Annotated in this window: 107 protein-coding genes, 3 pseudogenes and 1 riboswitch (2 of these 111 cut by a window edge); of the genes and pseudogenes, 57 read left to right on the top strand and 53 right to left on the bottom strand. The window is 71.9% G+C overall.

Translation table 11 applies throughout. The features are described from left to right. The 5 genes in view from pgl to tkt are tightly spaced (at most 33 nt apart) and all read right to left on the bottom strand, a layout consistent with a single transcriptional unit that may run on beyond the window. Positions 1 to 740, bottom strand: the 5' portion of a protein-coding gene (gene pgl / locus ACZ4D5_RS07165; protein ID WP_467771304.1) for a 6-phosphogluconolactonase. It extends 40 nt beyond the left edge of the window; only the first 740 of its 780 coding nucleotides appear in the window; its start codon is at positions 738 to 740; the stop codon falls past the left edge of the window. Beyond that, complete coding sequence (gene opcA, locus ACZ4D5_RS07170; protein WP_467771305.1) at positions 737 to 1,780, bottom strand: glucose-6-phosphate dehydrogenase assembly protein OpcA; 1,044 nt, start codon at positions 1,778 to 1,780, stop codon at positions 737 to 739. The genes pgl and opcA overlap by 4 nt, the downstream gene beginning before the upstream one ends. Then, on the bottom strand, positions 1,777 to 3,300 hold the full coding sequence (gene zwf / locus ACZ4D5_RS07175; RefSeq protein ID WP_467771306.1) for a glucose-6-phosphate dehydrogenase: 1,524 nt from the start codon (positions 3,298 to 3,300) through the stop codon (positions 1,777 to 1,779). Before zwf ends, opcA begins: the two co-directional genes overlap by 4 nt. A gap of 5 nt (positions 3,301 to 3,305) precedes the next feature. Continuing rightward, complete coding sequence (gene tal, locus ACZ4D5_RS07180; protein ID WP_467771307.1) at positions 3,306 to 4,424, bottom strand: transaldolase; 1,119 nt, start codon at positions 4,422 to 4,424, stop codon at positions 3,306 to 3,308. A gap of 33 nt (positions 4,425 to 4,457) precedes the next feature. Beyond that, on the bottom strand, positions 4,458 to 6,545 hold the full coding sequence (gene tkt / locus ACZ4D5_RS07185; RefSeq protein ID WP_467771308.1) for a transketolase: 2,088 nt from the start codon (positions 6,543 to 6,545) through the stop codon (positions 4,458 to 4,460). A 420-nt stretch (positions 6,546 to 6,965) separates the two neighbouring features. On the opposite strand from tkt, the gene ACZ4D5_RS07190 reads away from it, so the two are divergent. The 3 genes from ACZ4D5_RS07190 (at position 6,966) to ACZ4D5_RS07200 (ending at position 9,619) form a co-directional block, all read left to right on the top strand. Next, positions 6,966 to 7,919 carry a heme o synthase gene (locus ACZ4D5_RS07190; RefSeq protein ID WP_467771505.1) on the top strand — a complete coding sequence of 318 codons (954 nt, stop codon included), beginning with the start codon at positions 6,966 to 6,968 and terminating at the stop codon, positions 7,917 to 7,919. Positions 7,920 to 8,072: 153 nt separating this feature from the next. Beyond that, positions 8,073 to 8,420 (top strand): hypothetical protein, encoded by a 348-nt coding sequence (locus ACZ4D5_RS07195; RefSeq protein ID WP_467771309.1) that lies wholly within the window; start codon positions 8,073 to 8,075, stop codon positions 8,418 to 8,420. Positions 8,421 to 8,521: 101 nt separating this feature from the next. After that, complete coding sequence (locus ACZ4D5_RS07200; RefSeq protein ID WP_467771310.1) at positions 8,522 to 9,619, top strand: amidohydrolase family protein; 1,098 nt, start codon at positions 8,522 to 8,524, stop codon at positions 9,617 to 9,619. On the opposite strand, the gene ACZ4D5_RS07205 is transcribed toward ACZ4D5_RS07200, so the two are convergent. The 3 genes from ACZ4D5_RS07205 to ACZ4D5_RS07215 all read right to left on the bottom strand — a co-directional run bounded on the left by ACZ4D5_RS07205 (position 9,599) and on the right by ACZ4D5_RS07215 (position 12,394). Then, a complete protein-coding gene (locus ACZ4D5_RS07205; RefSeq protein ID WP_467771311.1) occupies positions 9,599 to 10,606 on the bottom strand; it encodes a COX15/CtaA family protein in 1,008 nt (335 codons plus the stop codon). The two genes, ACZ4D5_RS07200 and ACZ4D5_RS07205, sit on opposite strands and share 21 nt — an antisense overlap. A gap of 97 nt (positions 10,607 to 10,703) precedes the next feature. Continuing rightward, positions 10,704 to 11,474: an ABC transporter permease gene (locus tag ACZ4D5_RS07210; protein WP_467771312.1), complete on the bottom strand. Its 771-nt coding sequence runs from the start codon at positions 11,472 to 11,474 to the stop codon at positions 10,704 to 10,706. After that, complete coding sequence (locus ACZ4D5_RS07215) at positions 11,471 to 12,394, bottom strand: ABC transporter ATP-binding protein (protein WP_467771313.1); 924 nt, start codon at positions 12,392 to 12,394, stop codon at positions 11,471 to 11,473. The genes ACZ4D5_RS07210 and ACZ4D5_RS07215 overlap by 4 nt, the downstream gene beginning before the upstream one ends. 111 nt (positions 12,395 to 12,505) lie before the next feature. Here ACZ4D5_RS07215 and ACZ4D5_RS07220 point away from each other — a divergent pair, with 111 nt between their 5' ends. Continuing rightward, on the top strand, positions 12,506 to 13,285 hold the full coding sequence (locus ACZ4D5_RS07220) for a formate/nitrite transporter family protein (RefSeq protein ID WP_467771314.1): 780 nt from the start codon (positions 12,506 to 12,508) through the stop codon (positions 13,283 to 13,285). Here the strand turns inward: ACZ4D5_RS07220 and ACZ4D5_RS07225 are convergent. After that, positions 13,282 to 13,404, bottom strand: coding sequence for a hypothetical protein (locus ACZ4D5_RS07225; protein ID WP_467771315.1), 123 nt, complete (start codon positions 13,402 to 13,404; stop codon positions 13,282 to 13,284). The two genes, ACZ4D5_RS07220 and ACZ4D5_RS07225, sit on opposite strands and share 4 nt — an antisense overlap. Next, complete coding sequence (locus ACZ4D5_RS07230; RefSeq protein WP_467771316.1) at positions 13,383 to 14,174, bottom strand: AAC(3) family N-acetyltransferase; 792 nt, start codon at positions 14,172 to 14,174, stop codon at positions 13,383 to 13,385. The genes ACZ4D5_RS07225 and ACZ4D5_RS07230 overlap by 22 nt, the downstream gene beginning before the upstream one ends. Positions 14,175 to 14,335: 161 nt before the next feature. Between ACZ4D5_RS07230 and ACZ4D5_RS07235 the strand changes: the two genes are divergently transcribed. The 8 genes from ACZ4D5_RS07235 (at position 14,336) to ACZ4D5_RS07270 (ending at position 20,959) form a co-directional block, all read left to right on the top strand. Beyond that, entirely contained in the window at positions 14,336 to 15,097 is a 762-nt protein-coding gene (locus ACZ4D5_RS07235; RefSeq protein ID WP_467771317.1) for a helix-turn-helix transcriptional regulator, read from the top strand. Beyond that, entirely contained in the window at positions 15,094 to 16,515 is a 1,422-nt protein-coding gene (gene sufB / locus ACZ4D5_RS07240; RefSeq protein ID WP_365145085.1) for a Fe-S cluster assembly protein SufB, read from the top strand. The genes ACZ4D5_RS07235 and sufB overlap by 4 nt, the downstream gene beginning before the upstream one ends. 86 nt (positions 16,516 to 16,601) lie before the next feature. Then, positions 16,602 to 17,783, top strand: coding sequence for a Fe-S cluster assembly protein SufD (gene sufD, locus ACZ4D5_RS07245; protein ID WP_467771318.1), 1,182 nt, complete (start codon positions 16,602 to 16,604; stop codon positions 17,781 to 17,783). Further along, positions 17,780 to 18,109 (top strand): bifunctional 3-phenylpropionate/cinnamic acid dioxygenase ferredoxin subunit, encoded by a 330-nt coding sequence (locus tag ACZ4D5_RS07250; RefSeq protein ID WP_467771319.1) that lies wholly within the window; start codon positions 17,780 to 17,782, stop codon positions 18,107 to 18,109. The genes sufD and ACZ4D5_RS07250 overlap by 4 nt, the downstream gene beginning before the upstream one ends. Positions 18,110 to 18,116: 7 nt before the next feature. Next, positions 18,117 to 18,881: a Fe-S cluster assembly ATPase SufC gene (sufC, locus tag ACZ4D5_RS07255; protein ID WP_030784213.1), complete on the top strand. Its 765-nt coding sequence runs from the start codon at positions 18,117 to 18,119 to the stop codon at positions 18,879 to 18,881. Next, on the top strand, positions 18,878 to 20,134 hold the full coding sequence (locus ACZ4D5_RS07260; protein WP_467771320.1) for a cysteine desulfurase: 1,257 nt from the start codon (positions 18,878 to 18,880) through the stop codon (positions 20,132 to 20,134). The genes sufC and ACZ4D5_RS07260 overlap by 4 nt, the downstream gene beginning before the upstream one ends. Before the next feature lie 16 nt (positions 20,135 to 20,150). Beyond that, positions 20,151 to 20,624, top strand: coding sequence for a Fe-S cluster assembly sulfur transfer protein SufU (sufU, locus tag ACZ4D5_RS07265; RefSeq protein WP_467771321.1), 474 nt, complete (start codon positions 20,151 to 20,153; stop codon positions 20,622 to 20,624). Beyond that, a complete protein-coding gene (locus tag ACZ4D5_RS07270; protein WP_030687191.1) occupies positions 20,621 to 20,959 on the top strand; it encodes a metal-sulfur cluster assembly factor in 339 nt (112 codons plus the stop codon). Before sufU ends, ACZ4D5_RS07270 begins: the two co-directional genes overlap by 4 nt. A 52-nt stretch (positions 20,960 to 21,011) precedes the next feature. Here the strand turns inward: ACZ4D5_RS07270 and ACZ4D5_RS07275 are convergent, their stop codons facing one another. Beyond that, positions 21,012 to 22,109, bottom strand: coding sequence for a DUF7847 domain-containing protein (locus tag ACZ4D5_RS07275; protein ID WP_467771322.1), 1,098 nt, complete (start codon positions 22,107 to 22,109; stop codon positions 21,012 to 21,014). A gap of 134 nt (positions 22,110 to 22,243) precedes the next feature. On the opposite strand from ACZ4D5_RS07275, the gene ACZ4D5_RS07280 reads away from it, so the two are divergent. From ACZ4D5_RS07280 to dapD, 3 genes are all read left to right on the top strand, one after another. Continuing rightward, entirely contained in the window at positions 22,244 to 22,564 is a 321-nt protein-coding gene (locus ACZ4D5_RS07280) for a DMT family transporter (RefSeq protein WP_467771323.1), read from the top strand. Further along, positions 22,564 to 23,109 (top strand): TetR/AcrR family transcriptional regulator, encoded by a 546-nt coding sequence (locus ACZ4D5_RS07285; RefSeq protein WP_467771324.1) that lies wholly within the window; start codon positions 22,564 to 22,566, stop codon positions 23,107 to 23,109. The genes ACZ4D5_RS07280 and ACZ4D5_RS07285 overlap by 1 nt, the downstream gene beginning before the upstream one ends. 481 nt (positions 23,110 to 23,590) lie before the next feature. Continuing rightward, positions 23,591 to 24,580, top strand: coding sequence for a 2,3,4,5-tetrahydropyridine-2,6-dicarboxylate N-succinyltransferase (gene dapD, locus ACZ4D5_RS07290; RefSeq protein ID WP_467771325.1), 990 nt, complete (start codon positions 23,591 to 23,593; stop codon positions 24,578 to 24,580). Positions 24,581 to 25,173: 593 nt separating this feature from the next. Here dapD and ACZ4D5_RS07295 read toward each other — a convergent pair. After that, positions 25,174 to 25,848, bottom strand: coding sequence for a DUF6082 family protein (locus ACZ4D5_RS07295; protein WP_467771326.1), 675 nt, complete (start codon positions 25,846 to 25,848; stop codon positions 25,174 to 25,176). A gap of 384 nt (positions 25,849 to 26,232) precedes the next feature. Between ACZ4D5_RS07295 and ACZ4D5_RS07300 the strand changes: the two genes are divergently transcribed. Both ACZ4D5_RS07300 and ACZ4D5_RS07305 read left to right on the top strand, forming a co-directional pair. Beyond that, entirely contained in the window at positions 26,233 to 26,796 is a 564-nt protein-coding gene (locus tag ACZ4D5_RS07300; RefSeq protein ID WP_467771327.1) for a SigE family RNA polymerase sigma factor, read from the top strand. After that, the gene (locus ACZ4D5_RS07305) at positions 26,793 to 28,025 is read left to right on the top strand and encodes a WD40 repeat domain-containing protein (RefSeq protein ID WP_467771328.1); all 1,233 of its coding nucleotides are present in this window, start codon (positions 26,793 to 26,795) and stop codon (positions 28,023 to 28,025) included. The genes ACZ4D5_RS07300 and ACZ4D5_RS07305 overlap by 4 nt, the downstream gene beginning before the upstream one ends. Here ACZ4D5_RS07305 and ACZ4D5_RS07310 read toward each other — a convergent pair. Then, a pseudogene (locus tag ACZ4D5_RS07310) lies at positions 28,022 to 28,949 on the bottom strand (4-hydroxy-tetrahydrodipicolinate synthase family protein). The gene ACZ4D5_RS07305 and the pseudogene ACZ4D5_RS07310 sit on opposite strands and share 4 nt — an antisense overlap. Positions 28,950 to 29,121: 172 nt before the next feature. Between ACZ4D5_RS07310 and ACZ4D5_RS07315 the strand changes: the two are divergent. The 7 genes and pseudogenes from ACZ4D5_RS07315 to ACZ4D5_RS07345 all read left to right on the top strand — a co-directional run bounded on the left by ACZ4D5_RS07315 (position 29,122) and on the right by ACZ4D5_RS07345 (position 33,265). After that, positions 29,122 to 29,280 carry a hypothetical protein gene (locus tag ACZ4D5_RS07315; RefSeq protein WP_467771329.1) on the top strand — a complete coding sequence of 53 codons (159 nt, stop codon included), beginning with the start codon at positions 29,122 to 29,124 and terminating at the stop codon, positions 29,278 to 29,280. Continuing rightward, the gene (locus ACZ4D5_RS07320; protein ID WP_467771330.1) at positions 29,277 to 29,945 is read left to right on the top strand and encodes a hypothetical protein; all 669 of its coding nucleotides are present in this window, start codon (positions 29,277 to 29,279) and stop codon (positions 29,943 to 29,945) included. Before ACZ4D5_RS07315 ends, ACZ4D5_RS07320 begins: the two co-directional genes overlap by 4 nt. Before the next feature lie 34 nt (positions 29,946 to 29,979). Then, positions 29,980 to 30,147, top strand: a pseudogene (locus ACZ4D5_RS07325) (SDR family oxidoreductase); the annotation flags it as partial. An 84-nt stretch (positions 30,148 to 30,231) separates the two neighbouring features. Continuing rightward, the gene (locus tag ACZ4D5_RS07330; protein WP_467771506.1) at positions 30,232 to 31,032 is read left to right on the top strand and encodes an SGNH/GDSL hydrolase family protein; all 801 of its coding nucleotides are present in this window, start codon (positions 30,232 to 30,234) and stop codon (positions 31,030 to 31,032) included. A gap of 90 nt (positions 31,033 to 31,122) precedes the next feature. Then, on the top strand, positions 31,123 to 31,863 hold the full coding sequence (locus ACZ4D5_RS07335; protein WP_467771331.1) for an antibiotic biosynthesis monooxygenase: 741 nt from the start codon (positions 31,123 to 31,125) through the stop codon (positions 31,861 to 31,863). A gap of 71 nt (positions 31,864 to 31,934) precedes the next feature. Next, entirely contained in the window at positions 31,935 to 32,534 is a 600-nt protein-coding gene (locus ACZ4D5_RS07340; protein WP_467771332.1) for an ArsR/SmtB family transcription factor, read from the top strand. Then, positions 32,531 to 33,265 carry an SRPBCC family protein gene (locus tag ACZ4D5_RS07345; RefSeq protein ID WP_467771333.1) on the top strand — a complete coding sequence of 245 codons (735 nt, stop codon included), beginning with the start codon at positions 32,531 to 32,533 and terminating at the stop codon, positions 33,263 to 33,265. Before ACZ4D5_RS07340 ends, ACZ4D5_RS07345 begins: the two co-directional genes overlap by 4 nt. A gap of 38 nt (positions 33,266 to 33,303) precedes the next feature. On the opposite strand, the gene ACZ4D5_RS07350 is transcribed toward ACZ4D5_RS07345, so the two are convergent. Further along, positions 33,304 to 35,163 carry an endonuclease/exonuclease/phosphatase family protein gene (locus ACZ4D5_RS07350; RefSeq protein WP_467771334.1) on the bottom strand — a complete coding sequence of 620 codons (1,860 nt, stop codon included), beginning with the start codon at positions 35,161 to 35,163 and terminating at the stop codon, positions 33,304 to 33,306. Between the two features lie 286 nt (positions 35,164 to 35,449). On the opposite strand from ACZ4D5_RS07350, the gene ACZ4D5_RS07355 reads away from it, so the two are divergent. Next, entirely contained in the window at positions 35,450 to 36,916 is a 1,467-nt protein-coding gene (locus ACZ4D5_RS07355) for a hypothetical protein (RefSeq protein WP_467771335.1), read from the top strand. A 100-nt stretch (positions 36,917 to 37,016) separates the two neighbouring features. Here the strand turns inward: ACZ4D5_RS07355 and ACZ4D5_RS07360 are convergent, their stop codons facing one another. The 4 genes from ACZ4D5_RS07360 to ACZ4D5_RS07375 all read right to left on the bottom strand — a co-directional run bounded on the left by ACZ4D5_RS07360 (position 37,017) and on the right by ACZ4D5_RS07375 (position 39,878). Beyond that, positions 37,017 to 37,472, bottom strand: coding sequence for a hypothetical protein (locus ACZ4D5_RS07360; RefSeq protein WP_467771336.1), 456 nt, complete (start codon positions 37,470 to 37,472; stop codon positions 37,017 to 37,019). A gap of 26 nt (positions 37,473 to 37,498) precedes the next feature. Next, a complete protein-coding gene (locus ACZ4D5_RS07365) occupies positions 37,499 to 38,662 on the bottom strand; it encodes a chymotrypsin family serine protease (RefSeq protein ID WP_467771337.1) in 1,164 nt (387 codons plus the stop codon). Between the two features lie 66 nt (positions 38,663 to 38,728). Continuing rightward, on the bottom strand, positions 38,729 to 38,926 hold the full coding sequence (locus tag ACZ4D5_RS07370; protein WP_467771338.1) for a hypothetical protein: 198 nt from the start codon (positions 38,924 to 38,926) through the stop codon (positions 38,729 to 38,731). 184 nt (positions 38,927 to 39,110) lie between these two features. Next, a complete protein-coding gene (locus ACZ4D5_RS07375; protein WP_467771339.1) occupies positions 39,111 to 39,878 on the bottom strand; it encodes an SDR family NAD(P)-dependent oxidoreductase in 768 nt (255 codons plus the stop codon). 115 nt (positions 39,879 to 39,993) lie between these two features. Between ACZ4D5_RS07375 and ACZ4D5_RS07380 the strand changes: the two genes are divergently transcribed. Continuing rightward, positions 39,994 to 41,457 carry an alkaline phosphatase PhoX gene (locus tag ACZ4D5_RS07380; protein WP_467771340.1) on the top strand — a complete coding sequence of 488 codons (1,464 nt, stop codon included), beginning with the start codon at positions 39,994 to 39,996 and terminating at the stop codon, positions 41,455 to 41,457. A gap of 12 nt (positions 41,458 to 41,469) precedes the next feature. On the opposite strand, the gene ACZ4D5_RS07385 is transcribed toward ACZ4D5_RS07380, so the two are convergent. After that, the gene (locus ACZ4D5_RS07385) at positions 41,470 to 41,799 is read right to left on the bottom strand and encodes an outer membrane protein assembly factor BamB family protein (RefSeq protein ID WP_467771341.1); all 330 of its coding nucleotides are present in this window, start codon (positions 41,797 to 41,799) and stop codon (positions 41,470 to 41,472) included. Further along, positions 41,796 to 42,935 carry a serine/threonine-protein kinase gene (locus ACZ4D5_RS07390; RefSeq protein WP_467771342.1) on the bottom strand — a complete coding sequence of 380 codons (1,140 nt, stop codon included), beginning with the start codon at positions 42,933 to 42,935 and terminating at the stop codon, positions 41,796 to 41,798. Before ACZ4D5_RS07390 ends, ACZ4D5_RS07385 begins: the two co-directional genes overlap by 4 nt. Before the next feature lie 571 nt (positions 42,936 to 43,506). Between ACZ4D5_RS07390 and ACZ4D5_RS07395 the strand changes: the two genes are divergently transcribed. Together ACZ4D5_RS07395 and ACZ4D5_RS07400 are read left to right on the top strand one after the other, a co-directional pair. Further along, complete coding sequence (locus ACZ4D5_RS07395; protein ID WP_467771343.1) at positions 43,507 to 45,090, top strand: TROVE domain-containing protein; 1,584 nt, start codon at positions 43,507 to 43,509, stop codon at positions 45,088 to 45,090. Between the two features lie 143 nt (positions 45,091 to 45,233). Next, positions 45,234 to 45,461, top strand: a complete 228-nt coding sequence (locus ACZ4D5_RS07400; protein ID WP_362335517.1) for a CarD family transcriptional regulator — start codon at positions 45,234 to 45,236, stop codon at positions 45,459 to 45,461. Positions 45,462 to 45,579: 118 nt separating this feature from the next. Here the strand turns inward: ACZ4D5_RS07400 and ACZ4D5_RS07405 are convergent, their stop codons facing one another. From ACZ4D5_RS07405 to ACZ4D5_RS07435, 7 genes and pseudogenes are all read right to left on the bottom strand, one after another. Beyond that, positions 45,580 to 46,806 (bottom strand): TerD family protein, encoded by a 1,227-nt coding sequence (locus ACZ4D5_RS07405; protein ID WP_467771344.1) that lies wholly within the window; start codon positions 46,804 to 46,806, stop codon positions 45,580 to 45,582. A 149-nt stretch (positions 46,807 to 46,955) separates the two neighbouring features. Continuing rightward, complete coding sequence (locus ACZ4D5_RS07410; protein WP_467771345.1) at positions 46,956 to 47,945, bottom strand: zinc-dependent alcohol dehydrogenase family protein; 990 nt, start codon at positions 47,943 to 47,945, stop codon at positions 46,956 to 46,958. Next, the gene (locus ACZ4D5_RS07415; RefSeq protein ID WP_467771346.1) at positions 47,942 to 48,775 is read right to left on the bottom strand and encodes a carbohydrate ABC transporter permease; all 834 of its coding nucleotides are present in this window, start codon (positions 48,773 to 48,775) and stop codon (positions 47,942 to 47,944) included. Before ACZ4D5_RS07415 ends, ACZ4D5_RS07410 begins: the two co-directional genes overlap by 4 nt. Further along, a complete protein-coding gene (locus ACZ4D5_RS07420) occupies positions 48,772 to 49,725 on the bottom strand; it encodes a carbohydrate ABC transporter permease (protein ID WP_467771347.1) in 954 nt (317 codons plus the stop codon). The genes ACZ4D5_RS07415 and ACZ4D5_RS07420 overlap by 4 nt, the downstream gene beginning before the upstream one ends. Before the next feature lie 32 nt (positions 49,726 to 49,757). Then, positions 49,758 to 51,089 (bottom strand): annotated as a pseudogene (locus ACZ4D5_RS07425) (ABC transporter substrate-binding protein); the annotation flags it as partial. Positions 51,090 to 51,187: 98 nt separating this feature from the next. After that, positions 51,188 to 51,958, bottom strand: coding sequence for a DeoR/GlpR family DNA-binding transcription regulator (locus ACZ4D5_RS07430; RefSeq protein WP_467771348.1), 771 nt, complete (start codon positions 51,956 to 51,958; stop codon positions 51,188 to 51,190). A 212-nt stretch (positions 51,959 to 52,170) separates the two neighbouring features. Beyond that, entirely contained in the window at positions 52,171 to 52,980 is an 810-nt protein-coding gene (locus ACZ4D5_RS07435) for an NAD-dependent epimerase/dehydratase family protein (RefSeq protein WP_467771349.1), read from the bottom strand. Between the two features lie 232 nt (positions 52,981 to 53,212). On the opposite strand from ACZ4D5_RS07435, the gene ACZ4D5_RS07440 reads away from it, so the two are divergent. The 3 genes from ACZ4D5_RS07440 (at position 53,213) to ACZ4D5_RS07450 (ending at position 56,828) form a co-directional block, all read left to right on the top strand. Beyond that, on the top strand, positions 53,213 to 54,178 hold the full coding sequence (locus tag ACZ4D5_RS07440) for a 5-dehydro-4-deoxyglucarate dehydratase (protein WP_467771350.1): 966 nt from the start codon (positions 53,213 to 53,215) through the stop codon (positions 54,176 to 54,178). Further along, a complete protein-coding gene (locus ACZ4D5_RS07445; RefSeq protein WP_467771351.1) occupies positions 54,175 to 55,407 on the top strand; it encodes a hypothetical protein in 1,233 nt (410 codons plus the stop codon). The genes ACZ4D5_RS07440 and ACZ4D5_RS07445 overlap by 4 nt, the downstream gene beginning before the upstream one ends. Positions 55,408 to 55,487: 80 nt before the next feature. Next, positions 55,488 to 56,828, top strand: a complete 1,341-nt coding sequence (locus ACZ4D5_RS07450; protein WP_467771352.1) for a S28 family serine protease — start codon at positions 55,488 to 55,490, stop codon at positions 56,826 to 56,828. Here the strand turns inward: ACZ4D5_RS07450 and ACZ4D5_RS07455 are convergent. Continuing rightward, positions 56,803 to 58,008: an MFS transporter gene (locus tag ACZ4D5_RS07455; protein WP_467771353.1), complete on the bottom strand. Its 1,206-nt coding sequence runs from the start codon at positions 58,006 to 58,008 to the stop codon at positions 56,803 to 56,805. The genes ACZ4D5_RS07450 and ACZ4D5_RS07455 overlap by 26 nt on opposite strands. A gap of 133 nt (positions 58,009 to 58,141) precedes the next feature. On the opposite strand from ACZ4D5_RS07455, the gene ACZ4D5_RS07460 reads away from it, so the two are divergent. The 5 genes from ACZ4D5_RS07460 to ACZ4D5_RS07480 all read left to right on the top strand — a co-directional run bounded on the left by ACZ4D5_RS07460 (position 58,142) and on the right by ACZ4D5_RS07480 (position 61,676). Beyond that, the gene (locus ACZ4D5_RS07460) at positions 58,142 to 58,738 is read left to right on the top strand and encodes a TIGR03086 family metal-binding protein (protein WP_467771354.1); all 597 of its coding nucleotides are present in this window, start codon (positions 58,142 to 58,144) and stop codon (positions 58,736 to 58,738) included. Positions 58,739 to 58,868: 130 nt separating this feature from the next. After that, positions 58,869 to 59,663 (top strand): HAD family acid phosphatase, encoded by a 795-nt coding sequence (locus ACZ4D5_RS07465; RefSeq protein WP_467771355.1) that lies wholly within the window; start codon positions 58,869 to 58,871, stop codon positions 59,661 to 59,663. Positions 59,664 to 59,812: 149 nt separating this feature from the next. Further along, positions 59,813 to 60,544 (top strand): CPBP family intramembrane glutamic endopeptidase, encoded by a 732-nt coding sequence (locus ACZ4D5_RS07470; RefSeq protein ID WP_467771356.1) that lies wholly within the window; start codon positions 59,813 to 59,815, stop codon positions 60,542 to 60,544. Between the two features lie 32 nt (positions 60,545 to 60,576). After that, positions 60,577 to 60,918: a PadR family transcriptional regulator gene (locus tag ACZ4D5_RS07475; RefSeq protein WP_467771357.1), complete on the top strand. Its 342-nt coding sequence runs from the start codon at positions 60,577 to 60,579 to the stop codon at positions 60,916 to 60,918. Continuing rightward, positions 60,915 to 61,676: a hypothetical protein gene (locus tag ACZ4D5_RS07480; protein WP_467771358.1), complete on the top strand. Its 762-nt coding sequence runs from the start codon at positions 60,915 to 60,917 to the stop codon at positions 61,674 to 61,676. Before ACZ4D5_RS07475 ends, ACZ4D5_RS07480 begins: the two co-directional genes overlap by 4 nt. Positions 61,677 to 61,682: 6 nt before the next feature. On the opposite strand, the gene ACZ4D5_RS07485 is transcribed toward ACZ4D5_RS07480, so the two are convergent. The 6 genes from ACZ4D5_RS07485 to ACZ4D5_RS07510 form a co-directional block, all read right to left on the bottom strand. Then, positions 61,683 to 63,131 (bottom strand): peptidoglycan D,D-transpeptidase FtsI family protein, encoded by a 1,449-nt coding sequence (locus tag ACZ4D5_RS07485; RefSeq protein WP_467771359.1) that lies wholly within the window; start codon positions 63,129 to 63,131, stop codon positions 61,683 to 61,685. Between the two features lie 128 nt (positions 63,132 to 63,259). Next, positions 63,260 to 63,919, bottom strand: coding sequence for a response regulator transcription factor (locus ACZ4D5_RS07490; protein WP_467771360.1), 660 nt, complete (start codon positions 63,917 to 63,919; stop codon positions 63,260 to 63,262). Continuing rightward, positions 63,916 to 65,172, bottom strand: a complete 1,257-nt coding sequence (locus ACZ4D5_RS07495; RefSeq protein ID WP_467771361.1) for a sensor histidine kinase — start codon at positions 65,170 to 65,172, stop codon at positions 63,916 to 63,918. The genes ACZ4D5_RS07490 and ACZ4D5_RS07495 overlap by 4 nt, the downstream gene beginning before the upstream one ends. Then, positions 65,169 to 66,194 (bottom strand): hypothetical protein, encoded by a 1,026-nt coding sequence (locus ACZ4D5_RS07500; RefSeq protein ID WP_467771362.1) that lies wholly within the window; start codon positions 66,192 to 66,194, stop codon positions 65,169 to 65,171. The genes ACZ4D5_RS07495 and ACZ4D5_RS07500 overlap by 4 nt, the downstream gene beginning before the upstream one ends. Positions 66,195 to 66,309: 115 nt before the next feature. Beyond that, complete coding sequence (locus tag ACZ4D5_RS07505; RefSeq protein ID WP_467771363.1) at positions 66,310 to 66,786, bottom strand: GNAT family N-acetyltransferase; 477 nt, start codon at positions 66,784 to 66,786, stop codon at positions 66,310 to 66,312. 3 nt (positions 66,787 to 66,789) lie between these two features. Further along, positions 66,790 to 67,563 carry an IclR family transcriptional regulator gene (locus ACZ4D5_RS07510; protein WP_467771364.1) on the bottom strand — a complete coding sequence of 258 codons (774 nt, stop codon included), beginning with the start codon at positions 67,561 to 67,563 and terminating at the stop codon, positions 66,790 to 66,792. Between the two features lie 167 nt (positions 67,564 to 67,730). On the opposite strand from ACZ4D5_RS07510, the gene ACZ4D5_RS07515 reads away from it, so the two are divergent. Beyond that, positions 67,731 to 69,278, top strand: a complete 1,548-nt coding sequence (locus tag ACZ4D5_RS07515; RefSeq protein WP_467771365.1) for an aldehyde dehydrogenase (NADP(+)) — start codon at positions 67,731 to 67,733, stop codon at positions 69,276 to 69,278. Positions 69,279 to 69,362: 84 nt separating this feature from the next. Continuing rightward, positions 69,363 to 69,971: a DUF1349 domain-containing protein gene (locus ACZ4D5_RS07520; RefSeq protein WP_467771366.1), complete on the top strand. Its 609-nt coding sequence runs from the start codon at positions 69,363 to 69,365 to the stop codon at positions 69,969 to 69,971. On the opposite strand, the gene ACZ4D5_RS07525 is transcribed toward ACZ4D5_RS07520, so the two are convergent. Beyond that, on the bottom strand, positions 69,968 to 71,083 hold the full coding sequence (locus ACZ4D5_RS07525) for a Gfo/Idh/MocA family protein (protein WP_467771367.1): 1,116 nt from the start codon (positions 71,081 to 71,083) through the stop codon (positions 69,968 to 69,970). The genes ACZ4D5_RS07520 and ACZ4D5_RS07525 overlap by 4 nt on opposite strands. 63 nt (positions 71,084 to 71,146) lie before the next feature. Here ACZ4D5_RS07525 and ACZ4D5_RS07530 point away from each other — a divergent pair, with 63 nt between their 5' ends. The 8 genes from ACZ4D5_RS07530 (at position 71,147) to ACZ4D5_RS07565 (ending at position 79,017) form a co-directional block, all read left to right on the top strand. Continuing rightward, positions 71,147 to 71,545: a winged helix-turn-helix transcriptional regulator gene (locus ACZ4D5_RS07530; protein WP_467771368.1), complete on the top strand. Its 399-nt coding sequence runs from the start codon at positions 71,147 to 71,149 to the stop codon at positions 71,543 to 71,545. A gap of 112 nt (positions 71,546 to 71,657) precedes the next feature. Further along, positions 71,658 to 72,374 carry a DsbA family oxidoreductase gene (locus ACZ4D5_RS07535; protein WP_467771369.1) on the top strand — a complete coding sequence of 239 codons (717 nt, stop codon included), beginning with the start codon at positions 71,658 to 71,660 and terminating at the stop codon, positions 72,372 to 72,374. A 31-nt stretch (positions 72,375 to 72,405) separates the two neighbouring features. Continuing rightward, positions 72,406 to 73,464 (top strand): aminotransferase class V-fold PLP-dependent enzyme, encoded by a 1,059-nt coding sequence (locus tag ACZ4D5_RS07540; protein WP_467771507.1) that lies wholly within the window; start codon positions 72,406 to 72,408, stop codon positions 73,462 to 73,464. A 172-nt stretch (positions 73,465 to 73,636) separates the two neighbouring features. Then, complete coding sequence (locus tag ACZ4D5_RS07545; RefSeq protein ID WP_467771508.1) at positions 73,637 to 74,188, top strand: sigma-70 family RNA polymerase sigma factor; 552 nt, start codon at positions 73,637 to 73,639, stop codon at positions 74,186 to 74,188. A gap of 82 nt (positions 74,189 to 74,270) precedes the next feature. Next, positions 74,271 to 75,296 carry a maleylpyruvate isomerase family mycothiol-dependent enzyme gene (locus tag ACZ4D5_RS07550; RefSeq protein WP_467771370.1) on the top strand — a complete coding sequence of 342 codons (1,026 nt, stop codon included), beginning with the start codon at positions 74,271 to 74,273 and terminating at the stop codon, positions 75,294 to 75,296. Between the two features lie 511 nt (positions 75,297 to 75,807). Next, positions 75,808 to 76,566 carry a polyprenyl diphosphate synthase gene (uppS, locus tag ACZ4D5_RS07555; RefSeq protein WP_467771371.1) on the top strand — a complete coding sequence of 253 codons (759 nt, stop codon included), beginning with the start codon at positions 75,808 to 75,810 and terminating at the stop codon, positions 76,564 to 76,566. A 54-nt stretch (positions 76,567 to 76,620) separates the two neighbouring features. Next, positions 76,621 to 77,658 (top strand): terpene synthase family protein, encoded by a 1,038-nt coding sequence (locus ACZ4D5_RS07560; RefSeq protein ID WP_467771372.1) that lies wholly within the window; start codon positions 76,621 to 76,623, stop codon positions 77,656 to 77,658. Between the two features lie 6 nt (positions 77,659 to 77,664). Next, on the top strand, positions 77,665 to 79,017 hold the full coding sequence (locus ACZ4D5_RS07565) for a cytochrome P450 (RefSeq protein WP_467771373.1): 1,353 nt from the start codon (positions 77,665 to 77,667) through the stop codon (positions 79,015 to 79,017). Between the two features lie 37 nt (positions 79,018 to 79,054). Here ACZ4D5_RS07565 and ACZ4D5_RS07570 read toward each other — a convergent pair whose 3' ends face one another. Next, positions 79,055 to 79,585: a MarR family winged helix-turn-helix transcriptional regulator gene (locus ACZ4D5_RS07570; protein WP_467771374.1), complete on the bottom strand. Its 531-nt coding sequence runs from the start codon at positions 79,583 to 79,585 to the stop codon at positions 79,055 to 79,057. A 122-nt stretch (positions 79,586 to 79,707) separates the two neighbouring features. Here ACZ4D5_RS07570 and ACZ4D5_RS07575 point away from each other — a divergent pair, with 122 nt between their 5' ends. Further along, the gene (locus ACZ4D5_RS07575) at positions 79,708 to 80,769 is read left to right on the top strand and encodes an alkene reductase (RefSeq protein WP_467771375.1); all 1,062 of its coding nucleotides are present in this window, start codon (positions 79,708 to 79,710) and stop codon (positions 80,767 to 80,769) included. A 64-nt stretch (positions 80,770 to 80,833) separates the two neighbouring features. On the opposite strand, the gene thpD is transcribed toward ACZ4D5_RS07575, so the two are convergent. The 6 genes from thpD to ACZ4D5_RS07605 form a co-directional block, all read right to left on the bottom strand. Next, a complete protein-coding gene (thpD, locus tag ACZ4D5_RS07580; protein WP_467771376.1) occupies positions 80,834 to 81,733 on the bottom strand; it encodes an ectoine hydroxylase in 900 nt (299 codons plus the stop codon). Positions 81,734 to 81,796: 63 nt separating this feature from the next. Next, on the bottom strand, positions 81,797 to 82,201 hold the full coding sequence (locus ACZ4D5_RS07585; protein WP_355818633.1) for an ectoine synthase: 405 nt from the start codon (positions 82,199 to 82,201) through the stop codon (positions 81,797 to 81,799). A 53-nt stretch (positions 82,202 to 82,254) separates the two neighbouring features. After that, positions 82,255 to 83,526, bottom strand: a complete 1,272-nt coding sequence (gene ectB, locus ACZ4D5_RS07590; RefSeq protein ID WP_467771377.1) for a diaminobutyrate--2-oxoglutarate transaminase — start codon at positions 83,524 to 83,526, stop codon at positions 82,255 to 82,257. A 92-nt stretch (positions 83,527 to 83,618) separates the two neighbouring features. Then, the gene (gene ectA / locus ACZ4D5_RS07595; RefSeq protein WP_467771378.1) at positions 83,619 to 84,170 is read right to left on the bottom strand and encodes a diaminobutyrate acetyltransferase; all 552 of its coding nucleotides are present in this window, start codon (positions 84,168 to 84,170) and stop codon (positions 83,619 to 83,621) included. A gap of 364 nt (positions 84,171 to 84,534) precedes the next feature. After that, positions 84,535 to 85,056: a DinB family protein gene (locus ACZ4D5_RS07600; protein ID WP_467771379.1), complete on the bottom strand. Its 522-nt coding sequence runs from the start codon at positions 85,054 to 85,056 to the stop codon at positions 84,535 to 84,537. Between the two features lie 153 nt (positions 85,057 to 85,209). Continuing rightward, the gene (locus tag ACZ4D5_RS07605; protein WP_467771509.1) at positions 85,210 to 86,310 is read right to left on the bottom strand and encodes a pyridoxal-phosphate-dependent aminotransferase family protein; all 1,101 of its coding nucleotides are present in this window, start codon (positions 86,308 to 86,310) and stop codon (positions 85,210 to 85,212) included. 100 nt (positions 86,311 to 86,410) lie between these two features. Between ACZ4D5_RS07605 and ACZ4D5_RS07610 the strand changes: the two genes are divergently transcribed. Further along, a complete protein-coding gene (locus ACZ4D5_RS07610) occupies positions 86,411 to 87,505 on the top strand; it encodes an amidohydrolase family protein (protein ID WP_467771380.1) in 1,095 nt (364 codons plus the stop codon). A gap of 339 nt (positions 87,506 to 87,844) precedes the next feature. Continuing rightward, entirely contained in the window at positions 87,845 to 88,801 is a 957-nt protein-coding gene (locus ACZ4D5_RS07615) for an SCO1860 family LAETG-anchored protein (RefSeq protein ID WP_467771381.1), read from the top strand. A gap of 232 nt (positions 88,802 to 89,033) precedes the next feature. On the opposite strand, the gene cobC is transcribed toward ACZ4D5_RS07615, so the two are convergent. Further along, positions 89,034 to 90,539 carry an Rv2231c family pyridoxal phosphate-dependent protein CobC gene (gene cobC / locus ACZ4D5_RS07620; protein ID WP_467771382.1) on the bottom strand — a complete coding sequence of 502 codons (1,506 nt, stop codon included), beginning with the start codon at positions 90,537 to 90,539 and terminating at the stop codon, positions 89,034 to 89,036. A 113-nt stretch (positions 90,540 to 90,652) separates the two neighbouring features. Between cobC and ACZ4D5_RS07625 the strand changes: the two genes are divergently transcribed. Next, a complete protein-coding gene (locus tag ACZ4D5_RS07625) occupies positions 90,653 to 91,384 on the top strand; it encodes a ZIP family metal transporter (RefSeq protein WP_467771383.1) in 732 nt (243 codons plus the stop codon). Between the two features lie 14 nt (positions 91,385 to 91,398). Here ACZ4D5_RS07625 and ACZ4D5_RS07630 read toward each other — a convergent pair whose 3' ends face one another. The 8 genes from ACZ4D5_RS07630 to ACZ4D5_RS07665 all read right to left on the bottom strand — a co-directional run bounded on the left by ACZ4D5_RS07630 (position 91,399) and on the right by ACZ4D5_RS07665 (position 100,798). Continuing rightward, positions 91,399 to 92,796 (bottom strand): cobyrinate a,c-diamide synthase, encoded by a 1,398-nt coding sequence (locus tag ACZ4D5_RS07630; protein ID WP_467771384.1) that lies wholly within the window; start codon positions 92,794 to 92,796, stop codon positions 91,399 to 91,401. Continuing rightward, on the bottom strand, positions 92,790 to 93,398 hold the full coding sequence (gene cobO / locus ACZ4D5_RS07635; protein ID WP_362335638.1) for a cob(I)yrinic acid a,c-diamide adenosyltransferase: 609 nt from the start codon (positions 93,396 to 93,398) through the stop codon (positions 92,790 to 92,792). The genes ACZ4D5_RS07630 and cobO overlap by 7 nt, the downstream gene beginning before the upstream one ends. Then, positions 93,398 to 95,482, bottom strand: coding sequence for a putative cobaltochelatase (locus ACZ4D5_RS07640; protein ID WP_467771385.1), 2,085 nt, complete (start codon positions 95,480 to 95,482; stop codon positions 93,398 to 93,400). The genes cobO and ACZ4D5_RS07640 overlap by 1 nt, the downstream gene beginning before the upstream one ends. After that, positions 95,479 to 97,026 (bottom strand): cobyric acid synthase, encoded by a 1,548-nt coding sequence (locus ACZ4D5_RS07645; RefSeq protein WP_467771386.1) that lies wholly within the window; start codon positions 97,024 to 97,026, stop codon positions 95,479 to 95,481. The genes ACZ4D5_RS07640 and ACZ4D5_RS07645 overlap by 4 nt, the downstream gene beginning before the upstream one ends. Continuing rightward, on the bottom strand, positions 97,023 to 97,964 hold the full coding sequence (locus tag ACZ4D5_RS07650; RefSeq protein ID WP_467771387.1) for a cobalamin biosynthesis protein: 942 nt from the start codon (positions 97,962 to 97,964) through the stop codon (positions 97,023 to 97,025). Before ACZ4D5_RS07650 ends, ACZ4D5_RS07645 begins: the two co-directional genes overlap by 4 nt. Positions 97,965 to 98,072: 108 nt before the next feature. Then, a riboswitch (cobalamin riboswitch) is annotated at positions 98,073 to 98,215 on the bottom strand. Positions 98,216 to 98,322: 107 nt separating this feature from the next. Beyond that, entirely contained in the window at positions 98,323 to 98,547 is a 225-nt protein-coding gene (locus ACZ4D5_RS07655) for a hypothetical protein (RefSeq protein WP_362335659.1), read from the bottom strand. A gap of 12 nt (positions 98,548 to 98,559) precedes the next feature. After that, positions 98,560 to 99,855, bottom strand: a complete 1,296-nt coding sequence (locus tag ACZ4D5_RS07660) for an inorganic phosphate transporter (RefSeq protein WP_467771388.1) — start codon at positions 99,853 to 99,855, stop codon at positions 98,560 to 98,562. Between the two features lie 202 nt (positions 99,856 to 100,057). After that, the gene (locus ACZ4D5_RS07665) at positions 100,058 to 100,798 is read right to left on the bottom strand and encodes a lysozyme (RefSeq protein WP_467771389.1); all 741 of its coding nucleotides are present in this window, start codon (positions 100,796 to 100,798) and stop codon (positions 100,058 to 100,060) included. A gap of 179 nt (positions 100,799 to 100,977) precedes the next feature. Here ACZ4D5_RS07665 and ACZ4D5_RS07670 point away from each other — a divergent pair, with 179 nt between their 5' ends. The 3 genes from ACZ4D5_RS07670 (at position 100,978) to ACZ4D5_RS07680 (ending at position 104,542) form a co-directional block, all read left to right on the top strand. Beyond that, positions 100,978 to 101,649 carry a class II aldolase/adducin family protein gene (locus ACZ4D5_RS07670; RefSeq protein ID WP_467771390.1) on the top strand — a complete coding sequence of 224 codons (672 nt, stop codon included), beginning with the start codon at positions 100,978 to 100,980 and terminating at the stop codon, positions 101,647 to 101,649. Positions 101,650 to 101,829: 180 nt separating this feature from the next. Then, on the top strand, positions 101,830 to 102,969 hold the full coding sequence (locus ACZ4D5_RS07675) for an alpha/beta hydrolase (RefSeq protein ID WP_467771391.1): 1,140 nt from the start codon (positions 101,830 to 101,832) through the stop codon (positions 102,967 to 102,969). Positions 102,970 to 103,081: 112 nt separating this feature from the next. Beyond that, a complete protein-coding gene (locus ACZ4D5_RS07680) occupies positions 103,082 to 104,542 on the top strand; it encodes a hypothetical protein (RefSeq protein ID WP_467771392.1) in 1,461 nt (486 codons plus the stop codon). A gap of 67 nt (positions 104,543 to 104,609) precedes the next feature. Here the strand turns inward: ACZ4D5_RS07680 and ACZ4D5_RS07685 are convergent, their stop codons facing one another. Continuing rightward, positions 104,610 to 105,020 carry a VOC family protein gene (locus tag ACZ4D5_RS07685; protein ID WP_467771393.1) on the bottom strand — a complete coding sequence of 137 codons (411 nt, stop codon included), beginning with the start codon at positions 105,018 to 105,020 and terminating at the stop codon, positions 104,610 to 104,612. A 119-nt stretch (positions 105,021 to 105,139) separates the two neighbouring features. After that, the gene (ypfJ, locus tag ACZ4D5_RS07690; RefSeq protein ID WP_467771394.1) at positions 105,140 to 106,030 is read right to left on the bottom strand and encodes a KPN_02809 family neutral zinc metallopeptidase; all 891 of its coding nucleotides are present in this window, start codon (positions 106,028 to 106,030) and stop codon (positions 105,140 to 105,142) included. A gap of 228 nt (positions 106,031 to 106,258) precedes the next feature. Here ypfJ and ACZ4D5_RS07695 point away from each other — a divergent pair, with 228 nt between their 5' ends. The 4 genes from ACZ4D5_RS07695 to ACZ4D5_RS07710 form a co-directional block, all read left to right on the top strand. Next, on the top strand, positions 106,259 to 107,056 hold the full coding sequence (locus ACZ4D5_RS07695) for a PQQ-binding-like beta-propeller repeat protein (protein ID WP_467771395.1): 798 nt from the start codon (positions 106,259 to 106,261) through the stop codon (positions 107,054 to 107,056). 121 nt (positions 107,057 to 107,177) lie between these two features. After that, the gene (locus tag ACZ4D5_RS07700) at positions 107,178 to 108,776 is read left to right on the top strand and encodes an ABC-F family ATP-binding cassette domain-containing protein (protein WP_467771396.1); all 1,599 of its coding nucleotides are present in this window, start codon (positions 107,178 to 107,180) and stop codon (positions 108,774 to 108,776) included. A 384-nt stretch (positions 108,777 to 109,160) separates the two neighbouring features. Then, positions 109,161 to 109,382 (top strand): helix-turn-helix domain-containing protein, encoded by a 222-nt coding sequence (locus tag ACZ4D5_RS07705; RefSeq protein WP_055550175.1) that lies wholly within the window; start codon positions 109,161 to 109,163, stop codon positions 109,380 to 109,382. Positions 109,383 to 109,516: 134 nt separating this feature from the next. Beyond that, positions 109,517 to 109,647 carry the start of an enoyl-CoA hydratase/isomerase family protein gene (locus ACZ4D5_RS07710; RefSeq protein WP_467771397.1) on the top strand. Its footprint extends 673 nt past the window's final position, so 131 of the gene's 804 nt are visible here — the first part of the coding sequence; its start codon is at positions 109,517 to 109,519; its stop codon lies beyond the right edge, outside the window.

A 109,647-nucleotide genomic window follows, 5' to 3' on the forward strand; every position in this document is an offset into this window, starting at 1 on the left:
GAGGCCGCCGCCGTGTCCATGAGCCACAGGGTGCGGCTGCGGCCGTAGGCGCCCGCCGCCGGGGCCTGGACCTCGCCCGCGCCCGAGAGGGCGATGGCCGCGGCCTTCGCCTTGTCCTCGCCCGCCGCGAGCAGCCAGACCTCGCGCGCCGCGCGGATCGCCGGGAGCGTGAGGGAGACGCGGGTGGGCGGAGGCTTCGGCGCGCCGTGCACGCCGACCACCGACCGCTCCGTCTCGCGCACCGCGGGCAGTTCGGGGAAGAGCGAGGCCACGTGCGTGTCCGGGCCGACGCCGAGCATCAGGACGTCGAAGGTCGGCACCGGGCCGTGGTCCTCGGGCCCCGCGGCCGCGGAGAGCTCGGCGGCGTAGGCCTCGGCCGCCGCCTCCACCTCGAAGGGGCCGTCCGACGCGGGCATCGGGTGCACCCGGGCCGGGTTCAGCGGCACCGAGTCGAGCAGCGCCTCGCGAGCCTGGGTGTAGTTGCGCTCGGGGTCGCCGTCCGGCAGGAAGCGCTCGTCGCCCCACCACAGGTCAAGGCGCGACCAGTCGACCGCGTCCCTGGCCGGGGACGAACTCAGCGCCGCGAGCAGGCCGTTGCCGTTGCGGCCGCCGGTGAGGACCACCGACGCGAAGCCCTTCGCGGCCTGCGCGTCGACGATCTTCGTGATGAGGCGGGCCGCGGCGGCCTGCGCCATCAGCTCCTTGTCGCGGTGGACGACCAGCTGCGGTGAGGTGCTCACTTGGCCGCCGCCTTCTTCGCCGCCGCCTTCTTCGCGGAGGCGGCCTTGGCGGGGGCCGGCTTCTTCGGGGCCTCGGTCGCCTTCGCCTCGGCGGGCACCGTCTTCTGCTCCGCCGGCTCGCCCAGGCGCTCCACGCCGAACTTCAGCGAGGACGCGTAGGTGTCGTCCGGGTCCAGGCGCCGCAGCTCCTCGGCGATCAGCTCGGCCGTCTCGCGGCGCTTGAGCGCCACCGCGCGGTCCGGCTGCCCCTGGATGGAGAGCGTCGCGAGCGAGCCGTCGGCGCGGTCGAGCACGATGGGACCGCAGTCGGTGTCCATGCGGACGCCGGTCAGGCCGGGGCCCGCCGACAGCGAGCGCTTCACGGGCACGTCGAGGCGGTCCGCCAGCCACATGGCGAGCAGCTCGCAGCTCGGGTTGAACTCCTCGCCCTCGACCTGTACCGAGGTGACCTTGCAGGTGACCTGGTCCAGGGCGGCGGCGAGCATCGAGCGCCACGGGGTGATGCGCGTCCAGGACAGGTCCGTGTCGCCCGGGTGGTAGGCGTCGGCGCGCGCGGTCAGCTCGTGGATCGGCTGCTCGGCCGCGTACGTGTCCGTGACGCGGCGCTGGGCCAGGGAGCCGAGCGGGTCCTTGGCGGGGTCCAGCGGGGCGTTCACCGGCCACCAGACGACCACGGGGGCATCGGGCAGCAGCAGCGGCAGGACGACCGACTGGGCGTGGTTGAGGACCTCGCCGTACAGCCGCAGGATCACCGTCTCGCCGGTGCCCGCGTCCGCGCCGACCCGCACCTCGGCGTCCAGGCGCGAGGTGGTGCGGTCACGCGGCGAGCGCGCGGCGCGCTTGATGACCACGAGGGTGCGCGAGGGGTGCTCGCGCGACGCGTCGTTCGCGGCCTTCAGGGAGTCGTAGGCGTTCTCCTCGTCGGTGACGATGACGAGGGTCAGCACCATGCCGACGGCCGGGGTGCCGATCGCCCTGCGCCCCTGCACGAGCGCCTTGTTGATCTTGCTGGACGTGGTGTCCGTAAGGTCGATCTTCATGGCCGACGCCAGCTCCGTCCGTCTCGTGCGAGCATCTCGTCCGCCTCGGTGGGGCCCCAGGTGCCCGCCGGGTACTGCGCGGGCTTGCCGTGCTTGTCCCAGTACTCCTCGATCGGGTCGAGGATGTTCCAGGACAGCTCGACCTCCTCCGTGCGCGGGAAGAGGTTGGCGTCGCCGAGCAGGACGTCCAGGATCAGGCGCTCGTACGCCTCCGGGCTCGACTCGGTGAAGGACTCGCCGTACGCGAAGTCCATCGAGACGTCCCGGATCTCCATCGACGTGCCCGGCACCTTGGATCCGAAGCGGACCGTGATGCCCTCGTCGGGCTGGACGCGGATGACGATCGCGTTCTGCCCGAGCTCCTCGGTGGCCGTGTGGTCGAAGGGGGAGTGGGGCGCGCGCTGGAAGACCACCGCGATCTCCGTCACCCGTCGGCCGAGCCGCTTGCCGGTGCGCAGGTAGAACGGCACGCCCGCCCAACGGCGGTTGTCCACCTGCAACTTGATGGCCGCGTAGGTGTCGGTCTTCGACTTGGGGTCGATGCCGTCTTCCTGCAGGTAGCCGACGGCCTTCTCGCCGCCCTGCCAGCCCGCGGAGTACTGACCGCGCACGGTGTCCTTGCCGAGGTCCTTCGGCAGCTTCACCGCGCCCAGCACCTTCGCCTTCTCGGCGACGAGGGCGTCCGCGTCGAAGGAGGCGGGCTCCTCCATCGCGGTCAGCGCCATCAGCTGGAGCAGGTGGTTCTGGATGACGTCGCGGGCGGCGCCGATGCCGTCGTAGTAACCGGCGCGGCCGCCGATGCCGATGTCCTCGGCCATAGTGATCTGCACGTGGTCGACGTACGACCGGTTCCAGATCGGCTCGAACATCTGGTTGGCGAAGCGGAGCGCCAGGATGTTCTGGACGGTCTCCTTGCCGAGGTAGTGGTCGATCCGGAACACCTGGTCCGGGGCGAAGACCTCGTGCACGATCGCGTTCAGGTCCTGGGCGGACGCCAGGTCGTGGCCGAACGGCTTCTCGATGACCGCGCGGCGCCAGGAGCCCTCGGGGGCGTCGGCGAGGCCGTGCTTCTTGAGCTGCTGGACGACCTGCGGGAAGAACTTCGGGGGCACCGAGAGGTAGAAGGCGAAGTTGCCGCCCGTGCCCTGCGCCTTGTCGAGGTCCTGGATGGTCGCCTTGAGCTGCTCGAAGGCGTCGTCGTCGTCGAAGTTGCCCTGGACGAAGCGCATGCCCTGGATGAGCTGCTGCCAGACCTCCTCGCGGAAGGGCGTGCGCGCGTGCTGCTTGACGGCGTCGTGCACCTCCTGCGCGAAGTCCTCGTCCTGCCACTCGCGGCGGGCGAAACCGATGAGGGAGAAGCCCGGCGGCAACAGGCCTCGGTTGGCGAGGTCGTAGACGGCCGGCATCAACTTTTTACGGGACAAATCGCCCGTGACGCCGAAAATGACCAGGCCCGACGGCCCCGCGATACGCGGGAGCCGTCGGTCTGCGGCGTCACGCAGCGGATTGCTGCTTGACAAGGTGGTCAGCCCTTCGAAGGGGCGAGGCGCTGGAGCTCGGCCTCGGTGGACTTGAGCAGGTCGTTCCAGGCGGCCTCGAACTTCTCGACGCCCTCGTCCTCCAGGAGCTGCACGACGTCGTCGTACGAGATGCCGAGCTTCTCCACGGCGGCGATCTCGGCGCGCGAGGCGTCGTACGTGCCCGTGACGGTGTTGCCGGTGATCTGCCCGTGGTCGGCGGTGGCTTCCAGGGTCGCCTCCGGCATGGTGTTCACCGTGTTGGGCGCGACGAGGTCGTCGACGTACAGCGTGTCCTTGTACGCCGGGTCCTTGACGCCGGTCGAGGCCCACAGCGGACGCTGCTTGTTGGCCTGCGCCTTGTCGAGGGCGGCCCAGCGGTCGGACGCGAAGACCTCTTCGTACGCCTCGTACGCCAGGCGGGCGTTGGCCAGACCGGCCTTGCCGCGCGCGGCCTTGGCCTCGTCGGTGCCCAGGGCGTCGATGCGCTTGTCGATCTCGGTGTCCACGCGGGACACGAAGAAGGACGCCACGGAGTGGATCTTGGAGAGGTCCAGGCCGCGCTCCTTGGCCTTCTCCAGGCCGGCCAGGTACGCCGCCATGACCTCGCGGTAGCGCTCCAGCGAGAAGATCAGCGTGACGTTGACGCTGATGCCCTTGCCGATGACCTCGGTGATCGCGGGCAGGCCCGCCTTCGTCGCCGGGATCTTGATGAGCGTGTTGGGGCGGTCCACCAGCCAGGCGAGCTGCTTGGCCTCGGCGACCGTGGCCTCCGTGTTGTGGGCCAGGCGCGGGTCGACCTCGATGGACACGCGGCCGTCCTGGCCGCCCGTCGCGTCGAAGACCGGGCGCAGGATGTCGGCGGCGTCGCGGACGTCCGCCGTCGTGATCATGCGGATGGCCTCTTCGACGGTGACCTTGCGGGCGGCGAGGTCGGCGAGCTGCTGCTCGTAGCCGTCACCCGACGAGATCGCCTTCTGGAAGATCGACGGGTTGGTCGTGACGCCCACGACGTGCTGCTGGTCGATCAGCTCGGCGAGGTTGCCGGACGTGATCCGCTTGCGCGACAGGTCGTCCAGCCAGATCGCGACGCCCTCTTCGGAGAGGCGCTTGAGTGCGTCTGTCATGGAATACATCTCCTACTTGGTCGTATATGGGCGTCAGCGCTGGGCTGCGTCGATCGATTCCCGGGCGGCGGCGGCCACCGCGTCGGCGGTGAAACCGAACTCGCGGAAGAGCACCTTGCCGTCCGCGGAAGCGCCGAAGTGCTCCAGCGAAACGATGCGGCCGGCGTCGCCCACGTACTTGTGCCACGTCAGGCCGATGCCCGCCTCGACCGCCACACGCGCCTTGACGGACGGCGGCAGCACGCTGTCGCGGTACCCCTGCTCCTGCTCTTCGAACCACTCGACCGACGGCATCGAGACGACTCGCGTCGGGACGCCCGCGGCCTGCAGCTGCTCGCGCGCCTCGACGGCGAGCTGCACCTCGGAACCGGTGCCGATGAGCACGACCTGCGGCTCGCCGCCCTCGGCCTCGAACAGGACGTAACCACCCTTGGCGGCGTCCTCGTTGCGCTCGTACGTCGGCACGCCCTGGCGGGTCAGCGCGAGGCCGTGCGGGGCGCTCTTGCCGTACGCCTTCTTGCCGCGCCTGAGGATCTCGCGCCAGGCGATGGCCGTCTCGTTCGCGTCGGCCGGGCGGACCACGTTCAGGCCCGGGATGGCGCGCAGCGAGGCCAGGTGCTCGACCGGCTGGTGCGTCGGGCCGTCCTCGCCGAGACCGATGGAGTCGTGCGTCCACACGTACGTCACCGGGAGGTGCATCAGCGCGGAGAGGCGGACGGCGTTGCGCATGTAGTCGGAGAACACCAGGAAGGTGCCGCCGTAGATGCGGGTGTTGCCGTGCAGCGCGATGCCGTTCATCTCCGCGGCCATGGAGTGCTCGCGGATGCCGTAGTGGATCGTGCGGCCGTACGGGTCCGCCTCCGGCAGCGGGTTGTCCGCGGGCAGGAAGGAGCTCGTCTTGTCGATCGTCGTGTTGTTCGAGCCCGCGAGGTCGGCGGAGCCGCCCCACAGCTCGGGGATCACGGCGCCGAGGGCCTGCAGGATCTTGCCGGAGGCGGCGCGCGTGGCGACGCCCTTGCCGGTCTCGAACTCCGGGAGCTTCTCCTCCCAGCCCTCGGGCAGCTCGCCCGCGGCGATGCGGTCGAAGTCGGCGGCGCGCTCGTCGTTCGCGGTGCGCCAGGCGGCGAAGCCCTTCTCCCACTCGGCCTTGGCCTCGCGGCCGCGGTCGAGGGCCTTGCGGGTGTGCGCGATGACCTCGTCGGAGACCTCGAAGGTCTGCTCGGTGTCGAAGCCGAGGACGCGCTTGGTGGCGGCCACTTCCTCGTCGCCGAGCGCCGAGCCGTGCGCGGCCTCGGTGTTCTGCGCGTTGGGGGCCGGCCAGGCGATGATCGAGCGCATCGCGATGAACGACGGCTTGTCCGTCACGGCCTTGGCGGCCTGGATCGCGGCGAACAGCGCCTGCGGGTCGAGGTCGCCGTTCTCCTTCGGCTCCACGCGCTGTACGTGCCAGCCGTAGGCCTCGTACCGCTTCATGGTGTCCTCGGAGACCGCGGTCTCCGTGTCGCCCTCGATCGAGATGTGGTTGTCGTCCCACAGCAGGATCAGGTTGCCGAGCTTCTGGTGCCCGGCCAGCGAGGAGGCCTCGCCGGAGATGCCCTCCTGGAGGCAGCCGTCGCCGGCGATGGCGTAGATGAAGTGGTCGAACGGGGAGGAGCCCTCGGCCGCCTCCGGGTCGAAGAGACCGCGCTCGTAGCGGGCGGCCATCGCCATGCCCACGGCGTTGGCGACACCCTGGCCCAGCGGCCCCGTGGTCGTCTCCACGCCGACCGTGTGGCCGTACTCCGGGTGGCCCGGGGTCTTGGAGCCCCAGGTGCGGAAGGCCTTCAGGTCGTCCAGCTCCAGGCCGAAGCCGGCCAGGTAGAGCTGGATGTAGAGGGTCAGGGACGAGTGGCCCGCGGAGAGGACGAACCGGTCGCGGCCGGTCCACTCGGCGTCCGCCGGGTCGTGACGCATCACCTTCTGGAAGAGCGTGTACGCGGCGGGCGCGAGGCTCATGGCCGTACCGGGATGGCCGTTGCCGACCTTCTGTACGGAGTCCATGGCCAGGACGCGAGCGGTGTCAACGGCCCGCTGGTCCAGTTCGGTCCACTCGAGGTCTGTGGTGGTCGGCTTGGTGCTCACCCTGAGTCAGGGCTCCTCTCCACATGTCGAATGCCGGCGATGGAGATCCCAGCCGGCCGATGTCGAGCCTACCGCTGCTAGAACGTGCATTTTTTCGAGTCATTCCAGACTGCCGGGACATGCCGGGATCCGCCTCCTGAAAGGAAAGCGCGGGGATTGGCCAAGTGAATAAGGAGGCGCTCATGTGTCCGCTCAAAAGGCCGCCGAGTTCGCTCATGTGTCCGCTCAATGGACCCCCGGGTCCGCTCATGTGACGGTCCAACTCGTCGCCGACGCCGCTTGAGCGGTCGCCCAACACGACCCCACCCCCGCGAAGGGCGAGGTATGGGCAACGTCTACAGTGGCGTGGTACGCGCGAGCCTTTACCCGATCTTCATGTCTGAAGGCGCTGGTCGGCTCGCTGGGATGTCTCTGTCAGGGGTGTGCGTGACGGCCGTTGAATCCCGTCCAGCGGGGGTTTCCGGGACGGACCTGAGCCCGAGCCATCGGCCGTTCGGGGCCCGCGTCAAGGCGTTCGTGGCGCTGACCAAGCCGCGGATCATCGAGCTGCTGCTCATCACCACCGTTCCGGTGATGTTCCTCGCCGAGCAGGGTGTGCCCGACCTGTGGCTGGTCTTCGTGACCTGCCTGGGCGGCTACCTCTCCGCGGGGGGTGCCAACGCGCTCAACATGTACATCGACCGGGACATCGACGCCCTGATGGACCGCACGTCGCAGCGGCCGCTGGTCACCGGCATGGTGAGCCCGCGCGAGTGCCTCGTGTTCGGCATCACGCTCGGCGTCGTCTCCACGCTGCTGTTCGGCTTCGCGGTCAACTGGCTCTCCGCCTGGCTCTCGCTCGGTGCCCTGCTCTTCTACGTGGTCGTCTACACGATGATCCTGAAGCGCCGCACCTCGCAGAACATCGTCTGGGGCGGCATCGCGGGCTGTCTGCCGGTCCTCATCGGCTGGTCCTCGGTCACCAACTCCATGTCGTGGGCGCCGATCATCCTCTTCATGGTCATGTTCTTCTGGACACCGCCGCACTACTGGCCGCTGTCCATGAAGGTCAAGGACGACTACGCGCGCGTGGGCGTGCCGATGCTGCCGGTCATCGCCTCCAACAAGGTGGTCGCCCGCCAGATCGTCATCTACAGCTGGGTGATGGTCGCCGTCTCCCTGCTCCTGCAGCCGCTCGGCTACACCGGCTGGTTCTACACGGCCGTGGCGCTGGTCACCGGCGGCTGGTGGCTGTGGGAGGCGCACGGCCTGCAGAACCGCGCCAAGGCCGAGGTCACGGGCGGCAAGCTCAAGGAGATGCGGCTCTTCCACTGGTCCATCACCTACGTCTCGCTGCTCTTCGTGGCGGTCGCGGTGGACCCCTTCCTGCGCTAGACGCTCCGCTGTGATGGCCGTCGTGCGTCTGCGGGCCGGACGTGGCTGGTCGCGCAGTTCCCCGCGCCCCTGAAGGGGCGCGGTCCGCGGCGTGGCCCATGCCACGCCGTCCGGCCGTCGCCAGACGGGCTACCCGTCGGTAGCATCCTGCCCATGGCAGACACGCAGCAGGTGGACGACAGCAAGCAAGCCGCCAAGGCCGAGCGCCGGGCGAACCGGCTCGCCAAGGAGATCGGTGCCTTCGCCCAGGCGCACGGCGGCGCCGAGGGCCAGGTCGCGTACATCGGGCACGAGGGCACCCGCATCGTCCTCGTCGGCGAGGACGGCGGCTGGGGCGACCTGGTGGCGCCCACCTACGCCATCGCGCAGAGCGCCGTGGAGAAGGCCGGCATCACCGTCCACGAGGACTTCGACGGCGAGTTCGCCGCGAAGGTGAAGACCGGCCCCTACGAGTGGAGCCGCATGGCGGGCATCCAGATCGGCGGCCCGAACAACGGCTGACGCCCCGCCGAACGTTCTGCCGACAACGGCCGAAAGCAACACCTGACGCCCGGGTCACCCGTTAGGACCGTAGGAGCAAGGTCCACTCGTCGGGAGTCCGGATGATCGAAACGCCGTCCCTGGTGGACCAGTACTGCCATGGCGTCCTCCGCACCGAGCTGGGTCTCGGCACCTTCGAGGCCCACCTCGGCCGCGGCGAGGGACCGCCCGCGCCCGGCACCACCTTCTTCGACACGCAGACCGGCTTCGCGGTGCGCCGCTGGTGCCCGCCGCTGCTCGGCCTTGAGCCGCACTGCCCGCCGGCCCGCTATCTCGCGCGCCGCCGCGAACTGGGTGTCCTGGAGTCGGGGCGCCGCCTGCTGCGGGGCAGCGGCATCACCACGTACCTCGTCGACACGGGCCTGCCGGGCGATCTGACGGGCCCCGCCGAGATGGCCACCACCGGCGACGCCGACGCCCGCGAGATCGTCCGCCTGGAGTTACTGGCCGAGCAGGTCGCGGACACCTCGGGCACCGCCGACTCCTTCCTCGCCAACCTCGCCGAGTCCGTGCACGCCGCGGCCGCCGACGCCGTCGCCTTCACCTCGGTCGCGGGGGTGCGGCATCCGCTCGCCCTCGCGGCCCAGGCGCCGGGGCCCGGCGAGGTGCGGGGCGCGGTGGAGCGGTGGCTCGCGGGGCGGCAGGTGGGCGGGGTGCTCACCGATCCCGTGCTGCTGCGGCATCTGCTGTGGATCGCGGTGGCCTCGGGCAGGCCGCTGCAACTGCATGCCGGGGCCGGGGACCCGCAGACGTACTTCGGGGACTTCGCGCGGGCCACCGCGGGGCTCGGCACCGATCTGGTGCTGCTGCACGGCTATCCGTACCACCGCAGCGCAGCGCACCTCGCGGCCGTCTTCCCGCATGTGTACGCCGACCTCGGCCCCGCGCTCGTACGCACCGGAGCGAGGGCGGCCGCCGTGCTCGCGGAGATCCTCGAACTCGCGCCCTTCGGCAAGCTGCTGTTCTCCAGCGGCGCCCACGGCCTGCCCGAACTGCACGTCGTCGGGGCGCACTTGTTCCGCGAGGCGCTCGGACGTGTGCTCGGCACCTGGGTGGCGGAGGGCGCCTGGTCCCTCACCGACGCGCAGCGCGTGGCCGGGCTCATCGCCGCGGGCAACGCCCGCAGGGTGTACGGGCTCTCAGACGGCGGAGAGGCGTGAGTCGTCCGCCTGGGCGGGCAGGTCGGCCGTGGCGAGCGGGCGCTCCCGCAGCGAGAGCAGCACGCGCATCACGGCGATCCACACCAGGCACGAGCCGAACATGTGCAGGCCGACCAGGACCTCCGGCAGGTCCGTGAAGTACTGGACGTAGCCGATGGCGCCCTGCGCGAGGAGGATCAGGAACAGGTCGCGGGTGCGGGAGAGCGGGCCGCGCGGCGCGTCGACCGCCTTGAGGACGAACCACAGGGCGAACGTCAGCGTCACCACGATCCAGGCGAGGATCGCGTGCAGCTTGCTGACCATCTCCCAGTCGAAGCCCATGCGCGGCACGTCGCTGGAGTCGCCCGCGTGCGGTCCCGAGCCCGTCACGATCGTGCCGACCGCGATCAGCAGCACGGACGCCGCGACCAGGAACCACACGAGCTGCACCACGGCCTTGCCGACCAGCGGGCGCGGCCGCGCGTCGCCCTCGCGGGTGCGCTGCCACATGGTGACGGCGACCGCGATCAGGGCGGAGGAGAGCAGGAAGTGCGCCGCGACGGTCCACGGGTTCAGGCCGACGAGGACCACGATGCCGCCGAGCACGGCGTTGCCCATGACGAGCCAGAACTGGGTCCAGCCGAGCAGGGTGACGCTGCGCCGCATCGGCTTCTGCGAGCGGGCCGTGATGATGGCCCAGCCGACGACCGCGCACAGCACGTACGTCAGCATGCGGTTGCCGAACTCGATCGCGCCGTGGAAGCCCATCTCGCTGGTCGCGGTCAGGGACTCCTCCGTGCACTTGGGCCAGGTCGGGCAGCCGAGGCCCGAGCCGGTCAGCCGGACGGCGCCGCCCGTCACCACGATGACCACCGTCATGACGAGGGAGAGGAGGGCCGCCCGCTGGACGGTCCGCTGGGTGGGGGTCCAGCGCTCGGCGATGTAGGCGAGCGGGTTCCGCACGGCTTGAGCGACGTCGGCTCGGGTCACGTTTGGCACGCGCCCCATCGTAGGGGGCCGCTTGTGCACGCCTTCACGAGGGGGACGTATCCGGGGAATCTGTGACGCCGGTTACTCCCGGACGGCGGTTGCTCCCACCCCTCGGTTACTCCCAGCGGAAGAACTTCGCCGCCGCGCCGAGCCCGAGCACCGCCCACACCGCGAGGATCCCGAGGTCGCCCCACGGCATGCCCGCGCCGTGCTGCAGGACGTCACGCAGGCCGTCCGAGAGGGCCGAGATGGGCAGCAGGCCGAGCACGGACTGCGCGGCGTCCGGGAACTTGTCGAGCGGGACGATCACGCCGCCGCCCATGAGGAGCAGCAGGAAGACGAGGTTCGCCGCGGCCAGCGTCGCCTCCGCCTTGAGCGTGCCCGCCATCAGCAGGCCGAGCCCGGAGAAGGCGGCCGTGCCGAGCACCAGGAGCAGCAGGACGGCGAAGGGGTTGCCGTGCGGCGACCAGCCGAGCGCGAAGGCGATGACCGTCAGGAGCACGATCTGCAGGACCTCGGTGACGAGGACCGAGAGGGTCTTCGCGGTCATCAGGCCCCAGCGGGGGAGCGGCGAGGCGCCGAGCCGCTTGAGCACGCCGTAGCGGCGCTCGAAGCCCGTCGCGATGGCCTGCCCGGTGAAGGCCGTCGACATCACCGCGAGGGCGAGGACGCCGGGCGCGAGGAAGTCCACGGCCTTGCCGTCACCCGTGTCGACGATGTCGACGGAGCTGAACAGCACCAGCAGCAGGGTCGGGATGACCACCGTGAGGAGCAGCTGCTCGCCGTTGCGCAGCAGCATCTTCGTCTCCAGGGCCGCCTGCGCCGCGATCATGCGGGGGAGCGGGGCGGCGCCCGGCTTCGGCGTGTACGTACCGGCGGCGCTCATCCGCGCAGCTCCTTACCCGTGAGCTCCAGGAAGACGTCTTCCAGAGTGTGGCGTTCGACCGAGATCCTGTCCGGCATCACTCCGTGCTGGGCGCACCAGGAGGTGACGGTGGCGAGCAGCTGCGGGTCGACGGTGCCGCTGACGCGGTAGGCGCCGGGGGTCAGTTCGGCCGCGGCCGAGTCCGGCGGCAGCGCCTTCAGGAGCGAGCCGACGTCGAGGCCGGGGCGGCCGGTGAAGCGCAGGGTGTTCTCGGCGCCGCCGCGGCACAGCTCGTCGGGGGTGCCCTGGGCGATGACCTTGCCCGCGTCGACGATCGCGACGTCGTCGGAGAGCTCCTCGGCCTCGTCCATGTGGTGCGTGGTGAGGATGACGCGGACGCCGTCGCGCCGCAGATCGCGTACGAGGTCCCAGGTCGCCCGGCGGGCCTGCGGATCGAGGCCCGCGGTCGGCTCGTCGAGGAAGACGAGCTCGGGCCTGCCGACCACCGCCATCGCGAGCGCGAGGCGCTGCTGCTGGCCGCCGGACAGGCGCCGGTAGGTGGTGCGCCCGCAGCTGCCGAGGCCGAGCCGCTCGATGAGGTCGGTGACATCGAGTGGTTCGGCATGGAGCTTGGCGACGTGGCGCAGCATCTCGTCGGCGCGGGCGCCGGAGTACACGCCGCCGGACTGGAGCATCACGCCGATGCGGGGCCGCAGCGCGTCGGCCTGGCGGACCGGGTCGAGGCCGAGGACGCGGACGGTGCCGGAGTCCGGCTTCCGGTAGCCCTCGCAGATCTCGATCGTGGTGGTCTTGCCCGCGCCGTTGGGCCCGAGGACGGCGGTGATGCCGGCTTCGGCGCTCAGGTCGAGACCGTCGACCGCGGTCTTGGTTCCGTACCGCTTGACCAGATTCTCGATCTGGACGACGGGCTCGTTTCGCATGGTGAGCCAGTCTAGGGACGGGTCCGAGGTCCCGGGCGGGCGGGGCCGCGGTCCTCTTCCTGGTGACCTTTTCCGGTCATACGGGGACGAGGCCGGGCCTAGCGTCGAGGCGTGACCAGCATCGCGGAGAACGTCGAGGAGACATCGGAGCAGGCGGCCCACAAGGCGCACGACCTCAGACGCACCCCGCGCTACTTCGTCTCGGCGGTCCTCGCGGGCGCGTACATCGGGATCGGCGAGGTGCTGCTGCTGGTCGCGGTGTCGCCGTTCGTCGCGGCGGGCTCGTCGGCGGTGAAGCTCCTGGAGGGCCTGGTCTTCCCGATCGCCCTGACGATCGTGATGTTCGCGGGGGCGCAGCTGTTCACCAGCAATGTGATGGTGATGCTGATCGGGGCGTTGACGGGGCGGACCGGCGCGCGGGACCTGGTCGGCAGCTGGGTGCTCTCGCTGACCGGGAACTTCGTCGGGGCGTTCCTCTTCGGCGCGATGGTGCACGCGTCCGGGGTGACGGCGACGGACGCGGCGCGGGCCATGCTCGCGCAGATGGTGCACGGCAAGGAGGCGCTCGCCGGCGGCCAGCTCTTCTGGCGGGCCGTGCTCTGCAACTTCCTCGTCTGCCTGGCGATCTGGATGTTCTACCGGGCCAAGGGGGACGGCGCGAAGATCTTCGTGCTGTGGATCCCGGTCCTGGTGTTCGTCGCGGTCGGCTTCGAGCACTGCGTGGCGAACATGGCGCTGTTCGCCCTGGCGATCCTGGACGGGGGTGCGGGCGTCTCCGACCTGGGGCGGAACCTGCTGTTCACGGTGCCGGGGAATGTGGTCGGGGGCGGGCTGCTGGTGGCCGGGTCGTACTGGTTCATGGGGCGGCCGGAGCGGGAGGAGGACCTCTAGAGGCCCTCCGGGGAGAGGCCCTCCGGGGAGAGGCCCTCCGGGGAGAGGCCCTCCGGGGAGAGGCCCTCCAGGGAGAGGGCCTCCAGGGAGAGGGCCTCTAGGCGGGGGACGACAGCCACTGCTCCGCGTACGCGACGGCGTCCGCCACGGGGAAGAGCCGCGACTCCGCGGCGCCGACGAACCCTCGTACGACCTCCGTGTCCCGCTCGAAGGCCGCGCCGAGCTCCTCGAAGCGGTCGCTGGGGATCTCCGGTTCCCGCACGGTCGTCCACTGGCGCCCCTGGGACGTCATGACCGCGAAGGAGCTCTCGGTCTCGGGGCCAGGGATCCGGTACTGGGCCAGGTGGAAGGCGGTGCAGGAGTCGTAGCCCGCGCCGAGCAGCAGCACGCGGGCGCCCGCCTTCTCCAGGTGCGCCAGCGGGCTGCGCTCGCCGAAGCTGCAGGCGCGGGCGTGCCCGGCGGTGATCGTGGCGGCGGCGGGGCCGAGCGCGGCGAACGAGGCCTGCGGGTGCGCGCTGCGCAGGGCGCCCGGCCAGGTGCGTACGGCTTCAGGGACGATGCCGACGCCGAAGGAGGGCGAGGTCAGCGGGTCGTACGCGGGCATCGAGGCGCGCAGCACGGGCCACCATTCCTCGGGCGCGGGCGGGTTCCGCCACTCCGAGGGTTCGGAGTTGTCCCCGGTGTGGGTGGGGACCACCAGGGTGCCGTCGGGGCCGAGCGCGTCCAGGAGCGCCTGGACGAGTGCGACCACGCCGCCGCTGACCCAGCCGAGCGAGCTGAGCGAGGTGTGCGCGAGGAGCGTCTCACCGGGGCGCACACCGAGCTTCGAGAGCTCGTCCGCGAGCGACGCGCGGGTGCACAAAGGGCCGGTCGGAGGGGGTGTCGGCATGGTTCAGGAGTCTCCCGGACCGGCTCCACCCGCGCCACCGATTTGATCGATCAGTGATCGTTTCCGCAGGTCAGCTTAGGTATGCCTAAGTGATGCAGCGCACCAGTCGGCGGTCCGGACGCGGGTTGTCAGGCTCTGAGGAATTACGCAACAATGGCGTTGTGAAAAACGTTGGCGAGGCTCCGCAGGAGGAACTCGCGGCAGGGTCGCGCTCGGACCGTTCCACGCGCAACCGGGTCGCGCGGTCCATCCTGGACCACGGCCCGTCCACCGTCGCCGACCTCGCGAAGCGCCTCGGCCTCACCCAGGCCGCCGTCCGCAGGCACCTCGACGCCCTCGTCCACGAGAACGTCGTCGAGCCCCGCGAGCAGCGGGTCTACGGCGCGCGGACCCGAGGCCGCCCCGCCAAGGTCTTCGCCCTGACCGACTGCGGCCGCGACGCCTTCGACCAGTCCTACGACAAGCTGGCCGCCGACGCGCTCCGGTGGATCACCGAGCACCATGGCGAGGAGGCGGTCGTCGAGTTCGCCAGGGCGAGGATCACCGCCCAGGCCGAGACGTACAAGAAGGCGATGGACGCCGCGCCCCCCGAGCAGCGCACCGAGGCTCTGGCGAAGGCGTTGACCGCCGACGGGTACGCTGCTACGGCGCGCAGCGCACCGGTCGGCGAACAGCTCTGCCAGCACCACTGCCCGGTCGCCCATGTCGCCGAGCAGTTCCCGCAGCTGTGCGAGGCGGAGACGGAAATCTTCTCCACGCTTCTCGGCACGCATGTGCAGCGCCTCGCCACCATCGCCCACGGAGACGGCGTCTGCACGACGTTCATCCCGCGCAGCGGCAGTAGCGGCAGCGGCGACAGCAGCACCACCACACGGACCACCACATCAGCATCAGCAAGCACGGCCGGGAGGAACCCCGCATGACTCTCCCCACGGAGACTGCCCACCCTGAGCTCGAGGGCCTGGGCAACTACGAATACGGCTGGGCCGACTCCGACGCGGCCGGTGCCGCTGCCAAGCGCGGTCTGAGCGAGGACGTCGTCCGCGACATCTCCGCGAAGAAGAACGAGCCGGAGTGGATGACCAAGCTCCGCCTCAAGGGCCTGCGCCTCTTCGACAAGAAGCCCATGCCGAACTGGGGCTCGGACCTCTCCGGCATCGACTTCGACAACATCAAGTACTTCGTGCGCTCCACGGAGAAGCAGGCGGAGTCCTGGGAGGACCTGCCCGAGGACATCAAGAACACGTACGACAAGCTCGGCATCCCCGAGGCGGAGAAGCAGCGCCTCGTCGCCGGTGTCGCGGCCCAGTACGAGTCCGAGGTCGTCTACCACCAGATCCGTGAGGACCTGGAGGAGCAGGGCGTCATCTTCCTGGACACCGACACGGCGCTGAAGGAGCACCCGGAGCTCTTCAAGGAGTACTTCGGGACCGTCATCCCCGTCGGCGACAACAAGTTCGCCTCGCTGAACTCCGCCGTGTGGTCGGGCGGCTCGTTCATCTACGTCCCCAAGGGCGTGCACGTCGAGATCCCGCTCCAGGCCTACTTCCGCATCAACACGGAGAACATGGGCCAGTTCGAGCGGACGCTGATCATCGTCGACGAGGACGCCTACGTCCACTACGTCGAGGGCTGCACCGCCCCGATCTACAAGTCGGACTCGCTGCACTCCGCGGTCGTCGAGATCATCGTCAAGAAGGGCGGCCGCTGCCGCTACACGACGATCCAGAACTGGTCGAACAACGTCTACAACCTGGTCACCAAGCGCGCCGTGGCGTACGAGGGCGCGACCATGGAGTGGATCGACGGCAACATCGGCTCCAAGGTGACGATGAAGTACCCCGCCGTCTACCTCATGGGCGAGCACGCCAAGGGCGAGACGCTGTCCATCGCCTTCGCGGGCGAGGGCCAGCACCAGGACGCCGGCTCCAAGATGGTCCACATGGCGCCGAACACGTCCTCCAACATCGTCTCCAAGTCGGTGGCGCGCGCCGGCGGTCGTACGTCGTACCGCGGCCTCGTCGAGATCGGTGAGGGCGCCGCCGGTTCGAAGTCGAACGTGCTGTGCGACGCGCTGCTCGTCGACACGATCTCGCGCTCGGACACCTACCCCTACGTCGACGTCCGCGAGGACGACGTCTCCATGGGCCACGAGGCGACCGTCTCCAAGGTCTCCGACGACCAGCTCTTCTACCTGATGAGCCGCGGTCTGACCGAGTTCGAGGCCATGGCGATGATCGTGCGCGGCTTCGTCGAGCCGATCGCCAAGGAGCTGCCCATGGAGTACGCCCTGGAGCTGAACCGGCTGATCGAGCTGCAGATGGAGGGCGCGGTCGGTTAACACCGGCCGGTCCCGGCCGGTGCGAGACCGGCCGGGCCCCCGCAGCTACTGACTTCTTTACGCAGAGAGAGAGCACGACGACAGCCATGGCTGAGGCTCAGAACATCCCGGTGGGATCGACCACCGCCGGATCGATCGCGGTGGCCGCCGAGTCCACCGTCGCCACCCGCATGAGCGCGCCCCCGTCCTTCGACGTGGCGGACTTCCCGGTCCCGCACGGCCGCGAGGAGGAGTGGCGGTTCACGCCGCTGGAGCGCCTGCGCGGCCTTCACGACGGCAGCGCGGTGGCGGACGGCGGCATCCGTGTCGAGGTGAGCGCCCCCGAGGGCGTCACCCAGGAGACCGTCGGCCGGGACGACGCGCGCGTCGGCAAGGCGGGCAAGCCCGTCGACCGCATCGCCGCCCAGGCGTTCTCGTCCTTCGAGAAGGCCTCGGTCGTGTCCGTCCCCAAGGAGACGGTCCTCACCGAGCCGATCCGCATCGCCGTGCACGGCGAGGGCGGCACCGCCTTCGCGCACCAGGTCATCGAGCTGGGCGCGTTCGCCGAGGCCCTGGTCGTCATCGACCACACCGGTGACGCCGTGCTCGCCGCCAACGTCGACTTCATCGTCGGCGACGGCGCCAAGCTCACCGTCGTCTCCGTCCAGGACTGGGACGACAAGGCGGTGCACGTCGCCCAGCACAACGCGCTGGTCGGCCGCGACGCCTCCTTCAAGTCCGTCGTGGTCACCTTCGGCGGCGACCTGGTCCGGCTGCACCCGCGCGTCAACTACGCGGGCACCGGCGGCGAGGCCGAGCTCTTCGGCCTGTACGTCACGGACGCGGGCCAGCACCAGGAGCACCGCCTCCTGGTCGACCACAACACCCCGCACTGCAAGTCGAACGTCGTCTACAAGGGCGCGCTCCAGGGCGACGACGCCCACGCGGTGTGGATCGGCGACGTCCTCATCGAGGCCGCCGCCGAGGGCACGGACACGTACGAGATGAACCGCAACCTCGTGCTGACCGACGGCGCCCGCGTGGACTCGGTCCCGAACCTGGAGATCGAGACCGGCGAGATCGTCGGCGCGGGCCACGCCTCGGCGACCGGCCGCTTCGACGACGAGCAGCTCTTCTACCTGCAGTCCCGCGGAATCCCGGAGGACGAGGCGCGCCGCCTGGTCGTCCGCGGCTTCTTCGCCGAGCTGGTCCAGCAGATCGGCCTGCCGGACGTCGAGGAGCGCCTCATCGCCAAGATCGAAGAGGAGCTGGAGGCGACGGTCGCATGACCTTCGTACGCGCCTGTGGACTGGGCGAGCTGGAGGAGGACACCCCGAAGCGGGTGGAACTCGACGGCACGCCGGTCTCGGTCGTCCACACCGAGGGTGAGGTGTACGCGATCCACGACATCTGCTCGCACGCGAACGTCTCCCTCTCCGAGGGCGAGGTGGAGGACTGCCAGATCGAGTGCTGGCTGCACGGCTCCGCGTTCGACCTCCGCACCGGCAAGCCGTCCGGCCTCCCCGCGACGCGCCCCGTCCCCGTATACCCCGTAAAGATCGAAGGGGGCGATGTACTCGTTGACGTACACGCCTCCCCTTCCCAGGAGTCCTGAGGCACCCATGGCAACGCTTGAAATCAAGGACCTGCACGTCACCGTCGAGGCCGACAACTCCACCAAGGAGATCCTCAAGGGCGTCGACCTGACCGTGAAGCAGGGCGAGACCCACGCCATCATGGGCCCGAACGGCTCCGGCAAGTCGACGCTCGCCTACTCCATCGCGGGCCACCCCAAGTACACGATCACGCAGGGCACCGTCACCCTCGACGGCGAGGACGTCCTGGAGATGTCCGTCGACGAGCGTGCCCGCGCCGGCATGTTCCTCGCCATGCAGTACCCGGTCGAGGTCCCCGGCGTCTCGGTCTCCAACTTCCTGCGTACGTCGGCGACGGCGATCCGCGGCGAGGCCCCCAAGCTGCGCACCTGGGTGAAGGAGGTCAAGTCCGCGATGGAGCAGCTCCAGATGGACCCGGCCTTCGCCGAGCGCAACGTGAACGAGGGCTTCTCCGGCGGTGAGAAGAAGCGCCACGAGATCCTGCAGATGGAGCTCCTCAAGCCGAAGATCGCGATCCTCGACGAGACGGACTCCGGCCTGGACGTCGACGCCCTGCGCCAGGTCTCGGACGGCGTCAACCGCGTCCGTGAGACGGGCGAGGTCGGCACCCTCCTCATCACGCACTACACGCGCATCCTGCGCTACATCAAGCCCGACTTCGTGCACGTCTTCGCCAACGGCCGCATCGCCGAGTCCGGTGGCGCCGAGCTCGCCGACAAGCTCGAGGCCGAGGGCTACGAGGCCTACACGAAGGGTGGCGCATCCGCGTGACACAGCTGCCGGGCCTCCTCGACACCGAGGCGATCCGCAAGGACTTCCCGATCCTGGATCGCCGGATCCACGACGGCAAGAAGCTCGTGTACCTGGACAACGCGGCGACCTCGCAGACGCCCCGCCAGGTCCTCGACGTACTGAACGAGTACTACGAGCAGCACAACGCCAACGTTCACCGCGGCGTGCACGTCCTCGCCGAGGAGGCCACGGCGCTGTACGAGGGCGCCCGTGACAAGGTCGCGGAGTTCATCAACGCGCCCAGCCGCGACGAGGTGATCTTCACCAAGAACGCCTCGGAGTCGCTCAACCTCGTGGCCAACATGCTCGGTTGGGCCGACGAGCCCTACCGCGTGGACCACGAGACCGAGATCGTCATCACGGAGATGGAGCACCACTCCAACATCGTTCCGTGGCAGCTGCTCTCGCAGCGCACCGGCGCGAAGCTGAAGTGGTTCGGCCTGACCGACGACGGCCGGCTCGACCTCTCCAACATCGACGAGGTCATCACGGAGAAGACGAAGATCGTCTCCTTCGTGCTCGTGTCGAACATCCTGGGCACGCTCAACCCGGTCGAGGCCATCGTGCGCCGCGCCCAGGAGGTCGGCGCGCTCGTCCTGATCGACGCCTCGCAGGCCGCCCCGCACATGCCGCTCGACGTGCAGGCGCTGCAGGCCGACTTCGTGGCCTTCACCGGCCACAAGATGTGCGGTCCGACGGGCATCGGCGTGCTGTGGGGACGCCAGGAACTCCTGGAGGACCTGCCCCCGTTCCTCGGCGGCGGCGAGATGATCGAGACGGTGTCGATGCACTCCTCGACGTACGCCCCCGCGCCGCACAAGTTCGAGGCGGGCACGCCCCCGGTCTCCCAGGCCGTGGGCCTGGGCGCGGCCGTGGACTACCTCTCCGCGATCGGCATGGACAAGATCGCCGCCCATGAGCACGCGATCACCGAGTACGCGGTCAAGCGGCTCCTGGAAGTCCCGGACCTGAAGATCATCGGTCCGTCGACGGCCGAGGACCGCGGTGCCGCGATCTCCTTCACGCTCGGCGACATCCACCCGCACGACGTGGGCCAGGTCCTCGACGAGCAGGGCATCGCGGTCCGCGTGGGTCACCACTGCGCGCGTCCCGTCTGCCTGCGGTACGGAATTCCTGCGACCACGCGAGCGTCGTTCTATCTGTACTCCACGCCCGGCGAGATCGACGCCCTCGTCGACGGCCTGGAGCACGTACGGAACTTCTTCGGCTGAGGGGCTGGCTGGGAACGTGAAGCTGGATTCGATGTACCAGGAAGTCATCCTGGACCACTACAAGCACCCGCACGGGCGTGGTCTGCGTGATGGCGACGCCGAGGTGCACCACGTCAACCCGACGTGCGGTGACGAGATCACCCTGCGCGTGAAGTACGACGGGTCGACCATCGCCGACGTGTCGTACGAGGGCCAGGGCTGCTCGATCAGCCAGGCCAGCGCGTCCGTCCTGAACGACCTCCTGGTCGGCAAGGAGCTCGCCGAGGCGCAGAAGATCCAGGGCGTGTTCCTGGAACTGATGCAGTCCAAGGGCAAGTTGGAGCCGGACGACGCGATGGAGGAGGTCCTGGAGGACGCGGTCGCGTTCGCCGGGGTCTCCAAGTACCCGGCGCGGGTGAAGTGCGCCCTGCTGAGCTGGATGGCGTGGAAGGACGCGACGGCTCAGGCGCTGGGCGAGAACGACGGGGCCGCTGAAAGGAAGACGGCATGAGCGAGAACGAGACCCTGACCACGAAGCCCGCTTCGGAGGAAGAGGTCCGCGAGGCGCTGTACGACGTCGTCGACCCCGAGCTGGGCATCGACGTCGTCAACCTCGGCCTGATCTACGGCATCCACGTCGACGACGCCAACATCGCCACGATCGACATGACGCTCACCTCGGCGGCCTGCCCGCTGACCGACGTCATCGAGGACCAGGCGAAGTCCGCCACGGACGGCATCGTCAACGAGCTGCGGATCAACTGGGTCTGGATGCCCCCGTGGGGCCCGGACAAGATCACGGACGATGGTCGCGAGCAGCTTCGTGCGCTCGGGTTCAACGTCTGAGCCGATCTGTGTCGAAGCCCCCCGGAGGATCCTCCGGGGGGCTTCGTCGTGTTCACGCCGCCGCGTTCAGGGTGTGGGCCAGGCCCTCCTTGCGGATGCGGCGGTCGATGTAGAGCAGGGCCGTCACCAGGGGCAGGAAGACCGCGGCGATCAGTTGGGTGAGGAGGGTGGCGAGCAGGCCGGCCAGGGCGTACAGGCCGGACTGGGAACGGAGTTGGTCCAGGAAGACGGTGGAGGCCGAGGTGCCCGGGGCCACCGGGCGGGGCTCGGGTGCGGTGAACTGCAGTGGCAGCTGGAACACCAGGGACGCGGTCATCACGATCACTCCGGCGAGCAGCGAGATGCCGAACGTGCGCCACCAGGCCCCGCGCACCAGGCGTACCGAGCGGCGCAGGGCCGTCAGCGGGCCCGCCGTCTCCAGGACCGCGGCGGCCGGGGCGAAGGCGAACAGGACGTACAGCCAGGCCGCCAGCGGGAGCACCGCGAGCAGCAGCAGGAAGACCAGGCCGATGGGGATCAGCGACTGCGTCAGCAGGGTGGCGACGAAGGAGAAGACCAGCAGGGCGAACGCGCCCACCGGCAGCATCACGACGAAGGCGAGCACCAGCGTCACGGCCGCCACCGCAGGGGCGCGCGACCAGGCCCTGCGGCACACGGCGCGGACGTCCGTGTCCTTGCCGAGCACCGCCTCGTGCAGCGTGGCCGCGCAGGTGGCCTGCACGAACGAGTTGACGGCGAGGGCGCCGAGCGCGCCGAGCGCCCACATGGAGCCGTACGCGATCAGGATCGGTCCGCCGTGCTCCCAGGAGAAGGCCGCCTGGGTGGCGAGTGCGTCGATGTCGTCGCGCGTGGTGGCGTACGCGATGCCGAACGCGGCGACCATGACGACCGCGAGTACGGCGTAGGCCGCGAGCGCGGGGCCGAACAGCGGCTTCGCGTAGCGCCGCATCGTGGCGAAGGCGCCGCCGAGGACCTGGTCGACGCCGAGCGGCGCCAGGGGTATGACGCCCGGCTTCGGGGGCGGCGGGGGCGGCGGGCCCCACGGGTTCGGGTACCAGCCGTGCGGGTTCTGGTGCTGATGGCGACCGTGCGGGTTCGGATTCCCGCCGTACGGGTCCGGCTGCTGTCCCCACCCCGATGTGTCCGACATTGCTCTGGTGCTCCATGGTTCGCGTCGTACGTCCTGTGGCCCCCCACAGTGATCGCGCCACCCTAACCGGTCCGGCCGGTTGGGGTGTCCCGCTTTACGTACGCCCGTACGCATCGATATGTACACTCGTACGCATGGGATACGCACTGCTGGCCGCGGCCATCGCGGCGGAGGTGGCGGGGACCACCGCCATGAAGTACAGCGAGGGGTTCAGCAGGCTGTGGCCCTCGCTGATCACGGTCGTGGGCTATGTGCTCGCCTTCACGCTGCTCGCGCAGACCCTGAAGACACTCTCCGTGGGGGCCGCCTACGCGATCTGGGCCGGCATCGGCACCGCTGCCGTCGCGGTGATCGGGATGCTGTTCCTGGGGGAGTCGACCAGCGTGGTCAAGGTCGCCGGGATCGCGCTCGTGATCGCGGGCGTCGTCGTGCTCAATCTGGGCGGGGCCCACTGATGGCCCGGCGCTACGACCCCGAGCGGCGGCAGCGGATCATCGACGCGGCGATCCGCGTGGTCGGGAAGAAGGGCATCGGCGGGCTCAGTCACCGCTCCGTCGCCGCCGAGGCCGATGTGCCGCTGGGCTCGACGACGTACCACTTCAAGACGCTCGACGAGCTGATGGTCGCCGCGCTGCGGCAGTCCAACGAGGGCTTCGCCAAGGTGATGGCCGCGGGCCGTGCGTTCGAGGACCCCGACGCCGACCTCGCGGCGGAGCTCGCGCGGATTCTCGGCGAGTGGTTCGCGGGGGAGCGTGCGGGGGTCGAGCTGGAGTACGAGCTCTACCTCGCGGCCCTGCGCAGACCCGCGCTGCGGCCGGTGGCCGCCGAGTGGTGCGCGGGGCTCGCCGAGGTCATCGAGCGGCGCACCGATCCGGTCACCGCGCGCGCCCTCGTCGCCCTGATGGACGGGATCTCCCTTCAGGTGCTGCTCACCGGCGGCGAGTACGACGAGGCGTATGCGCGGGAGGTGCTCAACCGGCTGATGGTGTCGGGCGGTTGAGTGGGGGGAGCGCTGCTGGGGTGGTGCGGGACGTGCCGCTGGCCGTGCCGCTGGCCGTGGCGCTGGGGGGGAGTCTTGTGCTTCGGTGCTTCGGTGCTTCGGTGCTTCGGTGCTTCGGTGCTTCGGTGCTTCGGCGCTCCGGCGCGCCGGGGCCGCTCCGGTCGGTGTGCGCGGTGTGTGTGGTGTGCGCGGTGCTCGCGGGGGCGGCATGGCGGCGGTGGGTGTGCTGTCCTCGGCGTGGGGCGGCCGGATGCGAGTCCGGCTTCTGGATTTCTGTGGGCGGCCGGTCGGGCTTCAAGCCTGGTTTCTGTGGGGCGGTCGGCGGGGCTTGACGCCCGGCCTCTGTGGGGCGGCTGGCGGGGCTTGACGCCCGGCCTCTGTGGGCCGGGCGGTCGGACTCGGAGCCCGGCTCCGGTGGCCCGTCCGACCGGTCGCTGAGACCGGTTCGCCCGCGCGGCGCCCGTCCGGTTAGGTTTCACCCATGACCGACACGAATGCTTCCCGCACCACCGGCGCCGTCGCCGCAGGCCTTGCCACCGTCACCGCCGACGGCACCGTTCTCGACACCTGGTTCCCCGCGCCCGAGCTCGTCGCCGAAGCGGGCCCCGCCGGCTCCGAGCGGCTGAGCGCCGAGCGCGCCGTGGAGCTGCTCGGCGAGGGTGCCGCCAAGGCGATCGGCCCCGACGCCCGCCGCGGTGTGGAGGTCGTCGCCGTCCGTACGGTCATCGCGTCCCTCGACGACAAGCCGCTGGACGCGCACGACGTGTATCTGCGCCTGCACCTGCTCTCGCACCGCCTGGTCAAGCCGCACGGCCAGAACCTGGACGGCATGTTCGGCTTCCTCGCCAACGTCGCCTGGACCTCGCTCGGCCCGGTCGCCGTGGACGACGTCGAGAAGGTGCGGCTGAACGCCCGCGCCGAGGGCCTGCACCTCGCCGTGACGAGCATCGACAAGTTCCCGCGCATGACGGACTACGTCGCGCCCAAGGGCGTCCGCATCGCCGACGCCGACCGCGTCCGGCTCGGCGCGCACCTCGCCGAGGGCACCACGGTCATGCACGAGGGCTTCGTGAACTTCAACGCCGGCACGCTCGGCACGTCCATGGTCGAGGGCCGCATCTCCGCGGGCGTCGTCGTGGGCGACGGCTCGGACATCGGCGGCGGCGCCTCCACCATGGGCACCCTGTCCGGCGGCGGCAACGTCCGCATCGTCATCGGCGAGCGCTGCCTGGTCGGCGCCGAGGCGGGCGTCGGCATCGCGCTCGGCGACGAGTGCGTCGTCGAGGCCGGTCTGTACGTCACCGCGGGCACCCGCGTCACGATGCCCGACGGACAGATCGTCAAGGCCCGTGAGCTCTCCGGCGCCTCGAACATCCTCTTCCGCCGCAACTCGGTCACGGGCACGGTGGAGGCCCGCCCGAACAACGCGGTCTGGGGCGGCCTCAACGAGGTCCTGCACAGCCACAACTGACCGTGGGCGGCCGACTTGCGGCTGCCCGCCCGATGGTCATTGTTGAGCGCCCTTCCACGGCCCGAGGACGGCCTGGGAAGGGCGCTCGTACGCTGGCACCGGATCATCTCCGCTCGAACCCCGTAGTCGCGGGTTGTGGCCGTCACCTGGTCGAGTGGTCACGTGACCGGCACCGCCCGGCCTTTGGCCGGAGAATCAGCCCCGGATCCCCGTCGCTCCTCGGCCCGCGGGGGCCCCACGGCATCACGACTCCTCGTAGGCTGCGGCCCTGCCATGCCCGTGCAACGTAGGTGAAGCGTGAACTCCATGTGCGGCGCTCTCCGCCCACGCCTACGGACTGCCTGTTCGAAGGAACGGAATGAGAATCACCAGGCGACTGGACACTCCGGCCGAGGGGTGCATCAACGATGCGAACTGCCCCGCCGTCTTCTCCCTCTCGACCGGGGACGTCGCGTTCATCGGAGCCGAGGCCTCCGCCGCTGTCCACGCAGCACTTCCCGCTGGTTCCGGTGTGGGCGAAGGGGAGAGGCTCGTGGTGGTTCCGCGAGCGGTCCTCATGAGCGCGGGGTGGGTCCCGCCGACCGGTTGATCCCTCAGCGCGGTTCGGCGAGACCGTCCACGTCGGACCGCGCTCCCATCCTCATCAGCTGGCGCTGGTAAGCCAGTTCGCACAGGTCGTAGAACTCGCGCATATCGCCCCTGTGCGGCGTGGAAATGTCGCGTGGGACGCGGGTCCTCTCCCAGAAGTCACGGATTTTCGTGCTGCTGAAGGTGTGGCACAGGGAATCGACGACTTCGGCCTCGCTGTAGTAGCCGACTTCGTAACACATGCACGTGTACGAGATGATTAAGTTCGCGTACATGTATTGTTTCTGCAGTTCTTCGGTGACATCGGGGCCATAACCCGGCCACACGGCCATGAGGATAGGATCATCGATCGCCATCTGCAGCAAATGGCGATGTTGTCCCCGAACCGTCGCCTCGGCGACCCGTCGGCTGGTTTCGTGCTGGTTCTCCGCCACTCCGCGCTGCAGTGAGAGTTCCGTCCTCTGGGCTTCGAGCGCCTCGCGCTGCATGCGGGCCTCTTCGCCTTGTCGGTGAAAAGTCCTCGCGATGTAGACCAGCACCACCACGGACGAGGCGGCTGCTGCTGCTCCGAATGCCTCGCCCGCGTAACCGGTCTCTGCGGATTGAATTCTGGTGAAGCTCGTCAGGAACATGGTGAGTCCCACGGTGCTCACGCAGGACGTCATGACGACGGCAAGCATGATCAATACCTCGCGAACGAGGCGAGACCGTGCCATGGCACCCCCGATGAACGACCCATATGCCGGGCTGGCATATTCTTTGATCCGCAGAAATTTTCCCCCTGGCGTGTTCCGTGAAAACGAGGGGAGCGGAGCAGGGAGGGCGCATCGAGGCATGAGCGCCGGTACTGCGCCCCGGGAATGCGTGAATCCACTTCATTGGAGCGCGTATCGGGGCGGTAGGCAACGGTGGGAATTCTCTGTGTCCATTGGGAAAGTTCGTGAGGCGTCGGGCGTCCGGCGCCGTCCGGGCGATTCCTGAAGGCAGGCATAGCGGGGGAGCGTCGCGCGCGTCATCAGGGGTGGTAGGGCGCGTGCGGCGCGGCGACGAGAAGAGGGGTGGCGATGGATGCCGAGAGCGAGACAAGGTTCCGGGAGTTCGTGGAGACGAGATCGTCGGCTCTGTTGAAGACCGCCGTCCTGCTCTCCGGGGGTGACCGGCACGCGGCGGAGGATCTGCTGCAGAGTGCGCTCGTCAAGGCCGCGGGGCGGTGGCAGCGGATCGACGAGCCGGAGGCGTACGTCCGGCGGATCCTGTACCGGCAGCAGGTCAGCCGGTGGCGGCTGAAGTGGCCGCGGCGTGAACTGGCCGTCGCCGAGCCGCCGGAGAGCGCCGACTCCAAGGACGGCGCGTCCGCCGCCGAGCTGCGGATCGTGATGCGCGGGGCGCTCGCCAGGCTCACCGCGCGCCAGCGCACCGTCCTCGTGCTCCGCTACTTCGAGGACCTGCCCGAGGCGGACGTGGCCCGGATCCTCGGCTGCTCCGTCGGGACCGTCCGCAGCACCACCCACCGGTCCCTCGCCAAGCTGCGCGCCCTCGCGCCCGAACTCGCGGCGCTCACGGGGCCCGGGACCGCCGCGCCCGAATCGCCCGCCGGTGGCATCTCTCCCCTGGAGGTCCGTCCATGAACGTCGACGATCTGGTCCGTGACGCCCTCCGCGCGCAGGCCGCCGACACGGCGCCCGTGCCCGGCGGGTTCGCCGACCGTGTGCTCGCGGCCCGCAGACGCCGCACCAGGCGCGGCCTGCTCGGCGCCGCCGCCGTCACGGCCGTGGCGGTCGCCGCCGCGGTGGCCGTGCCCGTCCTCGACGGCTCGGGCAAGGAGGACGTGCGGCCCGCGAGCCAGACGCGGACCGCGGACGTCATCGCCCACCCCGACCAGTCGCCGCCCCGCGACCTGATCGCGGCGGGCAACACGGCGCTCGCCGGGTACACCACCGGCAAGCGCGTCAAGCTGGACAACGGGGACGAGCTCTTCAGGCGGACGTTCTGGCTGCTCGACCAGAAGACCGGCACGTACGAGAAGGCCGACAAGCGGTGGGCCTGGATCGATGTCGCGCCCGGCATGCGCACCGCCGCCGTCCTCGAGGGCGAACTGCCCGCCCGGCGCATCGGGTTGCTGAACCTGCTCACCGGAGAGGTCGAGCGGTGGATCCCGGTGGACCACCCCGTCGCGGGCGTCGAGTGGTCACCGGACGGCAGCCGCCTCAGCGCGACCGCCTACAGCAAGAACCCCGACCGGATGATCGACCTGCCCAACGACATGCCGGGCAACGGACCCCAGCGGCACGGCAGCCGTACCGGATTCATGATCGTCGACGTGGCCTCCGGGAAGGTGGGGCCCTTCCGCGCGCTGCCGCAGAAGGCGCCGGACAACGAGTTCGGGTTCTTCGACGGCAATCCGCGCGAGGACCTGCGGTGGAGCCACGACGGCACGCTGTTGTACGAGCAGTTGCCCGCGGGTGCCGACGGCGAGAACCGGAACTGGTACACGCAGGACGGGCGGAAGACGAAGGCTCCCGCCCGTGAGCAGCACGCCAGTTGGCCCGAGGCCGGGCTCTCGCCCGACGGCAAACTGCTCGCCGGTGAGGGCAACAGCACGGGCTCCGCGCTCCACGACCCGGTCACCGGCAAGCAGATCGACAAGGTGCCGGGGCAGCAACTCCTCGCCTGGGCCGACAACAGGCGGATCATCGCCTGGGGCTGCGATCCGAAGAAGTGCAGCGGCAAGGGCGAGTTCCGCAACCAACTGCTGCTCGTCACCGTCGGCAGCAAGAAGGCCGTCCCGCTGAGCGACTTCCGCAAGGCGTCGGACGACCACCCCGGGCGCTGGACCCCGCTGTTCGCGGACCGCTAGCCGAGCGGTCGGCCCGCCGTGTCCCGTGCGCACAGCGCCTCGTACGCGGCACGCGGCCCGTCGGTCGCCTCGCGGCCGGCGGGCCGCAGCGGCGCCCGCACCGGGCCCGCGGGCAGGCCGAGTTCACCGAGCAGCGCCTTCGCCGTGACCGTGCCGGGCAGGCCCGAGGCCATCGTCAGCTCGATCAGCGGGGTGGCGGCCAGCTGACCCCGGCGCCGCCGCCGTGTCGCCCGCGGCGAACGCGTCGAGGACCGCCCGCAGGTGACCGGGGATCGCGTTCGACGCCGTGCTGACGTACCCCGCGCCGCCCACCGCGTACAGCGCCAGGTTGAACTCGTCGCAGCCCGCGTGGTACGCCAACTCCGTGCGGGAGATGACCTTCTGGCTGCCGAGGATGTCGTAGGCGCAGTCCTTCACGCCGACGACCCGGGGGTGGTCCGCGCGACGCAGGATCGTCTCCGGCGCGATGCGGGTGCCGGTACGGCCCGGAATGTCGTACAGGAGCACGGGGAGCCCGCAGCCGTCGGCGACCGCGCGGAAGTGCGCCTCGACGGCGTCCTGCGGCGGCTTGCTGGAGTACGGCGTGACCACCAACAGGCCGTCGGCGCCCGCCTTTTCGGCCGCGAGGGCCTGCTCGACGCAGAGCCGGGTGTCGTTGCTGCCGACGCCCGCGACGACGGACGCGCGGCCGGTGACCGCGTCGGCCACGGCCCGCACGAGCGCGGCCTTCTCGGTGTCGGACGTGGTGGGCGACTCACCGGTCGTGCCGGACAGGACGAGGCCCTCGCAGCCGCCGGTCACCAGGTGGTCGGCAAGGCGCTGTGCGCCGTCGAGGCCGAGGGCGCCCGTGTCCGTGAAGGGCGTGATCATCGCGCACCGGGCGCGGCCGAAAGGGGCGGGAGGCCGGGAGGTCGCGGAGTCCATGGAGGAAGTCTCGGCGCGGCATCACTGAAGCTCCACTTAATTCTCCTGCGGAGTGGAGTGTGGAAACGCTAAGAGGTGGGGGCGGGCGCGCGGATGAGTCGGTGCAGGCACTGGTGCCAACTCGCCCTTGTATGGGCCACCATGGCGGGACAGTCGGTCCCTAGGAGGCGTCATGAGGCTCGGCAAGGCACTCGCCACCGGTATCGCCGAAGAGCAGCCGCTGCGCGACGAGCAGTCGCAGGAGTACGGGGCGTCCGTGCCCGAACCCGGCCCGCGGGCCACGGAGTCGGTCGAGGAGCCCCTGCCGGTCGAGGCCGCGGCGACCCGATGAGGCTGCGGCTCCCCGAGGAACGCCCGAAGGAGCCGCCGACCGGATACAAGATCGCCCGCCCGGTGCTGTCCCAGGACGGCACCCGGGCCGGGTTCACCGGCGTCTCCCTCGGCGCGGGCCTGCCGTACGGAGTGCTCGACGAGGCGGGCTGCGTGTACGGCAGGCGGCACCGCGCCCCGCACCGCCGCTGCGACTGCGGCTTCCACTGCGTGCACGACCGCGCCACCGCGGCGGGGCTCCTGTGCACCGCGGAGCACCGCAAGGCCGCGCTGCTCGAAGTGACGGTGCTCGGCGCGTACATCCGCTTCGAACGTGGCTTCCGGTACGCCAGGCAGCGGGTGCGCACCGCGACGGTGCCGCCCTGCGACTGCGGCACGGCGGCCTCGCTGCTCGCGGACGGCGGGTGGGGCAGGCCGGGATGGTGGGGCGTCGAGTCGGCGTGCGAGCGGTGCAGGGGCACGCGCCCCGCCGTGCCCGTCGCGGAGTTCGCGCGGCTGGCGGGGGAGGGGCTGAGGGTCGTGGCGGCCGCGCCCGCGGTGTCCGCGGGCGGTCTGCCGGGGCTCGGGATGCCCGAGCTGATGGCCGAGGCGGCGCTGCTGCAGGCGCGACTCGACTGGTTCCAGAGCGAGTTGGGCCGCATCACCAAGGACGACGATCGGGGGTAGCGCGGCCGGGGCGGTGCCCGGCGGGCCGTCCGGCATGATCGACACCCCGTGGTTCGACGGGGTCGAGGGCGTCGAGGAGTCCATGGCGGCGGTGGCGGGCCGGCCGCCGCTGGGCCGTGTGGGGCGGCCCGAGGACATCGCCGACGCGGTGGCCGACCTCGCCGACCCCTCGTACAACACGGGGGAAGCGCTGCTCGTCGACGGCGGCGGCCACCTGTTGCGAGTCTCGGTCCCCCGTCGCCTGGCCCGCGTTGACGGGGACCTGCGCCCGGAGCAAGCTCGGCCCATGGCCACGACGCAGCATCATCCGTACGCGCGCTACGTCGCGATCGGCGACAGTCAGACGGAGGGGGTCGGGGACGGCGACGAACACCGCGGCTACCGCGGCTGGGCCGATCGGCTCGCCGAGATCCTGGCCGCGGACCACCCGGACTTCACGTACGCCAACCTCGCCGTGCGCGGGAGCCTGACGGCGCGGATCAAGGCGGAGCAGCTGGGGCCCGCCCTCGCGCTCAAGCCGGACCTCGTGACCGTCATGGCGGGCATGAACGACCTGGTGAGGCCGGGCTTCGACGCCGCGCGGGTGGCCGCCGACGTCGAGGAGATGTTCACCGAGCTCACCGGGGCGGGCGCGCGCGTGGCCACCGTGACCTTCCCGGACATCGGGCGGATCTCCCCGCTCGCGCGGCGCGCGCTGCCCCGCGTCCTGGACCTGAACGCCCGCATCCGCGCGGCCGCCGACCGGCACGGCGTGATCGTGTTCGACACGTTCCCGCACCGCATCACCACCGACCCGCGGCTGTGGAGCGGCGACCGCATGCACGCGAGCCCGCTCGGGCACGCCAGGATCGCCGCGGGGATGGCGGACGCGCTCGGCCTGTCCGGGCACGACAACTGGCTGAGCCCGCTGCCGCCGCTGGCCCCGGTCTCCGTGCTCGGCGCGGCGGTGGCGGAGGCGCGCTGGTTCGCGGGGTTCATGGGGCCGTGGATCTGGCGGCGGGTGCGGGGGCGCTCCTCGGGGGACGGGCGGGCGGCCAAGCGCCCCGCCCTTACGGCGGTGACCGCACCGGATCACGAACGGGCTTGACCTGAAGCATGGTTGAGGTCGGAACGTGGTGCGTGCACGGAGCGGATGCCGCTCCGGGACCCGACCTCGACCGAGACGGACGGACCCGCCATGTCTGCGACCACCACCCTCAGCACCGGCACGCCCCCCGACCCGACCCGCGCCGCCGACGGGGGTCTCACCTTCATCAGCACCTGGAGCACCGGCTCGCCCGAGCGGCAGCGCGCCACCCTGGACGCGATCGCGAAGGCCTGGGAGACCCGCCCCTGGCCGCACGTGGGGCTCCTCTCGTACACGGTGTACGCGGGTTCCGACGGCTCGACGGTCCTGCACCACTCGCAGTGGCGGGACGACGAGGCGTACGAGGAGTTCTTCGCGGGCGCCGCCAACGGCAGGGACGCACGGAACGCGGAGATCGACGCGGCGGTGCCGGGGATCGAGCGCCTCGGCCTCAACAAGACGCGGCTGTACCGCAGTTGGACCGACGGGCGCGGCCGCGAGGGGCGCGAGCCCGGCGCGATCGTGATCGTGCGGGTCGACTTCGACGGGCCGGACGCCGAGCGGCAGCGCGCCTGGGTGGACGGGGTCGTCGACGCCCTGGACAGCGACCCCGCCGAGGGCCGCGCGCTGTACTCCGCGCACTTCCACGTCAGCACGGACGGCACGCGGGTCGTCAACTACGCCGAGTGGGAGTCCGAGCAGGCCCACATCGACGCGCTCGCCGCGGCGGGCGAAGGAGTGGGGTCGCCCACGCCGCAGTGGCGGCGCGTCCAGGAGTTCCCCGGGGTCACCGGCGGCGGAGAGGTCGCACGGTACCGGTTCGCGTACGGCTTCGTACCGAGCCAGGCGTAATTTCCCGGTGCCGCCCCGCCCCCGGCCCCGTCCGCCTGGACAGCAATAGTTGTCGGCGGGACGGTGGAGCCATGCTGGACGTCACCGCCATCGAGGACCCGGCGGCCGCGGCCGCGTCACTCGATCCCACCAGGGCGCGGCTGCTCGCCGAGCTGGCGGCGGGCCCTGCCTCGGCGGCGATGCTGGCGGGCCGCGTCGGACTGCCCCGGCAGAAGGTGAACTACCACCTCAGGGCGCTGGAGCGGCACGGCCTCGTCGAGCTCGCCGGGGAGCGGCGCAGGGGCAATGTGACCGAGCGGCTGATGCGGGCCTCCGCGGTGTCGTACGTGATCTCGCCGATGGCCCTCGCCGCCCTGCAGCCCGACCCGGAGCGGGCCAGGGACCCGTGGTCCGCGCGGTGGCTGCTCGCGCTGGCCGCTTGCCTGGTGCGGGACGTGGGGACGCTGCTCGCCCTGGCGGCACGGGCCCGGCGGCGGCCGGTCACCTTCGCGCTGGACGGCGAGGTGCGGTTCGCCTCCGCGGCGGACCGGACGGCGTTCGCCGAGGAACTGGCCGCCGCGGTCGGCGCCCTGATCCACGCGCACGGGACCGCGGAGGGCGAGCGCGGCCGAGACCACCGCCTGGTGGTGGCCCTCCACCCGTCCGTCGCCCCGTACAGGGAGTCCGCATGAGCCGTGGCAGGGAGTTCGAGATCGCCAGGGAGTTCGAGGTCGAGGGTTCCCCGGCGGAGCTCTGGGACGCGCTCACCACCGGGACGGACGGCTGGCTGCGGCCCATGGTGTACGAGCCCCGCGAGGGCGGTGCCGCCTCCTCCGGCGGCACCGTCACCCGCTGGGACCCGCCCCACCGCCTCACCGCCCGCGTCGAGGACCCGGACAGGGTGGCGGGGCAGACCTTCGACCAGCTCGACCACACCATCGAGCCCCGCGACGGCGGCCGCCGCTCCTGGCTGCGCTATGTGCGCAGTGGCGTCTTCGCCGACGACTGGGAGGAGCGGTACGACGGGGTCGCCCGGCACACCGACTTCCATCTGCACACCCTGCGCCAGTACATGGCGTACTTCGCGGGCCGCCCCGTCGCCTACTCCGCCCTCAACGGCCCGGCCCGCTCCGCCGCCCCGGACTCCTTCGTGCTGCTCGCCCGCGCCCTCGGCCTGCCCGACGACGCGTCCGAAGGCGCCCGCGTCCGCGTGGAGGCCCCCGTCGAGGAACTGGACGCGGTGATCGACTTCCGCAGCCCGTACTTCATCGGGCTGCGCACGGACGACGCCCTGCACCGCTTCTTCGGCCGCAACCGCTTCGGCGCCCCGGTCGCCGTCAGCGTCCACGACTTCGGTGCGCACGCGGACGCCAAGCGCACCGAACTGGCGTGGCAGGACTGGCTGGACCACCTCTACGGCTGAGGCGGCCCAGCCGTTCCCCTACGGCCAGGAACGCGGCACTACGGCTTGAAGCGCAGCACCTGCGGGTCGTGGTCGCTGTTCTGCTCCGCGAACTCCGCGTTGATGTGCACGCTGTCGTAGGAGAAGTCGTCCGCGTCGCCCACGCCGGGGCTGGTCAGGATCTGGTCGAGCACCTGCGAGTTGCCCTGGTAGACGTAGCTGTACCGCTCGCTCCTGGGCAGCGACTTCACGGCCGAGCGCAGCGCCCCGCCGTCCTCCAGGGCCTTGGTGGTCGCCGAGAACTCGAAGTCGTTGATGTCGCCGAGCACGACGACGTCGGCGCCGCGCTGGACCTTGCGGATGTCCTTCACGAAGCCGTTCACGGCCTGTGCCTGCTGGAGCCGCTTGGCCTCGGAGGAGCGCACCGGCGGCTGGTGGTGCGAGGTCAGGCCCTCGTCGCCGCCCTTGGACCCGAAGTGGTTGGCGATCACGAAGACCGTGCGGCCGCGGAAGACGAACTCGCCGGCCAGCGGCTTGCGGCTGTCCGCCCAGGCCGCGTTCGCGGGGTCGACGCGGCCGGGGGAGTGGCTCAGCGCGGCCCGCTTGCCCTGGCGCACGACCTCGGTGGGCGTCGTCGCGTCGCCGGGCGCGCGGTCCGTGAACGAGACCCGCTCGGGGTTGAAGAGGAAGACCTGGCGGATGTTGCCGCCGGGCTCGCCGCCGTCCTTGTTGTTCACCGGGTCGACGGAGCGCCACGCGTAGCGCGGTCCGCCCGCGGCGACGATCGCGTCCGTGAACTTCTTCAGGGTCTGCCCCGCGGAGACCGTGCCGTCGTTCTTCGCGCCGTTGTCGTCCTGGATCTCCTCCAGGGCGAGGATGTCGGGCGAGGCGAGGTTCGCGACGACGGCCGATGCCAGCGCGTCGAACTTCTTCTGCGGGTCGGTCGGGTCGAGGTTCTCGACGTTGTACGTGGCCACGGCCAGCTCGCCCTTGGCCTGCCGGCGCGTCTTCTCGCGCACCAGGCCCTTGTCGGCGACCGTGCCGAGCTCGCGGGCCACCAGGGTGTAGCCGCCGAACTGGTTGAAGTCCAGGGGGCCTTCGGCGCCGCCGGTCAGGACGTCGCCGACGTTCGCCTTGGGGAACGGCTGCTCGGAGACGGGGGCGAGCTGCTGGATCTGCAGGCGTCCGCCGTTCTGCGCGCCGTAGGAGCCGTAGACGGTGCCGCCGCGCCGGTTGCGGTTCTCGTGGGGCTTCACCGTCACCCACAGCTCGTGGTACGCGTCGGTCGCGCCGACCACGCGCGAGCTGCCGACGCGCACGTTCATGCCCTCCAGGGACTCGTACAGGTCCAGGGCGTACGAACGGGGCTTCAGCGGCAGCGCGTTGACACTGCCTCCCTGGGCGGGGTCACCGGCGGGCGCGTACGCGGCGGGCACGGACTTCGCGTCGATCGTGACGGGCTTCGGCAGCGCGTTGCCGGACGACTCCACGGTCACCGTCGGCTTGGTGATCTGCGTCAGCGACTGGTTGCCGGAGTTCGCGCCCCCGGGGACGTACTCGCCGACGGTCCCGGAGACCCGTACGGCGTCGCCCGGCCGCACGGTGAGCGGCGCCGAGCCGGTGAAGACGAAGACCGCCTCGCTGGTGGCCGGGTCCGCGTCGGCCGTGCCGTCCGCGGACTGGATCCAGAAGCCCTTGGAGCCGTGGCCGCGCACGCCCGTCACGACGCCCGCCACCTCGCTGACCTGCTGCCCCGCAAGGGGCGACGTGCGCGTGGTGCCCTGGATGTCGTGGACGGCGACCGCGTCGGCCGAGGCGGTGGACGAGCCGGCCGTGAGCAGACCGGCGGCGAGTGCGGTGGCGACGACGGCGCCGACGGCGGCGGATCTGGGTACGCGGGGCGTCGGTATGTGCGACATCAGGGAACTCCGGATGAGGGTGAGGGAACAGAGTGGGAGAACAGCGGTGAGGGGACGATGCGGCGGTGCGGGCCCGAACGAGCGCTCTACGCGCGTCAATCTCTTGTGTGACCAGGGGAGTTGTCAAGGTTGTTCGGGTGTTCGGCCGCTGTACGTTTTCTGACAGGGACATGAACCGGGCGGCATGGTGCCAAATCCGTCTAGGCTTGCGCCTTGCCAAGCCATCCCCGAGCTCGCGGCCGCGCTCGAGCAGGGGAGACCCCATCCGTCCGAGGAGAACCAGCCGATGTCCGTAAGCCCCGCCACCCTGCCGCCGGTGCTGCTGCACTCCGAAGCGGAGCTCGCGCGGGCCGCGCTCGCCACCCCTCTGCTCTCCCGCGCCGTGCGGCTCGCCCGCTGGGCCGGGCCCGAGACCCGGGTCGGCGCGGGCGGCGAGCTCGTCGACGCGCAGCTTCCCGCCGCCGCCGCCGAGCTCGGCCTCGTGGCGGACGGCGTCGACGAAGCAGACGCGGCCGCGTACGCGAGCGAGGCCTGGCGGGTCGCCGTGGACACCGGCCTCGTCGAGGTCACCGACGCCGAGGAGGAGGGCGGCGAAGGCACCGTCACCCAGGGCGAGGACCTCGCCGCGCTCTCCGGCGGCAGCCCGCAGGACGTCCTCGGCATCTGGCTGGGCGCCCTGGACACCGTGTACGCGGACGCCACGGTGCCCGACATGGAGGACCTCCTCGACGTCCTGGAGGAGAACGGCGAGGTCGACTTCTCCGAGCTCGGCTGGGACCCGCAGGCCGAGGCCGACTTCCTGGACGGCGTCCTCGGCAACCTCTACCTGCTCACCGTGGGCGACGGTGCCGCCGGTGAGGAGCCGGTGCCGCTGCCCGCGCTCGCCGCCTCGATGATCGTCCCCGACGACATGGGCGAGCCCACGGACGACATCCTGGAGCAGGTGTCGGACGCGATGATGAAGCTCGACGACCAGTTCCGGCTCTTCGAGCCGCTCGGCCTCGTCGAGTACCAGCCGGTCGACGAGGCGCTCATGGCCGACATCGACGACGAGAGCGCCGCCGACGCGCCCGCCCCCGACGACGAGGACGTCAGCCGCTACGGCATGGTGCGGCTCACCCCCCTCGGCCTGTACGGCGTCCGTGCCCGGATGCTGGAGGCAGGCGTCGACGTGCCCGCCGTCGGCGACCTCGCGGACAAGGGCGCCGACGCCCTCCTCGACGGCACCTCCGGCTTCCCGCAGCACGCCGCGCAGGCGGAGATCGAGCAGTGGCTCGCCCGCCACGAACCGCTGGACGCCGCACGGGAGTTGCTGACCGCCGCGCGCGGCGGCGACGAGGGCGCGCCGCTGCGCAGGCTCCGCTGCCAGCAGGCGCTCTCCCTGGTCGGTGACGAGGCGGAGCCCGCGCTGCGTGACGTCCTCGACGACCCGGAGCTCGGGGGCCTGGCCCGGGTGTGGCTCGCCGAGCACGGCGCGACGGACGTGCCCGCGCCGTCCCAGGAGCTCGTCTTCTGGCTGACCATCGACACGATCGCCGCGCAGCTCGCCGCCGAGGGCAACTCGGACGAGCTGCAGGGCCTGGTCGAGGGGCTCGCGCAGCAGCACAGCGGCTTCTTCGCGGCGGCGTGGCGGGTCGAGCACCCGGCCACCGCGGACGTCCTGGAGGCGATGGGCCGCCTGCACCCCGACAAGAAGGTGGCGAAGGAGGCCCGCAAGGCGGCCTTCAAGGCGAGGTCGCAGCAAGGAATTTGAGCCTGTCCGGCGATTGAGGACGAGCCCGAGGGGCGATCGACAGCGGCCGGGCGGGCCTCGCACTGAGGCCCGCCCGGTTCCGCTCACTGTGCCGGAGGCGTCAGCACTCGTACCGAGTCGTGTGCTTGAACGACGACGTGGCGCCGTCGAACCCGTACGTGCCCCGGTACGCCGGAGGATTCTGGTACTCGCCCACGATCGTGATCGTGTTGGCGCAGCTGCCCTGGCCCGCGCGCTTCGCGTCGAGCCGCATCGTCTCGCCGATCGTGCCGCCCGTGATGTCCCACGGGGCGCCGCAGATGCCGGACGTGATCTGCCCGCCGGTCACCACGTGCGGATAGGTGTTGGGGTTGTACTTCACCTCGATGGCGAACGTGACGGCACCGGCGTGCAGCGTCAGCTTGCAGTCCGTCGACAGGGCCTCGGCCGACACCTCGGCCATCGGTGAGGCGAACGCCTCGTCACGCGTCTTGACCTCGGCGCCCTGCGGATTGTGGAAGCGGTGCTCCGACGTCCGCGACTGGCTGCCCTTCTGCTTGCGTGCCTGAGTGGTCATGGGAAACCCTCCTTCCGTCCTGACCGTCAGGCCAGCAGCTCGGCGATCTCCACGCGCAGCAGCGCGCGGACGTTCTCGATGTGGTTGATCACGGTCACGGTCGACGAACCGGCGAAGAGCAGGCCCAGCGCGACGTCGTCCTGCGAGGTGACCAGCGAACCGGAGTCGCCGCCCGCCGAGATGTTCGTCGTCAGGATCTGGTCCTTGAAGCGGGCCGTGCCCGCCGTGCCGTAGTTGACGTCGATCGTCGCGTCGACCGAGATGATCCGGCCGAAGCTGATGTTCGTCGTCCTGCCGGTCTTCTTCACCAGGTCGCCGACGGCCACGTTGGCCTTGCGGCGCCAGGCGCGCGGCGCGCCGCTGAAGTACGTCTCACGCGTCGCGTCCTGGAAGTCGACCGCGCCGAGCGCCGCGTCCACGACGTTGTTGTGCCGCTCCAGCGGGATCTGCGGGGCGAACTGGATGGTGATGAAGCGGTCCAGGGTCGCGATGCGGTCCGCCGGGTCCTGCCCGCCGTCGAAGACGCCCGGCTGCACGATCGCGCTGCCCAGCTGCGCCCGGTTGGAGTCGGCGAGCACGTGGTTGTTGGAGAGGATGTAGAACTTCGCCGGGACGCCGAGTCCGGCGCCTGGCGGGTCGACGGAGGCGCCGGGCAGGAAGTCGTAGACCACGCTGCCGAGCGTGCCCGCGGTCACCCGTACGTTGCCGACCGAGAAGCCGGAGGGGCACGGGCGCATCCGGCGCTTGAGCAGCTGCGGCTCGAACGCGCCGCGCCCGGCGAGCTCTTCGAGCTGCGGCTGGCCGAGGCCCGCGAGCTGCTCGCTGACGCTGCCGTCGGGGCCGTACGTCACCGAGGCGCGGTCCTCGGCGCGGCGGCCGCCGGCCCTGCTCTGCTGGCGCTGCGCCGCGATGTGGCCCACCGCGACGATGTCGGTCGGGGTGCCGTCGTCCATCTGGCGCGGGACGACGTCCCGCTCCGGGAGCATGGACTCGGGGACCTTCTGGGTGACGAACACCAGCACCGCGGGTTCGCCGGTGGGCTGTCCGTCGGACCACTTCACGCCGTGGCCGAAGCCGACGACGTTGGCCAGCGGCTGCTGGGGCCGCAGGAAGTCGGCCGTCGCCTGCTGGCGGGAGCTGTCGCTCAGCTGACCGCCAGTGGGTCCTCGCATCAGTTCGGGCTGGCTCACCACGCCAGACCACCTCTTCCCCTTTGAAGGGTGGGAGTTCCGCGCCGTGCCCGTGCGTCGCTCTCGCTACGCCCCGCCGTCCTGCGCGTCGACTTCGCCGATGGCGAGCACGCGTACGGGGACGCCTTCGAGCACTTGCGGAACCACGTCTTCGTCACGGAGCCGGTCACGGGGCACTCGATGGGTGACAAAGACGACGATCACGTCCTGACCCGAGTGCTCGTCCCTTCCGGTGCCGACGCCGGTGACATTGGCCAGCTTCATCAGCCGGCCCTCATGGAGGCTGCGTGCCTGATGTGCGTCCACTCGGCTCGCCTCCCCGTGCGGGTGGTGCGGCGCTGCACGTAGGTGATGTCTATTGCGGTGTGCATCGCGGGTCAAGGTGTTCTGCGTTGATTCTTCGCTTTGCTGGCGATCCGCTCCTGTTGACCTTGTTCACGAAGTCTCTTCACGTACGAAGGTGGGAAGCTCCGTTGAGGTCGAGCACCGTCCCCGAAGCCCACTCGGCCACCGGCGACGCCAGCCACAGGACGGCAGCCGCGATCTCCTCCGCCGTCCCGGCCCGCCCGAAGGGGCTCTGCGCGCGGATCGCCTCGCCCTCGGCGCCGCTGAGGCGGTGGGCGACGCGTTCCGTCTCGAAGAACCCGGGGGCCACCGACGCCACAGCGATCCCGTGCGGCGCAAGCGAGACGGCGAGCGACTGGCCGAGCGCGTGCACGGCCGCCTTCGTCGCGCCGTAGGCCGGGTGGTCGGGCTCGCCCCGGAAGGCGCCGCGCGAGCCGATGTTCACGATCCGGCCGCCCGTGCCCTGGTCGATCATGCGGCGGGCCGCGAGGTGGCTGAGGTTCGCCGTGGCCAGGAGGTTCACGGAGACGTGCCGCTGCCACAGCGCCGCCCAGTCCTCGTACGACGTGTCGGCGAGGGGGTGCGGAAGGTTCACGGCGGCGTTGTTCACCAGGACGTCGACGCCGCCCAGCGCCTCGGCCGCCCGCCCCGCGACGTCCGCCGCGCCCGTCGGGTCCGACAGGTCCCCGCCCACCAGGACGTGCCCCTCGCCGCTCAGCGAGGCGAGGGTCGCCCGCGCCTCCTCCTCGCGCGAGCCGTAGTGCACGGCGACCCGGTCGCCGTTCTCCGCGAAGGCCCGGGCGAGCGCGCGGCCGAGGCCCCGGGAGGCCCCGCTGACGAGGACACGGCGACCGGTGGCTGGCAGGTTCATGGAAGGGGGCCCCTCGACGTCGGACGGTGTTCAACCGCCGTTTATACGCGAGCGGGACGGTGGCGCCGACAGCAGCCCGGTCGTACGCAGCCACCTTCGCGCCTCAGGAGAAACCATGTCGCTCACCCGCAGGGACTTCGCCAGACGCTCCGCGATCACCGGCGCGGGGGTCGCCCTGACCGGCAGTGTCGGCGCGCTCGCCACGGCTCCCGGCGCCCTCGCGGCGACGGACGTCGAGGGCGTCCAGGACACGGAGGGCACCGAGGACGCCCGGGGCCACGGCCACCACGGCCCCGGCTACGGCCCGCTGATACCCGACCCCGACGGCCTGCTCGCGCTGCCCGCCGGATTCTCGTACCGCGTCCTCACGCACAGCGGGAAGACCAAGCTGGAGAGCGGCGAGTTCACGCCCTCCCACCACGACGGCACCGCCGCCTTCGCGGGCCCGCGCGGCACCACCTTCCTCGTCAACAACCACGAGCTGGGCGGCCCCCGCAGCAAGTGGCCGCACCCCGTGCCGCTCACCGAGGGGCTCGTCTACGACCCCGCGGCGTCCGGCGGCTGCACCGTCGTCGAGGTCCGCCGCGACGGCCGGGTCGCCGAGTGGGTCGGCATCGCCGGCACCGCCACCAACTGCGCGGGCGGCAGCACTCCTTGGGGCACCTGGCTCACCTGCGAGGAGACCGAGGACAAGGCCGGCAAGAACGGCATGACCAAGGACCACGGCTATGTCTTCGAGGTCGACCCCCTGGACCGGCGTGCGAACCGCGCCCCCAAGCCCGTCAAGGCGCTGGGCCGCTACGCCCACGAGGCCGTCGTCGTCGACCCCAGGCGCGGCGACCTCTACCTCACCGAGGACGCGTCGGGGCCGAACGGCCTGTTCTACCGCTGGACCCCGCCGAAGGGATTCACGCACGGCCGCGGCAAGCTGCGCACCCTCGCCGACGACGCGGGCGTCCTGAAGGCCCCCAAGTGCTACGACTCCGGCGGCCGCTTCGTCGACGACCTGTCCCGTGCCACGAAGATCGGCACGGTCTACGGCGTGGACTGGGTCGAGGTCCCCGACCGCGACGCGCGGACCGTGCCCGTGCGCCAGCAGTTCGACGACGGCGACATCACGCGCGCCCGCAAGCTCGAAGGCATGTGGTGGGGCGACGGCGGCGCCTACGTCGTCGCCTCCTTCGCCCGGGACGAGAGCCCCGTCCCGCACGACGGGCAGGTGTGGTTCTACCACCCCGGCCGCCGCACCCTGACCCTGAAGGTGCTGCTCGGCGTGAACCCGGACCCCGGCAAGGACGGCGCCTTCGACGGCCCGGACAACATCACCGTCTCGCCGTACGGCGGCCTGGTCATCGCGGAGGACGGCGACGGCGTCCAGCACCTCTTCGGGGCGACCGAGAGCGGACGCACCTACCCCATCGCGCGCAACGAGCTGAACATCGGCACCGAAGACGACCCGGAGTACAGCGAGTTCACCGGCGTCACGTTCTCGCCCGACGGCAGGACGCTGTACGCCAACATCCAGACGCCCGGCATCATGCTGGCGATCAAGGGGCCGTGGAAGCGGCAGCGTCGCTGAACGGACGCGCGGTCAGGGCGCGTTGACGGCGCGCAGGGAGGCGTCGCCCAACCGTGCGTACCAGCCCTTGTCGTAGGCGGCGGGCTCGGCGAGCTCCCACTGTCGGCGCTGCTCGCCGCCGCGCAGCGTCAGGGCCCGGCACAGGCGGCCCGCGCCGACATGGACCAGGCCGCCGCCGACGGCGGGAGGGCACCGGGCGGTGTCGTCGAACGACGTCCGCCAGAGCTCCCCGCCCTTGCCGACATCGACGGCCCGCAGGGTCTGCGCGTCGGTCCCGTGCAGCAGGACGCCGTCGGACACCCCGGGCGCGTGGCCGCCGCCCGCGCGCCGACGCCAGCTCATGTCGAGCCCGGCCGTCGGGAAACGCCACACCTCGTGGCCGCCGCCCCGACCCAGGCGAGCAGACGGCGCCGGGAGGCCGGGCGGGGGAGGTCGGGCCGGAGGGAGGAGCCGGCGGAGTCGGCGGGGGGTGCGGTGGTGGGTGTGGCGGAGCCGGCGTCGGCTCCGGGCGCGGAGGCGGACACGGCGCCAGGCACCGCGCCCCTGCCGGGGCCGTGAGGGCCGCCGTCGGCGTCACCACCGCCGTCGTCGTCGCCGTCCTCCCCGCCCCCCTCCCGCCGCAGCAGCTCCGTGACCTCGTCCTCCTGGCGGCGGATCAGACCGGCCACCGGATCCTGTTCCCACCACGGGCGTCGGGCCGCCCGCGCGCCGCACCAGGCCAGCGCCTCCGGGGCCGTCGGCCGATCCGCCGGGTCCCGGGAGAGGCAGCGGGCGAGGAAGTCACGCCAGGCGGTGTCCGGTACGCCGACCAGGTCCGGCTCGTCGTGCAGGGTGCGGTGGAGCACCTCCGGCGCGCCGCCCGAACCGAACGGGCCCCGTCCGGTCGCCGCCACCACGAGGACCGCGCCGAGCGCGAACACATCGGCCGCGGGCCCCGGCCGCACGTCCCGCGCCAGCTGCTCCGGGGCGATGAAGCCGGGCGACCCGACGGCCTCGCCGTCGGCGGTGAGGCTCGCGTCGGCCGCGCACTTGGCGATGCCGAAGTCGAGGAGCTTGGGTCCGTCGCGGGTGACGACGACGTTGGACGGCTTCACGTCGCGGTGCACGATGCCCGCCGCGTGCACCCCCGTCAGGGCCTCGGCGAGCGCCGCGCCCAGCGTGGCGAGGTCGGCGGAGTCGAGCGGCCCGTGCGTGGCCACCGCCCTCGGCAGACCGGGCCCCGCGCAGAACTCCACGGCGAACCACGGCTGTTCGGCGTCCGGGTCGGCGTCGAGCACGGCCGCGGCGTGCGGTCCCGTGACGGCGCGCGCGGCGACCGTCCCGCGGCGCAAGCGCTCACGGAACTCCGGGTCGGCGGCGAGGTGCGGATGGACCGTCTTGACGGCTACCGGCCGCCCCGAGGCCGAACGCGCCAGATACACACGGCCCATGCCGCCCTCGCCGAGCCGCGTGACGATCCGGTACCCGCCGACCTCCACGGGGCGCTCCCTCCAGCGGGACGAACTGACGATCTGTGCGACGCCTGTGAGGCATCGTACGGTTGCGCCCGCGGCGGCGGAAAAAACCTTTGGCGCCTCGCCAGTTCACTCTCCTAAAGTGAGGCCCGTCCAGGTGCGAAGGCAGGACCTACTTCCACTCCTCATGGGGAGGTCGCGGGTTCGAGTCCCGCCGCCGGTACCAACAGGCCGGTGTAGCTCAGGGGTTAGAGCGCCATAACAGTTCCGCCGACATGACCTCTGGACATCACAATTTCATGCGGTTCACGCACCTCCCGGTGCGCAGGGCAACGGCTACTTCCTTTCCAGAAATCACGCCGTGGCCCCCCTTGATCTCGGGAGGCTCAGCAGCTGGTGTGCCCGGTGTGAAGGCAGCGGTTACTTCATTGGCTCAGATGGTTGCGGGTTCGAATCCCGTCATCGGCCACGGGCCGGTGTAGCTCAATCCGGTAGAGCATCCGACACAAGTCCGTCGCCGACCTCAGAACTCGGGCACACCATGCCGCACGCCTCCCCCGTACAAAAAACGCACGACGAATTCGGGGGAATTCTCATGGCACGCTTCAACACCAAGTCCGTCAAGGAACTGGTCACTTCGCCGGTGAAGTCGACCGGCCGCGCCACGCGCACGCACGAGGGCGGCACGGGCCATCAGCGCGACGCGCGCTCCGAACTTTTTCTGCTCGCGGTCGCCAACTTCGTCTCCCAGCAGACCTTCTACGAGACCGGCGACCGCCGCGACGACCGCTTCGCCGCGCTCGTGCGCCGCCTCGCCGTCGAGGACCCCACGTGGACCGCGGGCCTGCTCGGCTGGCTGCGCGGCGACGGCAACATGCGCACGGCCTCCCTCGTCGGCGCCGCCGAGTACGTGAAGGCGCGCCTCGACGCGCAGGCCACCGAAGGCCCCTCGAACCGGCAGGTCGTCGCCTCCGTGCTGCGCCGACCCGACGAGCCCGGCGAGTTCCTCGGCTACTGGACGGCGACGTACGGCCGGAACGTGCCCAAGCCCGTCAAGCGCGGCATCGCCGACGCCGTACGCCGCCTCTTCAACGAGAAGGCGCTCCTGAAGTACGACACGGCCTCCAAGGGCTACCGCTTCGGCGACATCCTCAACCTCGTGCACGCGTCGCCCGACCCGGACAAGCCGTGGCAGGGCACCCTCTTCCAGTACGCGCTCGACCGGCGGCACCACCCGGAGACGGCCGCGGTGCCCGAGGGCGCGCACGTGCTCGCCGCGCACCGCGAGCTGATGGCCCTGCCCGTCGCCGAGCGACGCGCGGTGGTCACCGGTGAGGGCGGCGCCGAGCGGCTCGCCGCCGCGGGCATCACCTGGGAGGCGCTCGCCGGCTGGCTGCAGGGCCCCATGGACAAGGCGGCCTGGGAGGCCGTGATCCCGTCGATGGGCGCGATGGCACTGGTCCGCAATCTGCGCAACTTCGACGAGGCGGGCGTGTCGGACGAGGTCGCGGCGACCGTCGCGGCCAAGCTCGCCGACCCCGAAGTCGTCGCGACGTCCCGGCAGTTCCCCTTCCGGTACCTCGCCGCGTACCAGCACGCGCCGTCGCTGCGCTGGTCGTACCCGCTGGAGCAGGCGCTCGGTCACTCCCTGGCGAACGTCCCGTCGCTGCCGGGCCGCACGCTGATCCTGGTCGACCGCTCCGGCTCGATGTGGTCGCCGCTGTCGGACCGCTCCCAGCTCAACCGCGCCGACGCGGCCGCGATCTTCGGCACGGCCCTCGCGATGCGCGCCGCGAACGCGGACCTGGTCCAGTTCGGCTCCAGCAGCGCGCGGGTGAAGTTCCGTACGGGGGAGTCCGTCCTGAAGGTCCTCGACCGCTTCGGCGACCTCGGCGGCACGAACACCACCGAGGCGGTGCGCCGCTTCTACAAGAAGCACGACCGGGTACTGATCGTCACGGACGAGCAGGCGGCGCACAGCTACTACGGCGACCCGACCGAGCAGGTCCCCGCGGACGTGCCCGTCTACACCTGGAACCTCGCGGGCTACCGCGCGGGCCACGGCGCGTCCGGCAGGGGCAACCGGCACGTCTTCGGCGGCCTCTCGGACGCGGCGTTCCGCATGGTGCAGCTGATCGAGGCGGGCTCCGGCGCCGACTGGCCCTGGGCCGCGGCCTGAGGGACGGCGCGGTGTCGAACGCCGACACCGCGCCGTTCCCAGGTGCTCTTTCGAGTTACTTGTGTGTCTGTTCCATACCGATGTGAGGGCGGTGTGAGTACGGAGCATGGTGTGCCGGGCCGCCGTGGGCCCATACTGCGGACATGACGAGGCCCCCCGGCTCCCGCCGCCACCTGCCGAACAGTCCCTTCAACCGGCCTGCCCAGCCCGCCCCACCCGTCGAGCACTTCGAGGTGGGTGATCGGGTCTCCCACGACCAGTACGGACTCGGGAGGATCGTCGGCGTCGAGGGAGAGGACGCGGTGGTCATCGACTTCGCGGGCCGCCAGGGCCGGTTCCTGAGCCCGTACCCGAAGCTGGCCAAGCTCTGACCTCGAAGTCGGCCGAGCTCTGCCCCCGATGACCCGGAAGCGCGACGCGTGAGGGGCGGCGGACCGCACCCCCGGTCCGCCGCCCCTCACGCGCGTGTGCTCTGCAAGGCCTGCCGCCTCACAGGGCCTGCGCCGCCGGCTTCACCATGCCGCGCACCGTACGGGACTTCACGAACTGGCCCATGGCGGTCATTTCCCACTCGCCGGTGAACTGCTTGATCAGCTTCGCCATCATGACGCCCGTCTGCGCCTCGGCGTTGGTCAGGTCGAAGCGGACCAGCTCCTCGCCGGTGGCCGCGTCGATCAGACGGCAGTAGGCCTTGGCGACCTCGGTGAACTTCTGTCCCGAGAACGAGTTCACCGTGAAGACCAGGCCCGTGACGTCCTGCGGGAGGCGGCCGAGGTCCACGACGATCACCTCGTCGTCACCGCCGCCCTCGCCCGTGAGGTTGTCGCCGGAGTGCTTGATCGCGCCGTTCACGATCGACAGCTTGCCGAAGTAGCAGCTGTCGACGTGGTTGCGCTGCGGGCCGTACGCGATGACGGAGGCGTCCAGGTCGATGTCCTTGCCGCGGAACGCGGGCTCCCAGCCGAGGCCCATCTTGACCTGCGAGAGCAGCGGGCGGCCGCCCTTGACCAGGGACACCGTCTGGTTCTTCTGGAGGCTGACGCGGCCCTTGTCCAGGTTGATCTTCCCGGCGCCGGGCGCGGGGGCCGGGGGAGCGGCGGGCGCGGGCGGCGCGGCCAGGCGCGGGTCGGCGACCGGCGGGGGCGGGCCCTGCACCGGCTGGCCCACCGGGGGCGCCATCGGGGCGGGCGGCGCGACGGGGGCGGCGGCCGGGGCCGGGGCGGGCTCCTCCACCGAGACGCCGAAGTCCGTCGCGATGCCCGCGAGGCCGTTCGCGTACCCCTGGCCGACCGCTCGGGCCTTCCACGCGCCGTTGCGCAGGTAGATCTCGACGATCACCAGGGCCGTCTCGGCGCCGAGCTGCGGCGGCGTGAAGGTGGCGAGGACCGAGCCGTCGTCGGCGTTGCGGATCGTGGCGGTGGGCTCGATGCCCTGGAAGGTCTGGCCCGCCGCGTCCGGGCTCGCGGTCACGACGATCTTCTCGATGCCGGGCGGCACGGCGGCCGTGTCGACGGTGACCTTGTCGGGGGTCGTGCCACCGCCCGACTGGTAGGTCACACCGGGGCCCGAGGGCTGGTTGAAGAAGATGAAGTCGTCGTCGGAGCGCACCTTGCCGTCGGCGGTGAGCAGCAGGCCCGATACGTCGAGCCGCACCGGAGCGGCGACGTCCACCGCCACGCGGGCGGCGGTCAGCGGGATGTTCGAGCCAGGGGTCATAGCTGTCATGCCAGGGGTAACGAACGATCCCGCTTTACCGTTCCCTTACCCGCACACGGATTTTCATCGGCCACGGCTGCGGGCGTGTGCCCGTGCGGAGCGTTCGTCCCGGCCACGCGGGGGCGGTACCGAATCAGGGCACCACGACATCAGGGCACCACGACGATCTTGCGGCCCACCCCGGAGGCGAACTGGTCGAGCGCCCGCGGATAGGAGTCCAGCGGCAGCCGGTCGCTGATGAAGACGTCGGGGTCGAGCACCCCTCCCGCGAACAGCTCGGCGGCCCGCTCGTAGCTGTGCAGGACCGCCATCGAGCCGGTGATGGTGATCTCCTGGTTGTAGATGCGGTACGGGTCGATGGACACGCGCGTGGCGTAGTCGGCGACGCCGAACTGCAGGAACGTGCCCGCCTTGGCGACGCGTTCGAGCCCGTCCTGGATGGCGGCCGCGTTGCCGGTCGCGTCCACGACGACGTCCCAGCCCCGCGGGCGGTCCAGTTCGTCCGCGCTCGCCGCCGACCCCGTGACGCCCAACTGCCGCGCCGTGGCGAGGCGCCGCGGATTGAGGTCCACGACGTCCACGCTCGCCGCGCCGGTGCGCTTGGCGAGCTCCAGCATCATCAGTCCCATCGTCCCCGAGCCGTAGATCAGCACGTGCGCGCCGAGCCGCGCGCGCAGCACGTCGTAGCCGCGCACGGCGCAGGACAGCGGCTCGATGAGGGCGGCGTCCTGGGTGCGTACGTGGTCGGGCAGGCGTACGCAGTTGGCGGCGGGCGCGAGGGCGTACTGGGCGGCGCCGCCCGCGGTGGTCACCCCGATCGCCGCCCACCGCTCGCAGAGGTTGCCCCTGCCGTCGCGGCAGTAGCGGCACTCGTGGCAGTGCAGCGAGGGATCCACGGCGACCCGGTCGCCGAGCGCCAGTGTGCGCACGTCGCGGCCGACGCCGACGACGGTGCCCGCGAACTCGTGCCCCGGCACCACCGGCAGCGTGGGCGCGAACTCGCCCTGCAGGATGTGCAGATCGGTGCCGCACAGACCGCACGCGGCGACCTCCACGACGACCTCGCGGGGCCCCGGCGTGGGGTCGGGCACCTCGCCGACGACGACCTTGCCCACCGACTCGACGATCGCTGCCTTCATTTCACGGCTCCCAACGACAGGCCCTGGACCAGCTTGTCCTGGGCGGCGAACCCCGCGGCGAGCACCGGCAGGGAGATGACGAGCGACGCGGCGCACACCTTCGCGAGGAACAGGCCCTGGCTGGTGATGAAGCCGGTCAGGAAGACGGGCGCGGTCTGGGCGACGACGCCCGTGAGCACCCGTGCGAAGAGGAGTTCGTTCCAGCTGAAGATGAAGCAGATCAGGGAGGTCGCGGCGATCCCGGGGAGGGCGACGGGCGCCACCACGCGCGCGAGGATCGTCGGCAGGCGCGCCCCGTCGATCTGCGCGGCCTCGATGATCGCCTTGGGCACCTCGGCGAGGAACGACTGCATCATCCACACCGCGATCGGCAGGTTCATCGAGGTGTACAGGAGGACGAGCAGCCAGATGTTGTCGAGCAGGCCGGTGTTCTTGGCGAAGAGGTAGATCGGCAGGAGGCCCGCCACCACCGGCAGCATCTTCGTGGACAGGAAGAAGAAGAGCACGTCCGTCCACTTCTTCACGGGCCTGATGGACAGGGCGTACGCGGCCGGGAGCGCGAGGAGGAGCACGCACAGGGTCGAGACCACCGACGCCACCGACGAGTTGATCAGCGAGGGCCAGGGGCTCGCTCCGCCGCCCGCCCCGAAGAAGTCGCGGTACCCGTCGAGGGTGAGCGAGGCGGCGAGCGAGGGCGGGTTGGTCGCGGCGTCCTGCTCGGAGTGGAAGGAGGTCAGCGCCATCCAGGCGACGGGCAGGAAGAACAGGATCCCGGCGAGCCAGGCGGCCAGGCCCAGGCCGGTTCCCTTGGTGCGTACCGTGCGCGTCAACGGGACACCTCCTCTCGGAACAGGGACGAGACGACCCGCAGCGCGAAGGTCGCGATGACGATCGAGCCGATGACGACGAGTACGCCCGCCGCGGAGGCCAGGCCGTTCTCGTGGGCCTGGTAGAAGCTCTGGTACACGGTGTAGGGCAGGTTGGCGGTGCCGAGGCCGCCCGAGGTGAGGGTGAAGACGGCGTCGAAGTTCTGCACGATGTAGATCGAGCCGAGCAGGGCGCCCAGTTCGAGGTAGCGGCGCAGGTGCGGCAGCGTCAGGTGGCGGAAGACCTGCCAGGTGCCCGCGCCGTCCATGCGGGCCGCCTCGACCAGTTCGGGGTCACGGCTCTGCAGCCCCGCGAGCAGGATCAGCATCATGAAGGGCGTCCACTGCCACACCAGGGAGGCCTCGACGGCCAGGAGCGGGGTGTTGGAGATCCAGTCGGGCTGCGGCGCCGAGTCCCCGCCGATCCAGTGCAGCAGGCCGTTGAGGAGCCCGTACTCGGGGTTGTAGAGCACGTGCTTCCACAGCAGCGCGGCGGCCACGGGGACCAGCAGGAACGGCGCGATGAGGAGCGTGCGCACCAGTCCGCGCCCCCGGAACCTCCGGTTCAGGAGGAGCGCGAGGCCGAGGCCGAGCACCAGGCTGGCGAGCACGACGGAGGCGGTGAGCAGGATCGTGGTCAGCACGGACCTGCGCAGGTCCGGGTCGGTGAGGACCTCGGTGTAGTTGGCGAACCCCGCGAAGCCGCGGGCGTCCGGGTAGAGGGCGTTCCAGTCGAAGAAGGAGATCACCAGGGTGGCCACGAACGGCAGTTGGGTCACGGCGATCATGAAGACGAGGGCGGGCAGCAGCGGCGCTCTGGTCGCCCAGGCGCGCAGCCGTCCCGGCGTCCCCGGTTTCCTGGCGTCGGGGCCCCGCGCGGGGCCGACGGGGGGGGTGGTGGCGGGGGGGGGCATAGTTCCACGTACACCACGGCGTTGTTGTGGGGGAGGCGCTGCGGCGTGTCGAGGGGGGCGTGGAGCGGCAGGGGTGGGGCGATGGCCGCGCTGATCTCCTGGGAGACCTTGGTGCCGAGGTCGGTGAACTCGGGGATGCCGACGAACTGGATGCCGGGCGCGGGCCGCGGCTGTACGCCGGGGTCGCGGGGCCGCGCGCCCTCGATGGCGGCGCGGGTGACGTCCTGGAAGGCGGCGGCTTCCTTGCGGTAGGCGGGGTTGGCGTAGGTGGAGGCCCGTTTTCCCGCGGGCACGTTCGACCAGCCGGTCTTCTCGCCGACGAGCTCCTCGTACTCCTTGCCCGAGGCCCAGGAGATGAACTCCCAGGCCCTGTCCGGGTTCCTCGACGCCTTCTGCATGCCCCACGCCCAGGTGTAGAGCCACCCGGAGCTCTCGGTCCGCGCCACGGGGGCGGACACGTAGCCGATCTTTCCCTTGACGGGGGACTTGGCGGACTCCAGCGATCCCGCGGCGGCCGTCGCGTCGTACCACATGGCGGTCTTGCCCTGGGTCAGGTTGTTGAGGCACTCGGCATAGCCGGACTGGGCGGCGCCGGACTCGCCGTGCTCGCGAACGAGGTCCACGTAGAAGCGAGTTGCCTTTTCGAACTCGGGGGAGTCCAGGCGGGCCTTCCAGTCCTTGTCGAACCAGGTGCCCCCGAAGGTGTTCACCACGGTCGTCAGCGGCGCCATCACCTCGCCCCAGCCGGGCAGGCCGCGCAGACAGATGCCCTTCATCCCCCGTTCCTCGCCGTCCACTTGGGCGGCGAGCTCCGCCACCTGCTGCCAGGTGGGGTGCTCGGGCATGGTCAGTCCCGCCTTCTTGAAGACGTCCTTGCGGTACATCAGGAAGGACGACTCCCCGTAGAAGGGCTGCCCGTAGAGCTTGCCGTCGTCGCCGGTGAGGGACTGGCGCATGGGCGGCAGGATGTCCTTCTCGTCGTACGCCCTGTCCTTGCGGGCGTACGAACCCACTTCGTGGAGCCAGCCGTTGCGGGCGTAGATCGGTATCTCGTAGTTGCTGAGCGTCGCGATGTCGTACTGCCCCGCCTGGTTGGCGAAGTCCTGGCTGATCTTGTCGCGGACGTCGTTCTCCGGCAGGACGGTGAAGTTCACCTCGATGCCGGTCCTCTTGGTGAAGTGGGTGGCGGTGAGCTTCCGCAACTCCACCATCTGCGGGTTGTTCACCATGAGGACGTTGATGGAGGCACCGCCTGAACCGGTCCCGCCGGCACCGGCCCAGCAGCCGGCGAGCAGCGGGGCGAGCAGCGTCCCTGCGGCGGCCGCGACGAGCGCGCGCGGCCTCCGTCGGCTCGGGGTTCGCATGAATCGCTCCTGAACATAGGGGTCTTTTGGGGGGATTCGGGGCACATCAGGGCGTGCGGGGGTCCGGGACGTACGCGGGAGGGGGGAGAGGGAGTGCGTCAGGCGCGGATGACCTGCGGGCCGAGGAGTGAGTAGCGGTGTGCCTCGGCCGCGGGCAGACGACTGCTCGTGACGATCGCGTCCAGGTCGCAGATCCCCGCGAACCGGCAGAAGCTGCTCGCACCGAACTTGGTGTGCACGCCCAGGAACACGGTCCGCCGCGAGGCCCTGACGGCCTGCGCCTTCACCTCGCCGACCGCGGGGTCGGGGGTCGTCAGGCCGTGCTCGCGGGAGATGCCGTTGGCGCCGATGTACGCCAGGTCGATGACGAAGCCGGCCAGCATGCGGGTGGTCCAGTGGTCGACGGTGGCGAGCGTGCCGGGGCGCACCCGGCCGCCGAGCAGCAGCACGGTGATGTTCTCGGCCTCGGCGAGCACGCCCGCGGTGGCCAGCGAGGCGGTGACCACGGTCAGTGGGCGGCCGGCCGCGGCCCCGGGCAGCGCCTCGGCGATCAGCTGGGGCGTGAACCCCTCGTCGACGAAGACCGTCTCGGCGTCGCCGAGCAGCTCGGCCGCGGCGGCCGCGATGCGCCGCTTCTCCGGGACGTGCATGGTCGTGCGGAAGGCGAGGGTGGTCTCGAAGCCCGCGCTCTCCACGGGGTAGGCGCCGCCATGGGTGCGGCGGACCAGGCCGTGGTCCTCCAGGGCCCGCAGATCGCGGCGGACGGTCTCCTTGGCGACGCCGAGCTGGGCGGCGAGCGCCGTCACGTCGACGGAGCCGGAGTGGCGGGCCGCGTTGACGATCCGCCGCTGACGTTCTTCCGCGGTCATCGGCGCCACCTGCTTCCCCTGGTTCGTGCGGTGCCCGTTCGGGCCCCGTGGGGAAGTTCTACCGCCCGGGCAGGGGCGTGACCAGGTTCGCAGCGGGCACGATGCTGCCCGTATGTGCCCGCTTGGCGGGGCGACTGCCTGTGCCGGGGGGTGCGGGCGCGCCCGTTTCGAGGGTGCGGGGTGCCCGTTCCGTGCCCGAACGGGTCAGTGCGTCAGTACGGCCACACCGGAGGGTCGGCGCAGAAGTGCCCGCCCAGGTGCGCGTGGTCGGGGTTGGCCGGGTCCAGCTCGCCCTGCTCGGCGACGAGCTTCTCCGCGTACTGCTCGGAGTCGTCCCGGGGGTCGTACCCGAGCGCACGCGCGGAGGAGAGGTCCCACCACAGCCGGGTGTTGGCGGACGAGCCGTAGACCACGGTGTGCCGCACGTCCTCGGCGGTGAGCGCCGCGTGGAAGAGCCGCGCCCCGTCGCCGGGGCTCAGCCAGACCGACAGCATGCGCACGCTGGAGGGCTCCATGAAGCAGGAGCCGATGCGGACCGAGACGGTCTCGATGCCGTGCTTGTCCCAGTAGAGCTGGGCGAGGTCCTCGCCGAAGGACTTGGACAGGCCGTAGAAGGTGTCGGGGCGGCGCGGGGTGTCGACCGGGATCAGCGGGTCGTCGCCCCGGGGGCGCGGGGTGAAGCCCACCGCGTGGTTGGAGGAGGCGAAGACGACGCGCCGCACGCCTTCCTCGCGGACCGCCTCGTAGAGGTTGTACGTCCCCTCGATGTTGGCCCTGAGGATCTTGTCGAAGGTGGACTCCAGGGAGATGCCCGCGAGATGGAGGACGGCGTCGACCCCGCGCACGGCCTCGCGCAGCGCCTCCTTGTCGGCGAGGTCGGCCGTGACGGCGTCCGGCTCGCCCGCGACGGGGCGCATGTCGAGCAGGCGCAGGTCGTACCCGTAGGCCGGCAGGAGTCCGCGCATCAGGGTGCCGAGGCCGCCTGCGGCGCCGGTGAGCAGGACGGTGCGGGGAGCGGGCATGCGGGGTCTCCTCGGGCGGCGGCTCGTCAGGCGTACTCATTCGCGTACAGAATTCACATCCATGGACACGCTAGGGATCTCGGCGGTACCGCGTCAAGGGCGGCGCGGAGGCCGCAAATCCGCCCCTGGGTGGGGAGTTCACCGCCTTGACCAGGCCCGAGAGGGCGCTTTAGCGTGGTCGCGTTCAGGGATATGGACATGAATCAGAAACGTGCACGCCTAGGGAGAGTCCGTGACGTCAGCCCCTCTCGCTTCCCGACTCCGCGCCCCCAGCGGGCCGCTCTTCTTCCCGGTCACCGCGTACGGACCCGACGGCGCGCTCGCTCCCGACGCCTTCCGCTCCCATGTGCGCGCCGGCGTCGAGGCCGGGGCCGCCGCCGTGTTCGCCTGCTGCGGCACGGGCGAGTTCCACGCCCTGACCCCCGAGGAGTTCCAGGAGTGCGTGGCCGCCGCCGTCGAGGAGGCGGCGGGGCGGGTGCCGGTGGTCGTGGGCGCCGGATACGGCACGGCGCTCGCCGTGCGGTACGCGCGCCTGGCCGAGGAGGCGGGCGCCGACGGGCTGCTGGCCATGCCGCCCTACCTCGTCGTCGCCGGGCAGGAGGGGCTCGTCCGGCACTACTCCGAACTGGCCGCCGCCACCTCCCTGGACGTCATCGTCTACCAGCGCGACAACGCCGTGTTCACCCCGGAGACGGTCGTCGAACTCGCCCGCGCCGACGGCGTCATCGGCTTCAAGGACGGCCTCGGCGACATGGACCTGATGCAGCGCACCGTCAGCGCCGTGCGCACCGAGGTGCCGGGCGACTTCCTGTACTTCAACGGCCTGCCGACCGCCGAGCTGACCGGCCTCGCCTACCGCGGCATCGGCGTGCGCCTGTACTCCTCGGCCGTCTTCTGCTTCGCGCCCGACATCGCGCTCGCCTTCCACCGGGCGTTCAACGCGGGGACGCCGGAGGGCGACGCCACCGTGAACCGCCTCGTCGACGGCTTCTACCGGCCCTTTGTGGAACTGCGCGCCCTCGGCCGCGGCTACGCCGTCTCCCTCGTCAAGGCGGGCGTGCGACTCGGCGGCCTGGACGTGGGCACCGTGCGGCCACCGCTGCACGAACCCGCCGAAGAGCACGTCAAGCGCCTGGCCGAACTGGTCGAACGCGGGCGGGAGTTGGTCGGGTGCACCCGCCCCGGAGCGGGCGCGTGAAGGCCGCCGCGTTCCTCTACCCCTGGGACGTCGTCGGCGACCCCGCGGCGCCCGCCCGCCTCGCCGCCCTCGGCATCCGGCAGGTCACCCTCGCCTCCGCCTACCACTCCACCCGCGCCCTGACCCCGCGCCACCCGCGCCACCGTGTCGTGACGGCCGGGCACGCCGCCGTGCTCTACCCGCCGGGCGAGCGGTGGCGGGGGCGCGTCCCGCGTCCGTACGCCGCCGGGGACTGGGCGCCGGGCGATGCCTACGGAGAGGCCGCGCGGGCCCTGGGCGACGCGGGGATCGCCGTGCACAGCTGGGTCGTCCTCGCCCACAACTCCCGCATGGGCGCCGAGCATCCGGACACTTCCGTGGTCAACGCGTACGGGGACCGCTACCCCTGGGCGCCCTGCATCGCACAGCCCGCCACGCGCGCGTACCTCGTCGACCTCGCCGCGGAGGCCGCCGTGCGCCCAGGAACCGGCACCCTCGGGACCGAACTGGAGTCGTGCGGCTGGTACGGCCTCGCGCATCTGCACGCCCACGACAAGACCGCGGGCGTCGCCCTCGGTGAGGCGGGCCGGTACCTGATGTCCCTCTGCTTCTGCGCCTCCTGCCGTGAGGGGTACGCCGAACAGGGCCTCGACCCCGACGCGTTGACCGCCGCCGTCCGGCGCGCCCTGGAGCCCGTGTGGCGCGGCGAGGAGCCCGCGGGCGCGTGGGACGCCGTCGAGAAGCTCCTCGGCGCCGGGACGGCGGCCGCCACGCGCGCGTGGCGCGAGCGGACGGCCCGCACGCTCCAGGAGGCCGCCGTCGCCGCCGTCAGGGAGTCCGCCGCACAGGAGTCCGCCGTCAGGGAGTCCGCCACGGGCGAGTCCGTTGTACGGGAGCCCGCCCCGCGCGACTTCCGCGTCCTGCTCCACGCCGACCCCCTGCCGTACCGCTGCGGCGCGAACGCCGGCGTCGACCCGGCGCACATCCTCTCCGTGGCCGACGGCGTGGTCGTGCCCTGCGCGGGCGGCGCAAAGGCGCTCGCGCCGTTCGGCGCGCACCGCGCCCGGAACACCGTGCTGGCCGCCAACTTCACCGTCGTGTCCGGCATGGGCGGCCGCCCCGCCGCGCTGGCCGAGGACGCCGCCCGCGCGGCCGCGCTCGGGGCGGACGAACTGCGCCTCTACCACGCGGGACTGGCCTCCGACGCCGACCTCGCGCACGTCGCCGCGGCCATGTCGCGCGTGGAGTGATCGCCGATACGATCCGCGCACCACAACCGTCGCTCCCGGTGCCAGGCGACAGCCGCGTACCAGGGACCAAGGGAGGCAAGGTGCGCAACAAGGGGATATCCGCGCTGGTCTGCGCCGGGCTCATGGTGGGTGCCGCGGTGCTCGGCACCGCGGTGCCCGCCACCGCGCAGGGGGCGGCGGGCACCGCGGCCCAGGACATCCGTGAACGGCTGGAGCGGATACCGGGGATGACGGTCGTCTCCGTCGCCGACAAGGAGGGCTTCCCCCTCTACACGCTCACGTACGAGCAGCCGGTCGACCACCGCAGGCCCGGCGGTGCCACCTTCACGCAGCGCGCCACGCTCTGGCACAAGGCCACGGACAAGCCGACCGTCCTCTACACCGGCGGCTACACCTTCGCCGGTGGCACCACCGCCGTCACCAAGCTGATCGACGGCAACCAACTCAGCCTGGAACACCGCTATTTCGGGAAGTCGCGGCCCGCAGGGGCGGCGGGCGACGACTGGTCCAAGATGACGGTCGAGCAGGAGGCCGCCGACGAGCACCGGCTCACCCGGGCCCTGCGGGGCATCGAGAAGGGCAAGTGGCTGGGCACCGGCGCCAGCAAGGGCGGCATGACGGCGGCGTACCACGAGCGCCTCTACCCCGAGGACCTCGACGCGGTCGTCGCGTTCGTCGCGCCCAACGACGCGAACAACCGTGACGACAGCGGGTACGAGCGCTTCTTCGCCACCGTCGGCACGAAGGAGTGCAGGGCGGCGCTGAACGCCGTGCAGCGCGAGATGCTCGTACGCCGCGACGCGCTGCTCCCCAGGTTCGAGGCGGATGCCGAGAACAACGGCGACACCTTCGAGGAGACCCTCGAAACCACCGACCGCGCCTATGAGTTCGCGGTCCTGGACCAGGTGTGGAACTTCTGGCAGAGCGGCACCGAGGCCGACTGCGCGACCGTCCCCGACGCGAGGAAGGCCACCGACGCCGAGCTCTACGACTGGTCCAAGGGGCACGGCTTCAGCGTCTACCGCGACGAGGACCTCGGCATCAACGGCCTGGGCCCCTACTACCGGCAGGCCGCCACCCAACTCGGCTGGGCCGACCTGAAGTTCAAGCACCTCAAGGGCGTGCGTCACTACCCCGACCTCTATCAGCCGAACTCGGTGCTGCCCGCCGGCATGCGCGGCACGTACGACAACAAGACCGTCGCCGACGTCGACCGCTGGGTGAGGACCCGCGGTGAGCGGATGATGTTCGTCTACGGCGAGAACGACCCGTGGAGCGCCGAGCGGTTCACGCCGAGCCACCGCGACTCCTACCGCTACGTGGTGCCGGGCTCCAACCACGGCGCCTCCCTCGCCAAGCTGCCCGCGGCCGAGCAGGCGCGGGCCGTCGCGACCATCAAGCGGTGGGCCGACGTGACGTAGCCAGTGTCTCGGGCCGCAGCAGGGGCATGGCGATCAGCAGCCGGACCCCCGCGAGGGCCGGGAGCAGCACACGGATGTCGACGCTCTCCACGAGGGCCGCGCCGGCCGCGATCCCGATCGCGGTCGGCGCGAACATCAGGGTGTTCGCGGTCGCCGCCACCCGTCCGACCAGCGCGTCCGGCGTCTCGCGCTGCACCGCGGTGAGGCCCGCGATCAGCGCGCAGGGCAGCCCCACGCCGTTCGCGAAGCTTCCCGCGAGGACCGCGGCGTCGTTCGGCACCGCGGTCAGCACCAGGGACACTCCGGTCAGCGCGATCCCCGCGGCCCCGAACCGCCGCGCCCCCAGCCGCCGCATCAGCGCACCCGACGCCACTCCCACCGCCACCGAACCGGCGCCCTGCACCACGTACAGCGCACCCGCGTACGAAGGCGCGTGACCGAGCCCTTCGACGACCGCGTAGACCGTCGCGCCGCTGATGCCCGACGTCAGCATCGTCAGGCCGCCCGCCACCACCAGCGGCCGCAGCCGCTCGTGTCCCCACAAGTACCGCACGCCCTCGGCGGTCCGGTCCCGCAGCGACGTCCTCTCCCGCACCGGCGCGCTCTCCCGCACCCGCAGCATCGCGAACATCCCCGCGGCGAGCACGAACGTCGCGGCGTCCAGGAGCGCCACCTTGGGGCCCCCGTACGCGGCGAACAGACCCGCCCCCGCGAGCGGCGCCACCAGCTTCATGCCCTCGTTCGCGGACATCCGCAGGCCGTTGAAGTCGCCGAGCAGCTCCTTGTCGACGGCCGTCGAGACCAGGGCCGCCTCCGCCGCGTCGGTGACGACGCCGCACGCCCCGTACACCACGAGCACCGCGAAGAGGATCCACAGCCGGCCCGCGGTGTCGACGGTGAACAGGGACAGGAGCAGCGCGCCGAGCGCGAGGTTGGCGGCCACGAGGAGGGGTCTGCGGCGCGTGCGGTCGGCGAGCGTGCCCAGCAGCGGGCCGATGAGGGTGGGCGCCCACAGCGCGAACTGGCAGAGCGCCGCGAGCCCGTCGGACCCGGTCAGCTCCTTCACCCAGATCCCGGAGACCAGCCACAGCGCGGAGGTCCCGAAGCCCGAGACCACCACCGCACCCAGATAGAGCCCCGCGTTGCGGTCCCGCAGGACACGCCCGATCGTCGATGTCATGCCAGGTGATGCTGGTTCCTAAGGCCCCCGTGGCGGAATCGGGCGGATTCCCTAAGGACCGGCGATGAATGCGCGACGCGGCCGGGGTCTACAGGGGAGACGTACCGACACAGCTGCCTTAGTGGAGGCCCCCATGTCCGACGACGTTCTCGACCTCGGCCCGCAGGCCCGCCTCGTGGCGCGGATCGCCCAGCGGATCACGGACGAGCAGCTCCAGGAGCCCACGCCCTGCCCGCGGTACGCGGTGCGGAACGTGCTCGGCCATGTGCTCGGCCTCGCGCAGGCCTTCCGGCAGGCCGCGCACAAGGAGTTCGGGCCTGCTCTGGACACCGACCCGGGGAGCGGCACGCCGGAGCTCACCCCCGGCTGGCGCGCCGAGCTGCCGGGGGCCCTCGACGAACTCGCCGAGGCGTGGCGGGATCCGGCGGCCTGGCAGGGCATGACCCGCGCGGGCGGCGTCGACCTGCCGGGTGAGGTCGCCGGTCTGGTCGCGCTGGACGAACTGGTCGTCCACGGCTGGGACTTGGCGCGCTCCACGGGCCAGGCGTACGCACCGGACGAGGCGAGCCTGGAGGCCGCCCGCGCGCTCCTGACGCCCACCGGGGACGAGGACGGCCTCGCCGAGGGCGGCCTGTTCGGACCGCCGGTCCCGGTGCCGGACGGCGCCCCGCTCCTGGACCGGGTGATCGGCCTGAGCGGGCGCGATCCCGGCTGGCGGCCCAGGGGCTGACGGGGGGGGCGTCGGCCTCGCGGCAGGGTATCGATCGGGTAAAGGGTCTCCCCGCGGTCTCCCCAGGGGCGGGTTGATGCGCGTAGACAAACCATGACCTGCCCGAACCCTGAACGCGGAGACGCAACACATGCGCAAGTCCCTACGCGTGGCCGGCCTGGCCACCGCCTGCACCGTCGCCGGCGCCACCCTGTACGCGGCCGGTGTCGCCGGCGCCGACCAGGACCGCCCCCGCGCCACCAAGGAGCCGCACAACATCGGCCTCCTCGTCGGCGAGATCGACGCCTACTACGGCGCGACCAAGGGCGCCGACGGCGTGTGGAGGTCCTCGCCCGACAGCCCGTACGCCAAGGACCTGGCCCGCATCCAGGCCAAGGCGAAGAAGGACATCAAGAAGGCCGCGCACCACGGAAAGCACGGCAAGAAGAAGCCCGCGATCGTCCTCGACGTCGACGACACCGCGCTGCTCAGCTTCGACTACGAGAAGTCCACCAACTTCACGTACAACAACGACACGTGGGACGCCTACGTCAAGGCGGCCAAGCGGCCCGCGGTCTTCGGCATGCCCGAGCTCGTGCGGTACGCCAAGAGCAAGGGCGTCGAGGTCTTCTTCCTCACCGGCCTCGCCGAGTCGCAGCGCGAGGGCGCGGTGACCAACCTCGCGAGGGCGGGCTACGACACGCAGCTCGACCGCACCCACGTCTTCACCAAGAACAAGACGAACCCGCCGGCGTACCTGAGCCACTGCGCCACGCCCGCCGCCTGGAAGTGCGACACCGTCCAGTTCAAGGAGGGCACCCGCAAGTACATCGAGTCGACCGGCTACAACATCGTCGGCAGCTTCGGCGACCAGGCCTCCGACCTCGCGGGCGGGTACGCCGACAGGACGTACAAGCTCCCGAACCCGACGTACTACGTGAGCTGAGCCGCGCGCGGCGCCCGAGGAGTCGGCGTCGCGAGATAGGTTGCATTCCTGACTAGGTCGCCATACGGTCTAGGTAGCTCAGACGCTCAGGGGTCGCGCGGCATGCGCTCGCATGTGCCGCGCGGCTCCTTCGGGACAGGGGGGACCCCATGACCATCTCGCCGGACTTCTCGGCCGCCGCGACGGCGGTCACGGCCGCGCTCGCCGCCTATCTGCTGCTCGGCGAGCCCTTCGTGGGCCGTCGCGTGTACGGCTCGCTGGCCCGGCGCAGGGACACCGAACCCCGCGCCCTGGTCCGCTACTTCGGCCTCACGATCGCGCTGTGGTGGGCCTTCGCCGGACTCGCCGTCGCGGCCCTGCTGCTCTCGCCGGGCCTCGACGCCGCCGACATCGGCATCACGGCGCCCGAAAGGCCCGGCTACACCGTGGCCCTGATCTGCGTGTTCACGGCGATCGCCGTGGCGACGGGGCGCAACTTCCGCGGCCTCGCCGAGCAGGGCAAGAACGTGCCGGGGCTCGCCTCCATCGAGGCCATGCTGCCGCGCACCACCGAGGAGCGCAGGCTCGCCGTCGCCCTCGCCGTGACCGACGGCATCTGCGCCGAACTGGTCTATCGCGGCCTGCTCATCGCCTTCGCGGTCGGCGCCCTCGGGCTCAACCTCTACGCGGCCGTGGGTCTTTCGGCCCTCGTCTACGCGGCCGCAGGGTTCTACCAGGGCCGCCAGGGCATGGCCCTCTTCGGCCTGTTCGGCGCGGTCTTCGGCGGCCTCTACGTCTCGACGGGCAGCCTGCTGCTCCCCGTCGTGGCGCACGTCGCCCTCTCCGTGCGCGACCTCACGCTGCCCGCGCCGGACAGGCTCCGCGCCGCGCCCGCCGCCTGACCGCAGACCGTCCCGAAGAAAGGCGATCCTCCGTGACCGACCGCCGCGCCAGCTGGTTCAAGGGCGTACTCGACCTCCTCGTGCTCGCCAGCCTCACCGACGGCGAGAGCTACGGTTACGAGATCGCCAAGCTGCTCGGTGCCGCGGGCTTCGGCCAGATCAAGGGCGGCACGCTCTATCCCGTGCTCAACCGCCTGGAGGAGGCGGGCCTGGTCGCCGCCGAGTTCCGCGCCACGGAGAAGGGGCCGGGGCGGCGCTACTACCGGCTCACCGACGAGGGCCGCGAGACCCTCGGCGAACAGGGCGGCCTGTGGCTCGCCTTCGACGCATCCGTACGAGAGGTCCTGTCGAAGGCAGGAGTGGAGGCACGATGAACGCGGTCGACGCCACGAACGCGCGGTACGAGCAGGACAGTTACCTCCTCGACCTCGCCGACCTGCTGCGGGCCCACGGCCTGCCCGCCGACCGGATCGAGGCGACCGTCGCGGACCTGTCCGCCCACCTGGACGAGGCGGGCGGCGACCCGGCCGAGGAGTTCGGCCCGGTCGAGGAGTTCGCCCGGCAGCTGGTGCCCGCCACGGGGGAGCGGGCACCGCGGGCGCCGGCCGCCGCCGACGTGGAGACATGGCGCTGGGCCGCCGACACCTACGTCGACGAGGAGCTCCTGAACCGCTTCGGCGACCAGGGCTGGGAGGTGGAGCGGGTCGACGCGCTCGGCCGCTTCGTCAGCCGGCGCGACACCGAGCGGCCGCAGCGCTGGGAGTACCGGCGGGAGCTGGTCACGCGCGGACGCGAGGGCCTGGACGAGCGCCTGGCACCCGACGGGTGGGAGGCGTGCGGGACCTGGATCGTGTACGCGTGGTTCAAGCGGCCCAAGGCGGCGAGCCTCGGCCCGGCGGCGGAGCTGTCCGCCACGCCGCCGGTACCGGAGCGCTCCCGCTTCTTCAGCCGGAAGTTCTACGCGCTGCTCGCCGCCCTCGCCGTGGCCCTCGTCACGGTGGGCACCTCGGTGGCCGGGGAGGACGGCGACGCGGGCTCGGGCCTGGGCTTCGTGGCCGGCCTGCTGGTGGGCGCCGCCGCGGTGGTGGCGCTGGCCTGGGTGCTCCAGCGGTGGCAGACCCGCCGCGGGTGAGGGGCCTCAGCCCTTCAGCGCCGCGGCCATCATCGCCTTGGCGATGGGCGCGGCAAGGCCGTTGCCGCTCACCTCGTCCCGCGCCGCGCTGGAGGACTCGATCATCACGGCGACGGCGACCTCCTTGCCGTCACTGCCCTTGGCGTACGACGTGAACCACGCGTACGGCGTCTTGCTGTTGTTCTCGCCGTGCTGCGCCGTACCCGTCTTGCCGCCGACCGTCGCGCCGGCGATCTGCGCGTTCGACCCCGTGCCCTTCTCCACGACCGTCCGCATCGCGGACTGCAGGCCCTCGGCGGTGGACGAGCTCATCACCCGCTGGGACTCGGCGTCGTCGTACTTCTCCAGGACGTTGCCGCTGGAGTCGGTGATCTGCGAGACCATGTGCGGCTTGGCCAGCTCACCGCCGTTGGCGATGGCCGCCGAGACCATCGACATCTGCAGCGGCGTGGCCGTCACGTCGAACTGGCCGATGCCCGAGAGGCCCGTCTGCGCCTTGTCCATGTCGGAGGGGTACACGCTCTTGGACGCGCGCACCGGTACGTCCAGCTTGTCCGCGTTGAAGCCCATCTTCTCCGCCATCGCCCTGACCTTGTCCTGGCCCAGGTCGACGGCCATCTTCGCGAAGACGTTGTTGCAGGAGTACTGCAGGCCGGTGCGGATCGTCGCGTTCTCGCAGGGCGCCGACTGGTTCTCGTTCTTCAGGACCGTCGCCGTGCCGGGCAGCGTGTAGGGGTTCGGGCTGTCCGTTCCGGCATCGACGGAGCCGTAGAGCCCGTCCTCCAGGGCCGCTGCCGCGACGACCAGCTTGAACGTCGAACCGGGCGGCAGCGGCTGGCGCAGCGCGCGGTTGACCATCGGCTTGTCCTTGTCGTCGTTCAGCTGCTTCCACGCCTTGGAGTCCGTGGAGCCGCTGATCTTCGACGGGTCGTACGACGGCGTCGAGACCATGCCGAGGATCTTGCCGGTCTTCGGGTCGACGGCGACCGCGGCGCCCTTCTTGTCGCCGAGCGCCTTGTACGCGGCCTTCTGCACCGCCGGGTCGATCGTCGTCACGACGTCGCCGGGGTCGGCCCGCTTGTTGGTGACCGTGTCGAGCGGGTTCTTCAGGCGGTTGTCGGTGCCGTCGAGGACGTCCTTGTAGATGCCCTCCAGCTGCGTGGCGCCGTACACCTGTGAGCTGTAGCCCGTCACGGGCGAGTACAGGTCGCCGTTCTTGTAGGTGCGCTTGTACGCGAGGTCGCCGCCTTTCGTCCGCGCGGAGCCGGTGATGGCCTCACCGCCCACGATGATGTCGCCCAGCGGGTTCGCGTACTGCTCGATCACGTTGCGCCGGTTCAGCTTGTCGTCCGCGAGCGCCTTCGAGTCGTAGAACTGCACCCACGTCGCCCGCACGAGCAGGGCGAGCACGAGTACCAGCGTGAAGACCGAGGCGTGCCTGATCGTCTTGTTCATCCCACGAAAGGACGAGCGGAGCCGAAGGTTTCGTTCCCTTCTGGTCCGGTTGTGACCGTTTTCTCAGAAACTCCTCATGAACCGCGAGCGCCTCGGCGACGGGGCCCAGGTGCTCTCACCGGTGGGGCTCAGGCGGCCTCCATGAACCCCGCCTCGTACGCCGCGATCACCGCCTGCGTACGGTCCCGCGCCCCCGTCTTGGCGAGCACGGACGCCACATGCGTCTTCACCGTCGCCGCGCCCACGCCCATCCGCCCGGCGATCTCCGCGTTGGTCAGGCCGCAGGCCATCAGCCGGAGCACCTCGCTCTCGCGGCCGGTGAGCCGGGCCACCCAGGCGGGCGGCGCGGGCTTGGCCCTGCCGTGCTCGGCGGCCAGGGCGCGCACGGCCGAGGGGAAGAGCAGCGAGTCGCTGTGCGCGACGAGGCGCACCGCCTGGACGAGTTCGTCGGCGTCCGCCCGTTTGAGGAGGAACCCGGAGGCCCCGGCGCGCAGCGCCTCGTACACGTACGCGTCGTTCTCGAAGGTCGTCACGACGACGATGCGCGGCGGCTCCGGCATCGTCTGCAGGATCTGCTCGGTGGCGCGGATGCCGTCGATCTCCGGCATGCGGACGTCCATCAGGACCACGTCGGGCCGCAGCTCCCGCACCACGGACACCGCCTCGGCGCCGGTCGCGGCCTCGCCGACGACCTCGATGCCCGCCTCGGCGGAGAGGATCGCGCGCAGCGCGGTGCGCACCATGCGCTCGTCGTCCGCGAGGACGATCCTGATGCCGTTCGCCGTCATGCCTGTCCCTTCAGAGGAAGTCGTACGTCCAGCCGCCACGTCCCGTCCACGGCGCCCGCGTCCGCCGTGCCGCCCAGGAGCCGGGCCCGGTCCGCGATGCCGCGCAGTCCGTGGCCGCCGCCGGGCCGGGTGCCGGGGGAGTGGGGCGGCAGCGGGTTCTCGGCGGTGACGGCCAGGTCGGGGCCTTCGCAGGCGATGCGCAGGGTGACCGAGGTGTCCTCGCCGCCGTGCCGCAGGGCGTTGCTCAGGGCCTCCTGCACGATGCGGTAGGCCTCGCGGGAGACCAGCGGGGGCAGCGCCTGCGGGTCCATGTCGACGGTGGCGGCCACGCGCAGGCCGCCCGCCCCGGTGCGGCGCAGCAGGCCGTCCAGGTCGGCGGCGAGGGTCGGCGCGGGCGCCGTGGAGCGGGTGTCGTCGGCCTCCCTCAACACGCCGAGCACCGCGTCGAGTTCACCCACCGTGCGGCGCGTGGTGTCCTCGATGGCGGCCAGCGCCTCGCGCACGAACTCCGGGTCGTGGTCGAGGACGCGCCGTGCCGCGCTCGCCTGGAGCGTGACGGCGCTCAGCGCGTGGCCCACCGAGTCGTGCAGTTCGCGCGCGAGGCGGTTGCGGACGGCGAGGTCGGCGGCGCGCTGCTCGGCGGCCGCGAGCCGGTCGGCCGGTGTCGGGCCGAGCAGCTCGGGTGCCCAGCGCGCGAGCAGTCCGCCCGCCGCGGCCGCGCACGCCGCGAGTGCCGCGAGCGCCGCGAGGCCCAGGAACGGCGCGAGCGCGAGCCACCAGGGCTCGTGGAAGAACGCGGGCGCCCGGGTGCTGTCGTCCCGCAGCGCGGGGAAGAACGGCAGCGCGATCAGGAAGGCCGCGAACGGCGGCAGCGCGAGCGACATCCCGCTGATGACCCCGCCGAAACCGAGGTGCAGCGTGAACCACGCGGCCGTGCGCCCCCGCGCGGCCCTGCTCCGCGCGGGCCCCTCGGCGAGCGACTCGTCCGGCACCGCGCACAGCGCCCGCACGGCGGCCACCGACATCGGCCGGGTCAGCGGGAACAGCGCGGTGATCGCGGCGAGCGGCAACCCGACGGCGAACGCGCTGAGTTGGGCGGTGATCGAGCCGAAGAACCGGGTGTCGCCGAGCAGCGGCCCGACGATCACGGAGCCGACGAAGACGTACGGCATGGCGAGGGCACCGCCGAGGATCAGATGGATCCACCGGCGGCGCGTCCGCCGCCCGAACAGGGCCGTGCCCAGTGCTCTCACGCCGAGGACACCGCCCGCTCCCTGAAGAAGCGCACCCCCGCGGCGGCCACGAGCAACCCGATGATCATCTGCACAGAGTAGGTCAGAAGCGTCAGGGCGGTGGGCCGGTCGGCCAGGTCGTCGGTGGGGCGGAGCAGCGAGGCGAACAGGAGCCAGGCGCCCCAGCAGGCCACCGCGCCCGAGCCCGCCCAGGCCAGCGCGAGCGGCGCCTTCACCGGCAGCGCGGGCAGCCACCGGAAGGCGAGCACCAGGGCGCCCGTGGCGGCGGCCACGAGGTAGAGCACGTCCAGGGCCTCAAGGAGGTGGAAGCCGGCCGTGCGGCTTTCGGCCCGGCCCGGGGCCAGGCCGACGGTGGATCCCGCCGCCCACAGCGCGTGCACCGTGACGGGGACGAGCGCGAGCAGCGCGGCGGCGACCGCGGCGGCCCGTGGCCCGCGGGCGGCGGAGCGGGGCAGGTCCCGGACCCGCCCACGCCACAGGTGGCCCCAGCGGTCCCGTGCGTACAGCGCGAAGAGGGAGCCGAGCGCGATGCCCTGGAGGATGAAGCCGCTGTACACGACGCCGAAGACCCAGTCGTCGAGGAACGGTTCGGCCGCGCCGCCCTTCGAGGGGCCCCGGTCCCCGGCGCCGAACGCCGTGAGCGCCAGCTGCAGCGGGAACCCGGCCATGATCGGCGTCAGGAGTCCCGTGGCGATCCACATCGGCACCGCGAGTAGCCAGGCCGGGGCCCGCAGGCCCCACGGCCGGGTCAGGAGCAGCACGAGCACGACGACGGTGGCGTCCATCAGGAGGGTCAGGCCGTTGGCGAACGCCATCAGCGCGCGGTGGTCGAGGAGCGGGCTGCCCTCGGGGATCCCGATGTGGCTCCCGCAGATCCAGGCGACCTTGAGCGCGAGATACGGGGCGCAGGCGAGCTCGGCGATGAGCCGCAGGGCCCGCCGGGTGCTGCTGAGGGCGGGCGGCGCCTCGGGCGCGGGGCCGCCGCGCGCGGCCGACGGGGAGGGGGACAGTGTCTGCGTCATGCCTCCACGCTCCCGTCGCGGCGCTCGCCGCACCTCCTGCGTCGCGACGATCCGCCTCCGCCGCGCGGCGGAGGCGTCCGGCGCGGGCGGGTGGAGCCGGGGTGTGCAGGCCGGCTCAGGTGCCGGTCAGGACCAGCACCACTTCGTCGATCTCCGCCCCGCGCGCGGGCGCGAAGCCCCGGTCCCGCGCGGACTCACGGAAGCCGCACTTCTCCAGGACCCGCAGCGAGGCCGCGTTGTCCGCGGCCGCGCGGGCGTACAGCGGGCGCTCCGGGATCAGCGCGAGGAGCTCGCGCAGGGCGGCGGTGGCCAGGCCCCGGCCCCAGTACGCGCGGTCGATCCAGTACGTGACCTCGCGCTCGCCCGGCTCGCCGTACACCGCGGCGTTGCCCACCACGTCGCCGTCGGCGAGGACCGTGCGGACGTCGACGGTGTCGGAGGCGCGCATCTTGGCCCAGTGTGCGTCGAAGTGGTCCCGGTCGGCCGGGTCCTCGGGCGTGAAGGCGGCCATGTGGCCGGACTCGGGGTCGTTCAACTGCCGGAAGAAGACGGGCAGATCGCTGTCGTGCACTTCGCGCAGGCTGACATCCATGCGTCAGAGCCTACGAGTTGCCAGTGTCAGTCGGTCCCGCGCGTCGAACAGCGCGTCCTTCACCATCTGTTCGTGCGCGGGCGTGAGCCGCGCCACCGGCACCGAGCAGCTGATCGCGTCCCGCGCCGGGGTGCGGTAGGGGATCGCGACGCCGAAGCAGCGCAGCCCGAGCGTGTTCTCCTCGCGGTCCACCGCGAAGCCCTGCTCGCGCACCGCGTGCAGCTCCTCGATGAGCTTCTCGCGGTCGGTGATGGTGTTCTCGGTGAGCGCGGGCAGCGTCTGCGGCAGCAGCTTGCGGACCTGCTCGTCGGTGTGCGTGGCGAGCAGCGCCTTGCCCAGTGAGGTGGAGTGCGCGGGCAGCCGGCGGCCGACGCGCGTGAAGGGGCGCAGATAGTGCTGCGACTGGCGGGTGGCCAGGTAGACCACGTTCGTGCCGTCGAGGCGGGCGAGGTGGATGGTCTCCGTGGTGTCGTCGGAGAGCCGGTCCAGGGTCGGCCGCGCGGCGGCCACGACCTCGTCGCCGTCGATGTACGAGGTGCCGACGAGCAGGGCGCGTACGCCGATGCCGTACCGCGTGCCGGTCGCGTCCGTCTCGACCCAGCCCAGTTCGACCAGGGTGCGCAGCAGCATGTAGAGGCTCGACTTGGGGTAGCCGACGGCCTCCTGGACCGCGGCCAGGGAGTGCATGCCGGGGCGGCCCGCGAAGTACTCGAGCAATTCCACCGTCCGCACCGCGGACTTGACCTGCGCACCGCCTCCGGTCTCGCCAGCCGACATCGCCCTTGACCCCTTAGATCGCCGAGAAATAGTCTCCGAAGTCCCCGCTCATTCACCAGTGGAGACGACGTTCAATATATCGAACGGCCCTGATGAGTGACGTCTGTCCGGCAGGACTCGACAAGACCCGGCAAGACCCGGCAGTACCTCTGGAAAGGGAATCCGCGGTGGCAGCAGCACCAGTCTGGAGTGTCGACCCCCGAACCGGGAAGCAGCGCGAGCAGGTTGCGGTGGAGGCCACAGCCGATGAGGTCGACCACGCGGTCCGCGCCGCGCGGGACGCCGTCGCCGCGCTCGCCGACCGCGCCGTACGCGCCGCCTTCCTGCGCACCGCGGCCGACCTCCTGGAAGAGGCGAAGGGCCACCTGGTGGAGGCGGCCGACGCGGAGACCGCGCTCGGCCCCGTCCGGCTCACCGGTGAACTCGCCCGCACCTGCTACCAGTTGCGGTCCTTCGCGGACATCGTCGACGAGGGCGCCTTCCTCGGCGTCGTCATCGACCACCCCGACGCCGCCGCCACACCGCCCGTCCCCGACCTGCGCCGCTACAAGATCCCGCTGGGCGTCGTCGCCGTCTACGCCGCGTCCAACTTCCCGTTCGCCTTCTCCGTGCCCGGCGGCGACACCGCGAGCGCGCTCGCCGCGGGCTGCCCCGTCGTGGTCAAGGCCCACCCCGACCACCCGGCCACCTCCGAACTGGTCGCCTCGGTGCTGCGCCGGGCGGCCGCCCGGCACGGCGTCCCCGACGCCGTCGTCGGCCTGGTGCACGGCTTCGACGCGGGCGTCGCGTTGGTGCGGCACCCACTGGTGTCCGGTGCCGGCTTCACCGGCTCGGTCCGCGGCGGGCGCGCCCTCTTCGACGCGGCGGCCGCCCGGCCCGTGCCGATCCCCTTCCACGGCGAGCTCGGTTCCCTCAACCCCGTCGTCGTCACCGAGGCCGCGGCCGCCGAGCGCGGCGAGCAGATCGGCACCGGACTCGCCGGCTCGATGACGCTCGGCGTCGGCCAGTTCTGCGTCAAGCCCGGACTGGTCCTGGCCCCCGAGGGCGCGGGCGGCGACCGGCTCGTGAAGTCCCTGACCGAGGCGGTCAGCGACACCGAGGCCGGGGTGCTCCTCGACCACCGCATGCGGGACAACTTCGTCGCGGGGGTGCGCGAGCGCGCCGAACTCCCGGACGTGGAGAGCCCGGTGACCCCCGGCGCGGGCGGCGAGCACACCGTCAGCGCGGGCTTCCTGACCGTCCCGGCCGCCCGCCTGGCGAGCGAAGGGGCCCACGACCTGCTCCTCGAGGAGTGCTTCGGCCCGGTCACCGTCGTCGCCCGCTACGCCGACGAGGCGGAGATCACCGCCGTCCTCGCGCGCCTGCCCGGCAACCTCACCGCCACCGTCCAGCTGTCGTCCGCCGAGGCGGCGGGGGAGAGCGGCAGGGGCGCCGAACTGCTCGCCGAACTCACCCCGCTCGCCGGGCGCGTCCTGGTCGACGGCTGGCCCACCGGCGTCGCCGTCGCCCCCGCCCAGCACCACGGCGGCCCCTACCCCGCGACCACGTCGACCTCGACCTCGGTGGGCGGCACGGCCGTCGAGCGCTGGCTGCGCCCCGTCGCGTACCAGAACACCCCTGAGGCGCTGCTCCCGCCCGAGCTGCGCGACGCCAACCCGCTGGGCCTGCCGCGGCGTTACGACGGGCGGCTTCAACAGGGGAACCCGGAGGGCTGAGCGGGAACAGGGGAACCCGGAGGGCTGAGCGGCAACAAGGGAGCCCGCAGAACTGAGGGGCCGGGCGCCTGGAACACTGACGCCATGGACGTCACCATCCCCCAACTGCCCTTTCCGCTGCGCACCTACGGCCCGGACGGCCACTGGTCGCACGAGGACGGCGTGCTCACCGGCTGGGCGGGCGCCCGCCAGGACCGCTTCGTGCCGCCGACGGGCGAGGCGCTGGAGCCCGCATCCGACGCGCCCCGCCTGCTCGGCGCGCCCGAGGGCGACTTCCAGCTGATCGCCCGTGTCACGGTGGGCTTCGCCGCCGCCTTCGACGCGGGCGTGCTCTATCTGCACGTGGGCGAGCGGGAGTGGGCCAAGCTGTGCCTGGAGCGCTCCCCGGACGAGCCCACGATCTGCACGGTCGTCACCCGCGGCCGCTCCGACGACGCCAACGCCTTCGTGGTGGACGGCAGCAGCGCCTGGCTGCGCATCAGCCGTACGGGTACCGCTTTCGCGTTCCACGCCTCGACCGACGGCAGGCACTGGACCTTCGTGCGGATCTTCTCGCTCGGCGACGAGGAGTCGGCGGGCGCGGCGCTCGTCGGCTTCATGGCGCAGTCCCCCGTGGGGGAGGGCTGCGTGGTGACGTACGAGAACATCGAGTTCCGCCCCAACTGGCCGCAGGGGCTGCGGGACGGCTCCTAGAGCGTGACGCGGGTACCCGTGGCGGCCGACCGCTCGATGGCGTCGAGCAGCCGCTGGCGCCGGACGGCGTGCCCGAAGTCCGGTGCGAGCGCGCTGCCTCGGGTGAGGTCGGCGAGCACCTGGGCGTACTGCGCTCCTACGTTGTACGAGGGGAGCCCGCGTACGTCGTCGAGTTCAGGCACCTCGAAGTAGCGCGCGGGGAGCGGGAGTTCGGACACCCCCGTGGCGGTGCCCCGGCCGCCCCGCACGGTGAGCGCGGCCTGCTGCAGATGTCCGGAGTCCCCGGTGACCACCAGGTCGCCGTCGGTGCCGTTGATCTCCCAGTGGAAGTCCGTGCCCCGCGAGAGACCGGCCCGGAAGTGCGCCGAGACGACGGCTCCCGACGCCAGCCGTCCGCTCACCGCGATCTGGTCGTGGACGGTCATGGCGGCCGGGCGGCCCGTGCCCTCCTCGTGCACGACGGGGCGCCGGGTGGCCAGGGTCGAGGAGACCTCGGTGAACTCGCCGAGCGCCATGGTGACGGCGTCGACGGTGTGCCCGAAGGGGATCGTCAGCATGGTCCCGCCGTTCCGCCTGTCCAGGAGGTACTCCCCGGACGGCTCGAAGACGGGACCCCAGCGCCGCCCGGACGCGACGAGGCTGCTGGAGAGGACCTCGCCCACGTAGCCGTCGGCGACGAGGTCGCGGATGAACCGCACGGCGGGCGCCGAGCGGGCCTGCAGCCCGGCGAACGTCCGCACGCCGGCCCGCTCGGCGGCCGCCGCGAGCTCCTCGGCCTCGGCGAGGCCGTTGCCGAGCGGCCACTCGGAGAGCACTGCCTTGCCCTCGCCGAGCGCGGCCAGGACGACCTCGCGGTGCAGCGGCACCCGCACGCTCACCACGACGAGGTCGACCTCGTCGCTGCGGACGAGCTCCTCGGTGGAGCCGAAGGCCAGCGGTACCCCGTACGTCTCGCCCGCGGCCCGCGCGGAGGCGTCGCTCGACGCGGACAGGGCGCGCAGCTCGTACCCCTTGAGGCGGGTCAGCGCGGGGACGTGGGACTGGGATGCCCAGCCGCCGCGGGCGGAGAGGCCGATGAGGCCGACACGGACGGGGGATGCGGTGGAGTTCATGATCGGGACAGTAGGAGGCGCTCCCTGATCACCCGCAAGGGGCATAACTATATTCTGGAAACCATGACTGGTCAGATCCGTGAAGGCAGCCACGACACCCTCAGCCGGCACGACATCTACGGCCTGCTCTGCCCGGGCCGCGCGGTCTTCGAGCTCCTCGTCAACAAGTGGACGGGCCTCGCCATCACCGCTCTGGAGGACGGCCCGCGCCGCTTCGGCGAGCTCCGCCGCCAGCTGGAGGGAGTCAGCCCCAAGGTGCTCACCCAGACCCTGCGCCGCCTGGAGGAGAACGGCCTGGTCGTACGCACGGTCTACGCCGAGGTGCCGCCCCGCGTCGAATACGGGCTGACCGAGCTCGGGCGGGGCGCCCTGGAGCCCCTGGCCCACCTGCGGACCTGGATCAGGGCGAACGCGGGAAAGTTCACGGCGGGGGAGGGGACGGGGCAGGGAGCGGGCCCATGAGCGGAGGAATGGGCTGTCGGGGAATGAGCCGCTTTGCCCGTGCGTTGACGGACTGAGCGGAGGCACCCTCCGCACCGACTGCTTCGTACGTACGACCTGGAAAGAGCCACACATGCGCGTCGAGATCTGGAGCGACATCGCCTGCCCCTGGTGCTACGTGGGCAAGGCCCGCTTCGAGAAGGCCCTCGCCGCCTTCCCGCACCGCGACGGCGTCGAGGTCGTGCACCGCTCCTTCGAGCTGGACCCCACCCGTGCCAAGGGCGACACCGGCCTGGTGATCCCGATGCTCATGCAGAAGTACGGCATGACCGAGGAGCAGGCCCGCGAGGGCGAGCGGCGGCTCGGTGAGAACGCCGCCGCCGAGGGCCTCGCCTACCTCACCGAGGGCCGTGACCACGGCAACACCTTCGACATGCACCGCCTGCTGCACTTCGCCAGGGAGCAGGGCAGGCAGGACGAGCTGATCGGTCTGCTCTACCGCGCGAACTTCGCCGAGGAGCGGTCCGTCTTCACCGGCGACGAGCGCGTCGTGGAGCTCGCCGTCGAGGCCGGCCTCGACGCGGACGAGGTGCGGGCCGTCCTCGCCGACCCCGACAGGTACGCCGACGCGGTGCGCGCCGACGAGCGCGAGGCCGCCGAACTGGGCGCCAACGGCGTGCCGTTCTTCGTCCTCGACCGCAAGTACGGCGTCTCCGGCGCCCAGCCCGCCGAGGTCTTCACACAGGCCCTCGAGCAGGCGTGGGGCGAGCGCTCGCCGCTGACCACCCTCGCGCAGGCCGACGGCGGCGAGGTGTGCGGGCCCGACGGCTGCGCGGTTCCGCAGGCCTGATCCGCCGCCTAGGTTGATCCCCATGACCTTCATGGGGATCGGGGACCACAGCGGCCGCGGCGGCGAGTTCGCGCCGACGACGACGTACCTCAACACCGCGAGCTGCGGTCTGCTGCCGCGCCGCGCCGTCGAGGCGGTGCGGGCCCTGGCGGCGGAGCTCGGCACGGGGGAGCGCGGCGGCTCGGGCGACTTCGGGAAGACCGAGGAGGCGCGCGACGCCTTCGCGCGGCTCGTCGGCGTGGACTCCTCGCGGGTGGCGACCGGGAGTTCGGTCGCCGTGCACGTCGGGCTGATCGCGGCGTCCGTCCCCGCGGGCGCCGAAGTCCTGTTCCCCGAAGGGGACTTCTCGTCCCTGCTCAACCCCTTCGTGCTGCGCGGCGACCTGAAGCTGCGGTACGCGCCGCTGGAGGGGCTCGCCGACGCGGTCCGGCCGGAGACCGCGCTGGTCGCGTTCTCCACCGTGCAGTCCGCGGACGGCCGCACCGCCGACTGCGCGGCGATCCGCGCGGCCGCCGCGGCCGTCGGCGCGCGCACCCTCGCCGACGCCACGCAGTCGGCGGGCTGGCTGCCGTTGGACGCGGGCGCGTACGACTACACCGTGACCGGCGCCTTCAAATGGCTGCTCTGCCCGCGCGGCACGTCCTTCCTGACGGTGGGCGAGGCGGCGCAGGACTCCCTGGTGCCGCTGCACGGCGGCTGGCTCGCCGCGGCCGACAGCTGGCACTCGACGTACGGCCCGATCGGTGAACTCGCCCCGGACGCCCGCAGGTTCGACGAGCCGACCGCCTTCCTCGCCTACCACGGGGCCGCGGCCGCGCTGCCCCTCGTCGAGGAGCTGGGCATCGAGGCGATCCACGCCCACGACACCGCGCTCGCCGCCCGCTACCGCGCGGGCCTCGCCGCGCTCGGGCACGCCCCGGTGCCGGGGACCTCGCCCATCGTCTCGGTGCCCGGACTCGGCGACCGCGAGCCGGAGTTGCACCGCGCGGGCATCCGCGTGGCGGCGCGGGCGGGACACCTGCGCGCCACGTTCCACCTGTACAACACGGAGGCGGACGTGGACCGGCTCCTCGACGCGCTGTCCGGCTGAGGCCTGGCGCGGTGGCCCCCGGGGCGCCAGGCTTGGCAGGACGAGGTGGCCGCGCGAGGTGGTGGTGCCGGTGGAGCCGTTCGCCGACAGGTCAGACGAGCAGGACCGGCCGGGCGCGCGGAGTGCGCCGGGCGCGCCGGACGGCCCCGACAGGCCGCCGGCCGACGCCGACCTGCACCGCCGTCTCGTCTACGGCGACGAGGCGGCCCTGGCCGAGGCCTACGCGGCGTACGGCACGCTGGTGCACCGCGTCGCGGTGCGCGTCACCCGCAGCCACGCCGCCGCCGAGGACGTGGCGCAGGAGGTCTTCGCCCACCTGTGGACCAGGCCGTACGCCTTCGACGTACGCCGCGGCAGCCTGCGCACCTGGCTCTCCATGCTCGCGCACCGGCGCGCGGTGGACTGGGTGCGCGGCGAGGAGCGGCACCGCAAGGCGGTCCATGCCGACGAGGTGGCCCTGCGGACGGTACCGGCCCCGGGCCCGTCCCCCGACGAGGCGGTCCTGGAGCAGGAGCGCTCCCTGCTCCTGCACTCGGCCCTGGCCCGGCTCCCGCTGCCCCAACGGCAGGTGGTGCACCTGGCCTACTTCGCGGGCCGCAGCTACCGCCAGGCCGCGGTGGAGCTCGGCATCCCCGAGGGCACCGCGAAAACCCGCCTGAGAACGGCCCTGCGCGCCCTGGCGGAAACCCTGGCGGACCCCCCTCTGAGAGGCGAACTCCCGTGACGACGAAGGGCACCTCCCGTGACGACGAACGGTGCGCTCTGGTGACGCCCCGCGGTGTGCCGGGCCAGGAGGGCGGGGTGTCGTGACCACCAACCACGAAGCGGTCCGAGAGCTGCTCGGGGCCTGGGCCGTGGGGGCTCTCATGGCGGGCGACGAAGAGCTCGTCGGGCGGCATCTGGCGGACTGCGCGGGGTGTGCCGCCGAGGCCGCCCGGCTGCGGGCCACCGTGCGGCATCTGGACGGGCCCGCCGTGCCCGACGGAGTGCCGGGCAGGCACCCGGGAGCGCACGGGCTCTCCCTCGCCCTGCGCACCCGCGCCCCCGCCCTGCGCACCGCCCCGCACGCCGCGCCCTACGCCGCCGCGGTCGCCGGACTCCAGGCGCTCCTGGGGGAGTTGGACGAGAACGGCCCCTGGGGGACCCCCGTCGTGCACGACTGGGACGTGCACGACACCGTCGCCCATCTGATCGCCGCCGACGAGCCGCTCGCCCTGCGCCTCGGCCTGCACACGCGCGTGCCCACCTCGCGCGCCCCGGACGGCTTGCCGTGGCGGGTGGCGTGGGAGGCGCGCACCAAGGAAGTGATCCGTCACGAGCGGCGCCGCGCCCCGGCGCAGACCCTCGCCACATGGCGCGCCCAGGCCGCCGGGCTGCTCTCCGCCCCCGCCGCCCACCATGCCGAACTGGCCGCCCGAGCCACCACGTTGATGGGTGCGCGCCTCCCCGTCGCCGACCACTTCCTGGCCCGCGCCTTCGAGACCTGGGTGCACGCCGACGACATCGGCAGGGCCCTTGAGTGCGTCGTGCCCCCGCCGCCCTCCCCGCACCTGTGGCAGCTCGTGCGCCTCGCCGTACGCATCCTCGGCCGGGCCCTCGGCACGCAGGCGCCGCCCGTCGCGCTCACCGTCGCAGGGGACGGCGGCGAGACCGAGTGGGTGCTGGGCAGCGCCGACGAGCCCGTACGGGCCGAACTCGTCCTGGATCCCGTGGACTTCTGCCTGCTGATGGGCGGCCGCCGCACACCGGAAGAGGTGCCGCGCGGCACGGCGGGCGACGCGTCCGCCGCGCAGGGGGTGCTGACCCGGGCGGCATCGCTGGCCTGGCTGTAGCTACAGCTACTCGTGGTGCCCTTACCACAGTCACGTGGGTCGTGGCGGGACTTTCGCGCGGCCGGGCACGGGCATCGGCGTTTCGCGGCGGCCGGCCACCCCGATGCGATAGGCAGGGGGCAGTACTCGGATCCCGCGCGGGTACGGCCGGGCGGCATGATCACCCTCCGCTGATCGCGGCCTACGGGCGGGCCGGGGCGCGGGCCGTGCGAAGAGGACGCCGCGCTTCGCCGGGCGCCTCGAACGCCCTCGTCAGGAGCCGTGGCGCCCGCCAATTGGGGCGTGCGCGCGTCAAGCGCCCCCGGACGCGCCTTTGCAAGCCCGGCGCGGCGGACCAGTCTCTTCAGGGCAGGCCGCCGCCGACGTGCTCCTCCGCAACTTCCGCACCGACAGAGTGAGTTCGCCTCTCGTCCGGGCCTGCCCGCTCGCGGCATGTCCACCGACCCCGCCCATTTCCTCGCTCGTTGAGCTGCCGTGCCTGCCCTGCTCCCCGGCGATAAGGAAGTGCCCGATGAGTACTCCTCCGCGTGACCTCCCCACCCCGACGGACCTGGCCGTTCCGAACGGCACGCAGAGCTCTCCCGGCCCGGGCGGAGGGCCACGTCACGTCGCGTTCATCGTGGACGGCAACCGCCGCTGGGCACAGGCCCACGGCCACCCCGTCGAGCACGGCCACAAGAAGGGCGCCGACAACGTCTGCCGGGCCGTTCACTGGTGCGAGGCCGTGGGCATAGAGACCACCACGTGGTGGCTGCTCTCGACGGACAACCTCAACCGCTCCGCGGCCGAGCTCCACAAACTCCTGGACATCATCTGCGAACTGACCGGCCGGCTGGCGTCGGCCGGACACTGGCGCATGCGCCACCTCGGGGACCCTCGGCTGCTTCCCGGCTCCGTGGCGGCCGTGCTGCGCGAGGCGGAGACCACCACCCGTCGCAACCACGGCCCGCAGATCAACTTCGCGGTCGGCTACAGCGGCCGGCAGGACATCCTCGCCGCAGCGCGCCTCGTGGCCCGCCAGGCGGTCACGTCCGCCGGCTTCTCCGTGTCCGAGAGGTCGTTCGCCCAGGCGCTGTCCACCAGTGGACTGCCCGACCCGGACCTGGTGGTCCGCACCTCCGGTGAACAGCGCCTCTCCGGATTCATGCTCTGGCAGGCGGCCCTCTCCGAGCTCTATTTCTGCCCTGTCCTGTGGCCCGACTTCACCCAGTCCGATCTGCACCGCGCCCTGGCCTTCTACGGCAACCGCCAGCGGCGCTTCGGCAAGTAGACGTCCCGGAAAGTGGAGACGTTTCGGCAAGTAGAGCAGGAAGGAACTCCCCGCATGCTCCAGAGGCCTCTTCTGTTCCCCGACCCCAAGGCGACGGCCGACATCCCCGGTTCCTACCGCCCCCTCAAACCCTGGCTGCTCTTCCACCTGGGAAAGGGACGTGAGACCTACCCCGCGCACCCCCGGACCGACCAGCTGGAGGCCGCCGTTCTCGCCTGGGCGGCGGACCTGGGAATGAGCGAGGAGCACATCAGGATCACGGCCCAGGCGACCCCCGGGCACCTGGTCGGGCTCTTCGCCCCGCAAGCCCCGTGGAACGTGCTGTTCCCCCTGGCCAAGCTGCAGATGATCCTGTTCTGGCTGAACACCGTCGACCTGGGCGGTGATCGGCCGGTCGGTCATCTCGTGGAGCCCGTGAGGGAAACCCTGGAGAAGGGGCGTGCGCCGTCCGGCGGGCCGGACATCCTCAGGCCGCTGGCCAGCCTCCGCGACGACGTCGTCGCGGCGGGAGGGGCCGAACTCATCGCCGGTTTCACGGACCTGCTGCTGGGGTTCCTGCACGAGTACACGGCTCGGCAGGGGTGGGAGAGCGGGGAACCCCTCCCCAGCCTGGACCGGTACCTGAGGCACAGGACGCGGACGGCGGGGATCGTCCTCGGCATGTGGATACAGCGGCTTCAACCGGGCCTCACGGGGCCCGGTGAGAGGCTTCCCGAACCGCTGCTCCAGCTCATGAAGCAGGGAAGTCTCCTCGTCGGTCTCGACAACGACCTGCACAGTTGCCATGTGGCCGCAGAGTCGGGCGAGAGGCTCAGCCTGATCGGCGTCCTGTGCCAGGAGTACGGGATCTCCGTGGACGCGGCCTTCTCCTGCGCGCTCGCCCTCAACGCGGCCATGCGGTACGAGAACGCCAACACCGTTGCCTCGATCTGCGCGGACACCTCCCTGCCCGTCGCGGTCAGGAGGCACGCCCAGGCGATCTTCCACTGGGTCGACTCCGTCTACACGTGGTCACTGGAGACGCCGCGCTACGGCCTGCGGAACACCGACGCCCACGTGCCCGCGCCGCGTTCCTGCCCGGTCGGGGAGTGAGCGGCCATGACGAGCCCGCGTTCCGTCCCCGCCGCCCCCAGGGCGCTTCCCCTCGTCGGCCATCTGATCCCGATGCTGCGGAATCCGCTGGGGTTCATCAACTCCCTTCCCGCGCACGGGGAACTCGTCCGCATCCACGTGGGTCCCTTCACGCTGGTGATGATCTGTGACCCGGAGCTGACCCGGCAGGCCCTGGTCGACGACCGCGTCTTCGACAAAGGCGGCCCGATCTTCGACCGCGTACGGGAGGTCGTGGGCGACGACGGCCTCGCCAGCTGTCCGTACAGCGCGCACCGACGGCTGCGCCGACTGGCCCAGCCCGCCTTCCACCCGGCACGCTTCCCCGGATACGCGAAGGCCATGGGCGCCTGCGTCGAGGACGTGACCGGGACCTGGCGTGCCGGGCAGGTCCTGGACGTACCCACCGAGATGATGACCATCACGTCGAAGATCACGGCCGCCACCCTGTTCTCCGGCGCGCTGCCTCCCGGTGAACTCGGTCCGGTCCTCGACGACGTGAAGACCTTCTTCGACGGCTTCTACCAGCGCATGCTCATGGTCCCGCCGCTGGACCGGCTGCCCACCCCGGGCAACCGCTCCCATGTGCGTGCGCGCACCCGGCTGCGCGACGCCTTCGACCAGATCGTCGCCCGGCGCCGCGCCGAGGGCGTCGACCACGACGACCTGCTCTCCGCCCTGATCGTGGCCCACGACCCCGAGGACGACCGGCACGGCATGACCGACGCGGAGATCAGCGACACGGTCGTCACCTTCTTCCTGGCCGGTACGGAGACCACGGCCGCGCTCCTGGCCTGGGCCCTCGACCTGCTGGCCCGGCACCCCGGGATCGAGCGGCGGCTGCACGCCGAGGTCGACGCCGTCCTGGACGGTGCCACGGCCACCCACGACGACCTGCCCCGCCTGGAGCTCACGCACCGGATCATCACCGAGACCCTCCGGCTCCGCCCGCCGGGCTGGATCTTCACACGCACCGTCACCGCCGACACCCGCCTGGGCGGGCACCTGCTGCCCGCCGGGAGCAGCGTGCTCTACAGCCCCTACCTCATCCACCACCGGCCGGACCTCTACGACGACCCCGAGGCCTTCGACCCCGACCGCTGGGATCCGAAGCGCCCCCAGCCACCCCGCCACGCGCTCCTCCCCTTCGCCTCCGGCGCCCGCAAATGCATCGGCGACACCTTCGGCATGACCGAGGCCGTCCTCGCCCTCGCGACCATCACCGCCCGCTGGCGCCTGGAGCACCGGCCCGGCCACCAACGGGTCCGTCCTGCCCTGGGGTTGGCGCTGCGGCCCCGCACCCTGGACATGCGAGTGGAGCCCCGGAGCCGCGCGGACTGAGGACAGGGGGGGGGCGCAGGGCCGGGCCGGCCGGACGTCAGAGCCGGGCGGCCCGGCCCAGTCGCTCCGGGCAGTCCGCCGTCTCCGTGCAGAGGTTCGCCTCGACCTTGGCGAGGAGCCTGGCGAGGTCCGCGCGCTCGCTCTCGTCGAGCCCGGCGAGCGTATGCCCCTCCAACTCGCCCCAGGCACGCTCCACCTGGGCCAACAGCCCGCAGCTCGCGTTGCTGGCCTCGACCAGGACCGCCCGCCGGTCGGCCGGGTCCGGGCGGCGGCGCACGTGCCCGGCCTGCTCCAGGCGCTGCAGCATCTTCGTGACCGTCGAGGGGTCCAGGTCGACCGCCTTGATCAGCTCGGACTGCCGCACCGGGCCCGCGTCCCACAGGTGCATCATCACGAACTCCTGGCCGGGGTAGAGGCCGAGCCCCTTCAGCAGCTTGCCCGCGGCGATGCGGTGCAGCCGCGCCACCCGGCTGACGGCGAGGCTGACCGGCCCCGCCTCGGCGACGCCGGACGCCCCGGGCCTACAGACGGGGTCGACGGGGGCGGCCTGTGCGGTGTCGGCCTTCATCACGAGCTCCTGCTGGTAGCGGACGTCTTCCAGAAGATTACCTTGGTCGGCCAAGGAATGGGTTACAGTGGCATCCGGCGCACTTCATTGGCCGACCACATAAATTCCGTCCGGGAGTCCTGATGACCACCGCTTTCGAATCGATCGACCTGTCCGGAACCCAGCTCGGCAACCGCATCGCCATGGCCCCCATGACGCGAAGCCGCGCAGGTGAGGGCGGTGTCGCCACGGATCTGACCGCCGAGTACTACGCCCAGCGCGCCTCCGCGGGCCTGATCATCACCGAGGGCATCCAGCCTTCTGTGGTCGGCCAGGGATACCCGGACACCCCGGGCCTGCACAGCGCGGAGCAGGTCGCCGCCTGGCGCAAGGTCACCGACGCCGTGCACGCGGCGGGCGGCCGGATCTTCGCCCAGATCATGCACACGGGCCGCATCGGCCACCCCACGCTGCTCCCCGAGGGCCTGGTCAACGTAGGGGCGTCGCCCGTCGCGGCCAAGGGTCAGGTCTACACCGCCGAGGGCCCCAAGGACTTCGTCACCCCGCGCGAGCTGACCGGCTCCGAGGTCCGCGCCACCATCGGCGACTTCGTCACCGCCGCCCGCAACGCGATCGACGCGGGCTTCGACGGGGTCGAGCTGCACGGCGCCAACGGCTACCTGATCCACCAGTTCCTCGCCCCTGGCTCCAACCAGCGCACCGACGAGTGGGGCGGCTCCGTCGAGAACCGCATCCGCTTCGCCGTCGAGGTGGCCAAGGCCGTCACCGCGGAGATCGGCGCCGCCCGCACCGGCTTCCGCATCTCGCCCGGAAACCCCTTCAACGACATCTCCGAGCCCGACCCGGAGCCGACGTACACCGCCCTGGTCAAGGAGCTGGCCGCGCTCGACCTCGCGTACCTGCACGTCATGGAGGTCGGCGACATCCGCGAGCTCTCCACCCGGCTGCGCCAGGACTTCGGCGGCACGTTCGTCCTGAACCCGCGGACCGAGGGCCCCACCGGCCACGAAGCGCTCGCCCTGATCGAGGACGGCACCGCGGACGTCATCGCCTTCGGCGCGCTGTTCCTCGCCAACCCCGACCTGCCCGCCCGCCTGAAGACCGGGGGTCCGTACAACACCCCCGACCAGTCGACCTTCTACGGCGGCACCGAGAAGGGCTACACCGACTACCCGACGCGCTGACCCGGCGACGCACGGCGGCCCGGCACCCCCGAGGGGTGCCGGGCCGCCGTGCGTCCGCGTCACCTCACCTGACCGGGGTGAAGTCCCGCGCCCCGATGTACTCCGGGCGCCGCACCGGCGCCGCGAACGGCTCCACCGCGGCGTTCTCCACGCTGTTGAACACGATGAAGACGTTCGAGCGCGGGTACGGGGTGATGTTGTCGCCCGAGCCGTGCATGGCGTTGCAGTCGAACCAGGTGGCCGAGCCCGCCTCGCCGGTGAACAGGCGGATGCCGTAGTCCGACGCGAGGTGCGTGAGCGTCTCGTTCGACGGGATGCCCGCGTCCTGCATCTGCAGCGACCGCTTGTAGTTGTCCTTCGGCGTCGCGCCCGCACAGCCGAGGAACGTCTTGTGCGACCCCGGCATGATCATGAGGCCGCCGTTGGTGTCGTGGTTCTTCGTCAGCGCGATCGACACCGAGACGGTCCGCATGTTCGGCAGGCCGTCCTCCGCGTGCCAGGTCTCGAAGTCCGAGTGCCAGTAGAAGCCGGAGGCGCCGAAGCCGGGCTTCACGTTGATCCGCGACTGGTGGACGTAGACGTCCGAGCCGAGGATCTGCCGGGCCCGGCCCACCACGCGCGGGTCCGCCGCCAGTTTCGCGAAGACCTCGCTGATCCGGTGCACCTCGAAGATCGACCGGATCTCCTGGGAACGCGGCTCCACGATGGAGCGCTCGTCCTCCCGCATCACGGGATCATTGATCAGCCGCTCCAACTCACCGTGGTAGACGGCCACTTCGTCCGGGGTGATCAGCTGGTCGATGGCCAGGAAACCGTCCCGCTCGAACCCCGCCAGATCCCCGGCCCCGATCGGCCCCTCGGCGCCCGGCTCGGACCACACCACGGGGTCCTTGCGTTCGATGAGCACCTCCTCGGCGCCTCGGGTCGGGTACAGGTCAGTGGTGCGTTCGGGTGCGGTGGTCATGGTGTTGCCTGCCTCTCCTCTCGTACGGCCCTGTGCGGGATGCAGTCGGCGATCAGCGGGTGATCAGCCGGCGTCCGGCTCCGTGAGCAGCGGGTACACGCCGTTCTCGTCGTGGTCCTCGCGGCCCGTGACGGGCGGGTTGAAGACACACAGGCAGTGGAAGTCTTCCTTGATCCGCATGGTGTGCTTCTCGTGCCCGTCGAGCAGGTACATGGTGCCGGGCGTGATCGTGTACTTCTCGCCGGTCGTGTCGTCGGTGAGCTCGGCCTCGCCCTTGGTGCAGACGACGGCCTCGATGTGGTTGGCGTACCACATGGACGTCTCCGTCCCGGCGTACAGGATGGTCTCGTGCAGCGAGAATCCCACGCGCTCCTTGGCGAGGACGATGCGCTTGCTCTCCCAGGTACCCGATGCGGCCTTCACATGCCGGTCGGTGCCTTCAATGTCCTTGAACGAACGGACGATCACGGTGAGTCGGTTCCTTTTCTCTTACGTTGCAGAGGGCTGGGCGGTGCGCTCGCTCAGGCGGTCTCGCGTACCGCGCGGGCGAGCGTGCGCAGCCCCTCGTCCAGCTCGTCGGACGTGATCGTCAGCGCCGGAAGGAGCTTGACGACCTCGCCCTCGGGGCCGGAGGTCTCGATGAGCAGGCCCAGTTCGAAGGCCCGCTTCGCCACGGCGCCCGCGCGGTCCTTGTCGTGGAACTCGACGCCCCACACCAGGCCGCGGCCGCGGTACTCCTTGATCGCGTCACGGTTCTCGTCGACGATCGCGACCAGCGCCTGCTCCACCTGCTCGCCGCGGGCGCGGGTCTGCTTCTCCATCGCGGGGCCGTCGGTCCAGTAGGTCTCCAGGGCGGCGGCGGCCGTCACGAACGCGGGGTTGTTGCCGCGGAACGTGCCGTTGTGCTCGCCCGGCTCCCACACGTCGAGCTCCGGCTTGAACAGGCAGAGCGACATGGGCAGGCCGTAGCCGCTGATGGACTTCGACACCGTCACGATGTCCGGCGTGATGCCCGCCTCCTCGAAGGAGAAGAAGGCGCCGGTGCGGCCGCAGCCCATCTGGATGTCGTCGACGATCAGGAGCATGTCCCAGCGCTCGCACACCTCGGCGAGCTTGCGCAGCCACTCGGCGCGGGCCACGTTGATGCCGCCCTCGCCCTGCACCGTCTCGACGATCACGGCGGCGGGCTGGTTGAGGCCCGAGCCCTGGTCCTCCAGGAGCCGCTCGAACCAGATGAAGTCGGGGGTCCTGCCGTCGAGGTACTGGTCGAACGGCATCGGCGTGCCGTGCACCAGCGGGATGCCGGCGCCCGCACGCTTGAACGCGTTGCCGGTCACGGCGAGCGAGCCGAGCGACATGCCGTGGAAGGCGTTCGTGAACGACACGATCGACTCGCGGCCCTTGACCTTGCGGGCCAGCTTCAGCGCCGACTCCACGGCGTTGGTGCCCGTCGGGCCCGGGAACATGACCTTGTACGGCAGGTCGCGCGGGCGCAGGATGATGTTCTGGAACGACTCCAGGAAGGCGCGCTTCGCGGTCGTCGACATGTCGAGGCCGTGCGTGACGCCGTCGCGCTCCAGGTAGTCGATGAGGGCGCGTTTCAACACGGGGTTGTTGTGGCCGTAGTTGAGGGAACCGGCGCCGGCGAAGAAGTCGAGGTACTCGTGGCCGTCCTCGTCGAACATGCGGCTGCCCTGCGCGCGGTCGAAGACCGTAGGCCAACCGCGGCAGTAGCTGCGCACCTCCGACTCCAGGGTCTCGAAGACGCTCAGGTCGGGCTGGGTGATGGTCACAGCGAATCTCCTGGGAGATGAAGAAGTGCGAGGGAGGTGGGGGGTGTTGATGGAAGACCGGGGTGGGGCGGGTGTCCGCCGCCCGCCGTCGCTCAGTGCGGCAGCGGCTCGATGACGTAGAGCACCTCTGGCTCGTGCCCGTCGTCGGGGAACAGGCCCGCGTCGAACAGGACCGTGCGCGCGACCGATGCGCCGTGCCGCCTCGCGTACGAAGTGAAGAGCGCCTCGGAGGCCGTGTTGTCGGGCGAGATGGTCGTCTCCAGGGAGTCGATCACGTGCCCGGCGGCCACATTCGCGGTCAGCCCGTCGAGGAGGGCGGCGGCGAGTCCCTTGCCACGGTGCGGGTGGTCGACGGCCACCTGCCAGACCATCAGGGTGCGGGGCCGCTCGGGCCGGACGTAGCCGGTGATGAAGCCGGCCACCTCGCCGTCGGCGTCCCGCGCCACGACGGAGGTGCGCGCGAAGTCGCGACACCACAGCAGATAGCTGTACGAGGAGTTGAGGTCGAGGACCTTGGAGTCGCGGGCGATCCGCCAGATCGCGGCGCCGTCGGCGACGGCAGGGCTGTCGAGTCGCAGCCCCTCCGGCATTTTCGGGAATTTCGCTTGCAGGTCGGTCGGTAGATCGGCTTGTGCAGCGGTCATGCGGATTGAATTTACCGAGCAATTCCTGGGATTGCATCGGGGGAAGGGGTTACGCCAAGGCGCTTCATGTGTTATCACGCGGGGGTGCGCGCGGGCATGAGACCCCTTGGATTTATGGGTATTTGCCCGGCCCATAACGTACAAATCGGTCTCGATGTGGAGTACGTCACAGAGTCGTAACTCCGGCGAGACGTGCCCGAATTACGTGGTTTGGTGCTGTCGAAATCTTTGTGTTTAGGTCCCGGGAAAGCGGGCAGAAGAATACGGGAAGCTGTGCTGATAAAGGTGCCGATAAAGAATTCGTGAGAATACGCTGAGAAAAGGCGGGGAGGTGCTCTAGGGCGCCGTGAACGCCACATCGGATTCACGTTCCGGTTACGCCGTCGATACGTTCGCGCAAGAGATCCGCATGGCCGTTGTGGCGCGCGTACTCCTCGATGAGATGGATCAGGATCCAGCGGAGGCTGACCGCGTCGCCGCCCATGACCGCCGCCTCCTCGGGGCCCAGCCGCCCCGTGTCGTCGAGCGAACGGCCCGCGCAGATCTCGCGGTTCACCGCGACCTCCCGCTCCCAGACCGCGAGCACCTCGGCGAACGTCCGCGTCCGGTCCAGGGTGAAACCGCTCCGGTCGCCGTAGAGCGGCGGGACGTCCCGCCGGGCGAACACGCGCTGGATCCAGTTCCGCTCCACCTCGGCGAGGTGCTGCACGAGGCCGAACAGCGTCAGCGAGGACGGCTCGGCGCTCGCGCGCAGCGTCTGCTCGTCGTCGAGGCCCGCGCACTTCAGGGCGAGCGTCGCGCGGTGGATGTCGAGCCAACTCGCCAGCATGGCGGGCTCGTCGGCGGTCGGGGGCGGGATGGTGCGGCCGTCCGGAAGTGTCGTCATGGCAGGCACGCTGCCATGGCCGCGGGGCGGCCACCAGGGGTCAGTCGGTGCGCGCCCCGAAGGGGCGCGGGGAACCGCGCGACCGGCCACACCGCGCCCGCGGACAACCGACGGCAAGACGTGGCACATCCCAGGGCACGTCCGGCCGAGCGCTCAGCGCCAGGCGTCCGTCACCGCGCGGCGGGCCGCCTCCAGGTCCACCGTGAGCCCCGCCTCGCCCATCGCGGCGCCCAGAGCGGCGAGCGAGGCGTGCACGACGCCGCGGGTCGCGTCCGGGCCGTAGTGGTTGACCCGGATCATCTCCTCGGCCAGCGCCCCACCCCCGGCGACCAGCGGAAGCACCGGGTCGGCCGCGAGTGCCTTGGCGACGAGCTCCGAGGCGTCGACGCCCGAGGGCGCCCGCAGGGTCGTGGCGACCGGGGCCGCGTCCCCCGCCTCGTACACATACGGCTCCAGACCCCCGCCGAGCGCCAGCGCCCCCGCGCGGGTCGCGGCCGCGGCGGTGGCGTGCCGCGCCATCAGGGCGTCCAGGCCCTCCGTCTCGATGCGCTCCACGCACGCCTCGAGGGCCAGCATCTCCAGCTGGGCGGGCGCGTGGAGGAGGGCCTTGCGGCCGCCGTCGATCCAGCGCTCCTTCCAGTCCAGGAGGGAGAGGTAGGAGCGGCGCGGCGCCTGCGGGTTGGCGGCGACGCGCTGCCAGGCCCGCTCGCTCACGGACACCGCGGAGACGCCCGCGGGACCGCCCATCGCCTTCTGCGCGCCGATCACGCACAGGTCCACACCCCACGCGTCCGGCAGCAGCGGCTCGGCGGCCACCGAGGCGACGGCGTCCAGCATGAACAGCGCGCCGTGCTCGCGCACCACCTCACCGATCTCCGCGACGGGGTTGGTGTTGCCGGTCGCCGCCTCCGCGTGCACCAGCGAGACGAAGTCGATCTCCGGGTGCTCGGTGAACGCCTGGCGCACCTGGTCGGCGGTGACGGCGGTGTGGAAGGGGACCGCGAGGTCGATCACCGTCGCGCCGCAGTCCCGCAGCCAGTTCCCGAAGGTCTGGCCGTACGGTCCCGTGATCACGTTCAGCGCGGTCGTGCCCGGCCGTGCGGCGCCCCGGATGCACCCCTCCAGGGGCAGCAGGGCCTCACCCTGCATGATCACGACGTCCTGCTCGGTGTCGAGCAGCCGGGCCACCCGCGCCTCGATGGCGGCGAAGTGCTGGGCGCTCAGCGGCGCCAGGTCCAGAAAGGGGTGCGTCACAGTACTGCTCACGTCACTGCTCACTTCGCTCACGAGTTCGTTCGGCCACGGTTTCGGGCTGCGCTACCGAGCGTACCGGCCGCCTTTTAGGCTGCTGCTCATGAGCGATCACGCGGTGCTGCACGTGAAGGGGCGGGTGCTCGTCGGGCCCGATGACGTACGGGACGAACTGTGGGTGGTCGGGGGGAGGGTGACGTACGACCGCCCCCTCGCCCCGGCGACGGAGACGGTCACCGTGGCGGGCTGGGCGCTGCCCGGCCTGGTCGACGCCCACTGCCACGTCGGCCTGGACGCGCACGGTCCCGTCGACGCCGCCACCGCCGAGAAGCAGGCCCTCACCGACCGGGAGATCGGCGCCCTCCTGATCCGTGACGCGGGCTCCCCGTCCGACACCCGCTGGATCGACGACCGCGAGGACCTCCCGAAGATCATCCGCGCGGGCCGCCACATCGCGCGCACGCGCCGCTACATCCGTAACTACGCCCACGAGATCGAGCCCGAGGACCTGGTCGCGTACGTCGCCCAGGAGGCGCGCCGCGGCGACGGCTGGGTCAAGCTCGTCGGCGACTGGATCGACCGCGAGGTCGGCGACCTGACGGCGTGCTGGCCCCGCGGGGCGGTCGAGGCGGCGATCGCGGAGGCGCACCGCCTGGGCGCCCGCGTCACGGCCCACTGCTTCGCCGAGGACTCGCTGCGGGATCTGGTCGAGGCGGGCATCGACTGCGTCGAGCACGCGACGGGTCTGACCGAGGACACCATCCCGCTCTTCGCGGAGCGGGGCGTCGCGATCGTCCCGACGCTGGTCAACATCGCCACGTTCCCGGACCTCGCGGCGGGCGGCGAGGCGAAGTTCCCGCGCTGGTCGCAGCACATGCGGCGGCTGCACGAACGCCGCTACGACACGGTGCGGGCCGCCTACGACGCGGGCGTCCCGGTCTACGCGGGCACGGACGCGGGGGGTTCCCTCGCGCACGGTCTGGTGGCCGCCGAGGTCGCCGAGCTGACCCTCGCCGGCATCCCCGCGGTGGACGCCCTCTCGGCGACGACCTGGGGCGCGCGGGAGTGGCTGGGGCGGCCCGGCCTCGTCGAGGGGGCGCCGGCGGACCTCGTGGTGTACGAGGCGGATCCGCGGCAGGACGTGCGGGTGCTCGCGGCGCCGCGGCGGGTGGTGCTGAACGGGCGGGTGGTGGGGTGAAGTTGACCTGGGCGTGACGTGGCGCGGGGGTGGGTCGTTGAAATTGCCCCGCAGGGGACCTCGCGTCAACTTCCGTGCGAGGCAGGGGTGGTGCGCGGGTGGCGCCCAGGGGGCGCTCGGAGGCGTGGGGGAACGCACGTGCCTGGAGATTCGAAAGAGAGGTCGGAAACCTCCCTTTGGAGTGAACTCACGCCAGGTTGCTGCTCGTTCACTCTGAGTGCGTAAAGATTCCCGCGTCGTCCTCCGTCGAGGGAGGGCGACGCCTTCGGTGCGCACGCGATGTCCCCATGTGGCGTGCGCCGCCGGTGGCTCCGTTTCTCTTGTGGGGGTTCCACCACTTTGAACAGCAACACGTTCCGCATGCCCGCGCGCCGCCTCTCCGTCGTCGCGATCACCACCGCCCTGGCCGCCGGTCCCGCGGCCCTCGCCGGTGCCGGGTCCGCGCAGGCGACCGGGGGCGGCGGCGACGGCGCGCGCGGCGGACGCGCGGACGCCGTCGTGCTGCGGACCGGGCTCGACGTCTCCCTGCTCAACAAGACCGTGAACGTCCCGCTCAAGGTCGCCCTGAACGAAGTGCAGGCTCCCGCGAGCGCCGAGAAGACGGCGCTGACCGCCCAGCTGGACGGGGTCGACGGCGGGCGGCCGTTCAGCGTGCTGCGGGCCGACGTGGCCACCGCCAAGGCGACCGTGGAGGGCGGCAGGGCGGAGGGGTACAGCAACATCGCGCGGGCCAAGGTGCATGTGCCGGGGCTGCCGCTGCTGTCCCTCGTCGAGGTCGGCCAGGTGACGTCGAAGGCGGTCTGCGCGGCGGGCGAGCGGCCGGTCGCCGAATCGAACCTGCTGGGCGGGGTGACGGTGCTCGGCAAGAAGGTCACGGTGACCGCGGGCGGGACGAGCGAGGTGAAGGTGCCCGGGGTCGGCGACGTGAGCCTCGCCCTGTCGAAGACGCGGACGACCTCGCGTACGGCCGCTGCGTCCGCGCTGGAACTGAAGGTGTCCGTGAACCCCCTGAAGCTGAACGTGGCGGAGGTCGAGGGCACGGTGACGCTGGCGGGGGCGGGGTGCGAGACCCCGGCCAAGGAGAACGGGACGAAGCCGAAGCCGCAGGGCGAGCGGTCGGAGCCGGTGGAGTCGAGGACGGAGCCGAAGACCACCCCGGCCGAGCCGAAGGCCACGGAGGCCAACCTCGCGGAAACGGGCGGCAGTTCACTGACGCCGTACATCGCGGGCGGCGCGGTGGCCCTGCTGGCGGCGGGAGGCGGCGCGGTGGCGCTGTCGCGCCGCAGCCGGGGGTAGTCGCTCGGCGGGGTCCGTGACCGGGGTGGTCGCTCGGCGGGGTCCGTGACCGGGTTGGTCGCTCGGCGGGGTCCGCCGCCGGGGCCGGGGCGTGGGGGTGCGGCCTGTTCGACTGCAGGGCGGGCCCACCCCCGTCCTCGCCCGCCCTCTGCTTCTGAGCGCACCGGCCTGGGGGCGGGGGATGGCCGCCGCGCAGCGGCGGGGCGGGGGATGCCGCCGGGTGACAGGCGCGTCAGGCCCCGCCCCGCTGCGGCGACAACACCTCCGTCAGCGTGGACAGGAAGCGGTCGGACGTCCCGCGGTCCCTGACCGCCACGCGGATCCAGTCGGGCCCCAGGCCGGGAAACGTGTCGCCGCGCCGCACCGCGAACCCCCGCTTCCGAAGCCGCTCGCGGACCCCCGCGGCCCCCGGCACCCGAAGCAGCAGAAAGGGCCCTTCCGCCGGGGTCGCCACCGACACCCCCGCCCGCGCCAACTCCCCGAGCCCGGCAAGGAGATGCGCCCGGTCCGCGGCGATGCGATGCGCCGCGTGCCCCGCCTCCGCCACCGCCCGCGGCCCCACACACGCCCTCGCCGCGACCAACGCAGGCGTCGACACCGGCCACAGCGGCTGCGCCTGCGCGAGGGCGGAGATCGTGTCGGGGGCGGCGAGGACGTAGCCGATCCTCAGCCCCGCAAGACCCCACGTCTTCGTGAGGCTCCGCAGCACCACGAGCCCCGGAACGTCCGTCCGCCCCGCCAACGCCTCCCGCTCACCCGGCACCGCGTCCATGAACGCCTCGTCCACCACCAAGACCCGTCCAGGACGCGCCAGTTCGGCGATCGACGCCGCCGGGTGCAGCACGGACGTCGGGTTGGTCGGATTGCCGATCACCACCAGATCGGCCTCCTCCGGCACCGCCGCCGGATCCAGACGGAAGCCGCCCTCCGCGCGCAGCAGCACCCGCCCCACCTCGTGCCCCGCATCCCGCAAGGCCGCCTCCGGCTCCGTGAACTGCGGGTGCACGACGTACGGATGACGTACCTTCAGCGCCCGCGCCAACAGCACGAACGCCTCCGCGGCCCCTGACGTCAGCAACACCCGGTCCGGCGTCACCCCATGCCGCTCCGCCACCGCCGCCCGCGCGGCCCGCCCGTCCGGATACGCCGCGAGCCCGTCGAGGGACGCGGCGATCACCTCCTTGAGCCAGGCCGGCGGCGTGTCCGACCGTACGTTCACCGCCAGATCGGTGAGCCCCGCGCCGTCGTCCCGCACCTCGGCGTCCCCGTGGTGCCGCAGGTCATGAGCCGCGGCGTCCTCCCGAGGCCGAGGCCGAGGCCGGCCCGCGACCGCGCAGGTCGCCATCGACGGCCGCCCCACCGGCGCCGACTTCCGCTTGGGCACGAGGAGTTCACCGCCCGCCCGCAACGCCGCCGCCTCCGCCACGGACGGCGTCCCCACGGCCGCACGGGAGCGCGCGGTCGGATTCGGCACCGCCACCCGCGCGAGCTCCGCCGCCGGATACGCCACCAGCGGCACCCCGAGCCGCGCCGCCGCCCCCACGATCCCCGGCTCCCCGGCCTTCACGTCGACCGTCGCCAGCTCGGCGACCGCCTCCTCGGTGAAGCCGGCCTCGCGGACCGCGTCCCGTACCAGCCCGAGCACCTCCTCCACGGGAGCGTCCTCGCAGGCGCCGACGCCGACGACGAGAACGGCGTCCGTGCCGGACGGCACCTTTCCGGCACCGGATGCGGCCATGGGGAGGGTCCTTTCGTACGGGATGGGGGGTGAGGGGGGTGAGGGAAGAGGGGGCGGGCGTGGAGAGGGAAGTGGATGTGCGGGGCAGGGGGTCAATCGGTTAGCAAGGGCCCATGGCGGTGTTCGTGGCGCTCGGCGCCTTCCTCATGACCCTGGTGGGCGGCTGGACGGCCCAGCGGGTCACCGACCGGCGCCACCTCGTCCTGGGGCTCGCGGGCGGCCTGATGCTCGGCGTCGTCGGCCTCGACCTGCTGCCGGAGGCGCTGGACGCCGCGGGCGGGCCCGTCTTCGGCGTCCCCGCGGCCCTGCTCCTCTTCGTGGCCGGTTTCCTCGTCGCCCATCTGGTGGAACGCCTCCTGGCGGGCCGCCGCGCCGCGCACGGCGCCGACGAGCACGACCACGGAAGGGTCCCCGAGGTGGGCCTCACGGCGGCCGCCGCCATGGTCGGGCACAGCGTCATGGACGGCGTCGCGATCGGCGCCGCCTTCCAGGTGGGCGGAGGCATGGGCGTGGCCGTGGCGCTGGCCGTCATCGCGCACGACTTCGCGGACGGCTTCAACACGTACACGCTCACCAGCCTGTACGGGAACGCCCGCCGCAAGGCCATCGCGATGCTGTTCGCGGACGCGGCGGCCCCGGTGGTGGGCGCCGCGTCGACCCTGCTCTTCACCATTCCGGAGCAACTGCTCGGCGGTTATCTGGGCTTCTTCGGCGGCGCGCTGCTCTACCTCGCGGCCGCCGAGATCCTGCCCGAGGCGCACCACGACCACCCGGCCCGCTCGACCCTGCTGTGCACGGTGGCGGGCGCGGCGTTCATCTGGCTCGTGGTGGGCGTCGCGGACTGAGCCGCGGCCCGTGCTCACGTCGCGCATCGCCCGACGAAGCGGCGCGCGACACCCGGCTCCGCCGCCCAGTGCGTGTGCAGATAGCTGGCGTGCACGTTCTCCTGTACGAATCCCTCGACACGCCGCTCGGGCTTGTGCAGCCCCCAGGCGGGCGCGGACCCGGCCCCCGGCTCGACGACCGTGCGGTGGAACTCGTGCCCCCGCATCCGCGTCCCCGCGACCGCGAGCACACTGTCCGACACGGCGACGGCCTCGCGGTACCCCAGCGTCAGCCGCTCCGACATCCGTGCGTCGGCATCGAGCACCCCGCACATCGGCTTCCCGTCCAACTCCCGCGAGAGATACAGCAGCCCCGCGCACTCGGCGGCCACGGGCGCCCCGGAGCGGGCGAGTTCGGCGACGGCCTTGCGCAGCGCCTCGTTGGCGGACAGCTCAGGCGCGTACACCTCGGGAAACCCGCCCCCGATGACCAACCCGGCGGTCCCGTCGGGCAGTTGCTCGTCACGGAGCGGGTCGAACGTCACGACCTCGGCTCCGGCGGCGGTGAGCAGCTCGGCGTGCTCGGCGTAGGAGAAGGTGAAGGCGGCTCCGCCCGCGACGGCGATGAGCGGCCTCCCCGGCTCGGCCGGATATCCAGCCCGTCCGGCGCTTGAGGACGAACTCGGCGAAGCCGGTGATCGACCGAGCCCCGTTTGAGGCTCCCACGCCGCACCCGGCAGGGCAGGCGCACTGCGCGCCAGCGCGAGAAGCCCCTCCAGGTCACACCCTTCCCGCACCCGTGCAGCCAGCGCCGCCACCGACTCGACCGCGTCGGACTGCCGCTCGGCGACCGGTACGAGCCCCAGGTGCCGCGAGGGCGCCTGCACCTGGGGAGCGCGGCGCAGAGCGCCGAGAACCGGCACCCCCGCCTCGTCCAACGCCTCCCGCAACAGCGCCTCGTGCCGATCGGAGCCGACCTTGTTGAGGATGACGCCCGCCACCCGCACCTCGGGGTCCCACGAGGCGAAGCCGTGTACCAGCGCCGCCACCGACCGAGACTGCGACGACGCGTCGACGACCAGCACGACCGGCGCCCGCAGCAGCTTCGCGACGTGCGCCGTGGAGGCGAGCTCGCCCTGCCCCGCGGCGCCGTCGTACATCCCCATCACGCCCTCGACCACGGCGAGGTCGCACCCGGCGGCCCCGTGTGCGAACAGCGGCGCGATCAGGTCGGGCCCGCACAGGAACGCGTCGAGGTTGCGCCCCGGCCGTCCGGTCGCGAGCGCGTGGTAGCCGGGGTCGATGTAGTCGGGCCCGACCTTGTGCGGGGAGACGGCGAGCCCGGCCGCCGTGAAGGCGGCCATCAGGCCCGTCGCGACGGTCGTCTTGCCGCTGCCCGACGACGGCGCCGCGATGACGAGGCGAGCTACCACTCGATGCCCCTCTGGCCCTTCTGTCCGGCGTCCATCGGATGCTTGACCTTGGACATGTCGGTGACCAGGTCGGCGAAGTCGATCAGCTTCTGGGGGGCGTTCCGCCCGGTGATGACCACGTGCTGCGTACCGGGCCGGTTCCGCAGCACCTCCACCACCTCGTCGGTGTCGATCCAGCCCCAGTGCATCGGGTAGGCGAACTCGTCGAGGACGTACAGCTTGTACGTCTCCTCCGCGAGGTCGCGCTTGACCTGCTCCCAGCCCTCGCGGGCCTTGTCCTCGTTGGTCAACTCGCCCTCGGCGGGGGCGCGCTGGATCCACGACCAGCCCTCGCCCATCTTGTGCCAGGCGACCGTGCCGCCCTCGCCGGAGGCGCCGAGCACCTTCAGCGCGTTCTCCTCGCCGACCTTCCACTTCGCCGACTTCACGAACTGGAAGACCCCGATCGGCCACCCCTGATTCCAGGCCCGCAGCGCGAGCCCGAACGCGGCGGTCGACTTGCCCTTGCCGATGCCCGTGTGGACGAAGACGAGCGGGCGGTTGCGGCGCTGGCGCGTCGTGAGCCCGTCGTCCGGCACGACACTCGGCTGTCCCTGCGGCATTAAGCGGCCCTCCTCGAAGGCGAGTTCATTCCCTGTACGTCCTTGACGAGCCCCGCGATGGAGTCCGCCCGCAGCTCGTCGAGGGTCACGGCCGTCCCGCCGAGCTCGCCCGCCAGCTGCCGGGCCAGACCGAGCCGTACGTGGCCCGTCTCGCAGTCGACGACCACGCAGGCGACGCCCTCGGCCGCGAACAGCCGCGCCGCGCGCCCGGCACGGGCCACCGGCTCGACGCCTCCGGTGGCGCGCCCGTCCGTCACCACGACCACCAGGGGGCGCCGCGCGGCATCGCGCAGCCGCTCGATCCGCAGCACGTCGTGCGCCTTCAACAGGCCCGCGGCCAACGGGGTCCGTCCGCCGGTCGGCAGCGATTCGAGGCGGGACGCGGCCGCGTCCACCGACGACGTCGGGGGCAGCGCCACCTCGGCCTGAGAGCCCCGGAACGTCACGAGGCCCACCTTGTCGCGCCGCTGGTAGGCGTCGAGGAGGAGGGAGAGCACGGCGCCCTTGACGGCGCTCATCCGCTGCCGCGCCGCCATCGAACCCGATGCGTCCACGACGAACAGCACGAGGTTGCCCTCACGCCCCTCGCGCGTCGCCTGCCGCAGGTCGTCGCGGCGTACGACGAGTCCGGCGCCCGAGCGCCCGCGCGCCTTCTGGTGCGGGGCGGCGGCCTGCACCGTCGCCGCCAAGTGCAGCTTGGTCAGGGCGCCTTGGGGGCGGCGTGCACCCGTCGTGCGGCCGTGTTCGGTGCGGGCGCGCGAGCGTCGCCCGGCCGCGCCCTCGCCGATGCCGGGCACGCTCAGCATCTTGGTACGGAAGGGCTCGGCGGCGCGCACGGCCTGCTGCTCGCCGCTTGCGCCGCCCGGGGCCGGGGCGGGCTCCTGCGGGGCCGGCGCCTCGTCGGTGCCCGAATCCTGGCTCTGCGACGGCAGTTCGGGGGAGGGGGACTCGGAGGAGCCGGGAGAGTCGGGGCCGTCCCCGGCCGGCGGCTGCCCGCCGCCTCCGCCAGGACCGTCGTCGGGGCCGCCGCCGTCGGGGTCGTCGTCGCCCTCGGGCGCGTCGTCGGCCTCGTCCTCCCGTGCCTCCTCCAGCGTCTCGTCGAGCTTGTCCTCGTCGAGGCCCGGAGCGTCGAAGGGGTTGCGGCGCCTGCGGTGCGGCAGCGCGAGCAGCGCGGCCTGGCGCACGTCCTCGCTCTGCACGTCGGTGCGGCCCGCCCACGCGGCCAGCGCCGTCGCCGTGCGCGCCATCACGATGTCCGCGCGCATGCCGTCGACCTCGAACGCCGCGCAGGTCGCCGCGATCTGCCGCAGCGCGCCGTCGCCGAGGACGACCTGGGGGAGCAGCGCACGCGCCGCCACGACGCGCGCCCGCAGCGCGGACTCGTCCTCGGCGAAGCGTCCCGCGAAGCCCTCGGGGTCGTCGTCGTAGGCGAGCCTGCGCCGCACGACCTCGACGCGCTGGTCGGTCTCGCGCGAGGCGGCCACCTCGACGGTGAGACCGAACCGGTCGAGCAACTGCGGCCGCAGCTCGCCCTCTTCGGGGTTCATGGTGCCGACGAGCAGGAACCGCGCGGCGTGCCGCACGGACACACCTTCGCGTTCCACGTACGAGGCGCCCATCGCGGCGGCGTCCAGGAGCAGGTCGACCAGGTGGTCGTGGAGGAGGTTGACCTCGTCCACGTACAGGATGCCGCGGTGCGCGTCGGCGAGCAGTCCGGGCTCGAAGGCCTTCACGCCCTCCGCGAGTGCCCGCTCGATGTCGAGGGCGCCGACGAGCCGGTCCTCGGACGCGCCGACGGGCAGCTCCACCATACGGGCGGGCCGCGCGGTGTCTCCGCCCGACTCGTGCGGTCCGTCGGGGCAGTTCGGGTCGGCGGCCGCAGGATCGCACGAGAAGCGGCACCCGGCGACGACGGGCACCTCCGGGAGCAGCGCCGAAAGCGCGCGTACGGCGGTGGACTTGGCGGTGCCCTTCTCGCCCCGTACGAGGACGCCGCCGACGGCGGGCGAGACGGCGTTCAGCAAGAGCGCGAGCCGCAGGTCGTCCTGCCCGACGAGGGCGGTGAACGGGTACGGGGTACTCACAGGGCCTCCTTGGCACGTTCTGGTGCTGCCGACGGCGCGGGCGGTGCTCCGGGCGCGATGAACGGCAGGCCCCCCGGCGCGCCGTTCTCGATCAGGCCCAACAGCGCGTCCGTGTCCGCGTGTTCTTCGATCAGATCGCCGAGCAGGTCGAGCTGTTCCTCGCGCAGCACGCCGAAGCTGGTGTCGGGCGCGGGCACGAAGCGCCGCCCGGCCGCGCGCGCCACCTCGGTCAGGAACCGCCGCCGGAACGCGTCGCTCTCCAGCGACCCGTGCCAGTGCGTGCCCCACACCTCGCCGACCCGGCAGCCGTCGAGGAAGGGTTCCCCGCCCGCGACCTCGGCCACGCCGTGGTGGATCTCGTATCCCTCGACGCGCTCCCCGAGTGCTTCGCCCACCGGCCGCGCGAGGGTCTTCTCGCGGGCGAACCGCACCCGCACCGGCAGCAGTCCGAGCCCGTCCACGGAACCGGCCCGCGACTCGACCTCGTCCTCGATGTGCTCGCCGAGGACCTGGAAGCCGCCGCAGATGCCGAGCACGGGCCGCCCCTCGGCCGCCCGGCGCGCCAGGGCGTCGGCGAGCCCGCGCTCGCGCAGCCACCGCAGGGCGCGGACGGTGCCCCGCGTCCCGGGCACGACCACGAGATCGGCGTCGACGAGCTCCTCGGCCCGGTCCACGAACCGCACGACGACACCCGGCTCGGCGGCCAGCGCGTCCACGTCCGTGAAGTTGGACATCAGGGGTACGGCGCACACGGCGACCCGCAGCACGTCCTCGCCGACCGGGGGCGCGACGACGGACTCCCGCACGGCGCCCCGCAGGGACACCCGCAGCCCGTCCTCCTCGTCGATGCCGAGGCCGTGCTGGAACGGCAGCACGCCGAACGTGCGCCGCCCGGTGAGGCCGTGCAGCATGTCGAGCCCGGGTTCGAGCAGCGACACGTCGCCCCGGAACTTGTTCACCAGGTACCCGGCGACCAGCTCCTGGTCCTCGGCGGCGAGCAGCGCGGTCGTCCCGAAGAACGAGGCGAAGACCCCACCCCGGTCGATGTCCCCGACCACGAGCACGGGGAAGCGGGCGGCGCGCGCGATCCCCATGTTCACGATGTCGGTACGCCGCAGATTGATCTCGGCGGGACTGCCCGCGCCCTCACAGATCACGGCGTCATAGCTGCCCCGAAGCTCCTCCAGGCATCCCACGACGGTGTCGAGCAGCGCCGCCTGGCGCCCCCCGTGGTACCCGCGCGCGCTCATCTCGCCCACGGGCTTGCCCATGAGCACGACCTGACTCGACCGGTCGCTGCCCGGCTTGAGCAGCACGGGATTCATCAGCGCGCTCGGCTCGACGCGGGCGGCCTGCGCCTGCATGGCCTGCGCCCGCCCGATCTCGGCCCCTTCGCGCGTGACGAAGGAGTTGAGGGACATGTTCTGCGCCTTGAACGGCGCGACGGACACACCCTTGCGGGCCAGCCACCGGCAGATGCCGGCGGTGACCACACTCTTCCCGGCGTCAGAGGTGGTCCCGGCGACCAGAAGTCCGCCACTCATGCGTCTCTCCGTTTCCGCCGGGCGGCCGCCACCGCGACCCCCAGCGCCAGCCAGCCGACCCGCCGAGAGAGCCGCACGGCCCGCTCGATGTCCCCGACCCGTACGTCCCGTCCCAAGGCGCCGTTGAGGACGGGGCGATGCTCCACCCGCCCCGCGTACGAGAGGGTCCCACCCAGCCGTACGCCCAACGCCCCCGCGAAGGACGCCTCGACGGGCCCCGCGTTGGGGCTGGGGTGCTTGTGCGCATCCGCACGCCAGGCCCGCACCGCCCCCGAGGGCGAATCCCCCGCGAGAACGGCCAGCACGGCGGTGAGCCGCGCCCCCGGCCACCCCAAGACGTCGTCGGCGCGGGCGGAAGCCCACCCGTACCGCCGGTACTTGGGCGACTTGTGTCCGACCATCGCGTCGAGCGTGTTGACGGCGCGGAAGGCGACGAGTCCCGGCACCCCGCCGACGGCCCCCCACACCAGCGCCCCCACCACGGCGTCGGACGTGTTCTCGGCGACGGACTCGACCACGGCCCGCGCGATCCCGTCCGCGTCGAGCGCCTGAGGATCCCGCCCGCACAGATGCGGCAGCCGCTCCCGCGCGACCTCGACGTCCCCGGCCTCGAGGGCGCCGCCGATGGCCCGCGCCTCACGCCCGAGCGAGGTCCCGCCGACCACGGCCCAGGTCGCGGCGGCGGTCAGCGCGACGGATCCGGCACGTGAGCGGCGTACGAGAGAAGAAGCGAGGGCGGCGGCACCCGCCGCACCCCCGGCACACACCACGGCGTGCAGCGCGCCCCACCCGCGGTGGTCGCGCCACAGCACCCGCTCGACGGCACCCGCCGCACGCCCGAACGCGGCGACCGGATGTCCCCGGCGGGGATCGCCGAGCAGCAGGTCGCCGATGAGGCCGACGGCGGCGCCGTACGCGAAGTCGCGATCGGCACTCATGGGCTCAGCCCGCAGCCGTACTGAGGAGAGAACTCGTACTCAGGAAGGGGAACGGCACCGGGCGGCCGAGCATGGCGATGTGTCCTCACTCAGGGTGTCCGCGCCCTGGTTCGACGTGATGCGGCGGCGAGAGTTCCTGGCTTGCGGGGAGCGTCTCCCCGATGACAGTGGCGGGACCGCGCCGGATTCGCACCGGCTTCCTCTTCTGCCGCCGTAGTTGGCCCCGGCAGTCCACCACGCCCCGCGAACGCCCGTCAACTCGCCGTTGACCTGCGGCGGGAGAGTGTGCGGAGCCCCACACACGGCAGTGGGGCGCGAGGCGTTCGCACGCCCCGCGCCCCACCGAAGACTCCGGTCGTCAGGCGACGATCAGATAGATCCCGTACGCGACGGCCGCCGCGCACAGCGCGAAGCAGGCGTACGCGCCGGTGCGGGCCAGGGCCGCGGAGCCGCCGCCGGAGGCCGACGCCGTCTCCTGCTTCGAGAGGCCGACGATGCCGAGGGTGAACAGGCCCACCAGGGCCACCGTCACCGCGAGGCTGACTCCGAAGACGGAGCCGAGAGCTGCCCAGTCGATGCTCATGCTGATCTGTCCTTACACCGTCGCGGGCCTGGCGGGGTCCGCCATGGCGCCGGTCGTGGTCGTGGTCGGGGCCGTGGCGGCCTTGACCGGGTCGTCGGAGGCGGCGCCCGCGGTCGCCATCGCGCCCGCCGGGGGCGGCGTCACGGCGGCGATGGCGGTGGTCACGACGCCCGCGGGCTCGGCGCCCTTGGTGTCGTCGTGGCGGATCTCGTCGTCGGTGACGTTGGTGTGGTCGATCGCGTTGCGCCGCGAGAGCGCCCAGATCACGGCCGAGCCGCCGACCAGGATCGCGGCGGTGACCGCGATGCCCCAGGAGCCCTGCTTGGTGAGGAACTCGGCGCCCGCGCCGACCAGACCGGCGGCCGGCAGGGTCAGGCCCCACGCCACGAACATCCGGGTCGCGGTCGACCAGCGGACGACGCCGCCCTTGCGGCCGAGGCCCGCGCCCATCACGGCGCCGGAGCAGGACTGGGTGGTGGAGAGCGAGAAGCCCAGGTGCGAGGAGGCCAGGATGACCGTCGCGGCGCTGGTCTGGGCGGCGAAGCCCTGCTGCGGCTGGAGGTCGGTGAGGCCCTTGCCCATGGTGCGGATGATGCGCCAGCCGCCGAGGTAGGTGCCGAGCGCGATGGCCACGCCGGCCGAGACGATGACCCACATCGGGGGGTTCGCGCCGGGGTTGAGGACACCGCCGGTGACCAGGGCGAGCGTGATGATGCCCATGGTCTTCTGCGCGTCGTTCGTGCCGTGGGCGAGCGAGACGAGGCCCGCGGAGGCGATCTGGCCCGCGCGGTAGCCCTTGGCGGTCGCCTTGGTGTCGGTGTTGCGGCCGATGCGGTACGTCAGGCGCGTGGCCAGCATCGCGGCGAGACCCGCCACGAGGGGCGCCGCTATGGCGGGCAGCAGGACCTTGGTGACGACCGTGCCGCCGTTGATCGACGACCAGCCCATCGACATGACCGCGGCGCCGATGAGGCCGCCGAAGAGAGCGTGGGAGGAGCTGGAGGGCAGGCCCACCAGCCAGGTCAGCAGATTCCAGAGGATCGCGCCGACGAGCGCGGCGAAGATGACCTCTGTCTTGAGGCCGTCCTCGTTGACGATGCCGCCGGAGATCGTCTTGGCGACTTCGACGGAGAGGAAGGCGCCGACGAGGTTGAGCACGGCGGACATGGCCACCGCCGTCTTGGGCTTCAGAGCGCCGGTCGAGATGGTCGTCGCCATCGCGTTGGCAGTGTCGTGGAAACCGTTCGTGAAATCGAACACGAGAGCGGTAACGATCACGATCCCGAGGAGAAGCGTGATGTGTTCCATTTACCCAGGCTTCTGTTGGACGTCAGTGGCATGTGGAACGTAGGCAACCTGGGTGAACGGAAAGTGAACTGGGTCGGGCCGTGCAGTGACCCGAAGCGGAGCGCCGTCACTCCGCATTCATCAGGTGCCTGACGAAGATCGTACGGAGTGACGGCGCGGGGCCCGGAATCTGGGCGGAGTGTCGGCCTCCGCCCTGCTGCGCCTACCCCCGGGCGAACCGCTTCAACTGGTTCGTCGAGCCGTTGAAGAGATTCTGGTCACCCGGCAGTCCGCCGCCGTTGTCGTACTGCCAGAACGTCCAGTACGACCAGCCCCTGGGCAGCGACCCGGTCGACGACGACCAGCGCGCGAGCCACAGGGCGTGGTTCGACGCGAAGGCCCGGCTGCCGCCGGTGCAGTCGTTCCACCACTTGGTGGTCGTGTAGATCACCGGGCGGCGGCCCGTCTGCCGCTTGACCTCGTTGCTGAAGGACTGGATCCAGTTGACCATCCTGGTCCTGCCGAGCCCGTAGCACTTCTTCTTGCCGTACGGGTTGTGCTCGATGTCCAGCGCGGGCGGCAGCGTCCGGCCGTCGGCGCTCCAGCGGCCCCCGTGGTTCATGAAGTACGCGGCCTGAGTCCTGCCGGAGGACTTGTGCGGCAGCGCGAAGTGGTACGCGCCGCGGATCAGGCCGGCGTCGCGGGAGCCGTTGTACTGCTGGGTGAAGTAGGGGTTGCGGTAGGTGTGCGACTCGGTCGCCTTCACGTAGACGAACCGCGCGCCCTTGCTCTTGGCCTTCTGCCAGTCGACTTTCTTCTGGTGCGAGGAGACGTCGTGCCCCCGCGGCTTGCCCGCGGCCGAAACCGGAATCTCGGTCAGGGCGGTCCCGCCGATGGCCACGGCCGCCACGGATGCCGTGATGAAGCGGGCGCGGCGACGGGACGGGTTGTGTTCACGAGCCATGGTTCCCCCCGGAGATGGCGACGTGCACGGCAAATCTCCCAGAGAGTACTGGAAGATCATCCGATGCCCGTCGATCGCCAGCCAATCATTGCCAGAGGCGGATGTATGCCCATATGTGGCACCGCGGACTCCCCGCGTACGGACTCCCGGGCACAGGCTCCGGCTGGCAGGATCACCGCATGACTGAGCAGCGGGGCAGGGAGCGGGACGTGATCGGGCAGGCCTGGCGTGAGCTGGTCGACGCGGCGTGCAGGACGGTGAAGGACGGCCTGGTCGTCGGCACGTCGGGCAATGTCTCGGTGCGGGTCGGCGACACGGTCCTGGTCACTCCGAGCGGGGTCCCCTACGACCGGCTGAGGCCCGAGGACGTGGTCGGCGTCGACCTCGAAGGCCGGCAGACCGTCGGCGGGCTCTCACCGACCAGCGAGCTGCCCATGCACCTGGCGATCTACCGCGCCACGGACGCGGGGGCGGTGGTCCACACCCACGCGGTGCACGCCACGGCCGTCTCGATGCTGGTCAAGGAGCTCCCGGCGGTCCACTACATGGCGGGCGTCCTCGGCGGCCCGCCCCGGGTCGCGCCGTACGCCCTGTACGGCACCGAGGAGTTGGCCGAGAACATGCTCAGGGCCCTGCGGGACCGCACGGGATGCCTCCTCCAGAACCACGGAACGGTCACATACGGAGACACCCTGTCCCAGGCGTACGACCGCACGGCCCAACTGGAATGGATGTGCCATCTCTGGCTCACGTCGAGCAGGGTCCCGGGCCACACCCCGACCCTCCTCTCCCCGGCCCAGCTGAGGGAAGCGGAGCAAAAACTACGGGGCTACGGCCAGAGCCGACCCTGAGCCCTGACCCAGTCGGCCCCGTTTGTGGGCAGGCGTTCCGCACGGCGGAACGGGTGGGCACAAACGCCCGCGGTCCGCAGACGACAAGGGGTCCGGGGCGGAGCCCCGAAGAACGGTGCCGGATCACCCCGCAGGCTCCGCCCACTGGCCGCCGGGCCCCTCGGCCCGGACACTGGACCCGTGCGCCCAGCCAAAGCGACGGCAGCAGCCGTAACCGTAGCCACAGGAGTCACCGCTGCTCTCGGCGCGGCCGCAGTCGCGGCGGGCCGTTTCGCCAGCGACGCCGCCCTCAAGGCCCCCGCGGGCCGCCCCCTGCCGACGGAGCCCCGCCTCACCGTCCACGCCACGGCCGCAGGCCAGATCACCCTGACCCGCGCCCTCGCCAGCCTCCGCCCGGGCACCTACGGCCTCAGCGGCAACGGCACCCACGCGATCGTCGGCCCCGTCCTGGACTCCGCCCCGCACGAGGCCGACACCGTCGTACGCCGCCTCGAAGCCGTCACCCACGGCTCCCTGGACCCCGGCGCCCGCGTCTGGCTCACCCCGCAGGTCCACATCGGCGACCCGCACGCCGCCCTCGGCATCGACCACGCCGACGTCGACGTCCCCGGCGAACTCGGCGCCCTGCCCGCCTGGTTCGTGCCCGGCGCCAGGGACACCTGGGTGATCACCGTGCACGGCCTGGGCACGACCCGTGAACACCCCATGGTCGTCATGGACTTCCTGCACCGCCTCCAGCTCCCGATCCTCGACCTCGCCTACCGCGGCGACCTCGGCGCGCCCCGCTCCCCGGACGGCCTCGGCCACCTCGGCGAGACGGAGTGGCGCGACCTGGACGCCGCCATCCGCTACGCCGTGCGCTACGGCGCCGAGCGCGTCATCCTGCACGGCTGGTCCACCGGCGCCGCCATGGCCCTGCACGCCGCCGCGCACTCCGCGCTGCGCGACCGCATCAGCGGCCTCGTCCTTGACTCCCCGGTGCTCAACTGGGAGACCACCCTGCGCGCCCTCGCCGCCGCCCGCCGCACCCCGGGACCGCTCCTTCCGCTTGCGGTCCGTGCGGCCCAGGGACGCACCGGGCTGCGCGGCGACCGCATCCTGGAGGCCGCGGACCCCGACGTACTCAAGGTCCCGACCCTCCTGGTGCACGGACCCGACGACGTCGTCGCGCCCTGGGCCCTCTCCCGTCAACTGGCCGAACAACGCCCGGAACTGGTCACGTTGCACACCGTCCAGGACGCGCCGCACGGCGCCATGTGGAACGCCGACCCCGCGGGGTACGAAGAGGCGCTGCGCCGCTTCCTCACCCCCCTGATGTGACCGTTCGAGACCCCTCTCGAACGCCCCGCGACCCCTCGCGCGCACGGCGTCCCGCAGGCCCCCGCCGCCATTCCGTTTGGGTTTTCGGACCGTCAACAGGAAGACTGCTCCCGTGACGTCCCGTACCCCGCGCGACTCCAGGCTCCGACTTGTCCGCGCGCCCCACCCGAGGGCCGAAAAGCGAGGAGACACCCAGCGCGACCCAGCGCGACCGCTGTCCGCCGCCCCCGGCGCGGTGAGCAACCGCCGCGCGCGCCGGTCCGCGCCCCGTCCCCCCGAGGGCACGCCCGCGCCCGCGGAGCTGGCCAGGGGAGCGCGTGCCGGCCTCGCCGACGCCGTACGGGTCGCCCGCTGGGCCGACGCCGCCCTGCGCCCCGGCCCCGGCCGCCGCACCGGCGCGACGCCGGACGGCAAGGGCACACTCTCCGACGCCACCGCCGAACGGGCCGCCGCCGAGCTGGGGCTGACCCCCGCTCAGGTCCGTGCCGACTGGGACACCGCGCGCCTCGCGGGCCTCATCGAGGTGCACGGCGACAGCGCACGCCCCGGCTGGCGGCTGCGCGCCTGGGACCGCGACGACACCGCCGTCCTGCGCGGCTGGGTCGCCCTCTTCGACGCCTGGTCGCTGGCCCACCCGGCACCCGACGCCCTCGCCCCCGCGGCGGTCGCCGAGGTCGTCGAGGCCATGCCGCAGGTCCTCTCCTTCCTGCAGCTGTCGGCGGGCCCCGTCCCCGTGCCGCAACTGCTCGACCTCCTGGACCAGCGCGTCACGGAACTGCGCACCGAGCGCTGCGAGATCCCCTACGGCCCGCAGCCCGAGCCCGCCGCCACCGACTGCCCCGCCGAGGAAGCCCCGCTGCCGGTCATCCTCGACTGGGCCCTGCACGGCCTCGCCGCCGTCGGGGCGCTGACCTTCGCCGACGGCCAGGCCACACTCACCCCGCTCGGCAGCTGGGCGGTCTGGGTCAAGCTGGAGCAGATCTGCGTCGCCGCGCAGAGCCCCGCCGGGCACTTCGAGCAGTCCGCGGAGGACATGCTGCGCGGCTGCGCCCGCCTGCGGCCCAACGCGGCCCGCGCCGAGTACCGCGCCTGGCTCGCCGCCCGCCCCGTCGGCAGCGCCGTCACCGACCTCCTGGCCGCCGCCCGCGGCGAGGACGCCCTGCTGCGCGGCCTCGCCTTCGAGGCCCTGCGCGTGGTCGGCGCCCCGGCGGAGGCGGAGGTCAGGGCCGTCGTCGACGAGGCCTCGCTGCGTCCCTACGCCCTGCTGTGGCTCGCCGAGCAGGAGGGCACCGACCCCGAGGACGTCCACCACGTCCTGACGCGGGAGGAGTCCACCTGGCTGTGGATCGACACCGCGGCGGCCGTCGCGGACCACGGGGAGGCCCATCTCCTCGTCCGGCACCTGGAGTCGGCGGTCCAGCCCACCGTGCCCGCCCTCCTCGACGAGGTGCGGCGCGCGGGGCACCCCCGCACCGTCCAGGTCCTTGTCGCCCTCGCGGCGGCCCACCCCGACCCGGCGCTCGCCAAGGCCGTGCGCCGCGCGGCCTTCCAGGTGCACACCGGCGGGGAGTGACGGTACGCCGAGGGGCCGGGGCCTGCCCGCGGGCTCAGGCCCCCCGTCGGCTCAGGTCCTTCCCGGCTCAGGTCCTTATCTCGGGGGCGTACGTGCCGAAGCTCCACACGTTGCCCTCGGCGTCCCGTGCCATGTAGTCCCGCGAGCCGTAGTCCTGGTCGGTCGGGGGCATCAGGATCTCCGCGCCGTGCTCCTTGGCGCGCTGGTGGTGGGCGTCGACGTCGTCCACCACGATGTACACCCCGCACGGCCCGGCGTCCTTCATCGCCTGGTCGTAGGCGCTGCCCGTGCCCTTGGAGCCGAGCATCACCGCGCCGTTCCCCTGGGCGAGTTCGGCGTGCACGATGCTGCCGTCCTCGCCCTCGTACACACTCACCTCGGTGAAGCCGAAGGCCTCCGTCAGCTGCTGGACCGCGGCCTTCGCGTCCGCGTACAGCAGCGTCGGGAAGACGCTGGGCCGCCCGTCGTCGCCTGCCATGCCGATCACCTCGATCAGATCCGTGCCACGCGTGCCGGGACGTGGAGAGTGACCTGCTCCACATCTGTTCCCAGTCTGGCACCGGGGTCCGACAACGCCCGGCCGAAGCCCCAGGCCGCTCAGCGGAAGGTGTTGCACTGCCCCATGTCGCCGGTGCGATAGCCCTGGTAGAACCACTGCTGGCGCTGCTCGGCCGAGCCGTGCGTCCAGGACTCGGGGGTGACCCGGCCCTGGAACTTCTCCTGGATCCGGTCGTCGCCCACCGCGGCCGCGGCGTCCAGGCCCTCCCGGATGTCGGCCTCGTCGAGGCTGCTGATCAGCGGCTTGCCCGTGCGGTCGTCCGGGCTGCGGGTGGCGTGCCGCGCCCAGACCCCGGCGTAGCAGTCCGCCTGCAGCTCGACCTTCACCGCGTTGCTGTCGCGGCCCGTGCGCCCGTCCTGGGAGCGCTGCAGGGTCCCCATGAGGTTCTGCACGTGGTGCCCGTACTCGTGGGCCACGACGTAGGCCTGAGCGAAGGGCCCGCCACTGGAGCCGAACTTCGTCCGCAGCTCGTCGAAGAACCCCAGGTCCAGATAGACCTTCCGGTCGCCGGGGCAGTAGAAGGGGCCGACCGCCGACGTCGCCGCGCCGCAGGCGGTGCCCACGCGGTTGGTGAACAGGACGGTCTGCGCGGGGGAGTACGAGGCCCCCCTGCGCCGGAACTCGGGGCGCCAGAAGTCCTGGACGCTGTTGACCACCGCCACGATGCGGCAGTCGTCCTTGGTGTTCGCGTCCCGCCCCGTGCGGCAGCTCTGCTGCACCTGCGCGAGGGACGAGGACGAGGCGGCGGGCTCCTCGTCGCCCGAGGAGAGCCCCAGCTGCTCGGGGCCCACTCCGAAGAAGAGGCCGAGGAGCAGCGCGATCAGGCCGGCGATGCCACCGCCGACGGTCGCCCTGCCGCCGGGGATCCGACTGCCGCGCACATCCTGCACCTCCGAGGTGTCCAGGTCGGCGTCGTCGTCGAACTGCATGGGCGCACCCCTCTGCCTGGCATCCGGGACGGCACACGTCGCCCCGCACCGAGCTATCGGTTCCTTCATCCTGATATGCGCGCCCACGCCGGGCGCCGGACGGAGGTCCGAACGGGGGACGCGCACCGCTCCCGGCGCCGTGTCGTCCCGCCACGAGGCGGCCGCCCGGACCCCCGCGGCTACGCTCTGCGCCTGATCCGTGGGCCCGTGGTACCGAAGGGGGGCGTCATGTCCACTCACCCGCTCCAGACGACCGCCCTGCCGCCGGGGACGGCGGCCGCGCAGCCCGTCGCGACCGTCCGGCGCGGCACCCGCTTCGCGCTGCCCGTGGCCCTCGCGCTGCTCGCGCTGCCGCTCGTCACCGCCGCCCACCACTCGCGGCCCGCCCCCTACGGAGACCACCTCACCGTCCACGCGCGCGTGACGGCCGCGGGCCCCGCCGCGGACCCCGGGCTGCGCACGAAGGGCCGGGCCGTGGAGGCGTACGACACGAAGAGCGGCACCCCGCGCTGGACCTACACGCGCGAGGGGCGCCGCCCCGTCACGCTCCTGCCCGCACCGGGGCACGCCCTCACGCTCTGGAGCGACGGCCTGGTCACCGACACCGCGCGCGCCGACGGCAGCTCCGTGCGCTGGCACCGCGCCATCCCGGCGAGCGCCGACTGGCTGCGCACCCCGGCGGCCCGCGGCGGCGCCGGAGTCCTCCAGCCGCTCACCCCGAACGCCCGCATGCTGGCCGTCGTCACCCCGCACCGCATCGCCGCCTACCGCACCGCGGACGGCGACCTGCGCTGGGTACTGCCCGCCCGCCCCGGCTGCGCCTTCGAACCGGCACGCTCCGTGCGCCGCGGCGGCGCCCTCCTGGTCGCCCAGCCCTGCGCGGGCCCGGCCACCCCCTGGACCGCCCAGGTCATCGCGGTCGACGACTACGGAAGAATCGTTCCCGGCCGCACGCCGCTGGGCAACGGGGACGCCGTGCGGGACACCGGGCAGGGTGCCGGGGGCAGCGGCGCCCAGAAAAACTAGTTGCGGTGGCCCGTTAGACTGGCTGCCATGGCAGCTCCTCTCCTCAGTTGGACGGCATAGACACCGGTCCCGAGCACCTCAGTCGTCCCTCTCGCCGTCCACTCTGTCTCAGGAGTACCCCGTGATCACCGCTTCCGGCATCGAGCTGCGCGCCGGCGCCCGCATCCTCATCGAGAACGCCTCCTTCCGCATCGCGAAGGGCGACCGCATCGGCCTCGTCGGCCGCAATGGCGCGGGCAAGACCACCCTCACCAAGTGCCTGGCCGGTGAGGGCATGCCCGCCGCCGGCACGATCTCCCGCTCCGGAGAGGTCGGTTACCTCCCGCAGGACCCCCGCACCGGCGACCTCGACGTGCTCGCCCGCGACCGTATCCTCTCCGCGCGCGGACTCGACGTACTGATCCGCAAGATGCGGGAGAACGAAGAGCGCATCGCCTCCGGCAAGGGCTCCACCCGTGAGAAGGCCCTCAAGCAGTACGAGCGCCAGGAGACCGAGTTCCTCACCAAGGGCGGGTACGCCGCCGAGGCCGAGGCCGCCACCATCGCCGCCGCGCTCAACCTCCCCGACCGTGTGCTCGGCCAGCCCCTGCACACGCTCTCCGGTGGTCAGCGCCGCCGCATCGAGCTGGCCCGCATCCTCTTCTCGGACGCCGACACGCTCCTGTTGGACGAGCCGACCAACCACCTCGACGCCGACTCGATCGTCTGGCTGCGCGACTACCTGAAGACGTACCGCGGCGGCTTCATCGTGATCTCCCACGACGTCGACCTCGTCGAGACGGTCGTCAACAAGGTCTTCTACCTGGACGCCAACCGCTCCGCGATCGACGTCTACAACATGGGCTGGAAGCTCTACCAGCAGCAGCGCGAGTCCGACGAGAAGCGCCGCAAGCGCGAGCGCCAGAACGCCGAGAAGAAGGCCGCGGCCCTGCACTCGCAGGCCGACAAGATGCGGGCCAAGGCCACCAAGACCGTCGCCGCGCAGAACATGGCGCGCCGCGCGGACAAGCTCCTCGCGGGCCTGGAGGAGGTGCGCCAGAGCGACAAGGTCGCCAAGCTGCGCTTCCCCGAGCCCTCGCCGTGCGGCAAGACGCCGCTGATGGCCGAGGGGCTCTCGAAGTCGTACGGCTCCCTGGAGATCTTCACCGACGTCGACCTGGCCATCGACAAGGGCTCGCGCGTCGTCATCCTCGGCCTCAACGGCGCGGGCAAGACCACCCTGCTGCGGCTCCTCGGCGGCGCGGAGAAGCCCGACACCGGCCAGGTCATCGAGGGCCACGGCCTCAAGCTCGGCTACTACGCCCAGGAGCACGAGACCCTCGACCCGGAGCGCACGGTCCTGGAGAACATGCGCTCGGCCGCCCCCGACCTCGATCTCGTCGAGGTCCGCAAGACGCTCGGCTCGTTCCTCTTCTCCGGAGACGACGTCGACAAGCCGGCGGGTGTGCTCTCCGGCGGTGAGAAGACCCGGCTCGCGCTCGCGACCCTGGTCGTCTCCTCGGCCAACGTCCTGCTGCTCGACGAGCCCACCAACAACCTCGACCCGGCGAGCCGCGAGGAGATCCTCGGCGCCCTGCGCACCTACAAGGGCGCGGTCGTCCTCGTCACGCACGACGAGGGCGCGGTCGAGGCCCTCCAGCCGGAGCGGATCATCCTGCTGCCGGACGGCGTCGAGGACCTGTGGGGCCAGGACTACGCCGACCTCGTCGCGCTCGCCTGAGGCCCCGGGACCTCCCGGGCCTCCCCGCGGGGGCGTCCATGTTGCTTGATCGAACCACTGATCCACTGCGTATGGATCATTCGGCCGATCCGTGATCCCTCATCTGTGTGAGCTGTCCTCGTACCGAGGTGTGGCATACACGGATTTCGGCGCCGACCTGCGATAAGGCTCGCCTCATCGCAGGGCAAGGCGCTGACCTGGCACTTCTTCGCGCAACCCGTTCGGCCGTACGTGAATCCACGTGCGGAATCGTTAATTCCGCTCGTGATGGCCGCTTCTGAAGAGGCAAACCCAGACGTACGGACCTTGCCGAATGGGTGGCCAGGAAGCCCATGAGGGGTGATCATGAGAAGTCCAGAGCGCACTTCCCATGAGGAGGCACGGGTGGCCGAGACTCTGAAGAAGGGCAGCCGGGTTACCGGCGCCGCGCGCGACAAGCTCGCGGCAGACCTGAAGAAGAAGTACGACGGCGGTGCGAGCATCCGGGCGTTGGCCGAGGAGACCGGCCGCTCGTACGGTTTTGTGCACCGGATGCTCAGCGAGTCCGGAGTCACGCTGCGGGGACGCGGCGGGGCGACGCGAGGCAAGAAGGCCGCCGCCGGCTGACAGCAGGCGGCACGCTGTCCAGTGGTCCGATGGTGACCACCCGGTCGTTCGACTGACCGACCGGGTGGTTACTGTGCAGTCACTTACGGGCGCTTCCATGCGTCCGGTCCGACTGCATCCCATCGGAGGCACCCATGGCTTCGTCCGACAGCGAGCTCGCACCGGTTCTCGACAAGGACGGCGTACGCCTCACCATCGACGAGGCCGTCGCCACGGTGACGCTGACCAATCCGGCCAAGCGCAACGCCCAATCTCCCGCGCTGTG

Source organism: Streptomyces sp. NPDC025651, from assembly GCF_055558735.1.

Coding starts and splice junctions, on each gene's coding strand:
- opcA (WP_467771305.1), bottom strand. CDS start 1,780: ATGAAGATCGACCTTACGGACACCACGTCCAGCAAGATCAACAAGGCG.
- tal (WP_467771307.1), bottom strand. CDS start 4,424: ATGACAGACGCACTCAAGCGCCTCTCCGAAGAGGGCGTCGCGATCTGG.
- ACZ4D5_RS07195 (WP_467771309.1), top strand. CDS start 8,073: ATGGCAGACACGCAGCAGGTGGACGACAGCAAGCAAGCCGCCAAGGCC.
- ACZ4D5_RS07200 (WP_467771310.1), top strand. CDS start 8,522: ATGATCGAAACGCCGTCCCTGGTGGACCAGTACTGCCATGGCGTCCTC.
- ACZ4D5_RS07205 (WP_467771311.1), bottom strand. CDS start 10,606: ATGGGGCGCGTGCCAAACGTGACCCGAGCCGACGTCGCTCAAGCCGTG.
- ACZ4D5_RS07210 (WP_467771312.1), bottom strand. CDS start 11,474: ATGAGCGCCGCCGGTACGTACACGCCGAAGCCGGGCGCCGCCCCGCTC.
- ACZ4D5_RS07215 (WP_467771313.1), bottom strand. CDS start 12,394: ATGCGAAACGAGCCCGTCGTCCAGATCGAGAATCTGGTCAAGCGGTAC.
- ACZ4D5_RS07230 (WP_467771316.1), bottom strand. CDS start 14,174: ATGCCGACACCCCCTCCGACCGGCCCTTTGTGCACCCGCGCGTCGCTC.
- sufB (WP_365145085.1), top strand. CDS start 15,094: ATGACTCTCCCCACGGAGACTGCCCACCCTGAGCTCGAGGGCCTGGGC.
- sufD (WP_467771318.1), top strand. CDS start 16,602: ATGGCTGAGGCTCAGAACATCCCGGTGGGATCGACCACCGCCGGATCG.
- ACZ4D5_RS07250 (WP_467771319.1), top strand. CDS start 17,780: ATGACCTTCGTACGCGCCTGTGGACTGGGCGAGCTGGAGGAGGACACC.
- sufC (WP_030784213.1), top strand. CDS start 18,117: ATGGCAACGCTTGAAATCAAGGACCTGCACGTCACCGTCGAGGCCGAC.
- ACZ4D5_RS07270 (WP_030687191.1), top strand. CDS start 20,621: ATGAGCGAGAACGAGACCCTGACCACGAAGCCCGCTTCGGAGGAAGAG.
- ACZ4D5_RS07275 (WP_467771322.1), bottom strand. CDS start 22,109: ATGTCGGACACATCGGGGTGGGGACAGCAGCCGGACCCGTACGGCGGG.
- ACZ4D5_RS07280 (WP_467771323.1), top strand. CDS start 22,244: ATGGGATACGCACTGCTGGCCGCGGCCATCGCGGCGGAGGTGGCGGGG.
- ACZ4D5_RS07285 (WP_467771324.1), top strand. CDS start 22,564: ATGGCCCGGCGCTACGACCCCGAGCGGCGGCAGCGGATCATCGACGCG.
- dapD (WP_467771325.1), top strand. CDS start 23,591: ATGACCGACACGAATGCTTCCCGCACCACCGGCGCCGTCGCCGCAGGC.
- ACZ4D5_RS07295 (WP_467771326.1), bottom strand. CDS start 25,848: ATGCTTGCCGTCGTCATGACGTCCTGCGTGAGCACCGTGGGACTCACC.
- ACZ4D5_RS07300 (WP_467771327.1), top strand. CDS start 26,233: ATGGATGCCGAGAGCGAGACAAGGTTCCGGGAGTTCGTGGAGACGAGA.
- ACZ4D5_RS07305 (WP_467771328.1), top strand. CDS start 26,793: ATGAACGTCGACGATCTGGTCCGTGACGCCCTCCGCGCGCAGGCCGCC.
- ACZ4D5_RS07315 (WP_467771329.1), top strand. CDS start 29,122: ATGAGGCTCGGCAAGGCACTCGCCACCGGTATCGCCGAAGAGCAGCCG.
- ACZ4D5_RS07320 (WP_467771330.1), top strand. CDS start 29,277: ATGAGGCTGCGGCTCCCCGAGGAACGCCCGAAGGAGCCGCCGACCGGA.
- ACZ4D5_RS07330 (WP_467771506.1), top strand. CDS start 30,232: ATGGCCACGACGCAGCATCATCCGTACGCGCGCTACGTCGCGATCGGC.
- ACZ4D5_RS07335 (WP_467771331.1), top strand. CDS start 31,123: ATGTCTGCGACCACCACCCTCAGCACCGGCACGCCCCCCGACCCGACC.
- ACZ4D5_RS07340 (WP_467771332.1), top strand. CDS start 31,935: ATGCTGGACGTCACCGCCATCGAGGACCCGGCGGCCGCGGCCGCGTCA.
- ACZ4D5_RS07345 (WP_467771333.1), top strand. CDS start 32,531: ATGAGCCGTGGCAGGGAGTTCGAGATCGCCAGGGAGTTCGAGGTCGAG.
- ACZ4D5_RS07350 (WP_467771334.1), bottom strand. CDS start 35,163: ATGTCGCACATACCGACGCCCCGCGTACCCAGATCCGCCGCCGTCGGC.
- ACZ4D5_RS07355 (WP_467771335.1), top strand. CDS start 35,450: ATGTCCGTAAGCCCCGCCACCCTGCCGCCGGTGCTGCTGCACTCCGAA.
- ACZ4D5_RS07360 (WP_467771336.1), bottom strand. CDS start 37,472: ATGACCACTCAGGCACGCAAGCAGAAGGGCAGCCAGTCGCGGACGTCG.
- ACZ4D5_RS07370 (WP_467771338.1), bottom strand. CDS start 38,926: ATGAAGCTGGCCAATGTCACCGGCGTCGGCACCGGAAGGGACGAGCAC.
- ACZ4D5_RS07375 (WP_467771339.1), bottom strand. CDS start 39,878: ATGAACCTGCCAGCCACCGGTCGCCGTGTCCTCGTCAGCGGGGCCTCC.
- ACZ4D5_RS07380 (WP_467771340.1), top strand. CDS start 39,994: ATGTCGCTCACCCGCAGGGACTTCGCCAGACGCTCCGCGATCACCGGC.
- ACZ4D5_RS07385 (WP_467771341.1), bottom strand. CDS start 41,799: ATGAGCTGGCGTCGGCGCGCGGGCGGCGGCCACGCGCCCGGGGTGTCC.
- ACZ4D5_RS07395 (WP_467771343.1), top strand. CDS start 43,507: ATGGCACGCTTCAACACCAAGTCCGTCAAGGAACTGGTCACTTCGCCG.
- ACZ4D5_RS07400 (WP_362335517.1), top strand. CDS start 45,234: ATGACGAGGCCCCCCGGCTCCCGCCGCCACCTGCCGAACAGTCCCTTC.
- ACZ4D5_RS07405 (WP_467771344.1), bottom strand. CDS start 46,806: ATGACCCCTGGCTCGAACATCCCGCTGACCGCCGCCCGCGTGGCGGTG.
- ACZ4D5_RS07410 (WP_467771345.1), bottom strand. CDS start 47,945: ATGAAGGCAGCGATCGTCGAGTCGGTGGGCAAGGTCGTCGTCGGCGAG.
- ACZ4D5_RS07420 (WP_467771347.1), bottom strand. CDS start 49,725: ATGCCCCCCCCCGCCACCACCCCCCCCGTCGGCCCCGCGCGGGGCCCC.
- ACZ4D5_RS07430 (WP_467771348.1), bottom strand. CDS start 51,958: ATGACCGCGGAAGAACGTCAGCGGCGGATCGTCAACGCGGCCCGCCAC.
- ACZ4D5_RS07435 (WP_467771349.1), bottom strand. CDS start 52,980: ATGCCCGCTCCCCGCACCGTCCTGCTCACCGGCGCCGCAGGCGGCCTC.
- ACZ4D5_RS07455 (WP_467771353.1), bottom strand. CDS start 58,008: ATGACATCGACGATCGGGCGTGTCCTGCGGGACCGCAACGCGGGGCTC.
- ACZ4D5_RS07460 (WP_467771354.1), top strand. CDS start 58,142: ATGTCCGACGACGTTCTCGACCTCGGCCCGCAGGCCCGCCTCGTGGCG.
- ACZ4D5_RS07465 (WP_467771355.1), top strand. CDS start 58,869: ATGCGCAAGTCCCTACGCGTGGCCGGCCTGGCCACCGCCTGCACCGTC.
- ACZ4D5_RS07470 (WP_467771356.1), top strand. CDS start 59,813: ATGACCATCTCGCCGGACTTCTCGGCCGCCGCGACGGCGGTCACGGCC.
- ACZ4D5_RS07480 (WP_467771358.1), top strand. CDS start 60,915: ATGAACGCGGTCGACGCCACGAACGCGCGGTACGAGCAGGACAGTTAC.
- ACZ4D5_RS07485 (WP_467771359.1), bottom strand. CDS start 63,131: ATGAACAAGACGATCAGGCACGCCTCGGTCTTCACGCTGGTACTCGTG.
- ACZ4D5_RS07490 (WP_467771360.1), bottom strand. CDS start 63,919: ATGACGGCGAACGGCATCAGGATCGTCCTCGCGGACGACGAGCGCATG.
- ACZ4D5_RS07500 (WP_467771362.1), bottom strand. CDS start 66,194: ATGACGCAGACACTGTCCCCCTCCCCGTCGGCCGCGCGCGGCGGCCCC.
- ACZ4D5_RS07505 (WP_467771363.1), bottom strand. CDS start 66,786: ATGGATGTCAGCCTGCGCGAAGTGCACGACAGCGATCTGCCCGTCTTC.
- ACZ4D5_RS07510 (WP_467771364.1), bottom strand. CDS start 67,563: ATGTCGGCTGGCGAGACCGGAGGCGGTGCGCAGGTCAAGTCCGCGGTG.
- ACZ4D5_RS07520 (WP_467771366.1), top strand. CDS start 69,363: ATGGACGTCACCATCCCCCAACTGCCCTTTCCGCTGCGCACCTACGGC.
- ACZ4D5_RS07525 (WP_467771367.1), bottom strand. CDS start 71,083: ATGAACTCCACCGCATCCCCCGTCCGTGTCGGCCTCATCGGCCTCTCC.
- ACZ4D5_RS07530 (WP_467771368.1), top strand. CDS start 71,147: ATGACTGGTCAGATCCGTGAAGGCAGCCACGACACCCTCAGCCGGCAC.
- ACZ4D5_RS07535 (WP_467771369.1), top strand. CDS start 71,658: ATGCGCGTCGAGATCTGGAGCGACATCGCCTGCCCCTGGTGCTACGTG.
- ACZ4D5_RS07540 (WP_467771507.1), top strand. CDS start 72,406: ATGGGGATCGGGGACCACAGCGGCCGCGGCGGCGAGTTCGCGCCGACG.
- uppS (WP_467771371.1), top strand. CDS start 75,808: ATGAGTACTCCTCCGCGTGACCTCCCCACCCCGACGGACCTGGCCGTT.
- ACZ4D5_RS07560 (WP_467771372.1), top strand. CDS start 76,621: ATGCTCCAGAGGCCTCTTCTGTTCCCCGACCCCAAGGCGACGGCCGAC.
- ACZ4D5_RS07565 (WP_467771373.1), top strand. CDS start 77,665: ATGACGAGCCCGCGTTCCGTCCCCGCCGCCCCCAGGGCGCTTCCCCTC.
- ACZ4D5_RS07570 (WP_467771374.1), bottom strand. CDS start 79,585: ATGAAGGCCGACACCGCACAGGCCGCCCCCGTCGACCCCGTCTGTAGG.
- ACZ4D5_RS07575 (WP_467771375.1), top strand. CDS start 79,708: ATGACCACCGCTTTCGAATCGATCGACCTGTCCGGAACCCAGCTCGGC.
- thpD (WP_467771376.1), bottom strand. CDS start 81,733: ATGACCACCGCACCCGAACGCACCACTGACCTGTACCCGACCCGAGGC.
- ectA (WP_467771378.1), bottom strand. CDS start 84,170: ATGACCGCTGCACAAGCCGATCTACCGACCGACCTGCAAGCGAAATTC.
- ACZ4D5_RS07600 (WP_467771379.1), bottom strand. CDS start 85,056: ATGACGACACTTCCGGACGGCCGCACCATCCCGCCCCCGACCGCCGAC.
- ACZ4D5_RS07610 (WP_467771380.1), top strand. CDS start 86,411: ATGAGCGATCACGCGGTGCTGCACGTGAAGGGGCGGGTGCTCGTCGGG.
- cobC (WP_467771382.1), bottom strand. CDS start 90,539: ATGGCCGCATCCGGTGCCGGAAAGGTGCCGTCCGGCACGGACGCCGTT.
- ACZ4D5_RS07625 (WP_467771383.1), top strand. CDS start 90,653: ATGGCGGTGTTCGTGGCGCTCGGCGCCTTCCTCATGACCCTGGTGGGC.
- cobO (WP_362335638.1), bottom strand. CDS start 93,398: ATGCCGCAGGGACAGCCGAGTGTCGTGCCGGACGACGGGCTCACGACG.
- ACZ4D5_RS07645 (WP_467771386.1), bottom strand. CDS start 97,026: ATGAGTGGCGGACTTCTGGTCGCCGGGACCACCTCTGACGCCGGGAAG.
- ACZ4D5_RS07650 (WP_467771387.1), bottom strand. CDS start 97,964: ATGAGTGCCGATCGCGACTTCGCGTACGGCGCCGCCGTCGGCCTCATC.
- ACZ4D5_RS07655 (WP_362335659.1), bottom strand. CDS start 98,547: ATGAGCATCGACTGGGCAGCTCTCGGCTCCGTCTTCGGAGTCAGCCTC.
- ACZ4D5_RS07660 (WP_467771388.1), bottom strand. CDS start 99,855: ATGGAACACATCACGCTTCTCCTCGGGATCGTGATCGTTACCGCTCTC.
- ACZ4D5_RS07665 (WP_467771389.1), bottom strand. CDS start 100,798: ATGGCTCGTGAACACAACCCGTCCCGTCGCCGCGCCCGCTTCATCACG.
- ACZ4D5_RS07670 (WP_467771390.1), top strand. CDS start 100,978: ATGACTGAGCAGCGGGGCAGGGAGCGGGACGTGATCGGGCAGGCCTGG.
- ACZ4D5_RS07685 (WP_467771393.1), bottom strand. CDS start 105,020: ATGGCAGGCGACGACGGGCGGCCCAGCGTCTTCCCGACGCTGCTGTAC.
- ypfJ (WP_467771394.1), bottom strand. CDS start 106,030: ATGCAGTTCGACGACGACGCCGACCTGGACACCTCGGAGGTGCAGGAT.
- ACZ4D5_RS07695 (WP_467771395.1), top strand. CDS start 106,259: ATGTCCACTCACCCGCTCCAGACGACCGCCCTGCCGCCGGGGACGGCG.